Origin of the sequence: Croceibacterium selenioxidans, assembly GCF_018599195.1 — a bacterium.
GTDB classification, from domain to species: domain Bacteria; phylum Pseudomonadota; class Alphaproteobacteria; order Sphingomonadales; family Sphingomonadaceae; genus Croceibacterium_A; species Croceibacterium_A selenioxidans.
Genome location: NZ_JAHFVK010000002.1, coordinates 1,190,253 through 1,303,727, shown reverse-complemented (window position 1 = coordinate 1,303,727; position 113,475 = coordinate 1,190,253). Strand labels below are relative to the sequence as shown.

105 protein-coding genes (2 of these 105 running past the window's edge) are annotated in these 113,475 nt (G+C 64.7%); 46 read left to right on the top strand and 59 right to left on the bottom strand.

Annotated elements, in window-relative coordinates; all coding sequences use genetic code 11:
* Positions 1 to 67, bottom strand: the 5' portion of a protein-coding gene (locus tag KK137_RS15115; protein WP_214537353.1) for an alpha/beta hydrolase. Its footprint begins 656 nt before the window's first position; only the first 67 of its 723 coding nucleotides appear in the window; it begins with the start codon at positions 65 to 67; its stop codon lies beyond the left edge, outside the window.
* A 189-nt stretch (positions 68 to 256) separates the two neighbouring features.
* On the opposite strand from KK137_RS15115, the gene KK137_RS15110 reads away from it, so the two are divergent.
* On the top strand, positions 257 to 1,753 hold the full coding sequence (locus tag KK137_RS15110) for a YifB family Mg chelatase-like AAA ATPase (RefSeq protein WP_214537352.1): 1,497 nt from the start codon (positions 257 to 259) through the stop codon (positions 1,751 to 1,753).
* Between the two features lie 126 nt (positions 1,754 to 1,879).
* On the opposite strand, the gene KK137_RS15105 is transcribed toward KK137_RS15110, so the two are convergent.
* From KK137_RS15105 to galE, 3 genes are all read right to left on the bottom strand, one after another.
* Entirely contained in the window at positions 1,880 to 2,506 is a 627-nt protein-coding gene (locus KK137_RS15105; RefSeq protein WP_214537351.1) for an HAD family hydrolase, read from the bottom strand.
* Positions 2,507 to 2,578: 72 nt separating this feature from the next.
* Complete coding sequence (gene ykgO, locus KK137_RS15100; protein WP_033920696.1) at positions 2,579 to 2,704, bottom strand: type B 50S ribosomal protein L36; 126 nt, start codon at positions 2,702 to 2,704, stop codon at positions 2,579 to 2,581.
* A gap of 85 nt (positions 2,705 to 2,789) precedes the next feature.
* A complete protein-coding gene (galE, locus tag KK137_RS15095; RefSeq protein ID WP_214537350.1) occupies positions 2,790 to 3,797 on the bottom strand; it encodes a UDP-glucose 4-epimerase GalE in 1,008 nt (335 codons plus the stop codon).
* A gap of 63 nt (positions 3,798 to 3,860) precedes the next feature.
* Between galE and KK137_RS15090 the strand changes: the two genes are divergently transcribed.
* Positions 3,861 to 4,517 carry a DUF4136 domain-containing protein gene (locus KK137_RS15090; protein WP_214537349.1) on the top strand — a complete coding sequence of 219 codons (657 nt, stop codon included), beginning with the start codon at positions 3,861 to 3,863 and terminating at the stop codon, positions 4,515 to 4,517.
* Entirely contained in the window at positions 4,514 to 5,641 is a 1,128-nt protein-coding gene (locus KK137_RS15085; protein ID WP_214537348.1) for a M14 family metallopeptidase, read from the top strand. Before KK137_RS15090 ends, KK137_RS15085 begins: the two co-directional genes overlap by 4 nt.
* Before the next feature lie 163 nt (positions 5,642 to 5,804).
* Here the strand turns inward: KK137_RS15085 and KK137_RS15080 are convergent, their stop codons facing one another.
* Positions 5,805 to 7,238 (bottom strand): aldehyde dehydrogenase family protein, encoded by a 1,434-nt coding sequence (locus KK137_RS15080; protein ID WP_214537555.1) that lies wholly within the window; start codon positions 7,236 to 7,238, stop codon positions 5,805 to 5,807.
* 165 nt (positions 7,239 to 7,403) lie between these two features.
* Between KK137_RS15080 and KK137_RS15075 the strand changes: the two genes are divergently transcribed.
* The 3 genes from KK137_RS15075 to KK137_RS15065 are packed head-to-tail and all read left to right on the top strand — an operon-like array spanning position 7,404 to position 11,010.
* Positions 7,404 to 9,035: a GMC family oxidoreductase gene (locus KK137_RS15075; RefSeq protein ID WP_214537347.1), complete on the top strand. Its 1,632-nt coding sequence runs from the start codon at positions 7,404 to 7,406 to the stop codon at positions 9,033 to 9,035.
* The gene (locus tag KK137_RS15070; RefSeq protein ID WP_214537346.1) at positions 9,032 to 9,412 is read left to right on the top strand and encodes a nuclear transport factor 2 family protein; all 381 of its coding nucleotides are present in this window, start codon (positions 9,032 to 9,034) and stop codon (positions 9,410 to 9,412) included. Before KK137_RS15075 ends, KK137_RS15070 begins: the two co-directional genes overlap by 4 nt.
* Complete coding sequence (locus KK137_RS15065; RefSeq protein ID WP_214537345.1) at positions 9,409 to 11,010, top strand: GMC family oxidoreductase; 1,602 nt, start codon at positions 9,409 to 9,411, stop codon at positions 11,008 to 11,010. The genes KK137_RS15070 and KK137_RS15065 overlap by 4 nt, the downstream gene beginning before the upstream one ends.
* Positions 11,011 to 11,028: 18 nt before the next feature.
* Here the strand turns inward: KK137_RS15065 and KK137_RS15060 are convergent, their stop codons facing one another.
* The 3 genes from KK137_RS15060 to KK137_RS15050 all read right to left on the bottom strand — a co-directional run bounded on the left by KK137_RS15060 (position 11,029) and on the right by KK137_RS15050 (position 13,587).
* Positions 11,029 to 11,409 (bottom strand): DUF6958 family protein, encoded by a 381-nt coding sequence (locus tag KK137_RS15060; protein ID WP_250893870.1) that lies wholly within the window; start codon positions 11,407 to 11,409, stop codon positions 11,029 to 11,031.
* Between the two features lie 84 nt (positions 11,410 to 11,493).
* Entirely contained in the window at positions 11,494 to 12,801 is a 1,308-nt protein-coding gene (locus KK137_RS15055; protein ID WP_214537344.1) for a surface lipoprotein assembly modifier, read from the bottom strand.
* Positions 12,802 to 12,849: 48 nt separating this feature from the next.
* A complete protein-coding gene (locus KK137_RS15050) occupies positions 12,850 to 13,587 on the bottom strand; it encodes a HupA family protein (protein WP_214537343.1) in 738 nt (245 codons plus the stop codon).
* 485 nt (positions 13,588 to 14,072) lie between these two features.
* Here KK137_RS15050 and trxB point away from each other — a divergent pair, with 485 nt between their 5' ends.
* The gene (gene trxB, locus KK137_RS15045) at positions 14,073 to 15,050 is read left to right on the top strand and encodes a thioredoxin-disulfide reductase (RefSeq protein ID WP_214537342.1); all 978 of its coding nucleotides are present in this window, start codon (positions 14,073 to 14,075) and stop codon (positions 15,048 to 15,050) included.
* 4 nt (positions 15,051 to 15,054) lie between these two features.
* Here the strand turns inward: trxB and KK137_RS15040 are convergent, their stop codons facing one another.
* The 4 genes from KK137_RS15040 to KK137_RS15025 all read right to left on the bottom strand — a co-directional run bounded on the left by KK137_RS15040 (position 15,055) and on the right by KK137_RS15025 (position 18,542).
* Positions 15,055 to 16,044: an aldo/keto reductase gene (locus KK137_RS15040; RefSeq protein WP_214537341.1), complete on the bottom strand. Its 990-nt coding sequence runs from the start codon at positions 16,042 to 16,044 to the stop codon at positions 15,055 to 15,057.
* Between the two features lie 136 nt (positions 16,045 to 16,180).
* Positions 16,181 to 17,452, bottom strand: coding sequence for a PQQ-dependent sugar dehydrogenase (locus KK137_RS15035; protein ID WP_214537340.1), 1,272 nt, complete (start codon positions 17,450 to 17,452; stop codon positions 16,181 to 16,183).
* Between the two features lie 209 nt (positions 17,453 to 17,661).
* Entirely contained in the window at positions 17,662 to 17,814 is a 153-nt protein-coding gene (locus KK137_RS15030) for a hypothetical protein (protein WP_214537339.1), read from the bottom strand.
* A gap of 23 nt (positions 17,815 to 17,837) precedes the next feature.
* The gene (locus KK137_RS15025) at positions 17,838 to 18,542 is read right to left on the bottom strand and encodes a DUF3313 family protein (RefSeq protein ID WP_214537338.1); all 705 of its coding nucleotides are present in this window, start codon (positions 18,540 to 18,542) and stop codon (positions 17,838 to 17,840) included.
* 330 nt (positions 18,543 to 18,872) lie between these two features.
* Between KK137_RS15025 and KK137_RS15020 the strand changes: the two genes are divergently transcribed.
* Positions 18,873 to 19,103: a hypothetical protein gene (locus tag KK137_RS15020; RefSeq protein ID WP_214537337.1), complete on the top strand. Its 231-nt coding sequence runs from the start codon at positions 18,873 to 18,875 to the stop codon at positions 19,101 to 19,103.
* Positions 19,104 to 19,252: 149 nt separating this feature from the next.
* Here the strand turns inward: KK137_RS15020 and KK137_RS15015 are convergent, their stop codons facing one another.
* The 8 genes from KK137_RS15015 to KK137_RS14980 all read right to left on the bottom strand — a co-directional run bounded on the left by KK137_RS15015 (position 19,253) and on the right by KK137_RS14980 (position 29,223).
* Positions 19,253 to 20,644: a methyl-accepting chemotaxis protein gene (locus KK137_RS15015; RefSeq protein ID WP_250893869.1), complete on the bottom strand. Its 1,392-nt coding sequence runs from the start codon at positions 20,642 to 20,644 to the stop codon at positions 19,253 to 19,255.
* On the bottom strand, positions 20,634 to 22,142 hold the full coding sequence (locus KK137_RS15010) for a putative bifunctional diguanylate cyclase/phosphodiesterase (protein ID WP_250893868.1): 1,509 nt from the start codon (positions 22,140 to 22,142) through the stop codon (positions 20,634 to 20,636). Before KK137_RS15010 ends, KK137_RS15015 begins: the two co-directional genes overlap by 11 nt.
* A 102-nt stretch (positions 22,143 to 22,244) precedes the next feature.
* On the bottom strand, positions 22,245 to 23,144 hold the full coding sequence (locus KK137_RS15005) for a CheR family methyltransferase (protein ID WP_214537336.1): 900 nt from the start codon (positions 23,142 to 23,144) through the stop codon (positions 22,245 to 22,247).
* Complete coding sequence (gene cheB / locus KK137_RS15000) at positions 23,141 to 24,232, bottom strand: chemotaxis-specific protein-glutamate methyltransferase CheB (RefSeq protein ID WP_214537335.1); 1,092 nt, start codon at positions 24,230 to 24,232, stop codon at positions 23,141 to 23,143. Before cheB ends, KK137_RS15005 begins: the two co-directional genes overlap by 4 nt.
* A gap of 14 nt (positions 24,233 to 24,246) precedes the next feature.
* Positions 24,247 to 24,612 carry a response regulator gene (locus tag KK137_RS14995; RefSeq protein WP_214537334.1) on the bottom strand — a complete coding sequence of 122 codons (366 nt, stop codon included), beginning with the start codon at positions 24,610 to 24,612 and terminating at the stop codon, positions 24,247 to 24,249.
* Between the two features lie 54 nt (positions 24,613 to 24,666).
* Positions 24,667 to 25,098 carry a chemotaxis protein CheW gene (locus KK137_RS14990; RefSeq protein WP_250893996.1) on the bottom strand — a complete coding sequence of 144 codons (432 nt, stop codon included), beginning with the start codon at positions 25,096 to 25,098 and terminating at the stop codon, positions 24,667 to 24,669.
* Between the two features lie 5 nt (positions 25,099 to 25,103).
* Positions 25,104 to 27,434 carry a chemotaxis protein CheA gene (locus KK137_RS14985; RefSeq protein WP_214537332.1) on the bottom strand — a complete coding sequence of 777 codons (2,331 nt, stop codon included), beginning with the start codon at positions 27,432 to 27,434 and terminating at the stop codon, positions 25,104 to 25,106.
* 115 nt (positions 27,435 to 27,549) lie between these two features.
* On the bottom strand, positions 27,550 to 29,223 hold the full coding sequence (locus tag KK137_RS14980) for a thiamine pyrophosphate-requiring protein (protein WP_214537331.1): 1,674 nt from the start codon (positions 29,221 to 29,223) through the stop codon (positions 27,550 to 27,552).
* A 52-nt stretch (positions 29,224 to 29,275) separates the two neighbouring features.
* Between KK137_RS14980 and KK137_RS14975 the strand changes: the two genes are divergently transcribed.
* From KK137_RS14975 to KK137_RS14960, 4 genes are all read left to right on the top strand, one after another.
* The gene (locus tag KK137_RS14975; protein WP_214537330.1) at positions 29,276 to 30,166 is read left to right on the top strand and encodes an MBL fold metallo-hydrolase; all 891 of its coding nucleotides are present in this window, start codon (positions 29,276 to 29,278) and stop codon (positions 30,164 to 30,166) included.
* 90 nt (positions 30,167 to 30,256) lie between these two features.
* Entirely contained in the window at positions 30,257 to 33,358 is a 3,102-nt protein-coding gene (putA, locus tag KK137_RS14970) for a bifunctional proline dehydrogenase/L-glutamate gamma-semialdehyde dehydrogenase PutA (protein ID WP_214537329.1), read from the top strand.
* A gap of 48 nt (positions 33,359 to 33,406) precedes the next feature.
* Positions 33,407 to 33,961, top strand: coding sequence for a dCTP deaminase (gene dcd, locus KK137_RS14965; protein WP_214537328.1), 555 nt, complete (start codon positions 33,407 to 33,409; stop codon positions 33,959 to 33,961).
* Between the two features lie 39 nt (positions 33,962 to 34,000).
* Positions 34,001 to 34,600, top strand: a complete 600-nt coding sequence (locus KK137_RS14960; protein ID WP_214537327.1) for a nuclear transport factor 2 family protein — start codon at positions 34,001 to 34,003, stop codon at positions 34,598 to 34,600.
* A gap of 34 nt (positions 34,601 to 34,634) precedes the next feature.
* On the opposite strand, the gene KK137_RS14955 is transcribed toward KK137_RS14960, so the two are convergent.
* The 3 genes from KK137_RS14955 to KK137_RS14945 form a co-directional block, all read right to left on the bottom strand.
* Entirely contained in the window at positions 34,635 to 36,728 is a 2,094-nt protein-coding gene (locus KK137_RS14955) for a TonB-dependent receptor (protein ID WP_214537326.1), read from the bottom strand.
* A 105-nt stretch (positions 36,729 to 36,833) separates the two neighbouring features.
* Complete coding sequence (locus tag KK137_RS14950) at positions 36,834 to 38,165, bottom strand: glutamate--tRNA ligase (protein ID WP_214537325.1); 1,332 nt, start codon at positions 38,163 to 38,165, stop codon at positions 36,834 to 36,836.
* A gap of 45 nt (positions 38,166 to 38,210) precedes the next feature.
* Positions 38,211 to 39,323 carry an NADH:flavin oxidoreductase gene (locus tag KK137_RS14945; protein ID WP_214537324.1) on the bottom strand — a complete coding sequence of 371 codons (1,113 nt, stop codon included), beginning with the start codon at positions 39,321 to 39,323 and terminating at the stop codon, positions 38,211 to 38,213.
* A 205-nt stretch (positions 39,324 to 39,528) separates the two neighbouring features.
* On the opposite strand from KK137_RS14945, the gene KK137_RS14940 reads away from it, so the two are divergent.
* The gene (locus KK137_RS14940) at positions 39,529 to 40,407 is read left to right on the top strand and encodes an SDR family oxidoreductase (RefSeq protein ID WP_214537323.1); all 879 of its coding nucleotides are present in this window, start codon (positions 39,529 to 39,531) and stop codon (positions 40,405 to 40,407) included.
* Between the two features lie 15 nt (positions 40,408 to 40,422).
* Here KK137_RS14940 and KK137_RS14935 read toward each other — a convergent pair whose 3' ends face one another.
* From KK137_RS14935 to rpoB, 5 genes are all read right to left on the bottom strand, one after another.
* A complete protein-coding gene (locus KK137_RS14935) occupies positions 40,423 to 41,136 on the bottom strand; it encodes a class I SAM-dependent methyltransferase (RefSeq protein ID WP_214537322.1) in 714 nt (237 codons plus the stop codon).
* Positions 41,136 to 41,972 carry a hypothetical protein gene (locus KK137_RS14930; protein WP_214537321.1) on the bottom strand — a complete coding sequence of 279 codons (837 nt, stop codon included), beginning with the start codon at positions 41,970 to 41,972 and terminating at the stop codon, positions 41,136 to 41,138. Before KK137_RS14930 ends, KK137_RS14935 begins: the two co-directional genes overlap by 1 nt.
* Before the next feature lie 437 nt (positions 41,973 to 42,409).
* Positions 42,410 to 43,141 (bottom strand): class I SAM-dependent methyltransferase, encoded by a 732-nt coding sequence (locus KK137_RS14925; protein ID WP_214537320.1) that lies wholly within the window; start codon positions 43,139 to 43,141, stop codon positions 42,410 to 42,412.
* A gap of 104 nt (positions 43,142 to 43,245) precedes the next feature.
* Entirely contained in the window at positions 43,246 to 47,589 is a 4,344-nt protein-coding gene (gene rpoC, locus KK137_RS14920) for a DNA-directed RNA polymerase subunit beta' (RefSeq protein WP_214537319.1), read from the bottom strand.
* 71 nt (positions 47,590 to 47,660) lie between these two features.
* The gene (rpoB, locus tag KK137_RS14915; RefSeq protein ID WP_214537318.1) at positions 47,661 to 51,839 is read right to left on the bottom strand and encodes a DNA-directed RNA polymerase subunit beta; all 4,179 of its coding nucleotides are present in this window, start codon (positions 51,837 to 51,839) and stop codon (positions 47,661 to 47,663) included.
* 446 nt (positions 51,840 to 52,285) lie between these two features.
* Here rpoB and KK137_RS16785 point away from each other — a divergent pair, with 446 nt between their 5' ends.
* The 5 genes from KK137_RS16785 to rplL all read left to right on the top strand — a co-directional run bounded on the left by KK137_RS16785 (position 52,286) and on the right by rplL (position 54,441).
* The gene (locus KK137_RS16785) at positions 52,286 to 52,417 is read left to right on the top strand and encodes a hypothetical protein (RefSeq protein WP_275950711.1); all 132 of its coding nucleotides are present in this window, start codon (positions 52,286 to 52,288) and stop codon (positions 52,415 to 52,417) included.
* A gap of 34 nt (positions 52,418 to 52,451) precedes the next feature.
* A complete protein-coding gene (locus tag KK137_RS14910; protein WP_214537317.1) occupies positions 52,452 to 52,982 on the top strand; it encodes a DUF2975 domain-containing protein in 531 nt (176 codons plus the stop codon).
* Positions 52,982 to 53,188, top strand: a complete 207-nt coding sequence (locus KK137_RS14905; RefSeq protein WP_214537316.1) for a helix-turn-helix domain-containing protein — start codon at positions 52,982 to 52,984, stop codon at positions 53,186 to 53,188. The genes KK137_RS14910 and KK137_RS14905 overlap by 1 nt, the downstream gene beginning before the upstream one ends.
* A 294-nt stretch (positions 53,189 to 53,482) precedes the next feature.
* Positions 53,483 to 53,998 (top strand): 50S ribosomal protein L10, encoded by a 516-nt coding sequence (rplJ, locus tag KK137_RS14900; RefSeq protein ID WP_214537315.1) that lies wholly within the window; start codon positions 53,483 to 53,485, stop codon positions 53,996 to 53,998.
* A gap of 68 nt (positions 53,999 to 54,066) precedes the next feature.
* Positions 54,067 to 54,441, top strand: a complete 375-nt coding sequence (gene rplL / locus KK137_RS14895; RefSeq protein ID WP_214537314.1) for a 50S ribosomal protein L7/L12 — start codon at positions 54,067 to 54,069, stop codon at positions 54,439 to 54,441.
* Between the two features lie 68 nt (positions 54,442 to 54,509).
* On the opposite strand, the gene KK137_RS14890 is transcribed toward rplL, so the two are convergent.
* The 3 genes from KK137_RS14890 to KK137_RS14880 form a co-directional block, all read right to left on the bottom strand.
* The gene (locus KK137_RS14890; protein WP_214537313.1) at positions 54,510 to 55,826 is read right to left on the bottom strand and encodes a cation:proton antiporter; all 1,317 of its coding nucleotides are present in this window, start codon (positions 55,824 to 55,826) and stop codon (positions 54,510 to 54,512) included.
* A gap of 118 nt (positions 55,827 to 55,944) precedes the next feature.
* Positions 55,945 to 56,982, bottom strand: coding sequence for an alpha/beta fold hydrolase (locus tag KK137_RS14885; protein WP_214537312.1), 1,038 nt, complete (start codon positions 56,980 to 56,982; stop codon positions 55,945 to 55,947).
* 49 nt (positions 56,983 to 57,031) lie between these two features.
* Positions 57,032 to 57,502 carry a GNAT family N-acetyltransferase gene (locus KK137_RS14880; protein WP_250893867.1) on the bottom strand — a complete coding sequence of 157 codons (471 nt, stop codon included), beginning with the start codon at positions 57,500 to 57,502 and terminating at the stop codon, positions 57,032 to 57,034.
* Positions 57,503 to 57,562: 60 nt separating this feature from the next.
* Here KK137_RS14880 and KK137_RS14875 point away from each other — a divergent pair, with 60 nt between their 5' ends.
* The gene (locus KK137_RS14875) at positions 57,563 to 58,099 is read left to right on the top strand and encodes a TetR/AcrR family transcriptional regulator (protein WP_214537310.1); all 537 of its coding nucleotides are present in this window, start codon (positions 57,563 to 57,565) and stop codon (positions 58,097 to 58,099) included.
* Positions 58,100 to 58,125: 26 nt separating this feature from the next.
* Here KK137_RS14875 and KK137_RS14870 read toward each other — a convergent pair whose 3' ends face one another.
* Both KK137_RS14870 and KK137_RS14865 read right to left on the bottom strand, forming a co-directional pair.
* Positions 58,126 to 58,554, bottom strand: coding sequence for a DUF5990 family protein (locus KK137_RS14870; protein ID WP_214537309.1), 429 nt, complete (start codon positions 58,552 to 58,554; stop codon positions 58,126 to 58,128).
* A 4-nt stretch (positions 58,555 to 58,558) separates the two neighbouring features.
* Positions 58,559 to 59,113 (bottom strand): c-type cytochrome, encoded by a 555-nt coding sequence (locus KK137_RS14865; protein WP_250893866.1) that lies wholly within the window; start codon positions 59,111 to 59,113, stop codon positions 58,559 to 58,561.
* 159 nt (positions 59,114 to 59,272) lie between these two features.
* Here KK137_RS14865 and KK137_RS14860 point away from each other — a divergent pair, with 159 nt between their 5' ends.
* From KK137_RS14860 to bla, 7 genes are all read left to right on the top strand, one after another.
* Entirely contained in the window at positions 59,273 to 60,649 is a 1,377-nt protein-coding gene (locus tag KK137_RS14860; protein WP_214537308.1) for an MATE family efflux transporter, read from the top strand.
* Positions 60,650 to 60,770: 121 nt separating this feature from the next.
* Complete coding sequence (groES, locus tag KK137_RS14855; RefSeq protein ID WP_214537307.1) at positions 60,771 to 61,058, top strand: co-chaperone GroES; 288 nt, start codon at positions 60,771 to 60,773, stop codon at positions 61,056 to 61,058.
* Positions 61,059 to 61,115: 57 nt separating this feature from the next.
* Positions 61,116 to 62,747, top strand: a complete 1,632-nt coding sequence (gene groL / locus KK137_RS14850; protein ID WP_214537306.1) for a chaperonin GroEL — start codon at positions 61,116 to 61,118, stop codon at positions 62,745 to 62,747.
* A 256-nt stretch (positions 62,748 to 63,003) separates the two neighbouring features.
* A complete protein-coding gene (locus KK137_RS14845) occupies positions 63,004 to 63,411 on the top strand; it encodes a baeRF12 domain-containing protein (RefSeq protein ID WP_214537305.1) in 408 nt (135 codons plus the stop codon).
* Positions 63,412 to 63,420: 9 nt separating this feature from the next.
* Positions 63,421 to 64,062, top strand: coding sequence for a protein-L-isoaspartate(D-aspartate) O-methyltransferase (locus KK137_RS14840; RefSeq protein WP_214537304.1), 642 nt, complete (start codon positions 63,421 to 63,423; stop codon positions 64,060 to 64,062).
* Between the two features lie 69 nt (positions 64,063 to 64,131).
* The gene (locus KK137_RS14835) at positions 64,132 to 64,878 is read left to right on the top strand and encodes a class I SAM-dependent methyltransferase (protein WP_214537303.1); all 747 of its coding nucleotides are present in this window, start codon (positions 64,132 to 64,134) and stop codon (positions 64,876 to 64,878) included.
* Between the two features lie 174 nt (positions 64,879 to 65,052).
* Positions 65,053 to 66,015: a class A beta-lactamase gene (gene bla / locus KK137_RS14830; protein WP_214537302.1), complete on the top strand. Its 963-nt coding sequence runs from the start codon at positions 65,053 to 65,055 to the stop codon at positions 66,013 to 66,015.
* Positions 66,016 to 66,069: 54 nt separating this feature from the next.
* Here bla and KK137_RS14825 read toward each other — a convergent pair whose 3' ends face one another.
* Complete coding sequence (locus KK137_RS14825) at positions 66,070 to 66,342, bottom strand: hypothetical protein (protein ID WP_214537301.1); 273 nt, start codon at positions 66,340 to 66,342, stop codon at positions 66,070 to 66,072.
* A gap of 187 nt (positions 66,343 to 66,529) precedes the next feature.
* On the opposite strand from KK137_RS14825, the gene polA reads away from it, so the two are divergent.
* Complete coding sequence (gene polA, locus KK137_RS14820; protein WP_214537300.1) at positions 66,530 to 69,385, top strand: DNA polymerase I; 2,856 nt, start codon at positions 66,530 to 66,532, stop codon at positions 69,383 to 69,385.
* A 45-nt stretch (positions 69,386 to 69,430) separates the two neighbouring features.
* On the opposite strand, the gene KK137_RS14815 is transcribed toward polA, so the two are convergent.
* Entirely contained in the window at positions 69,431 to 71,749 is a 2,319-nt protein-coding gene (locus KK137_RS14815) for a CDC48 family AAA ATPase (protein ID WP_214537299.1), read from the bottom strand.
* 470 nt (positions 71,750 to 72,219) lie between these two features.
* Between KK137_RS14815 and KK137_RS14810 the strand changes: the two genes are divergently transcribed.
* The 4 genes from KK137_RS14810 (at position 72,220) to KK137_RS14795 (ending at position 75,600) form a co-directional block, all read left to right on the top strand.
* Positions 72,220 to 72,927 carry a CoA transferase subunit A gene (locus KK137_RS14810; RefSeq protein ID WP_214537298.1) on the top strand — a complete coding sequence of 236 codons (708 nt, stop codon included), beginning with the start codon at positions 72,220 to 72,222 and terminating at the stop codon, positions 72,925 to 72,927.
* Positions 72,927 to 73,562, top strand: coding sequence for a CoA transferase subunit B (locus tag KK137_RS14805; RefSeq protein WP_214537297.1), 636 nt, complete (start codon positions 72,927 to 72,929; stop codon positions 73,560 to 73,562). The genes KK137_RS14810 and KK137_RS14805 overlap by 1 nt, the downstream gene beginning before the upstream one ends.
* Before the next feature lie 7 nt (positions 73,563 to 73,569).
* Complete coding sequence (locus tag KK137_RS14800) at positions 73,570 to 74,256, top strand: glutathione S-transferase family protein (RefSeq protein WP_214537550.1); 687 nt, start codon at positions 73,570 to 73,572, stop codon at positions 74,254 to 74,256.
* A 78-nt stretch (positions 74,257 to 74,334) separates the two neighbouring features.
* The gene (locus KK137_RS14795) at positions 74,335 to 75,600 is read left to right on the top strand and encodes a spinster family MFS transporter (RefSeq protein WP_214537296.1); all 1,266 of its coding nucleotides are present in this window, start codon (positions 74,335 to 74,337) and stop codon (positions 75,598 to 75,600) included.
* Between the two features lie 58 nt (positions 75,601 to 75,658).
* Here KK137_RS14795 and metK read toward each other — a convergent pair whose 3' ends face one another.
* The 6 genes from metK to hisS form a co-directional block, all read right to left on the bottom strand.
* Positions 75,659 to 76,867, bottom strand: coding sequence for a methionine adenosyltransferase (metK, locus tag KK137_RS14790; protein WP_214537295.1), 1,209 nt, complete (start codon positions 76,865 to 76,867; stop codon positions 75,659 to 75,661).
* A 37-nt stretch (positions 76,868 to 76,904) separates the two neighbouring features.
* Positions 76,905 to 78,479: an apolipoprotein N-acyltransferase gene (gene lnt, locus KK137_RS14785; protein WP_214537294.1), complete on the bottom strand. Its 1,575-nt coding sequence runs from the start codon at positions 78,477 to 78,479 to the stop codon at positions 76,905 to 76,907.
* A gap of 41 nt (positions 78,480 to 78,520) precedes the next feature.
* On the bottom strand, positions 78,521 to 79,258 hold the full coding sequence (locus KK137_RS14780; protein ID WP_214537293.1) for a DUF4167 domain-containing protein: 738 nt from the start codon (positions 79,256 to 79,258) through the stop codon (positions 78,521 to 78,523).
* 226 nt (positions 79,259 to 79,484) lie between these two features.
* Positions 79,485 to 80,321, bottom strand: a complete 837-nt coding sequence (prmC, locus tag KK137_RS14775; protein WP_214537292.1) for a peptide chain release factor N(5)-glutamine methyltransferase — start codon at positions 80,319 to 80,321, stop codon at positions 79,485 to 79,487.
* Positions 80,318 to 81,385, bottom strand: coding sequence for a peptide chain release factor 1 (gene prfA / locus KK137_RS14770; RefSeq protein ID WP_214537291.1), 1,068 nt, complete (start codon positions 81,383 to 81,385; stop codon positions 80,318 to 80,320). The genes prmC and prfA overlap by 4 nt, the downstream gene beginning before the upstream one ends.
* Positions 81,382 to 82,638 (bottom strand): histidine--tRNA ligase, encoded by a 1,257-nt coding sequence (gene hisS / locus KK137_RS14765; protein ID WP_214537290.1) that lies wholly within the window; start codon positions 82,636 to 82,638, stop codon positions 81,382 to 81,384. The genes prfA and hisS overlap by 4 nt, the downstream gene beginning before the upstream one ends.
* 84 nt (positions 82,639 to 82,722) lie before the next feature.
* Between hisS and KK137_RS14760 the strand changes: the two genes are divergently transcribed.
* Complete coding sequence (locus tag KK137_RS14760) at positions 82,723 to 83,385, top strand: DUF1345 domain-containing protein (RefSeq protein WP_338028099.1); 663 nt, start codon at positions 82,723 to 82,725, stop codon at positions 83,383 to 83,385.
* A gap of 51 nt (positions 83,386 to 83,436) precedes the next feature.
* Here KK137_RS14760 and KK137_RS14755 read toward each other — a convergent pair whose 3' ends face one another.
* Entirely contained in the window at positions 83,437 to 84,546 is a 1,110-nt protein-coding gene (locus tag KK137_RS14755) for an LLM class flavin-dependent oxidoreductase (RefSeq protein WP_214537289.1), read from the bottom strand.
* A 169-nt stretch (positions 84,547 to 84,715) separates the two neighbouring features.
* On the opposite strand from KK137_RS14755, the gene ppa reads away from it, so the two are divergent.
* Positions 84,716 to 85,252: an inorganic diphosphatase gene (gene ppa, locus KK137_RS14750; protein WP_214537288.1), complete on the top strand. Its 537-nt coding sequence runs from the start codon at positions 84,716 to 84,718 to the stop codon at positions 85,250 to 85,252.
* Between the two features lie 9 nt (positions 85,253 to 85,261).
* Here the strand turns inward: ppa and KK137_RS14745 are convergent, their stop codons facing one another.
* Genes KK137_RS14745 through KK137_RS14735 form a run of 3 tightly spaced genes read right to left on the bottom strand, consistent with a single transcriptional unit; the run spans position 85,262 to position 86,140 of the window.
* Positions 85,262 to 85,504: a DUF1801 domain-containing protein gene (locus KK137_RS14745; protein WP_214537287.1), complete on the bottom strand. Its 243-nt coding sequence runs from the start codon at positions 85,502 to 85,504 to the stop codon at positions 85,262 to 85,264.
* A complete protein-coding gene (locus KK137_RS14740) occupies positions 85,498 to 85,713 on the bottom strand; it encodes a hypothetical protein (RefSeq protein WP_214537286.1) in 216 nt (71 codons plus the stop codon). The genes KK137_RS14745 and KK137_RS14740 overlap by 7 nt, the downstream gene beginning before the upstream one ends.
* 19 nt (positions 85,714 to 85,732) lie before the next feature.
* On the bottom strand, positions 85,733 to 86,140 hold the full coding sequence (locus KK137_RS14735) for a hypothetical protein (protein WP_338028097.1): 408 nt from the start codon (positions 86,138 to 86,140) through the stop codon (positions 85,733 to 85,735).
* A gap of 219 nt (positions 86,141 to 86,359) precedes the next feature.
* On the opposite strand from KK137_RS14735, the gene lptB reads away from it, so the two are divergent.
* The 5 genes from lptB (at position 86,360) to KK137_RS14710 (ending at position 91,315) form a co-directional block, all read left to right on the top strand.
* Positions 86,360 to 87,121, top strand: coding sequence for an LPS export ABC transporter ATP-binding protein (gene lptB, locus KK137_RS14730; protein ID WP_214537547.1), 762 nt, complete (start codon positions 86,360 to 86,362; stop codon positions 87,119 to 87,121).
* 23 nt (positions 87,122 to 87,144) lie between these two features.
* Positions 87,145 to 88,614 (top strand): RNA polymerase factor sigma-54, encoded by a 1,470-nt coding sequence (rpoN, locus tag KK137_RS14725; protein WP_214537285.1) that lies wholly within the window; start codon positions 87,145 to 87,147, stop codon positions 88,612 to 88,614.
* Between the two features lie 134 nt (positions 88,615 to 88,748).
* Positions 88,749 to 89,444, top strand: coding sequence for a response regulator transcription factor CtrA (gene ctrA / locus KK137_RS14720; RefSeq protein WP_055924986.1), 696 nt, complete (start codon positions 88,749 to 88,751; stop codon positions 89,442 to 89,444).
* A gap of 227 nt (positions 89,445 to 89,671) precedes the next feature.
* Positions 89,672 to 90,385, top strand: a complete 714-nt coding sequence (trmB, locus tag KK137_RS14715; protein WP_214537284.1) for a tRNA (guanine(46)-N(7))-methyltransferase TrmB — start codon at positions 89,672 to 89,674, stop codon at positions 90,383 to 90,385.
* Positions 90,386 to 90,550: 165 nt separating this feature from the next.
* The gene (locus KK137_RS14710) at positions 90,551 to 91,315 is read left to right on the top strand and encodes a sulfite exporter TauE/SafE family protein (protein ID WP_214537283.1); all 765 of its coding nucleotides are present in this window, start codon (positions 90,551 to 90,553) and stop codon (positions 91,313 to 91,315) included.
* 25 nt (positions 91,316 to 91,340) lie between these two features.
* Here the strand turns inward: KK137_RS14710 and KK137_RS14705 are convergent, their stop codons facing one another.
* The 3 genes from KK137_RS14705 to KK137_RS14695 form a co-directional block, all read right to left on the bottom strand.
* Complete coding sequence (locus KK137_RS14705) at positions 91,341 to 91,664, bottom strand: SdpI family protein (RefSeq protein WP_214537282.1); 324 nt, start codon at positions 91,662 to 91,664, stop codon at positions 91,341 to 91,343.
* A complete protein-coding gene (locus tag KK137_RS14700; RefSeq protein ID WP_214537281.1) occupies positions 91,661 to 93,922 on the bottom strand; it encodes an NADP-dependent malic enzyme in 2,262 nt (753 codons plus the stop codon). The genes KK137_RS14705 and KK137_RS14700 overlap by 4 nt, the downstream gene beginning before the upstream one ends.
* Positions 93,923 to 94,042: 120 nt before the next feature.
* The gene (locus tag KK137_RS14695) at positions 94,043 to 94,651 is read right to left on the bottom strand and encodes an HNH endonuclease (RefSeq protein WP_214537546.1); all 609 of its coding nucleotides are present in this window, start codon (positions 94,649 to 94,651) and stop codon (positions 94,043 to 94,045) included.
* 121 nt (positions 94,652 to 94,772) lie between these two features.
* Here KK137_RS14695 and gluQRS point away from each other — a divergent pair, with 121 nt between their 5' ends.
* The 5 genes from gluQRS to KK137_RS14670 are packed head-to-tail and all read left to right on the top strand — an operon-like array spanning position 94,773 to position 97,743.
* Positions 94,773 to 95,624 carry a tRNA glutamyl-Q(34) synthetase GluQRS gene (gene gluQRS, locus KK137_RS14690; RefSeq protein ID WP_214537280.1) on the top strand — a complete coding sequence of 284 codons (852 nt, stop codon included), beginning with the start codon at positions 94,773 to 94,775 and terminating at the stop codon, positions 95,622 to 95,624.
* Entirely contained in the window at positions 95,621 to 95,851 is a 231-nt protein-coding gene (locus KK137_RS14685; protein ID WP_214537279.1) for an HIG1 domain-containing protein, read from the top strand. The genes gluQRS and KK137_RS14685 overlap by 4 nt, the downstream gene beginning before the upstream one ends.
* A gap of 30 nt (positions 95,852 to 95,881) precedes the next feature.
* Positions 95,882 to 96,448 carry a cob(I)yrinic acid a,c-diamide adenosyltransferase gene (locus KK137_RS14680; protein WP_214537278.1) on the top strand — a complete coding sequence of 189 codons (567 nt, stop codon included), beginning with the start codon at positions 95,882 to 95,884 and terminating at the stop codon, positions 96,446 to 96,448.
* Positions 96,449 to 96,498: 50 nt separating this feature from the next.
* The gene (locus tag KK137_RS14675; RefSeq protein ID WP_214537277.1) at positions 96,499 to 97,368 is read left to right on the top strand and encodes a 3-hydroxyacyl-CoA dehydrogenase NAD-binding domain-containing protein; all 870 of its coding nucleotides are present in this window, start codon (positions 96,499 to 96,501) and stop codon (positions 97,366 to 97,368) included.
* Positions 97,369 to 97,419: 51 nt separating this feature from the next.
* Positions 97,420 to 97,743: a hypothetical protein gene (locus KK137_RS14670; protein ID WP_214537276.1), complete on the top strand. Its 324-nt coding sequence runs from the start codon at positions 97,420 to 97,422 to the stop codon at positions 97,741 to 97,743.
* 94 nt (positions 97,744 to 97,837) lie between these two features.
* On the opposite strand, the gene mutS is transcribed toward KK137_RS14670, so the two are convergent.
* From mutS to dksA, 5 genes are all read right to left on the bottom strand, one after another.
* Complete coding sequence (mutS, locus tag KK137_RS14665; protein ID WP_476695917.1) at positions 97,838 to 100,471, bottom strand: DNA mismatch repair protein MutS; 2,634 nt, start codon at positions 100,469 to 100,471, stop codon at positions 97,838 to 97,840.
* Positions 100,472 to 100,539: 68 nt separating this feature from the next.
* A complete protein-coding gene (locus tag KK137_RS14660; RefSeq protein WP_338028095.1) occupies positions 100,540 to 100,941 on the bottom strand; it encodes a DUF4112 domain-containing protein in 402 nt (133 codons plus the stop codon).
* Between the two features lie 18 nt (positions 100,942 to 100,959).
* On the bottom strand, positions 100,960 to 102,435 hold the full coding sequence (locus KK137_RS14655; protein WP_214537275.1) for an ABC transporter substrate-binding protein: 1,476 nt from the start codon (positions 102,433 to 102,435) through the stop codon (positions 100,960 to 100,962).
* 42 nt (positions 102,436 to 102,477) lie between these two features.
* Entirely contained in the window at positions 102,478 to 102,861 is a 384-nt protein-coding gene (locus tag KK137_RS14650) for a PilZ domain-containing protein (RefSeq protein WP_214537274.1), read from the bottom strand.
* Between the two features lie 162 nt (positions 102,862 to 103,023).
* On the bottom strand, positions 103,024 to 103,482 hold the full coding sequence (gene dksA, locus KK137_RS14645; RefSeq protein ID WP_214537273.1) for an RNA polymerase-binding protein DksA: 459 nt from the start codon (positions 103,480 to 103,482) through the stop codon (positions 103,024 to 103,026).
* 307 nt (positions 103,483 to 103,789) lie between these two features.
* Between dksA and KK137_RS14640 the strand changes: the two genes are divergently transcribed.
* Entirely contained in the window at positions 103,790 to 104,122 is a 333-nt protein-coding gene (locus KK137_RS14640) for an SEL1-like repeat protein (RefSeq protein ID WP_214537272.1), read from the top strand.
* Between the two features lie 72 nt (positions 104,123 to 104,194).
* On the opposite strand, the gene KK137_RS14635 is transcribed toward KK137_RS14640, so the two are convergent.
* Positions 104,195 to 104,749 (bottom strand): nuclear transport factor 2 family protein, encoded by a 555-nt coding sequence (locus KK137_RS14635; protein ID WP_214537271.1) that lies wholly within the window; start codon positions 104,747 to 104,749, stop codon positions 104,195 to 104,197.
* Between the two features lie 77 nt (positions 104,750 to 104,826).
* Between KK137_RS14635 and KK137_RS14630 the strand changes: the two genes are divergently transcribed.
* Positions 104,827 to 106,230 (top strand): carotenoid oxygenase family protein, encoded by a 1,404-nt coding sequence (locus KK137_RS14630; RefSeq protein WP_214537270.1) that lies wholly within the window; start codon positions 104,827 to 104,829, stop codon positions 106,228 to 106,230.
* 147 nt (positions 106,231 to 106,377) lie between these two features.
* On the opposite strand, the gene KK137_RS14625 is transcribed toward KK137_RS14630, so the two are convergent.
* From KK137_RS14625 to KK137_RS14610, 4 genes are all read right to left on the bottom strand, one after another.
* Positions 106,378 to 107,250: an alpha/beta hydrolase gene (locus KK137_RS14625; protein ID WP_214537269.1), complete on the bottom strand. Its 873-nt coding sequence runs from the start codon at positions 107,248 to 107,250 to the stop codon at positions 106,378 to 106,380.
* Positions 107,247 to 108,350 carry an NAD(P)-dependent alcohol dehydrogenase gene (locus KK137_RS14620; RefSeq protein ID WP_214537268.1) on the bottom strand — a complete coding sequence of 368 codons (1,104 nt, stop codon included), beginning with the start codon at positions 108,348 to 108,350 and terminating at the stop codon, positions 107,247 to 107,249. The genes KK137_RS14625 and KK137_RS14620 overlap by 4 nt, the downstream gene beginning before the upstream one ends.
* Positions 108,347 to 109,813, bottom strand: a complete 1,467-nt coding sequence (locus KK137_RS14615) for an aldehyde dehydrogenase family protein (RefSeq protein ID WP_214537267.1) — start codon at positions 109,811 to 109,813, stop codon at positions 108,347 to 108,349. The genes KK137_RS14620 and KK137_RS14615 overlap by 4 nt, the downstream gene beginning before the upstream one ends.
* 100 nt (positions 109,814 to 109,913) lie before the next feature.
* On the bottom strand, positions 109,914 to 111,944 hold the full coding sequence (locus tag KK137_RS14610; RefSeq protein WP_214537266.1) for a TonB-dependent receptor plug domain-containing protein: 2,031 nt from the start codon (positions 111,942 to 111,944) through the stop codon (positions 109,914 to 109,916).
* A gap of 201 nt (positions 111,945 to 112,145) precedes the next feature.
* Between KK137_RS14610 and KK137_RS14605 the strand changes: the two genes are divergently transcribed.
* On the top strand, positions 112,146 to 112,598 hold the full coding sequence (locus KK137_RS14605; protein WP_214537265.1) for a nuclear transport factor 2 family protein: 453 nt from the start codon (positions 112,146 to 112,148) through the stop codon (positions 112,596 to 112,598).
* Positions 112,599 to 113,097: 499 nt separating this feature from the next.
* On the opposite strand, the gene KK137_RS14600 is transcribed toward KK137_RS14605, so the two are convergent.
* On the bottom strand, positions 113,098 to 113,475 hold the 3' portion of the coding sequence (locus tag KK137_RS14600; RefSeq protein ID WP_214537264.1) for a hypothetical protein. It continues 99 nt past the right edge of the window; the window shows 378 of its 477 coding nt (coding positions 100-477); the start codon falls outside the window, past its right edge — the gene reads right to left on this strand; the stop codon is at positions 113,098 to 113,100.

The following is a 113,475-nucleotide window of genomic DNA, read 5'->3' as shown; positions in this document are numbered from 1 at the left end:
GCGCTGCGGCTGGCGCCGCGAGCGACAAGGCACAGGGCAGTGCCAGGAAGCATACAAGGCCACGCATCTCTCAAACCCGGGGCCCGTGGCCATCGAAGTGGCCGGGGCTCTCAAGGTGTCGGCCGCTTAATCGGGACTTCGCAGGAATCCCACAATGGGGCCCAACCCTCGTGGAGGGGGGGAATTAACATGAGTTTGTTCTGCGCTCGACACTGAGAACCCTGATCAGCTATCCCGCTGATTTGAAAGGAGTTCCGTGGTCGCAATTGTATCGACGGTGGCTTACCTCGGCCTGGATGCCCGGCCCGTGGAGGTCCAGTGCCAGGTCGCCCCGGGCATGCCGCGCTTCGCCATCGTCGGCCTGCCCGACAAGGCTGTCGGCGAAAGCCGCGAGCGGGTCCAGGCCGCGCTCGCCGCGATGGGCCTGTCGCTGCCGCCCAAGCGAATCACCATAAACCTCTCCCCGGCCGACCTGCCCAAGGAGGGGAGCCACTACGATCTGCCGATCGCCCTCGCCCTGCTGGCCGCGATGGGCGTCACCGATGCCGAGCAACTGGCCGACTGGATCGCCGTCGGCGAACTGGCGCTCGACGGCCGCATTGTTCCTTCGCCCGGCGTCCTTCTCGCAGCCCTTCACGCTAGCGAGCGCGAACGGGGCCTGATCTGTCCGGCGGCACAAGGGGCGGAGGCGCGGTGGGCCAGCGGCATCCCGGTGGTCGCAGCTCCGGGATTGGTCGGCCTGCTCAACCACCTCAAGGGCACACAACTTTTATCACAGCCCGAACCGGGTGAGGTGGAGGAGCCGGGCTTTGGCCCCGACCTCAGGCAAGTCAAAGGACAGGAGACCGCCAAGCGCGCGCTGGAGATCGCAGCGGCCGGTGGTCACAACCTGCTTATGAGCGGCCCACCCGGCGCGGGGAAAAGCCTTCTTGCCTCCTGTCTCCCCGGTATCCTGCCCCAACTCGCTCCGGCCGAGGCGCTGGAGGTGAGCATGGTCGCGTCAGTCGCCGGGATGCTCGAAGGCGGACGGATCAGCCGCAGGCGTCCCTTTAGAGCACCGCATCATTCCGCCTCGATGGCAGCGCTGACGGGTGGCGGATTGAGGGTGCGCCCCGGGGAGGTCAGCCTCGCCCATCTTGGCGTGCTGTTCCTCGACGAATTGCCCGAGTTCCAGCGCACGGTACTCGATTCGCTGCGCCAGCCGCTTGAGACCGGCAAAGTCGACGTCGCGCGCGCCAACGCCCACGTGAGCTATCCCGCGCGGGTGCAACTCGTCGCCGCGATGAACCCCTGCCGTTGCGGTCACCTCGGCGACCCGGCTCTCGCTTGCAGCCGCGCCCCCCGTTGCGCTGCGGACTATCAGTCGAAGGTCTCGGGCCCGCTGCTCGACCGGATCGACCTGCATGTTGAAGTTGAGGCCGTCAGCGCCGCCGACCTCGCCTTGCCTCCGCCTAGCGAAGGCTCGGCCGAGGCCGCGGCCAGAGTTGCCGAGGCGCGCAAGCGCCAGTCGACTCGCGGGGTGCGTTCCAATGCGGAGCTCGAAGGCGATGCCCTGGATCGTCATGCCGCGCCGGACGAAGCCGGCCGCAAGCTGCTGCTCCAGGCTGCCGACGCCATGCGCCTATCAGCCCGGGGGTACACAAGGATGCTCCGCGTGGCGCGAACGATTGCCGATCTTGCCGGAGTCGAGCAGGTCGGGAGGATCCACGTGGCAGAGGCGCTCAGCTATCGCAGGCAACCGCCGCGAGCATGAGTTTAACGGTTGCTTACACTGCTGTAGGTATCTAGGGGCGCACCAGCGCCTCGCGAAGGACTCCATCTCCCTGGGGCGCAGACTCGGCCCCCGCGCACCTCCCCCCTTTGCGCGGGGGTCATTTCCTCAGAGCAGCAGTCCCCGTTCGATCAGAGCCGTTTCCAGTGAAGCGGCATCGGTGAACAGGTGTGCCTGCCATCCACGCGCCCGGGCAGCTGCGACGTTCGCGGCGTTGTCATCGGTAAAGAAGAGCGCCTCGGGCGGAAAACCGAATCGGGCCTCGGCTATTTCGTAGATTTTCGGATCAGGCTTCACGCAGCACTCCTCGCCCGACACCACGACGTCGAGAAACGGATCGAAGACCGGCTGCATGGGACGGAAGCGCGTCCAGAACTCCGCGCCGAAATTGGTCAGCGCGTAGAGGGGAACGTTCCGCTCTGCCAGGCGGCGGACCAGTTCGTGCGTACCGGGAACCGCGTGGGGAAGCGTTTCCATGAACCGCTCGGCATAGGCCTCGATCAACGGAGCGTGCTGCGGGAATTCGGCGATGCGTTCGGGCAGCATCTCGCTGAGCGGGCGGCCGCCGTCACTTTGGAAATGCCACGATTCGGTGACGACGTTGGCGAGGAACCAGTCGAGCTCGGCCTGATCTTCGATCAACTTCTCGAACAGGTAACGCAAGTTCCAGTCGAACAGGACGCGGCCGATATCGAAGACCACAGCCTGTGCCTGGGCCTCGCGGGCTTCAGGCATGCAAAAGGCCCCCGATTCCTCGGAGGCCCTTCAAGTCATCGCGGCCGCGAACGAATCGCGGCGCGGCAGACATCAACCTTGGCGCGCCTTGAAGCGGCGGTTGGTCTTGTTGATCACGTAGACCCGGCCGCGGCGGCGGATCACGCGGTTGTCGCGGTGGCGGCCCTTGAGCGACTTGAGGCTGTTGACGATCTTCATGGCTATTTTCCAAAAAAGTGCGGCACCGGAGACAGCCCCGATGCCGGAATTCGTGGCCGCGCCCTATGCTCGGCGCCGCCTCAAGTCAAGCTGGACCGCGCAATTCGCTGAGCCGCCGTTCCCAGGCAAGCGCGTGCCTGACGATTTCATCGAGATCGGCATGGTGCGGCTGCCATGGCAGGGCCGCCTTGATCCGCGAAGGATCCGAAACCAGCGAATCCGGGTCGCCGGCCCGACGCGGCGACAACACGCGCTCGATCGAGCGGTTCGTCACCCGATCCACCGCGTCGAGCACCTCGAATACCGAGAAGCCCCGCCCATAGCCGCAGTTCAGGGTCATCGAGCGCGCCGGTTCGGCCATCAGGGCCTCGAGCGCCAGGACATGGGCCGCGGCCAGGTCGCTAACGTGGATGTAATCGCGCACGCCGGTACCGTCAGGGGTGTCATAGTCGGTACCGAAGACCTGGACGTTGTCGCGCTGGCCGCGGGCGGCCTCGACCGCGACCTTGATCAGGTGGGTCGCGCCCTTGGTCGATTGACCACTGCGTCCCTCAGGATCGGCCCCCGCGACATTGAAGTAACGCAGCGCACAGAAGTTCATCGGATGCGCCGCGACGGTGTCCGCGAGCATCCGCTCGGTCATCAGCTTGGACCAGCCGTAGGGATTGATTGGCTCTTTGGGCGAATCTTCGGACACCGGCGAAACCTTTGGAATTCCGTACGTCGCGGCGGTGCTGGAGAAGATGAAATGGGGGACGCCCGCTTTGACAGCGGCTTCCAGCAGCGCCCGGCTCTTCACTGTGTTGTTGTGGTAATACTTGAGCGGGTTCTCGACCGATTCTGGGACGATGATCGAGCCGGCGAAATGCATGATCGCCTTGATGCCCTGCTCGGCAAATATACGCGCCAGCAGCTCACCATCTTCGATATCGCCTTCGTAAAACGCCGCCTCTTCCGGGATGGCGAAACGGAATCCCGTGGTGAGATTGTCGATCACCGTCACGGGCCACCCGTTGTCGAGCAAGGCGAGGACGGCGTGGCTGCCGATATATCCGGCGCCGCCGGTGACGAGTACTGGAACAGGGCTGGTCATCGGTCACGGGGCTACGTAGCATCGCGTCAAGGCGCAATCGTTTTTGCTGGCGAGGACCCCACAATGGCTGCAACTGCTTGGCACTTCGCGCGTTTGGGCTTCATGAAGTCCAAAGCTACCGGCATTTTCGCCCCCGCCCTCGCAGTGGCCCTTGCCGCATCGCTGGGCGCTTGCACGACCTCCTTCGTCTCTCCGGTCGAAGTCACGCGCTTCACCGGAAGCGAGCCGCACCTGCTCGGCCAGGGAGAGATCGCGGTGCGCGCCGCTCCGGGCCAAGACCCCGCCTCATTGGAAAACCGTGTGTTCGAGGATGCGGTCGCGGCGGAGCTTACCCGGCTCGGCTATACGGTGGTTCAAGGTGACGCCCCGCAAGTCGCCGAAGTTCGTGTCGAACGATTCGTGATGCAGGCCTCCGGAGGCTCGCCCGTCAGCGTGGGCGTAGGCGCCGCGAGCGGAAGCGCGGTGAATGTCCGCCATGGCGGGGTTGGCGCAGCCGTCGGCATCGACCTCACCCCCCGACCTTCCGACCAGATCGTCACCCAGATGCGAGTCATGATCAAACCTGCAGAGGGCGGCACGGCCCTATGGGAGGGCGGCGCGCAGTTCAACGCAACGGCCAACAGCAACTATGGCAGCATCGATGCCGCTGCAGGGCGGCTTGCCGGAGCGCTGTTCGGTGGCTTCCCCGGACAGTCCGGAGAGACTATCCGGGTGCGATGAACATCCACATCGACGCTGCCTTCGACAGCGGCAACATCGAAGTCCTCGAGATCTCCGGCAGTGGTGCCCGCCTGCGCATTCGGCACGACAACGAATCCGAGTTCTACCAATGGTTCCACTTCCGCGTCGCCGGTGCGGCAGGCCAGGAACTCGAGCTGAAGATCGGCGACCTCAACGGTTCGGCCTATCCGCTCGGGTGGAGGGGATACCGGGCCTGCGTCTCGGAGGACCGGAGCTACTGGGCCCGGGCGGAGACGAGTTTCGACAAAAACGAGGATGGCGGCACGCTGACCATTCGCCACACGCCGGACAGCGACATCGCCTGGTTCGCCTACTTCGCGCCCTATTCGCTGGAGCGACACCACGACTTGATTGCCGAAGCCGCGGCGAGCGAGGGCGTGGCCTATCGCTGCCTCGGGCACAGCCTGGACGGACGGCCGATCGACTGCCTGGAGATGGGCGAGGGCTCGATTCCGGTGTGGCTCATCGCCCGTCAGCATCCGGGCGAGAGCATGGCCGAATGGTGGATGGAAGGCGCGCTCGAGGCGCTGTGCGATCCGGCCGATCCCGTGGCTCGCTTGCTGCGCCAGAAGTGCCGGTTGCATGTCGTGCCCAACTGCAATCCCGATGGCTCCATTCGCGGCCACCTGCGCACCAACGCTGCCGGGGTGAACCTCAACCGCGAGTGGCACGAGCCTAGCGCCGAGCGTTCGCCCGAAGTCCTGGCACTGCGAAATGCGATGGACGAGACGGGCGTGCGCTTCGTGATGGACGTCCATGGCGACGAAGCCATACCGGCGAACTTCCTTGCCGGTTTCGAGGGCATTCCCTCCTGGTCCGACGAGCTGGGCGCGCAGTACCAGCGCTACCGTTCGATCCTTGAGCGACGGAGCCCCGACTTCCAGACTGCCAAGGGCTACCCGATCGCAGGGGCCGGCAAGGCCAATCTGTCAATGAGCACCAACCAGCTCGCCGAGCGCTTTGGCGCCTGCGCAATGACCTTGGAGATGCCGTTCAAGGACAACGACGACTTACCCGACCCGGAACAGGGATGGAGCCCGGAACGCTCGAAACTGCTGGCGAGGGATTGCCTGGCCTCTTTGGTGGAGTGGCTGGAGGGGTAGATAGCGACCCCTCAGGTGGGGTGGCGGTCGCCACACCCACCTCAATATCCCTGCACCCGCTGGCGCAAGGGGGCCTAACCCGGAAAGGTAAGACCTCAGAAGAGCGAAGGCCGACCGGTCCCGTGGGTCGCAGGATCGCCTTGCGCGAGCTTGCCCGGCAACCTTAGTCCAGATTGACCGAGATCGCCTTCAGCTCGGTGTAGGCCTCTACGCCCGCCTTGCCATTCTCGCGTCCCCAGCCGCTAGCCTTGAAGCCGCCAAGCGGCAACGCCGGATCGACGCCGCCCGAACCGTTGATGCGGATCGTGCCGGCCTTGAGGCGGCGGGCGAGCTTGTGCGCCATGCCGATGTCTCGCGTCCAGATGCTGGCGGCGAGGCCGAATTCGGTTTCGTTGCCGAGCCGCGCCAGGCGGTCGGCATCGTCGGCCGAGGGGAACCGGGTGGCACAGAGAACCGGGCCGAAGATCTCCTCGCGGCGGACTTTCATGCTGGCTTCGGTATCGACCAGCACGGTCGGCTCGACGAACCAGCCGGGGCCGTCCTTGCGGCCGCCGCCGACCATCACGGTCGCGCCTTCCTTACGGCCGCTTTCGATGTAGCCAGTGACGCGGTCGAGTTGCACTTCGCTGACCAAGGGTCCGATAACGGTTTCGGGGTCGAGCGTGTGGCCGACACGCAGCATCTTGGCCATGCCGGCGATGCCTTCGAGCACCTGGTCTGCGACTTCTTCCTGCACGAACAGGCGGCTACCCGCTGCGCAGACCTGCCCGGCGTTGAAGAAGATGCCCATGGCCGCGGCCGGGATCGCCTTCTTGAGATCGGCGTCGGCGAAAATGAAGGTCGGCGACTTGCCGCCCAGCTCCAGGCTCACGCGCTTGAAGTTGGTCTTGCTGGCATCGATGATCGCGCGGCCCGTCATGGTCGAGCCAGTGAAGGCGACCTTGTCGACATCCATGTGCGACGCAAGTGCCGCGCCGGCCGTGCGGCCATAGCCGGTCACGAGATTGACCACCCCTTCGGGGAAGCCGGCTTCGAGCGCCAATTCTACCAGACGAATGGTCGAAAGCGGGGTCTGCTCGGCGGGCTTGAGCACCACGGTGCACCCTGCCGCGAGCGCCGGTCCGAGCTTGGCCGCGGCCATCGCCAGCGGGAAGTTCCACGGAACGATCTGGGCGCAAACGCCCACAGGCTCGCGCAGGACGTAGCTGAGCCATTCACCGGGGGCCGAAAGCTCCAGCGTCTCGCCTGCCAGCTTGGTGGCCCAGCCCGCCTGGTAGCGCAGCTGGCCCACCGCACCGCCAACGTCGGCGAAGCGGCTGAACTGGATCGGCCGGCCAACGTCGAGCGTCTCGGTCAGGGCCAGTTCGTCGCCGTTGGCCTCGATCAGGTCGGCCAACTTGTTGATCAGCCGGGCGCGCTCGTCGGGCTTGACCTTGCTCCACGGGCCTTCGAACGCCGCACGGGCAGCGGCCACCGCCGCATCGACATCGGCCTCGCCGGCGCTGGCAACGTCAGCCAGCTTTTCGCCGGTTGCGGGGTCTTCGGTGGAGAAGGTCTCACCGCTCGCCGCCTCGCGCCATTCGCCGCCGACCAGCATCTTGCCGACTTTGCCGTTCCAGCGCTCGCGGAACTGTTCGAGGCGGTTTTCGATCGGGGTCTGGGCGTTCACGGCACTCTCTCCATGGCTTGTTGTCGGCGCTGTGACAGCGCATAGAGATTGTAAGCAACACTTACCATAGTGCGATGTTGAGGAGAGGCGCCCTTGGAGGGCCAGTTCGACTATGTGATCGTCGGCGCGGGATCGGCCGGCTCGGTTCTGGCCGCAAGGCTGACCGAGGACCCGAACACGCGCGTTCTGCTGCTCGAGGCGGGCGGCGGGGCCGACAAGTTCCTGATCAAGATGCCGCTGGGCATGATGAAGGCCATGCTCAAGCCCGAGCTGACCTGGCGCATGATGACGGAGCCGGAGCCGACGCTGAACAACCGCCGCCTGTTCCTGCCGCGCGGGCGGTTGCTCGGCGGTTCGAGTTCGATCAACGGCATGGTCTACATGCGCGGCCATTCGGCGGACTACGACCGCTGGGCGCAGAAGGGCTGCCGAGGGTGGAGCCACTCCGAGGTGGTGCCGTATTTCCGGCGGATGGAGCGGAGCTGGCGCGGGACCGAGAACTACGGCGCTTCCGGCCCGCTGCCGGTGACCAAGAACAACACCGAATACCTGCTGCATGACGAACTGATGCAGGCCGTCGCCAATGCTGGTCTGCCCGTCACCGAGGACATCCACGCTGGTGCCGAGGAAGGCGCGAGCCTGGTCGAGCTGACCATCGACGAGAAGGGCCGCCGCGCTTCGACTTACGAAGCCTACCTCAAGCCGGCGATGGCTCGCCCGAACCTGGCGGTCGTGACCCATGCGCTGACCCGCAAGGTCGTGGTGGAGGATGGCCGGGCGACCGGCGTCGAATACGAAGTGGACGGAGAAGTTCGGGTGGCCAAGGCCGCGCGCGAGGTGATCCTCTCTGGCGGTTCGTATAACTCCCCGCAACTCCTGATGCTGTCGGGCATCGGCCCGGCCGAACACCTCGCCGAGATGGGCATCCCCTTGGTCCACAACCTCCCCGGCGTCGGCCGCAACCTCTCCGAGCATCCGCGCGTGCCTCTCGAGTTCGCGGCCAATGGCCCGATCACTTTCGTCAACCAGTTGCGCTTCGACCGAGCGGCGCGAGCGGTGGCGCAGTGGTACCTGTTCGGTACCGGTCCCTTCGCCCGACAGCTCAACAGCGCCAACCCTATGCTGCGCACCGACCCACGGCTCGCTCAGCCCGACATCCAGCTGTTCTCGAACCCGGTGAAGCTCTCCGCGCACTTGTGGTTCCCAGGCTTCGTCAAGAGCCCCGAGCACGCCTTTTCCGCCGACGTGATCCTCCTCCACCCGCAGGCACGCGGTTGGGTCAGTCTCAAGTCCGCCGATCCGCACGAACTCCCTGCGATCCGCCTCAACCTGTTCGACAACGAGGCCGACTTCGTCACCGCCCGAGCCGGTCTGCGCCTGGCTCGCAAGATCTACGGCACCGAGCCCATGGCCGGCCTGATCGAGCGCGAGTCCATCCCCGGTGCCGAGGTGCAGAGCGACGCCGCGATGGACGAGCACATTCGCGCCACCGCCGGAACCACCCAGCATCCGGTGGGCACTTGCGCCATGGGCACCGGCCCTAACGCCGTGGTCGATCCCGAACTGCGCGTCCACGGCCTCGCCGGCCTGCGCGTGATCGACGCCTCGATCATGCCCGACGTGCCAGGCGGCAATACCAACGGACCGACGATCATGGTCGCGGAAAAGGCCAGCGACCTGATCCGCGGCCGCTCACTCCCCGCTGTAGAGAAGGAAGCCGCATGACCGAGGACGATTTCCGCACTTACATCGCCGCCTTCAACGCGCGCGATTTCGCCGGGTTCAGCAAGTTCTACGCCGACGATGTCGAATTCAACCTGGGTGACCGCAAGCAGATCATCGGCGCGCAGGGCATAGTCGAGTTCTACACCGGCGTATTCGACCATATTGCCGAAGAACTCGAAATCATCGACCTGATCGTCGCCCCGGATGGCGCGGCGCTCCACAGCCGCACAAAATTCACCACCTTCAAGGACTGGCCCGACTTTGAAATCTGGCCGACCGTGAAGGGCGACGTCCGCATCGTCGAAAGCATCAACATGTATCGCACGAAGAATGGCAAGATCGTGCAGATCAAGTCGGGCCGTTACTCCAGCAAATGACCAAATCTACTGATTATATCATCGTCGGCGCAGGCTCGGCGGGGGCGGTCGTTGCCGCTCGCCTGAGCGAAGACCCTAGCGTCACTGTCACCCTGATCGAGGCCGGGCCGCGCCAGCGGCATCCGCTGCTCTCGATGCCGATCGCCTTCCCCATGGTCATGCTCGATAAGCGCTTCAGCTGGGCTTACGAAGGCGAGCCGGAGCCCTTCGCCAACGATCGCCGCATCCGCCAGCCGCGCGGCAAGGGGCTCGGCGGGTCGAGCCTGATCAACGGCATGCTCTACGCCCGCGGCCATGCGCGCGACTACGACGAATGGCGCCAGCTCGGGCTCGAAGGCTGGGGGTATGACGACGTACTGCCCTACTTCAAGAAGAGCGAGAACCACTGGGGTCCCGAAGATCATTACCACTCTCGTGGCGGCCCGCTCTCGATCACCAAGCACGTGCCCGATACGCGGCTGTTCCCGCGCTTCATGGAGGCGGTAAATACGCTCGGCTACAAGACCCAGGTCGACCACCACGGCGCCGACCAGGAAGGCTGGGGCAGCCCCGACATCTCGATCCACAAGGGCCGCCGCGGCAGCACTTCCGCCCGGTTCCTGATCCCGGCGATGAAACGGCCCAACTTACGCGTCATCACTGGCGCGCTGGTGACCAAGGTCGAGGTCAGCAATGGACGGGCAACGGCCGTCCACCTGGTCGCCGATGGCCAGACGCAGCGGATCGAGGCGGATCGCGAGATTGTGCTCTCGGGGGGCGCTTTCAACAGCCCCCAATTGCTGCTTCTGTCCGGCATCGGACCCGCCGACGAACTGCGCGAACTCGGCATCGACGTGGTCCATGACCTCCCCGGGGTCGGCCGCAACCTGCAAGACCACCCCTCGATCGCCATGGTGTGGAACGCCGATCGCGAAGTTACCCTGACCAACGAGCTGCGCTTCGACCGCCTGACAATGTCGGTGCTCGAATGGCTCGCCACGGGCAAGGGCCGCATCGCCAACATGCCGGTCACCGCCAACGGTTTCATCAAGACCCGGCCCGAGCTCGAGCGCCCTGACGCGCAGTGCCTGTTCCAGCCGACCTCGATCTTCGCTCGCCCCTGGTTCCCCGGCGTCAAGCAACCCGCGCCCGACGTGATCGCCATGGCCTGCGTCCTCCTGCGCCCCGAGGGCCGCGGTTGGGTCAAGCTAGCCAGCGCCGACCCGCGCCAAGGGCCGCGCATCCTCACCAACGTCCTCTCGACCGAGAACGACCGCGCCTTCTTCCGCCGGATCATCCCGCAGATCCGCGAGATCGTCGCCACCTCGCCGCTCGCCGACGTGGTCAAGGGAGAGATGCTGCCCGGCCCCAACGCCAACTCCACGGAAGAGGTCGACGCCTGGGTCCGCCAGTTCGTCAGCACCGCGATGCACCCGGTCGGCTCCTGCGCCATGGGCATCGGCGCCGAGGCGGTGTGCGACGCCCAGCTTCGGGTGCGCGGGATCGACGGCCTGCGCGTGGCCGACGCCTCGGTCATGCCGCGGATCGTCGGCGGCAACACCAACGCGGCGGCGATCATGATCGGGGAAAAGGCGGCGGCGCTGATCCGGGAGGGGTGAGCGGGTCGTCCGCCTGCGCTATTCGGCTACCCGGCGCAAGCGCACCGGCTTAGCCTTTGCGCGGGCGATGATTCCCTTGGCTTCCAGATCGAGCTGGACGGCTTTGAGCCACCACCCGGCCGTCTTGCCTCCAGGAAAGAGCGCCTCCGGCAATCCCGGCAGCAAAGCCGACTTTGCTTCTGCGACCAGCTGGCCCGGCGCTTCTTCAGGCAGGACTGCCAGTAGCGACTCCCGCATCGCCTCGTATTTCGCGCGATCGACGCGTTCGGTGCGTCCGGGTGTATTGATGTTCGAGATTTCGATCTTGTCGCCAGGACCCATGACCAGCACCTCCGGGGCGGCAGAAATGCGAACATATCGGACAGGAACGGCTAAGGCCAGATTGTCGGCCCTGGTCACTGGCGACGACGAAGACCTTCGCCATTCCTTTTCCGAGTCGGCTCGGCTTGCCCGGTGCGCCCATCCTCTTGACGCCCGCCTGGATCAAAACGCACGCGTGATGCCGACTTCGCCTCCCAACCGGCGGTAGTCATGAATTCCCACCGTTGAATCGTTGCGCTCGTAGCTGACCCGCACGATCGGAGCAAAACCGGAGATCGTAAGCTGCCGTAGCGTGGCGCCTGCCACGGCGCGATATTGCCAGTCTTTGCGGCGGTCACGAAACAGCGCCAGACGCTCGTCCGCCCGCAGGCCCGATACACCGATGATGCCGTAGAGCGAGGCCTGGCCCATTTCTCGCCAGAACAACAGCTGACCGCCCGCGGAAGTGGTTGCATAGCCGGGATCACGCGCGCCCTGCCTGTCGAACGTCAAGCCGAAGCTGGCCCCCATGCGCGCGGAAATGGCACGCTCGTAGGTAAGGCTCGCATTGTAAACCGGCCCGTCCTGCAGATCATTCCACTTGTAATCAGCCTCGCCGAGGGCGAGGCTCGCTTCGATCTGCGCGCGCGGTCCGAGCGGGCGCTGAACATGGAGCGAAACCGCGTCAGTGGTGGCGTAGGGAACCTTGCCGTACCAACGATAGGTCCGACCAAGCTCGGGGCGCAGCCGCCAATCGCCCAATCGCACCTCCAGACCGATCTGGCCGGTTCCCTGAAAGTCGTTGAAACTCGAATCACGATAGAGACTGGTCTGGCTCGAAAGTCGGCCAGTAAGATTGAGTTGGCGATCCAATGGAACTCGGCCGCTGATCTGGCCGCCGATCTTGAGCCCGACGCCCGAGGTGGCGCGCGCATCATCCGACAGGTCCATGTCAGCTACGATCGTTTCGAGCGTGTTCGCACTCGTCGCTCGATTGATATTGGTGGTCGGCGCCATGGCGATTTCGATCGAAGCCCCATAGGGCTTAAAAGAACGAAGGCTCGCGGCATATTGGTCCGCGATCCGCGCCACGTCTGGCGGTAGGCCCCCCGCCTGCGCCTGCCGCAACTGTCGGCGAGCCGCCGCTAGGTCGCCCATTTGCGACAGGACGGCCGCAAGCTCGAGACGCACCGCTTGGGCATCGGGATTATCGTCAAGGATCGCACGATAGAGCACCGCGGCATCGGCCAGCTTGTTCTGTCGTGTTAACAGCCGCCCGTGCCGAAAGCGCGCCTCGCTGCGGATCTCAACATCAGGATTTTGCGCTAGAGCGCGGTAGATGTTCTCGGCGTTGTCGAATTCATGGTCCTGCTCGAACTGCCACGCCAGCTCGAATAACTGCGCCGCGGTCAACTCGACCGTGCAGTCCTCACCCTCTGAACAGGGCGACGCCGATTGCACCGCTTCTGTCGCCAGCAATAAGACAACCATCTTTTTTGCCAACGATCAGCGATGCAACCGGCGCGACCTCATGTCGGCTTAGTTTTTCTTACCGGCAGCGACACCCACCGCTGCGTAGTCTGATCCGGTCACCTGGAAGGTGTAACCAAATTCATTTGCACTGGGCCCAAAGAACTTTCCACCCCACGATCCGGTGCCAGACCCGCTCAAACTCCCATTAAGCGGCGAGCCATTCATGACGAAACCCGCTGTATTTCCATTATAGGTCTGAGTGGGAAGGCCAGCGCCCCCGGCGGTGTTGACACCGGTGAATTTGAGGCTCGTCGAATACTTGCCAGTTGTGAAATTGGCATTGAGCGTCGACGTTCCGGTCAGCGCGTAAGAAGCGCCATTCTTGCCCTGGGCATTACCCCCTACAATACCGGAGTAGGTTGCCGAACCTGTTGTCGGCAAGCTGGTGGTCGGAACGCCGAAAACATAGGCCTGCAGAGTAGCATCCGAGCTCCCGGGCAATCGGGCGAAAGCAAAGCTCGTGTAGGTGAGCGGAACGGGGCCGCTACGGTTGTTGTAAACGGCGACTACGTCGTTTTTGTCGGCATTACTTGGCTTGAAATAACTATAGCCGGCAACGGCACCCGTTGTGGCGTTCTGCTTGGATAACTCCAGAGCTTTCTGGTTCGTCTCAGTTGTATAGAAGGTATAAGTTTCCTTGACGGGATCGTAGCTGATCGCCTTTGCCTTGATGCCAGTCGCCTTGAGCGAGCCGGCGCTGGCAAAATTGCCGCCCAGATGAGTGCTCGCCAACGCATTTTGCACCGCTCCTGGCAAGGAGACCGCGGCGGCTGGGGCAGGGGTTGGCGATGGAGTGGGTGACGGAGAGGGCGACGGTGACGGCGAGGGCGACGGTGCGGGAGGCGGCGTCGATTTCACGCCGCTTCCTCCGCCGCCGCAAGCAGCGAGTTGGAATGCCAGAACCGAAACAGATATCAGACTAAAAAGGCGCCGCATTGGTCCCCCTGAACTCAAGTTATTGATTGGAAATGCGATTTGAAGGCTCCCGAATTCGCAATCCATAAGTGATTTCACCTAATTCCGGGGTTTCCGATCCATTTTGGCAGCAACGAAACGCGGCTATCGATCCGGGGTCAGCTGGTCGCCGATGACTGGGTACCGCCGGTCGAACGATTTGCTCCCGGCAAGAGGGCATTCCAAACCACAGGTTCTCAACAACCTCGCCCGCGCTGCGTTGACTCGACCGGCCCACTGCCTACCTAGCAAGCAGCTTCTGACGGGATTTACGCATGACTACGCACACCACGAAAATGCTCATCATCGGCTCCGGCCCGGCCGGCCTCACCGCCGCGATCTATGGCGCGCGGGCGGGGATGCAGCCGATCGTGGTGCAGGGCCTCCAGCCCGGCGGGCAGCTGACCATCACCACCGACGTCGAGAACTATCCCGGCTTCCGCGACGTGATCCAGGGCCCGTGGCTGATGCAGGAGATGCAGGCCCAGGCCGAACACGTCGGCACTCGCATGCTGTGGGACACGATCGTCGATGTCGACATCGCCGGCGGCAGCCCGTTCCGCGCCATCGGCGATAGCGGCGACGAATACATCGGCGACGTCCTCGTCATCGCCACCGGCGCCCAGGCGCAGTGGCTCGGCGTTCCGGGAGAGGAAGCGCTGGGCGGCAAGGGCGTTTCTGCCTGCGCCACTTGCGACGGGTTCTTCTATCGCGGCAAGAAGGTCGTCGTTATCGGCGGTGGCAACACCGCGGTCGAGGAAGCGCTCTACCTCACCAACCATTCCGACGACGTGACCCTGATCCACCGCCGCGACGAGCTGCGTGCCGAGAAGATCCTGCAGGACCGCCTGTTCGCCCATCCGAAGATCAAGGTGCTGTGGAACAAACGGGTCGAGGAATTTCTCGGCGCTCCGCTGCAGGGCGGCCTGACGGGCGTGCGCCTGGCCGACACCCAGACCGGCGAGATCAGCGAGTTCGCCACCGAAGGCGCCTTCGTCGCCATCGGCCACTCCCCCGCGACGAGCCTGTTCAAGGGCAAGCTGGCGATGGACGATAGCGGCTACCTTCTGGTCGAACCCGGGACCCCGAAAACTTCGGTGCCGGGCGTGTTCGCGTGCGGTGACGTGATGGACCACACTTACCGTCAGGCGGTGACGGCCGCGGGCACGGGGTGCATGGCGGCGCTGGATGCCGAGCGCTTCCTGGCCTCGCGCGAGTTCGCCGCGGCGAAGGTCGAGACAGTCGAGGCCTAGCCCCTTACCGCCCGGTCATTGCCAGTGCGGCTTCCGGCAGTCGCGCTCCTTCGAGCTCGATCTGCGAAGACGCGGCGTCTATCTGCTTGAGATCGTCATCGGTTAGCGTCACCGTCACGGCCCCAAGGTTCTCCTCCAGCCGGTGCAGTTTCGTCGTACCGGGAATGGGGCAGATCCACGGCCGTTGCGCGAGTAGCCATGCCAGCGCGATTTGCGCGGGGGTGGCATCCTTTCGGTTCGCCACGTCTTTCACCATATCGACAAGGGCCATGTTGGCCTTGCGCGCCTCGGGCGAGAAGCGCGGGACGACGTTACGGAAATCGGTTGGGTCGAAAGTCGTGGTCGCGTCGATCTTGCCTGTCAGGAAACCCGCGCCAAGTGGGCTGAACGGCACGAACCCGATGCCGAGTTCTTCGAGGACCGGCAGCAAGTCCTGTTCGGGCTGACGCCAGAACAGCGAATATTCGCTCTGCACTGCGGCAACGGATTGCACCGTGTGGGCTCGGCGAATGGTTTCGATACCGGGCTCCGACAATCCGAAATGCTTGACCTTCCCCGCGGTGATCAGGTCCCCGACCGCGCCTGCAACTTCTTCGATGGGGACGTCCGGGTCTACGCGATGCTGGTAGAACAGGTCGATGTGATCGGTGCCCAGCCGCTTCAGCGAGGCGTCCGCCACCGCCTTGATATGCTCGGGACGGCTGTCGAGGCCGCCGGTGCGATCGGTCCCGGAAATTTCGAAACCGAATTTGGTGGCGATGATCACGTGATCGCGGAACGGTGCCAGCGCCTCGCCGACCAGCTCCTCGTTCGCGAAAGGACCGTAGACCTCGGCGGTGTCGAAGTGGGTGACGCCGCGTTCGACTGCAGCGCGGATTAGGGCGAGGCCGGTCTGCTTGTCGGTTGGCGGTCCATAACCCGAGCTAAGGCCCATGCACCCCAGGCCAATGGCAGAGACCTGAAGGCCCGAGTTTCCGAGTTGGCGAAGTTCCATGACGATTACCTTGTGCTGAAAGAAAGGCTCGCGCCCTCAACGCTCGAAAGCACCGACTGGCTTCCTTGTGAGCAGCCACCGCCTTCTGCATCCGTCACCGTCGACTAAGCTCTTCGCCGCCCCGCGTAAGAACCCCCTACCCCGCCGGCGTCATCTTGAGCAGCTTCCCCTTAGGTCCATCGGTCAGGATATAGAGCGCCCCATCCGGCGCTTGGCGGATCAGCCGAAGCCGCTCCTTCCGGTCCGCCAGCAGGCGTTCCTCGCCCACGACCTTGTCCCCATCCAGTACGAGCCGCGCGAGATGTGCTTGGCTAAGCGAGGTGACGAAGGCGTTGCCCTTCCACTGCGGGAACAGATCGCCCGAATAGAACATCAGGCTCGACGGCGAGATCACCGGGTCCCAGTAGTAGACCGGCTGTTCGAGCCCCGCCTTGACCGGGCCTTCGCCAACCGGCTTGCGGCTATATTCGAGACCATAGTTGATCACCGGCCACCCGTAGTTCTTCCCCGGCTCGATCTTGTTGAGCTCGTCGCCGCCGAACGGGCCTACGTCGACTTCCCAGAGCTCCTCGGTTCCGGGACGGAAGGCGAGGCCTAGCGGGTTGCGGAAGCCGAGAGCGTAGAGTTCGGGCCGCGCGCCGGGCTTACCGGCAAAGGGGCGGCCGGGAGCAGGGGCGCCATCGGTGGTGATGCGGACGATCTTGCCGATGCCGGAGTCGAGCTGCTGGATGTAGGGACGCAACGGATCGGAGGCGAGGTCTCCCAAGGTGACGAACAGTGCGCCTTCCTTGTCGAACAGCAGGCGGGCGCCGAAGTTGCCGTGCTCAGACTTGAGGTCGGGCTCCTGGCGGTAGATGACCTTGACGTCCTCGACCCGAGGCGTGGGGCCGTCGACCAGTCGGCCACGTGCAACCGCGAGTACGTTGCCCGCCGGGCGGTTCTCGACATAACTCCAGTAGATACGGTGGTTGCTGGCGAAGGCCGGGTCCAGCACCACGTCGTCGAGGCCCGAGATTTCCTGCACCGTCACCGGTGGCAGACCTTCTACCGGCGGCGACAGCGTCGAACCGGAGACGAGGCGCATGGTGCCCGCCTTCTCGGTCACCAGGAAGCGTCCATCGGGCAGCATGGCGAAGCCCCAGGGGGAGACGAAGCCCTCCGCCAAGACCTCGACATTGAGGGCAGTGCTCGACGGCGTGTAGGGCGCACGAGTCTGCTGGGCGAACGCAGGGGTCCAGTCGGGCGCATTAGGCTTGCGGCATTCGACTGACTGGCCAGCGACCGGACTGCAGACCGGAACGGGCGGAGGACCTGGCGGCGGGGCGGGCGGTGCTGGGGGCTGGGCCTGTTGCGCTTGAGCCGTACCGGCAAGCAAAAGCGCGCCAAAGGCGACGAATCCTATCTTCATGTTTCCTCCCACTTATTCTCGTTTGCGCGCATGCTGGCACAGGCAAGCGCCGGTTGCGAGTTCTGGCATGCTGCCGTGAATTTTCATCCACGCTTCGTCACGGGCGCGGAGCGCGTCAGGTGGGTTCGGTCGCACAGCGGATTGAGGATGACCTACTGCGCCGTGGTGCCGAGGCACTGCGGCTTGCCCCAGTTGGAGGCGCGGTGTTCCTACCTCGCGCGGCTCAATGGGCGGACCGTCTCGCCAGCATCGAACGCCGGGGAAGGGTTCCGCGCAATCGCCGCCTTCGGCACGGCCATTCCCGTGCCGAGCGCCAGGAGCACTCCGGCGGCCGCAACCGCGAGGCGCTTGGACACCTTCACGACCTCTCTCCCCTTCTCGTCCCTCAGCTTCCCGCTTGCAGAGTGCTGGGGTTGACCGGAGACAGTTCCTTGAGATCGGTTAGCCCCTCGGCGCTGCGTTCAGCCCACTTCTTGAACACCTCCTCGAACGCTGCGGCGTTAGTCACGCTGTTGCGGATGTAGGGCCCCATGTCGGAAGTGTCCTGCCTATCGACGGCTCGGCCGAGGACCTGGCCGCTGACCGAATCCTTCACCTCGAGCACCAGCGTCGCCTCGCCCGCATCGCGCGAGAAAGAGCGCGAGCGGGCCGACGTGCTGACGTCGGGCGCGGTGACATCGAGGTTGATGATCGCGGTGGAAAGGTGGAGCACATCAGGGCCCGGCGCCTGCACGACCTGGAATCCCGCCTTGGTGTAGGCCTCGGCGAAATACTTATCGAAACCCTTCTGCGCCTCGTCGAGGATGCGCCGGGCATCGGCATCGGACACGCGGTTCGAAAGGTCGAGGCGGTCGCGGTTCTGGTCCCGCTGCCAGTTCTTCTTGAACGACACCTCGGTCGGGTCGATCATGACCTTGGTGTAAGTCCTGAAGTCGGCGTTCGGTAGAAGATAGACCTTGTCCATCTTCTTGGCTTTCACCTCAAGCAGCCCGTCCCAGTTGCCGTCGACCGGCTGGGCGACCAGCGGCACGGCCGCCGCGAGCAGCAGCGGCGCGACGACGAATCGTCGGAAGAATTTCGGATTGGCCATGGATTTGTCTCCTTCGTCGAGGGAAACCGGCAGAATTCTACGGCGCTGCGCGGATGCCGAATTTTGGCCGTAGCGACCGTCGCAGGATCGGTTCCATCGCAATTTGAAGGAATTGATTACGACGCTGATCGTCTGAGGCCATCGGGATTTGTCCCCATATCCGGGAAGGGAGACACGGGTGTCAGCTTCCGTTCACGCTCAGGTATTACCCCTAGTCGCGCGGGAAATATCCCCGAGAAATGCTGCCGGATCGATTGCTGCCACGCCCTGGGTGTGGCCCAATCGCGGGCAGGGGCCGGGTCGGACGCCCGGTGGACGAAAGGTCACTAAATGTTCATGGACATCCCGGCGTCGGGAGAGGGCGGCTATGAGCCGCTTCCGCCCCGCTGCCACAGTTGCAAACAGTTTATCGCGCCGGGCTCTCCGACCGAAACCGTCGCGTTTCCGGTCGATCAGGAGCATCACCTGGAGGACCTCAACGGTCTCTATCACGCCGATTGCGCGCGCCCTTACCTGAGCATCTATCGCGCGCTCGACATGCTCTCGCGCCCGTTCTTCTGAGGTCGATCCTCCCTGTGAGCGAAGCTCATGGGGAGGTTGCAGCCCGCAGGGCTGACGGAGGGGCCAGTGGCACAACGCCTGCCCCCTCCACCATCCGCTTCGCGGACGGTCCCCCTCCCTATCGCTACGCGACAGGGAGGATTTAGCCGCTAAGCCGCGCGGACGTGGCTCAGGAATTCGTCGACCTGGTTCTTGAGCACCGACGCCTGCTGCTCCAGCTCGGTCGAGCTGGTCAGCACCTGGCTGGCCGCCGCGCCGGTCGCCAGCGAAGTTTCGCGCAGCTGGCCGATGTTGGTCGACACGTCCTCGGTATTGCGCGCCGCCAGATCGATGCTGCGGGCGAGATCCTGCCCGGCGACCGATTGTTGGTCCACCGCCGCGGCGATCGAAACCGAGGTGGCCTCGAGCTGGGCAATCTGCTTGGCGATCGAACGCAGTGCCTCGACGCTGGCCGAAGTGGTTTCCTGGATGGCGCGAATCTGGCCCGAGACTTCCTCGGTCGCCTTGCCGGTCTGGGTGGCGAGTTCCTTGACCTCCGCCGCGACCACCGCGAACCCGCGTCCCGCCTCGCCGCCACGCGCCGCCTCGATCGAAGCGTTGAGCGCCAGCAGGTTGGTGCGCTGGGCGATGGTCGAAATCATTTCGACGATGTCGCCGACCTGGCTTGCCGAAAGGGTCAGAGCCGAAATCGTGCTGTCGGCCTCTTCGGCCGCGGTCGACGCCTTGCGGGCCAGCTCGGCTGAAGTCGAGGCCTGCCGACTGATCTCACCGATCGACATCGCGAACTCGTCGCTCGCCGCCGCCGCGGCCGTAACGCCGGCGGACGCTTCGTTGAGGCTGGATGAGACGTCGCCGGTCTGCATCGACGATTGCTCGGCGGCTGACGCCATCGAACTCGCGGTTGCCTGAAGCTGCGTCGAGGCGGCAGCCACTCCGCCGACGATCTCACCCACAGTACGCTCGAACTTGTTGGCCAGCTCGCGCAGCGTCTCGGCCTGCTTCGCCCTATGCTCTTCGCGCTCCGCCTGCATTTCGGCGGTGCGGCGCTGCTCCTCGGCCTCGGCGTCCTCGCGCTCCTTGCGCATGCGGTCGAACTTGTTGGCGGCCTTCTTGATCACCACGAGGTAGCGCGCCATCGCGCCGACCTCGTCCTGGCGGTCAACGTGGGGGACGAAGACTTCGCGGTTACCCTGGGCCAGCTCGCGCATGGCAGAGCAGAGGGTCTCGACCGGATGGACCAGCTGGTCCTGCACGAAGCGGATCGAGACGATCGAGATCGCCACCGTGGCCAGCGCGACCATTCCCATGGCGATCAGCAGGCCGCCGTTCCCAGTCCCCTTGCCCATCAGTCCGGCCAGCGCCAGCGTACCGAGCAAGGTGGAGGCGCCCGCCGAAGCGCTGAACATCAGCTTGATGCGCACACCGATCGAAGACACCGAGTTGTCACCTTGAGGCGTGCCATAATACTCGACGGCCGCCTTCAGCCGCTCGCGCTCGCGTTCGAGTTCGTCGGCCCCTTCGGCCACGAGCTTATCCGACATGTCCATGTGCTTCCCCAATACCCAATGTGTTGTTGCGGTCCCGGATCTCGTCCAAATGGCCGCGGATTTCGCCCGCCGAGATCGCCTTGTAGTAGTACCAGCCCTGAATCTGGTCGCACCCGGCGGTGCGCACGAGATCGGCCTGGGCTTTGGTTTCGACGCCTTCGGCCGTGACTTCCATGTCCATCGCCCGGGCCACCGCGATGCTCGAGGCCATCATGGCCAGCGAGCCGCTGTCGAGGCCGGCATCGACGATCATGGTGCGGTCGAGCTTGAGCTTCTCGAAGCGGAAATTGCGCAGGAAGCCGATCGAGGCGTAGCCGGTGCCAAAGTCATCGAGGGCGATGCCGACACCAAACTTGCGGATCACGTCGAGATTGCGATTGGCCACCACCGGATCGCTGACGAGATAGGTTTCGGTCACCTCGAGCTCCAGGCGCGAGGGCGGAAAGCCCGTTTCTTCAAGAATGTGGCCGAGCTCGACGGGAAATTCAGGATTGCGCAGTTGCACTGGCGAGACGTTGATCGAAAGCTTGATCTCATCCCAGGCCATGGCCTCGCGGCAAGCGGTGCGGAGCACCCACAGGCCTATCTGGTAGATCAGACCACACTTCTCGGCGATCGGCACGAACACACCGGGGCTGACGGTCGAACCGTCCGCTCGCTCCCACCGGAGCAGAGCCTCGACCGCGACGATGTCACCGCTCTTGGCGTCGACCAGGGGCTGATAGGCAACCCGGAACTCCTGCAGGCGCAGCGCCTCTCGCAGTTCCGCTTCGACCTGTTGAGTCACGTCGCGGTTACGGTCGAAATCGTCGCTGAACCAGGTGCAGCGGTTCCGGCCCGCATCCTTGGAGACATACATCGCCATGTCCGACCGGCGCAGCAATTCGGACGAGGTCAACTCGTCCCTGCGGCTACTACGCGACAGGCCTACGCTGGCGCCGATCAGGAGCTTGCGTTCGTCGATGGTCACGGACTGGCCTAACCGCGCCAACAAGGTGTGGCAGATGCCTTCCAGGATGTTGCCGGCAATGGGACCGATCACAAGAATCGCGAACTCGTCACCGCCGAGGCGGTAAGCACGTCCATCCTTGCTGCAGACTTCGGCCAGGATCTTGGCGCATTCCTTGATCAGCTTGTCTCCGACAAAGTGGCCGTACTGGTCATTGACGGATTTGAAGCCGTCGAGGTCGAGCAACGCCAGGGCCTTCTCGGTCCCAGGGGCGGCGCGAGCGTAATCAAGATGCAGGGCCCGCCGGTTGGGCATGGCCGCAAGGGTATCGGTGAGTCCCAGGTCCTCGAGCTTGCCGACGCTGGACAGGCCGAAGCGGATCAGCAGGATAACCGCGGTGCCATAGGCGAGGCCGCCGGTGACCAGGATCGATTGAGAGGAACTCAAGTCCGCGCCTGCGCGGTTGAGCAGCATCGCGAGGACCGTCGCAGAGATCAGCGAGAGCACAGCGACCGGCGCGATGACGAGCACCGCTGGACGCATTTGCTTCAGGCCAATCGCATGCAACACGCCTGGAAACCCTTCCCCCCGATGATTCCAGTGATTGCGATAGAACGAACCTCTTAAGGTATCGTAACTTGGGATTTACCTTGTTCCCGTGAGGTCGACCCTGCCGAGGGGCTGGCCGATGCCCAGCGCGCCCCTTGCCCCCGAGGTCGGTGCGCCGACAGCCAGGCGGTGGAAACCCGAACCGCTGGTTTCAGGAACAAGAACTTCGGTCTGTCCAACGGTGGTCTCACCGGCCCCGAGCATCAGCAGACCATCGGGCGCGAGCGCCGTCGAAAGGCGTACGAAGGCCCGTTCCCTGGTGGCGCGGTCGAAGTAAAGCAGGACGTTGCGGCATAAGACGAGGTCGAAGCGGCCCGGCTCGGGCGGTGTGTCGAGCAGGTTGTGCGTCTCGAACCGAACCATCTTGCGGAGGTTCTCCTTGGCACGCCACCCGGTGCGCGATTCCTCGAAGAAACTGACCATCTGCGCGACGCCCAGTCCGCGCTGGATCTGGAACTGCGAGAAGTTGCCCTCCCGCGCCGCCTCGACGACCGAGCGCGCGACATCGGTACCGAGGATTTCGATGGTCCAGCCGCGCCACCGCGTCGGCAGTTCTGCGAACAGCATCGCGACCGAGTAGGCTTCTTGCCCTGTCGAGCACCCGACCGACCAGATGGAGAGCCGCTTCGTCGCCTCGCGCCGCTTGGCCAGCAAGGGCAGGACCGAATTGCTGAGCTGGTCAAACATGGCCCGGTCGCGGAAGAAATAAGTCTCGTTGTTGAGCAGCGCTTCGACGACCTTCTGCGCCAGCGCGCCCTGATTGGGCTTACCGAGGCGTTGTGCCAGGTCTTCCAGCGATTCCAACTCGTTCTGGCGCAGGACGCCGGACAAGGCCGTACCGACGCGCCAGAGCCGATCGCTGGTGAGCTTCTGGCCGGTGCGGGCTTCGAGCAATCCGGCGACAATGCCGAGGGCGTTCTGGCTATGATCAGTCATGCAACACCTGCGGCTTCGGAAATTCGATGGGCGATCTGGTCTGGCGGCAGCAAGGCGGAGGCGAGACCCGCGTTTGCCACCGCGCCCGGCATGCCCCAGACCGCGGAGCTGGCGGCGTCCTGGGCGAGAATGGTCCCCCCGGCGGCGACGATCCGCGACGCTCCATCGGCCCCATCGCGACCCATGCCCGACAGGACGACGCCCAGCGCGTGGCTGCCGTAAAGCCGGGCACAGCTGGCAAACATGGGATCGACCGAGGGTCGGCAACCGCTCTCGACCGCTTCGTGTTCGAGGCGGATCGCGAACGGCCCTTCCTTGCTAGCGACCACCGTAAGGTGGGCATCGCCCGGCGCGACGATGATCTGGCCCGGGCGAACGATCAGCCCGTCTTCGGCCACTCGGGCTTCACGGCCCGATGCCGCTCGAAGCTGGCGCACGAACGGCTCCATGAACGAGCCCGGCAGGTGCTGGGTGATGAAAATCGGCACACTCACTTGCGCCGACAGCGCGGAGAGCAATTGCCCGACGGCATGAATGCCGCCAGTCGAGGCGCCGATCGCCAGGGCATGCGGGGTGATCGTACCGCACGGGCGAAGAAGAGGCGGTGGAGCTGGAGGCTCCAACCTGAGGCGCGCGCGCTTGGCTACTCGGCCCAGCAGGCGGATCTTGCGTAGCAGGGTCGCACGGTATTCACCGCCGAACTCGCCCGGCCTCGGCTTGGCCAGGGTGTCCGCGGCGCCCAGCGACAAGGCGGAAAGGGTGTGCTCCGCGCCCCGCACCGCGAGCGAGGACACCACCAGGATGCGAGCCGGAGAGGCGACTTCCAGCAGGCGTGGTATGGCGTCGAGGCCGCCCATTCCGGGCATGTCGAGGTCGAGCAGGATGACGTCGGCGGGCGTCTGATGCAGCACTTCGAGAGCGTCTTCGGCACAGCCCAGCGAGGCTGCCAGCGCAAGGTCGGCTTCCGTTTCGATCAGCCGCGCGAAAACCGCGCGAACCGTCGGGGAGTCGTCGACGACGAGGACCCGGACGGGAGCCGCCGGCAGGCCGCCCCTGTCACGAACCGCGAGCTCAGGCGCGGTGCCCATATTTACCCTCGCCTTCAGGCTGCGCCGATGAGCTGCAGCTTCATCTGCAAGGTTTCATGGTCGAATGGCTTCATCACATATTCGTCCGCACCGGCTTCGATAGCTTCGCGAATATGGGCGACGTCGTTTTCAGTCGTGCAGAACACGACCTTCGGCTCGTTTCCACCGGCCAACCTGCGCAGCGCGGCGATGAACTCGATCCCGTTCATGACCGGCATGTTCCAATCCAGGAGGATAAGATCCGGCATGCTTTCCTCGCACTTGACGAGCGCATCGCGACCGTTCTCGGCCTCGGAAACCTCGAATTCGAAGCTTTCGACGATGTGTCGGGAGACCTTCCGGATTACTCGCGAATCATCGACGATAAGACAGTGTTTCATGTGCCGAGACCCCATTGTTTTTTCGCCGAATAGGCCATGTGTGTAAGGATAACCTTAAGCCGCCACTACAGCGCCGGGTCCGGCGATGAGGGCGGGAATGTCGAGAAGGAGCAAAGCCCCGGCTTCGGTTTCGACCCGGCCGAGCGCTCCGTTGCGCCAGCCTGGTCCCGGGTCCGCGCCAAGCGGGCCCGGTTCGTCCAGCGCCGCGACAATATCGTCCGCGCCGTCGACCAGCAGGGCGTAGAGATGCCCTTCGTGTTCCACGACCACCGCACGGCTTCCTTGCCAGCCTGCCTCGTACTGGCCGAGCCCAAGCGCCGCCGTGCAATCCACGACAGTCAGCGGGCGGCTACGCAAGGCCGACAGGCCGAGGATATGGTCCGCCGCACGCGGCACCGGCGTGACTTCCGCGAGTTCGATGACCGAATTCACTTTCCCCGCCGGCAGGGCCGCCTTGCGGCCAGCCAGAACGACGACGAGCAGCATATCCGTCACGCCGCGAGCTCCTCTCCAACACGCAGCAACGCCGCCATCAGGCCCGCGCGGTCATAGCGATAGATTGTGTCCGAGCCCCCGGCCGAGCCCGGCGCACTCCGCAAGCGAATGGCCTTGCGTGCCACGCCCAGTTCCTCGCGCGCGGTCCCGTCGTCGACGAACACGACATCCGCCGGACCAGTGCCTTCGACGACGCGATAGCCGGCAGCTTCGATGATCGGCCCGAGAAAACTGCGCATCCACGCATCCTCGCCATCGAGACGGCAAGTGAGGGCATGGGTGCCAATCTGCCGCGAAACATGACGGGCGAAAAGGGCGTGGCAATCCACCAGCTCGGCGGGTTCCCGGTCCACCAGCGTGACACCGGCAACCAGGGTCTGGCCCTGGACGTGTTTGAGCTCGCCCGTGAGTGTCGAGATGTCGAGGACTTCGCGAGCCGCGTAGGCGATCCGCTCTCCCCCATCGTTGAGCTTGAGTACGGTGAATCGTTCCGGAAGTTCGGGGGCCTCCGGTACGCCCGCGATCGAAAGGATGTCTTCGCCGAGTACGACTTGCGCGTCGGGCCCTGGGTGACGGATGTTGGACGAAGCGGTCCGCTCGACCTGCTCCACCACGCTCATGGCAATCGCCCGCCGTTCGCCGTCGAGGCCGCGGAAAAGGACTACGCGCAGGCCTTCGCTCTCGATGGCTTCCGACTCCTGGCTCGGCGCCACCGGGCGCTGTAATTCGCGCGGAATGCCCGCGCTGTAACCGATGGCCGCGACGTCGAGCACGAGAACCGGGGTGCCGTCGTCAAGCTGGGTACAGCCGACGAACAAGCCGCTCTCCATGATGGCGGGCGACAGCGGCTTGATGACCAACTCCTGGTGGTCGAAGATCTGGTCGACCGCCAGCGCGTAAAGGTCGCCCCATCCGAGGCGAAGAATAACGAACAGCTCTTCCTCGCCTGCCGGGCGCTCAAGTGCGAGCGCATCTCCCAGTGAGACACAGGCAAGTCGGCGATTGCGGAAGGTCATGTAGCGGCGCTCGCCAACTTGGGCGAACTCCAGCTGCCCCCCGGCCGTGCTGACGATTTCCTCGACGTAAGAGCGCGGGATGGCGAACTTCTGCCCGCCCGCCTCGATCGTCAGGCTGGGAAGGATGCTGAGCGTCAGCGGAACCCCGATCAGGAAGCGCGTGCCTTCGCCGGCGGTGGTTTCGATTTCGAGCGTACCGCCAAACTTCTCGAGGTTGGCCCGCACCACGTCCATGCCGACTCCGCGGCCGGAGATCGAGGTTACCGCGTCAGCGGTGGTCAGGCCCGGCTCGTAGATCAGCTCGATTCGTTCGGCGCGGCTCAGCGCAGCGACTTCTTGTTCGGTCCGCAGACCGGCAGCGACTGCTTTGGCGGCGAGCCTGTCACAGTCGATGCCGCGACCGTCGTCCTGGATGCCAATCCAGATCGTGTTGCCGGTCTGGCGGGCCGTGATGGTCAACATGCCCGCTTCGCGCTTGCCCGCGGCGCGGCGCTCGGCCGGCACTTCGATGCCGTGGTCGACAGCGTTGCGGATGATGTGCAGCAGCGGATCGCGGATCAGTTCGATCATCTCGCGATCCAGTTCCACCTCGCCGTTCTCCAGCTCGATGAAGACCTGCTTGCCAAGCTCCGCGGAAAGGTCGCGGACGAGCCGCGGGAAAGTCGAGAACAGGCCTTCGATGCGGCGCATGCGCGTGCGGGTGATCGCGTCGCGGACTTCGGCGATCAGGCTGGAGAGCCGCGCGAAGGTCGTTTCGAGACCGGTATCGGTCCCCATATGCTGCATTCGCCGCGCCAGGTCGTTGCGCGCGAGGACCATTTCGGAAACGCCGCTCATCACCTGATCGATCAGGTCAACCGGGAGGCGGATAGTGCGTTGCTCGGCAGCAGTTGTGGCCGTGGGCTGCTGACCGGAAACCGGGGCGAGATGCACCTCGGCGTCGGGCGCGCCCTTCAGCGCCGCAATCAGATTGTCGTCGGCCGCGTCGGAGATGGCTTCGCCGCGCTCGATCTCTTCGATCATCACGCCGATGCGGTCGATCACCGCAAGTACAGCGTCGACCAACTGGCGATCGGCATTTCGGCGGCCATTGCGCACGTCGGACAAAGCGTCTTCCGCCGCGTGGCTCAGCGCCTCGAGCTGCGGGAAATCGAAGAACCCGCAGTTGCCCTTCACAGTGTGAACGAAGCGGAAGATGGTATCGAGGCGCGCGCGATCGGCGGGATCGGCCTCCCAGGCGACAATCTCGCCCGACAACGCAGCCAGCATTTCACGCGTCTCGGCGACGAATTCCGCCAGCAGATCGTCCATAACCCCACCCCTTGCGGGTACCCCTTTTCCTTCGGAGGTACCCCACCCCGTCAGGTGTCAGAGATATGAACGCAATGTGGTTAAGAGGCTCTTACCGATACTCGGACGCCCGCCCCTAGCCGCGCGAGATTTCGGTCTCCTGCTCGGTAATAAACTCCACCAGCGCGGGCTGCCCGGCCTCGGTCGCAGCAATGGCGCGGCGCAGTGCGGGGACGATTTCCGACGCCTGCGTGACTCGCTCTCCATGGCAACCAAGCGAGCGGGCGAAGGCCGCGTAGTCGCCCGAGATATCGGTCGCGCGGTACTTGTCGGTCGCCACTGGCATGATCGGCAGTTCGATCGCCATCGCGTAGTTGTTCAGCAGGATCGAGAGAATCGGAATGCGGTCGCGCGCGGCGGTCTCCAGGTCGGTGCCGGTGAACCCGATCGCCGCGTCGCCCCAGACGTTGATGCACAGCTTGTCGGGATGGACCAGCTTTGCTCCCATCGCCAATCCGAGGCCGTAACCGAGCTGAGTGGACTTGCCCCAGCCTATATAGCTGTGCGGCGTGGTCGACTTCCAGAACGGCACCAGCTGGTCGCGCGGTGAACCGGCATCGTGGGTGATGATGGTGTTCGCGACATCGACCGTTTGCTGCAGGTCCCACAGCACGCGGTATGGCGATAGGGGCGAAGTGCCCTGCTCGCACTTCGCCCGCCACTTGGCGAACCAGGCTGCTTCGGCTTCCTTGATCTTCGCCGCCACCGCAGAGCCGTCGCGAGGGAGCGGCACCCGGCGCTTTACCGCCTCGATCAGCGCGGCCAACGTCAGCTTGGCGTCGCCCACCAGCGCCACCTCGCTTGGCACCGACTTGTCGATATCGAGCGGATCGAGTGTCGAGTGGATCACCCGCTTGCCTTCGGGAATTGTCAGTCCGAACGACGTCGCGGTAAAGCTGCAGCCGATGCCGAACAACAGGTCGCTCTCGTCGAGCCACTTCCTCACGCAACCGTTGATGCCATTGCCGCCCGAGCCGAGCGCGAGCGGGTGCGTTTCGTCGAACGCGCTCTTGCCCGGCAGGCTCGTCATCACCGGAATGGCCAGATGCTCAGCCAGTTCGCGAAGTTCGGCATAGGCTTCCGACCAGTGTACGCCCTGCCCGGCATAGATCGCCGGGTTGGCCGCACTCACCAGAAGGTCGGCCGCCGCTTCGATATCGGCCTGACCCGGCTGGGACAGCGCGACCTTGCCCGGCGCGTAGTCGAAGGCACCCTCGTAAGGCTTGTCGAGCACGTCGTAGGGCAGCTCGATCACCACCGGCTGTGGGCGGCCGTTACGCAGCATCGAGAAGGCCCGCCGCAGCACCGGCACGACCTGGTCACCGCTCGTCAGCGGCTCGACGTGCTTGGCGTACGTTGCCATCGATCGAGTCGAGTTGAAGTTGTAGGGTACGTACATCTGGCTCAGCGAATAGCCCTGCGGCATGACCAGCACCGGCACGCTGTCGGCGAAGGCCTGGGCAACACCGCCCATGGCGTTTTCCGCTCCGGGGCCCTGCTGCATCACGAAAACACCCATGCGCTCGCCCTTGGACATGCGGCTGACCGCGTCCGCCATATGCAGGCCGGTGCGCTCCTGCCGCACGATCACCGTGCGGATGTCGATCCGCGCCGCCGCTTCGAGGATCTGATTGCGTGGATAGCCGAAGACGATGTCGACACCTTCGCGCTTGAGCACCGCCGCGATCGCATCGGCGACCGTGCCGTTGGCGTGGACTTGCTGATCGGCGATGCCGTTGCCCTGTCTCATCTTATCTCCCAAAAGATCGCGAAACGGCTAGAACAGGCCGAGGGAGAGAGCAATGAAGCCGATCGAGCTTGGGCGCATGCGCGTCCACAAAGTGCACGAGATGGATAGCCCCGTACCGCTGTTGAGCCAGCTTCCCGGCACGACCGCCGACGACATGAAGCGCTTGCTGGGGTGGTACGATCAGCCCGACGAAATCACTACCGATCCCGAGACCAGCTTCATGACCTTTTCGGTCCATAGCTGGGTTATCGAGCTCGACGGGTTGCGCATCCTGGTCGACTCCTGCTGCGGCAATCACAAGGACCGCGCCCTGCCCGAAGTCCATCAGCTTAACACCGACTACCTCGGCAACCTGCGACGTGCCGGCTTCGCGCCCGAGGACATCGACATGGTCATGTGCACACACCTGCACTTCGATCACGTCGGCTGGAATACCCGGCTCGACAACGGCAAGTGGGTGCCGACCTTTCCGAAGGCCCGCTACGTTTTCGGCAAGCGCGACTTCGAATACTTCAAGAGCAACCCCGAAGGCGAGGAATTGCACAACGCGGCCTTCCTCGATTCGATCGTGCCGGTGATGGAAGCGGGCCAGGGCGACCTGGTCGACGAGGACACGATCACCCACCGCGAGATCGGTGACGGTGTGTGGCTCGAACCGGCATTCGGCCACTCGCCCGGCTGCTGCATCATCAACGCCCAGGCCGACGGCGCGCCGGGAGCATTCTGGGGCGACGTGATCCACCATCCGGTGCAACTGATCCGCCACGACCTGCCCTTCGCCTTCGACGCCGACGGCACCACGGCCTGCAAAGTGCGCAAGGCGACGATGGAGCGGCTCGCCGACACCGACACGCTGTGTTTCCCGGCCCACTTCCGGCGCACCTCCGCCGGCTATGTGAAGCGCGATGGCGATGCATTCCGATATGAGTGGGTTGCGGGCTAGTCCGCGCCACGCTGCTACTCCCGAGGCTTGACGAAGCTCGGGAATTGCCCTCGCTTGCTTACAACTGAAACCGGGTGCAGGGCGCAGGACATGGCAATCGATCGTTCCGCGCTCCGCTCCGCCTACCGCCAGGAAGAAGGCGCCTGCCTCGAAGAAAGGCTGCGCCAGGCTGCCCCCGCCTCTACCGTCCATCCGGAGGCCGCCAGGCTCGCGGCGCGGCTGATCGAAGGCGCCCGCGCCCGTAAGCCGGGCGGGCTCGATGCCTTTCTTGCGACTTACGGCCTCGGCACTGACGAAGGCATCGCGCTGATGTGCTTGGCCGAGGCGCTGTTGCGGGTCCCGGATGCCGGGACCGCTGACGCCCTGATCCATGACAAGCTTTCGGGCATCGACTGGGGCGAACGCCTCGGCGACTCGAACTCGACTTTCGTCAACGCCGCGACCTTCTCGTTGATGCTCACCGGAGAGGTCCTGCGCGGCAGCTCGCGGCAGGACGAAGGGTTCGCGAACGCCCTGCGCCGCGCGGTGGGCCGGCTGGGAGAGCCTGTAATCCGCCAGGCCACGTTGCAGGCCATGCGCATCCTCGGCGGCCAGTTCGTGTTCGGCCGCACCATCGACGAGGCGCTCAAGCGAGCCGCGAGTTCGCCCCGCCCCGGCGAGACGCACTCCTTTGACATGCTCGGTGAAGCGGCAATGACCCTGGCCGATGCGGAACGCTACCGGAAGAGCTACGCGGCCGCGATCGAGCGCCTCGCGCGCGAGGCATCGGGCAACATGCGTTCGAGCCCGGGCATTTCGGTCAAGCTCTCGGCGCTCTATCCAAAGTACGACTTCCTTCACGCCGATGCGGCCAAGGCGGCGCTGCTGCCGATCGTGCGGGACCTCGCCCTGGCGGCGAGCCGGGCGAACATCCATTTCACCATCGACGCTGAGGAAGCCGAGCGGCTGGAACTGTCGCTCGACTTGATCGAAGCCCTGGTCGCGGACGGCTCTCTGTTCGCCAACGGCTGGGAAGGCTTCGGTCTCGCGCTCCAGGCCTACCAGAAGCGCGCCGTGCCGCTGTGCGACTGGGTCGCGGCGCTGGCTCGGCGACACAACCGGCGGCTGATGGTACGGCTGGTGAAAGGCGCCTATTGGGATAGCGAGATCAAGCTGAGCCAAGTCGGTGGCCATGCCGACTACCCGGTGTTCACGCGCAAGCTCGCGACCGACGTCTCCTACCTCGCCTGCGCCGCCAAGCTGCTGGCCGCCGAGGACGTGATCTATCCGGCCTTCGCCACCCACAACGCGTACACGGTCGGCGCGATCAAGGTGTTAGCTGCGGGGCGGCAGCTTGAGTTCCAACGCCTCCACGGCATGGGCGAGCAGGTCTACGAGGAGTTGGCCGAAACCGAGGGCGACAGCCCCACCCGCGTGCGCGTCTACGCCCCGGTCGGTGGCCACAAGGACCTGCTGGCCTATCTCGTCCGTCGCCTGTTGGAGAACGGAGCCAACTCCTCATTCGTCAACCGGCTGGCCGATGCCGACGTGCCTATCGCCGAACTGGTCGCTGACCCGGTGAAAGAGCTCGCAGCGCTCAAGCAGCGGCGCAATCCGGGCATTCCGCTCCCCGTCTCGATCTATCCGAACCGCCGCAACAGCGCGGGCATCGACTTGGCCGATCCGCTGGTGCGCGAGCCTTTTCTGGCAGCACTACGGAAGCTGGAGACCCGCGATTGGGCAGCGGTACCCACAGCCTTGGCGAACACGTCGGCCGGTTCGCAAGGTGAGGTCCGCTCTCCACAGAAAGGCACCCTGATTGGCCAGTCACTCGAGGCCACACCCGGCGACGTGAACCTGATGCTCGCTCGAGCCGAGGCTGCTCAGGCCGCATGGGACAACCTCGGAGGCGAAGAGCGCGCCGCCCGCCTCATCCGCGCTTCAGAGCGCTTCGAAGCGCATTCTGCCGAGATCATCAGTCTCTGTCAGCGCGAAGCGGGCAAGAGCTTGACCGACAGCGTGCTGGAATTGCGCGAAGCGGTCGATTTCCTGCGCTACTACGCCTGCGAAGCCCGCATGCTGTTCAGCGCGCCACAACCGCTTCCGGGACCAACCGGAGAGCAGAACCTGCTCCGCTTGCACGGCCGCGGCGTATTCGCGACGATCAGTCCCTGGAACTTCCCGCTGGCGATCTTCATCGGCCAATGCGCCGGTGCGCTGGCGGCAGGCAACGCGGTGATTGCCAAGCCCGCCGAGCAGACCCCTCTCATCGCCGCCTTTGCGGTAAAGCTCTGCCACGAAGCTGGAATTCCAGACGATGTACTCCAACTCGCACCGGGTGACGGTCGCGTTGGCGCCGCCCTGACATCGGACCCGCGCATCGCGGGAGTCGCCTTCACCGGTTCGACCGAAACTGCGCGCATCATTAACCGCACCCTTGCCGCGCGCGATGCGCCGATCGCCACACTGATCGCCGAGACCGGCGGCCAGAATGCGCTGATAGTCGACAGCTCCGCGCTGCCCGAGCAAGTCACCCGTGACGTGATGAGTTCGGCTTTCCAGAGCGCCGGCCAGCGCTGCTCGGCACTGCGCGTCCTCTACATCCAGGACGACGTGGCCGACAGCATGATCGAGATGGTCCGCGGGGCGTTCGAGACGCTGGTGATCGGCGATCCGGCGGACCTCGCCACCGATGTAGGCCCGGTCATCGATGCCGAGGCGAAGGCGTCGCTTGACGAGCACGTGGGCGCGATGCGCGCCTCGGGCCGCAAGGTCTGGCAGCGCGAGCTTCCGCCTGAGTGCGCGGGCGGAACTTTCGTCGCCCCTGCGATCATCGAGGTATCCTCGATCGCTGACCTGCAGAAGGAGAACTTCGGCCCCATCCTCCACGTCGCGCGTTTCCAAGCAGGCGAGCTGGAGCAGGTCATCGAGGCCATCAACGCCACCGGTTATGGCCTCACGCTGGGTCTCCACAGCCGCATCGACGCCACGCGCCGTTTGGTCGAAAGCCGCGCGCGAGCGGGCAACTTCTACGTCAACCGCAACCAGATCGGCGCCGTCGTCGGCAGCCAGCCGTTCGGAGGTGAGGGGCTATCGGGCACCGGACCCAAGGCAGGTGGCCCGAACTACGTCGTCCGCTTCGCCACCGAGCGAGTCACGACCATTGACACCACCGCTGCGGGCGGCAACGCGAGCCTGCTTGCCGGGGGATAAATCCTCGGCGAGCTTGCCCCCGCCCGCCCACTCCGGAATCCCTGCCTCATGACGATTCTCAGCGACCGCTGGATCCGCGACGAAGCGCGCCGATCCGGCATGATCGAACCCTTTGTCGAACACCAGAAGCGCGATGGCTGCATCAGCTACGGCCTGTCGTCCTATGGTTACGACGCGCGCGTGGCCGACGAGTTCAAGATCTTCACCAACGTCGATTCAGCGGTGGTCGACCCGAAGGACTTCGCCGCGAACAGCTTCGTCGACCGCAAGACCGACGTCTGCGTGATCCCGCCTAACAGCTTCGTGCTCGCGCGCACGGTCGAGTACTTCCGCATCCCGCGCGACGTGTTGGTGATCTGCCTCGGCAAGTCGACTTATGCCCGCTGCGGAATCATCGTGAACGTCACGCCGCTGGAGCCAGAGTGGGAAGGCCATGTAACGCTGGAGTTCTCAAACACCACGCCGCTGCCCGCGAAAATCTACGCCAACGAAGGCGCCTGCCAGTTTCTGTTCCTCAAAGGGAACGAGCCTTGCCAGACCAGTTATGCCGACCGTTCGGGCAAGTACATGGGCCAGCGCGGAGTGACGCTGCCGAAACTGTAAGTTCCCTGTCCAGCCGAAGATGGGGATGAGAGGATTGCGATGACCGACCCGATCGCCGCGCTGACCGCGCGGATGGAAGCCCTGGAGAAGCGCGCGCAGGCGGCCGAGGACTACCGCGACCTCGTCAACCTCCAGGGAGCCTACGGCTACTTCGTCGACAAGGGCCTGTGGGACAAGGCGGCCGAACTGTTCGCTCGCGAGGGCACGCTCGAGATCGCCGGACGGGGCGTCTATGTCGGGCGCGAGCGGGTGCGCGAGTATCTCCATCGCTTGCCGCCCTATGGCTACGGCGTGATCTACAACCATATGCAGCTGCAGCCGGTATTGCACATCGACAGCGAGAAGGGGACGGCCAAGGGCCGTTGGCGCACGCTGATGATGGTCGGCGCCCTGGGCAAGGAAGGCCGCTGGGGGGAGGCGACTTACGAGAACCGCTACATCCGCGAGGATGGGAAGTGGCGCATCGCCAGCCTCCACGGAATCGTCAATTTCTACACCGAGTACGACGAAGGCTGGCACCGCGGGGGCGTGCCGCTGTTGCGGTCGGTCGATGGCGCCCAGCCGGACCGACCGCAGAGCTTCGAGTACGAAGCCTACCCCGAGCCGGTGATCGCTCCATTCCACTACGACGAAGTGTAAGTCCTCCCCGAGAGAAGCTCGGAGAGGATAGGGCTCAGAAGCTTGTCTTGACGCTCACCTTCACATTGCGACCCGCGAGCGGGACGAAGTCCTTGGTGAAGCTTGCGTGCCGGCGTCCTTCGACGTCGAACAGGTTGTTTGCCTGAAGCATGACTGTAACGTTCTTGCCTCCGCGCAACGGCTTCCATGCGACCGACATGTTGACCTGGGCAAATCCCTCGGTTGGCGTTTCCAGCGGCGCGACCCGGTCCTGCCCGTCGAACCATTGGACTTCGGCCCGCAGGTCCACCGGATCGGACTGCAGTTCCAAAGCGCCCAGTGCGCTGAGCGGGGGAATGCGCGGGACCGGCGTGCCGTCAGCCAGGATAGCCCGGACATAATCTCCCTGGACGTCGCCCACGGCCTTGAAGGGCCCCACGTCGAATAGCGGGACACTGGCCTCCGCTTCGACGCCGAAGTGCTTCGCGCCCTGCTGCATCTGGGCGTAGACCGGCAGCTCGTCGATCACGTCGCCGGTGGCCTGAAGGTAGACGAAGTCGTCGAACCACGACTGGTAGACGCTCAGCCCCAAGTCAGCCCCGCCGACCACGGCTCGGGCATAGGCTTCGAGGCCCCAGGCGGTCTCCATCTTGAGGTCGGGATCGCCGATCTCGAACTGCTGGGTGGCAATGTGCGGACCGTTGGCAAAGAGCTCTTCGGCCGAAGGCGCTCTAGCGGCGCGTGAGCCGTTGAGGCCGATGCGAACGTCCGGGGCAACGTTCCACGCCAAACCCAGGGCGCCGGAAAAGCCGTTGAAACTACGGTCGAGGCCCAAGGTTTCGGTCTTGATCCCAGTGTGCTCGAAACGTCCTCCGAACTCCACCTCGAACGGATCAAGGTCGACCTCCTGCAAGGTGAAAGCGGCAAAGCTCTCGGTCGTGTTGGGCGGCACAAAGGCTTCCTCACCGACGGCCGAGAAGTCGCGGAACATGTACTGCCCGCCAAAGGAGCCGCGCCATCCGTCCTGCTCGCGCTGGATCAATTCGACCCGACCTTCGACGCCCTTTACCGCAAAAGTGGTGCCGGTTTCGTCGCCCTCAAGTTCGACGTGGGTGTAGTCGGAATAGCCCCAGCGGGTTTTAAGCTGTTCGAAGAACCCGCCGCCAAGATCCACCGATCCCCGAAGGTCCGCTCGCCATTGCTCGAGATCGATCGAGACCGCACCCTCCTCGTCGGCGTGGGCGCCGGGACGGATCGGAACGCCGTACTGAGTATCGTAATAGCCGACCGAAACACCAAGGCTGGCGCCATCACCGATCCAGGCGAGACCCGATCCGAGCGAGAGCGTCTCCGTCGCGCTCGAAGGCAGGACGCCGCGCTGGTTGGCCTGCGCGATCAACGCGTCGGCATGGTCGGGATCGGCGGCAGCTTCTTCCAGCAATTCCTGGCGCAGAGAATCGGACAGCGCGTACCCGGCGATTTCCACGTCATCGGTCTTCCGCCACGATCCATCGACGTGGAACACCAGCTCGCTCGACAACGGAACGTCCGCCGAAGCTCCGCCCTCGCGCAAATCGTAGGCCGTGTCGGCGCCGACCAGGGCATCGACGTGGATGGATTCGTTCGGCACCTTCTGCGGGATGCGCTTGTCGATCACGTTGACCGCGCCGCCGATGGCCGAGCTGCCGTAGAGCAGCACCGCGGGTCCGCGAAGCACTTCGACTTTGTCGGCCGTCAGCGGATCGATGGTCACGGCGTGGTCGGCCGAAGTGTTCGAAGCGTCGATCGAACCAATGCCATCAAGCAGCACGCGCACGCGGTCTCCTTGGAAGCCACGCAGGACCGGGCGCGAGGCACCCGGTGAGAAGCTGGTGGCGGAGACGCCAGGGATTTCGGTTAGAACTTCGCCGATCTGTCCGCTGAGGTTCCGCTGCAGATCCACGCCGTCCATCACCGAAGTCCCGGCGAGCATGTCGAGCCGGTTGAGGCCGCCCGCGGTGACGACGATCACGTCTTCGTGGAAATCGTCCGCGCTGCTGGTGGCCGCAGGTGCGTCCGAAGAAGGGGCGGTAGTTGCGTCCTGGGCCAGGACGGGAGCTGAGAGCGCGAGCGAGGTCCCGGCGAAAAGCGCGAAGCGAAAGACATTCATGTGAGAGCGGCCCTGTTCAATGGTATGTGATACTATCACATAAACCGCTAATGATGGGGCTTCGTCCGAGCAAGCGCTTTTTCGATGAATTGCGCCGCTTGAGCGTCAGGCGGTGGCGGCGCGGGCGAGCCGGGCGCGAACCTCGCCCTCACCAATCAGCGGCAGCAAGGTGTGCATGTCGGGGCCGTGATCGCGCCCCGTCAGGGCCTGGCGGAGCGGCAGGAACAACGCCTTGCCCTTTCGCCCGGTAGCTTCCTTGAGCGCGCCGGTCAGGCTGCCCCAGGGATCGGCGCCCCAGGAAAGAAGCTGCGCGGCCTCGCCGACAAAGGCCCGGGTTTCAGCATCGAACTCGGGCGCATCTATCGGGCCCGTTATCACGCTCCACCAGTCCGAAGCATCTTCGACTCGTTCGAGGTTGGGGCGGATGGCTTCCCAGGCTTCAGCGCCCATGCCTTCGGGCAAGCGTGGGGCCACATGGTCGTAGGGAAACTGGTGAACGATGGCGGTGTTGAGCCGCGCCAGTTCGGCCTCGTCGAACCGGGCTGGGGCGCGGCCGAAGTGGGCGAGGTCGAAGCTATCCACCAGCGCCGCCCGGTCGGCGATCGGCTCCACCGGCTGCGAGGTGCCGATGCGGGAAAGCAGGGCGACGATCGCCTCCGGCTCGATGCCGGTCTCGCGGAAGGCGTCGCAGCCGAGCGAGCCCAGGCGCTTCGACAGCTTGCCCTCGCTGCCGACAAGCAACGCCTCGTGCGCAAAGCGGGGAGGCTGGGCTCCCAAGGCGGTGAACATCTGGATCTGCACCGCCGTGTTGGACACGTGGTCCTCCCCGCGCAGGACGTCGGTTACGCCCATCTCGATGTCGTCGACCGCGCTCGGCATCATGTACAGCCACGAGCCATCGGCTCGCCGCACGACCGGGTCCGACAGCTGCGCCGCCTCGAAGTGCTGGGCCCCTCGAATGCCGTCGAGCCATTCGATCGGCGCGTCGTGGTCGAGCTTGAAGCGCCAGTGTGGAGCCACGCCCTCGGCCTCCTTGGCGGCCCGTTCCGCGTCGGTCAGCTCGAGCGCGGCGCGGTCGTAGATCGGCGGGAGCCCTCGGCCCAGGGCCACCTTCCGTTTAAGATCCAGTTCCTGCGCCGTCTCGTATGCGGGATAGACCCGCCCCGCCGCCTTGAGCGTCTCGAACGCCGCTTCGTAGTGGGCCAGGCGGGCCGACTGCCGCTCCTCGCCATCGGGATCCAGCCCTAGCCAGGCAAGGTCCGCCCGGATCGCGTCGACGAAGCGCTCCTCGCTCCGGGCGGCATCGGTATCATCGATCCGCAACAGGAACCGTCCGCCTGCCTTCCGCGCCAGCGTCCAGTTATGCAGCGCCGTGCGCAAGTTGCCGACGTGGAGCCGGCCGGTCGGCGAAGGGGCGAAACGGGTGGTTGCAACCATGTTTCGCCCCATAAGCGATTTCCCAGCGGGGGGAAGCTTTCGCGCTTACGCCAGCACCGACAGCGTGCCCGGGTCGAAGTCCCGAATGTCGTCGTGGCGAGCCTCGCGCACCTTTTCCACCCAGTGCGGATCGGACAGCAGCGCGCGGCCGACGGCGATGAGGTCGAACTCGCCCCGCTCCATCCGCGTGACCAGGCCCTCAAGCCCGGAGGACTCGGCGTTGCCGCCCTGGAAGGTCGAGATGAAGTCGGAATTGAGGCCCACCGAACCCACGCTGATGGTGGGAACGCCGGTGATCTTCTTGGCCCAGCCGGCGAAGTTCAGGCCCTGTTCGCCGTCGATCTCGGGGAACTCGGGCTCCCAGAAGCGGCGCTGCGAGCAGTGGAGGATATCGACCCCGGCAGCCACCAGCGGGCCCAGCCATTGCTCCATGGCTTCCGGCGTTTCCGCCAGCCGGGCGCCATAATCCTGCTGCTTCCACTGGCTGACGCGCAGGAGGATCGGGTAGTCCGGCCCGACCGCCTCGCGCATGGCGGCCACGATCTCCGCAGCGAAGCGCGACCGCTCGGCAATCGTCGCGCCGCCGTAGCGGTCTTCCCGCAGATTGGTGCCCGACCAGAAGAACTGGTCGATCAAGTATCCGTGCGCCCCGTGAATCTCGAACGTGTCAAAACCGAGCGCCTTGGCATCGGCTGCGGCGCGAGCGAAGGCCGCCACGGTGTCGGCGATCGCCTCTTCGGTCATCGGCTCTCCAGCGGGCTTGCCCGGCGCGTCGAGACCCGAGGGTGTATCGAGCGGCCCGCGCTCGAACGTGGCGTCGGACGAAGGCACGCCGCCGGTGTGCCAGATCTGCGGGCCCATCTTGCCGCCGGCTTCATGCACGCCTTCGATCACGCCGCGCCAGCCGCCAAGCGGAGCTTCGCCGTGGAAGAACGGGATCGCCGCCATATTGCGCGAGGCAGGCCGCGCGATGACCGTACCTTCGGACAGGATAAGTCCCACGCCGCCTTCGGCGCGGCGGCGGTAGTAGTCGGCATTGGGCCGCGCCGGCACGCCCTCGGGCGCCATGTTGCGGGTCATCGGAGCCATGACGATGCGGTTGGGCAAGGTCAGCTTGGGCGAATTGAAAGGCTGAAAGAGGACGGAGGTGTCGGTCACGCAGGATGCTCCGGAAATGATCTGCCCTCATCTGGGGACAACGGCGCGTGCGTCAACCCGCCTTTCAGGGGGCAAAGAAAAGCAGAGCCCGGCAGTGGCCGAGATCGGTGGGGCGAACGCCCGCCGTCAGGCCGCGAACGGCGCACCGGAACGGAGCATGGGGCCAACTCATTGATCATTCGGAGGCAAGCGCAGGATCAGACTCATGACCGACGAAACCCAGACCGTTGAGAAAGCCCATGTCGAAGCCATTCCGGAGGAGCCGAACCTTCCCGGCCATGAAACGCAGCTCGATCCCAAGCCCGACTGGGAACCGCGCTATCCGGGCTCCGGTCGGCTAGAGGGTAAAGTCGCTATCGTAACCGGCGGGGACAGCGGCATCGGGCGGGCGACGGCGGTACTCTTCGCGCGCGAAGGGGCGAAAGTTGCCATCGCCTATCTTGAAGAGGACGATGATGCCCGGATCACTGCCGACGCAATCGAACAGGAAGGCAGCGAGGCCTTGCTCTTCGCGGGTGATCTCGGCGATCCCGAGACGGCCGGGCAGCTCGTCGCCAAGGTTATTGCCAAGTGGGGCCGCCTCGATGTGCTGGTCAACAATGCCGGCGAGCAGCATCCTGACGAGGACATCCGCGACATAACCCCGGAGCAACTGCAGCGCACGTTCCAGACGAATATCTACTCGATGTTCTACCTGACGCAGGCCGCGCGCTCGCACCTGAAGAAGGGCGCAACGATCGTGAATTGCACGAGCGTCACCATGTACCAGGGCAGCAAGGAACTGCTCGACTATTCCGCCACCAAGGGAGCCATCACCGCCTTCACCCGCTCACTCAGCGAGAATCTCATCGGCGACGGAATCCGGGTGAATGCCGTCGCTCCCGGCCCGATCTGGACGCCGCTCAACCCCTGCGGTGGCGCCAGCCCCGAGAAGCTCGAGCATTTCGGAGAGAGCACCCCCATGGGACGCCCGGGACAGCCAAACGAGGTGGCTCCGGCCTTCCTGTTCCTCGCTTGCGAGGACTCCTCCTACATGTCGGGCCAGGTACTTCACCCGAACGGCGGGACGATCGTCAACGGGTAGCCCGGCAACCTTGCCCTAGACCGTCTCCTTGACCAGGCGGTACAGGAAGTAGTCGGTTCCGTCGCGCCCGTGCTCGACGAGGTGCTGGGCGTCGATACGCAGGCCCAGCTTGCTAAAGGTGTGGAGGACCACCTCCCTCTCATGCTGGTTGGTTCGGGCCTTTCTCAGCGGCCTGGGTGTGAACCAGTCTCTCACCGAACGCCTAAGGTCGATCAGGTACCTGCGCAGGAACCGGCGCAGCCCCTTCGGCCCGTTGAGCAACAAGTCGCGGGGCGGGACCCAGTGGCGGACGCCCACGATCAGGTAGCGCTTCGACACCCGCCGCAGCTCCCGCAGCGAGTCCTCCAGACCGCGCGCGTCCACCCAGTTGAGGAAACGAACGCTAAGGGCGCAATCGAACTGGCCGTCGTACTCCGGGATAGTGCGAATGTCGGCGAGATCGAGAGAGCAATCGAGGCCGTCCAACTCGTTCAGCTTGCCCTGCGCGGCCCGCAACATGTCGGGCGAAATGTCGCGCCCGGCCACCTTGAAGCCGCGCTCCTGGTAGAGTTCGAGGAAGCGCCCGGTTCCGACCGGCACATCCAGGACCGAGGCGCCTGGGGGCAGAACCCGCAGCAAGTCGCGGACCGTCTCGTCCTCCGTCAGCCATTTCGTCGTGGGTGCGCGCCGGGCGTCATAGCCTGCTGCGGCCTCGCCGGTATACGCTGTGCTCAAAGCTTGAAAATCCATCAGCCGGCCTCCTGCCAAGCAACTCTGTTCCTCAAGAATTCCGCGACCTTTTCCGCTGAATCGGTGAGCGGGGCTTCGCCGTTCAATTCGAGCACGGGTACGCCACGGCGGCGCAGCAGTTCAGCGGCAAGATCGAAAGCCTCGGCCGCGTCGACGGATGCGGCATGAAGCTCGCTGTCCCCCAGGCCCAGATGAGCGTGGATCCTGCGCCCCCGGGTACGGAGACGCTCCACGATGACCTCCGGCGGCGCCGCGACGAGAACGACCGCGCCGGGCTTCGGCACCGAAGAGAAGTAAGCTTCCCTGGAAGCGCGCGCGCAAACCCATCCTTTTTGGACAAGGCCGTCCTGCTGCAGGATGTGCACCTCGGAGGGCAGGCGGGTCCAGAGATGCAGGTCGCGCAGTTCCTCCAGCATGATCGGCAGCCGGGCGAACCGGGCGAAGGCGTCACCAAAGCCGGTCCGCGCCATCTCGCTGCAACATTCGAGGAAGGCCTCCTGGGCATGCAGGGTCTGTCGAAACGAGTCCTCCGACGATTTCACCGCCAGCCGCCGGGCGTAGACTTCACCCACGCGCGGCAGTTGGAACGCGGACAGGTAGGACAGGCGCTGGAGCGGGCTTACCCGGTGCAGGCTCGCCAGCGCGGCCAGGAACCTCCCTTCCTGCGCCGTGCGATAGCTGCCGCGCCTTCCCAACCGGGCTCGCGCGGCATGATAGATCGCCGACTTTCCCACCCCGGGCGGGCCGATGAATTCGACCTGCCGTTCGGCGCCGGGAAACGCCGGAACGGCCTGGGCGGTTTCGTGAATGTGGCTGGGGCACAGGGCCGCAACCACGCGGTCGTGACGGGCCGCGACGGGGCTCGAGGCCGTGGATTGTGTCACAGGTGATGGACGGGGCCCTGTGCTGGCCATCTATGAAAGCTTGATCTTGCGCATCGTATTTCCCCTTGCGGAGGGAACACGACACCGAGCGTGGACGCCTGGGCATCGCGCGCTTTAGCCGTTGGTAACGCGGAGCAAGCTGCTTCCCGCTCAAAAGCCGCGGATCCCTGAACGAGCCTTTGTGTCAAGGACGGGATCGATTCCTTACTTTCTCAAGTTATTAAGTTGAGAATGTAAGTCAAGCGTTAGGCGGCGGTCACGGCGAGGACATGTTTGACTAATTAGTAGCGGCGAAAGAACCGGCCGATCCCCCAAACGAGTGAGGCGATAAGCCAAAGGATCATGGCGTCTGGCCCCTGCGCGAGGCCCCCGCCCGAAGTCTTAACGGGCTAGATTGCGGTCACCAGGCGATAGCCAAGATCGCATTCCTCCTGTGCCCGCAGCTCGCCGTACCGGCGCTCCCACTCTCCGCTTTCGAGATCGCGCCTCAGGCGCAACAGTCCCGCCTGCAAGCCGCCGATCTTCCAGAACGAAGAGATGCCCGAACGGACCGCTTCGTCGAGATAGGCGGCGGGCCGGGCCCAATACGCGTAAAGGAAACCGTCCGTGCAATCGCGCGGGATCGGCAGCGGTTCGATCCGGACCGGGCCCAGCCACTGCTCATAGTCAGACATGCGCGGCATCTGGGTCTCGTCCAGGGTGACGAGTTCGGGGAAATAGTCGTTGAGCCAGGCGCCGCGGTGGGCGGGATCGAAGGTCACCACCACGATCGGGCCGCGAGTGACGCGGCGCATCTCTGCCATGCCCTGCTTCTTGTCGCCCCAGTGATGGACCGTGAGCACAGCCATGCAGGCATCGAAACTCTGGTCCGCGAACGGCAGCGCTTCGGCCTTGCCCTGCATGGCCGGCGCCGCCGAAGCAGGGCGCTGGCGGATCATCTCCAGGGAAGGCTCGATCGCCGTAACCCGACGGTCCCGCGGTTCGTAGGAGCCGGTCCCGGCCCCGACGTTGAGCACGGTCTGCGCCGGTCCGAGCGCCTCCAGGATGCGCGAGGCGATCCTCGGATCAGGCTTGCGCAACTGCGAGTAGTCGATCCCGATCCGGTCGTAGATGGCGTTCATTGTCGTCCCGTCCTTCCCGGGTCGAGAATGCGCGGATCGTCGGCCAAAGAAAAGGCCCCGCCGGATCGCTCCGGCGGGGCCTTTTCTTAAGCGCGAGTCAGGGCTCACTCCTCTTCGGGAGCGGCCTCTACCTCGATCTCTTCGCTGGCCTCGGGCGCTTCAAGCGTCTCTTCGGCCTGCTGCAGGTATTCACCGGCATCCGCATCGGTGCCGTGGGTTTCGCCCTCGACCTCGGCCAACGGATCGCCGCCCAGCGCCGCTTCCGGACCCTGCTCGAGCTCGGCTGCGTGCTCCTCTTCGGCCGTGTTGGCCATGATGAGGTGCTCCTGCGCCTTCTTCCACGAGGCGCGGATCGCGGCGTCGCGGCTGTTGGCGGTGACACGCAAACGGTTCATGCCCGCGCCGGTACCGGCGGGGATGAGACGGCCGACGATCACGTTTTCCTTCAGACCGATGAGGGTGTCCTTCTTGCCCTCCACCGCGGCCTGGGTGAGGACGCGAGTGGTCTCCTGGAACGAAGCCGCCGAGATGAACGAGCGCGTCTGCAGGCTGGCCTTGGTGATGCCCAGCAGCACCGGGGTGCCGACCGCGGGCTGCTTGCCCTTGGCCAGTCCGGCGTTGATCTGGTGCATCTCCTCGGCGTCGAGCTGTTCGCCCGGCAGCAGCGTGGTGTCGCCGCCGTCGGTGATCTCGACCTTTTGCAGCATCTGGCGAACGATCACCTCGATGTGCTTGTCGTTGATCTTCACGCCCTGCAGTCGATAGACTTCCTGGATTTCCGCGACGAGGTACTCGGCCAGAGCCTCGACCCCCATCACTTCCAGGATGTCGTGCGGATTCGGGCTGCCCGAAATCAGCGTGTCGCCCTTCTTGACGAAGTCGCCTTCCTGGACGTCGATGATCTTGGTCTTCGGCACCAGGTACTCGACCGGATCGCCCTCTTCCGGAACGATCGCGATCTTGCGCTTGGCCTTGTAGTCCCGAACGAACTCGATCCGGCCGCTGATCTTGGCGATGGTCGCAACGTCCTTCGGCATGCGCGCCTCGAACAGTTCGGCCACACGGGGCAGACCGCCGGTGATGTCGCGGGTCTTGGCAGCTTCGCGCGAAGCACGAGCGAGAATGTCACCCGCTTCGACCTGCTGGCCATCGTCGACCGACAGCGCCGTGCCCGGAGCGAGCATGTAACGCGCCGCCTCGGTCTCGCCACCGCCTTCGCCGAGCAGGGTCAGACGCGGACGGAGGTCTTCCTTCTTCGACCGGCCGGTGGCGCGGTACTCGGTGACCACGCGCTGGGCGATGCCGGTGGCTTCGTCCAGGCGCTCTTCCATCGTCTTGCCTTCGGCCAGGTCCTGGTAACGGACGATGCCCGACTGCTCGGTGATGATCGGCAGGGTAAACGGATCCCACTCGGCGAGCCGCTGCCCTTCCTTCACCTTCGCGCCGTCTTCGAACATCAGCACGGTACCGTAAGGCACGCGGTGGATCGCGCGCTCACGGCCCTCGCTGTCGATGACGACCATCTCGCCGCTGCGAGCCAGCGACAGACGGCGGCCGCGCTTGTCGACGATCGTCGGCATGTCACGGTACACGACCGTGCCTTCCGAGATCGACTCCAGGTGGCTGGTTTCGTTGACCTGCGCCGCACCACCGATGTGGAAGGTACGCATGGTAAGCTGGGTCCCCGGCTCACCGATCGACTGCGCGGCGATAACGCCGACAGCTTCACCGATGTTGACCGGAGTACCACGAGCCAGGTCACGACCGTAGCACTTGCCGCAGACGCCCTGTTCCGCTTCGCAGACCAGCGGCGAACGGATCTTGGCCGACTGCACTTCGGCTTCCTCGATCGCCTTGACCATCGGTTCGTCGAGCAGGGTGCCCGACTTCACGATGACTTCGCCGGTCTTCGCGTTGACCAGGTCCTCGGCCGTAGTGCGGCCAAGGATACGCTCGCCAAGCGAAGCGATGACCGAACCACCCTGAACGATGGCGCGCATTTCCAACGCGTTCTCGGTCTTGCAGTCCTCTTCGACGATCACGCAGTCCTGCGACACGTCGACCAGGCGGCGCGTCAGGTAACCCGAGTTCGCGGTCTTCAACGCCGTATCCGCGAGACCCTTACGGGCACCGTGGGTGGAGTTGAAGTATTCGAGAACGGTCAGGCCTTCCTTGAAGTTCGAGATGATCGGCGTTTCGATGATCTCGCCCGACGGCTTGGCCATGAGGCCGCGCATACCGGCAAGCTGCTTCATCTGGGCCGGCGAACCACGGGCGCCGGAGTGGCTCATCATGTAGATCGAGTTGATCGGCTTCTGACGGCCGGTCTCGTCCAACGGCGCCGCGCGGATCTCGTCCATCATGGCGTTCGCCACCTGGTCGCCGCAACGGCTCCAGGCGTCGATCACCTTGTTGTACTTTTCCTGCTGGGTGATGAAGCCGTCCTGGTACTGCTGTTCGTAGTCGGCAACCAGCGCCTTGGTCTGGTCGACCAGCTCGGTCTTGCTGTCCGGAATGATCATGTCGTCCTTGCCGAACGAGATGCCGGCCTTGAACGCGTGACGGAAGCCCAGCGCCATGATGGCGTCGGCGAACAGCACCGTGTCCTTCTGGCCGGTGTGACGATAGACCTCGTCGATAACGTCGCCGATGTCCTTCTTGGTCAACAGGCGGTTAACGACGTCGAAGGGCACCTTGTGGCTCTTCGGCAGGCATTCGCCCATCAGCATGCGGCCCGGCGTGGTCTCGTAGCGGACCATGCGCTCGACACCGTCCTCGCCCGTCTGCGGGACGCGGCTGGTGATCTTCGAGTGCAGGGTGACCGCACCGACGTGCAGCGCCTGATGCACTTCGGCGATGTCGGCCAGGATCTTGCCCTCGCCTGGCTCGCCTTCGCGGTCCATCGACAGGTAGTAGAGACCGAGCACCATGTCCTGCGAAGGAACGATGATCGGCTTGCCGTTGGCGGGGCTGAGGATGTTGTTGGTCGACATCATCAGCACGCGCGCTTCCAGCTGCGCCTCGAGGCTCAGCGGAACGTGGACGGCCATCTGGTCGCCGTCGAAGTCGGCGTTGAAGGCCGAGCAGACCAGCGGGTGCAGCTGGATCGCCTTGCCTTCGATCAGCACCGGTTCGAACGCCTGGATGCCGAGACGGTGGAGCGTCGGGGCGCGGTTCAGGAGGACCGGGTGCTCGCGAATGACTTCGTCGAGGATGTCCCAGACTTCCTTGCGTTCCTTCTCAACCCACTTCTTCGCCTGCTTGAGAGTCATCGAAAGACCCTTGGCGTCGAGGCGGGCGTAGATGAACGGCTTGAACAGCTCGAGCGCCATCTTCTTCGGCAAACCGCACTGGTGCAGCTTGAGCTCCGGACCGGTCACGATGACCGAACGGCCCGAATAGTCGACGCGCTTGCCGAGCAGGTTCTGACGGAAGCGGCCCTGCTTGCCCTTGAGCATGTCGGACAGCGACTTCAGCGGACGCTTGTTGGCGCCGGTGATGACGCGGCCGCGGCGGCCGTTGTCGAACAGGGCGTCAACGGCTTCCTGCAGCATGCGCTTTTCGTTGCGGACGATGATGTCCGGCGCGCGCAGCTCCATCAGGCGCTTCAGGCGATTGTTGCGGTTGATCACGCGACGGTAGAGGTCGTTGAGATCCGACGTCGCGAAACGGCCGCCGTCCAGCGGGACGAGCGGGCGAAGCTCCGGCGGAATGACCGGCACGACGTCGAGGATCATCCATTCCGGGCGATTGCCCGAATCGATGAAGCTTTCGACGACCTTGAGGCGCTTGATGATCTTCTTCGGCTTGAGCGTGGACTTGGTCTCGGCCAGCTCCTTGAGCAGATCTTCCTTTTCCTGCGCCAGGTCGAGGTCGATCAGCATCTGCTTGACCGCTTCCGCGCCGATGCCGGCGGTGAAGGCGTCCTCGCCATACTCATCCTGCGCGTCGAGCAGCTCGTCCTCGGTGAGGAGCTGATACTTCTCGAGCGGGGTCAGGCCGGGCTCGGTGACGATGTAGCTCTCGAAATAGAGGACGCGCTCGAGCTGCTTGAGCTGCATGTCGAGCAGCAGGCCGATGCGCGAGGGCAGCGACTTAAGGAACCAGATGTGCGCAACCGGAGCGGCGAGCTCGATGTGGCCCATGCGCTCACGGCGGACCTTGGTCACGGTGACTTCGACGCCGCACTTTTCGCAGACGACGCCCTTGTACTTCATGCGCTTGTACTTGCCGCACAGGCACTCATAGTCCTTTACCGGACCGAAGATGCGGGCGCAGAACAGGCCGTCACGTTCCGGCTTGAACGTGCGGTAATTGATGGTTTCCGGCTTCTTGATCTCGCCGAACGACCACGACCGGATGCGCTCCGGAGAGGCGATGCCGATCTGGATCTGGTCGAACGTTTCCGGCTTGGCGAGCTGGTTGGTGAATTTGGTCAGTTCGTTCATGTTTCAATTCCCTTGCGGGTGAATTCCTGGGGCGGTTGGGAGGGCGGCCCGGTCGGCCGCCCCGATCCCGATTATTCCGCCGCCTCCGGCCACTGGTCTTCGTCGTCGGCGTCGGTCAGCGACGACAGTTCGACGTTGAGGCCGAGCGAACGCATTTCCTTCACGAGCACGTTGAAGCTCTCCGGGATGCCGGCCTCGAAGGTGTCGTCACCCTTGACGATCGCTTCGTAGACCTTGGTACGGCCGACCACGTCGTCCGACTTCACGGTGAGCATTTCCTGCAGCGTGTAGGCGGCGCCGTAGGCCTGGAGAGCCCAGACCTCCATTTCACCGAAGCGCTGACCACCGAACTGCGCCTTGCCGCCCAGCGGCTGCTGGGTGACGAGCGAGTACGGACCGATCGAACGGGCGTGGATCTTGTCGTCGACCAAGTGGTGGAGCTTGAGCATGTAGATGATGCCCACGGTCACCTTGCGGTCGAACGCCTCGCCGGAGCGACCATCGTAGAGCGTCGACTGCCCGGAGGTGTGCAGCCCGGCCTTCGCCAGCATCGCCGAAACGTCCGCCTCACGCGCGCCGTCGAACACCGGAGTGCCCATCGGAACGCCCGTCTTCAGGTTGCCCGACAGTTCCACGATCTCGGCCGTCGTGCGGGAGTCGATGTCGGCGTGGTACTGTTCTCCGTAGATGTCCTTCAGCTTCTCGACCACGGCAGCCGGCGGAGCCGATGCCTCGGGGTTCGGGTTGGCTTCGCGCCATTCCTCCAGCGCCGCCGCAACCTGGTGGCCCAGAGCGCGTGCGGCAAAGCCGAGGTGGGTCTCGAAGATCTGCCCGACGTTCATGCGCGAAGGCACGCCCAGCGGGTTGAGCACCAGGTCGACCGGGGTGCCGTCTTCCATGAACGGCATGTCCTCCACCGGCAGAATGCGGCTGATGACACCCTTGTTGCCGTGACGGCCGGCCATCTTGTCGCCCGGCTGCAGCTTGCGCTTCACCGCGACGAAGACCTTGACCATCTTGAGCACGCCCGGCGCCAGTTCGTCGCCCCGCTCGAGCTTCTCCTTGCGGTCTTCGAACTTGTCCTTGATGCGCTTCACGGCCTCGTCATACTGGCCCTTCACCGCTTCGAGCTGCGACTGGACGGCATCGTCCGCGACGGCGAACTTGAACCAGTCGTGGCGGTCAACCGAGTCCAGCGTTTCGCTGTCGATCTTCACACCCTTCTTGAGACCCTTCGGCGCGGCCGCTGAGACCTGGCCTTCGAGCATTTCGCGCAGGCGGTTGTAGGTCGCGCGGTTGAGAATGTTGCGCTCGTCCTCGCTGTCCTTCTTGAGGCGTTCGATTTCCTCGTTCTGGATGGCGCGGGTACGGTCGTCGATCTCGATGCCGTGACGGTTGAAAACGCGCACTTCGACGACCGTGCCGGCAACGCCCGGCGGCAGCTTGAGCGAAGTGTCGCGAACGTCCGAAGCCTTTTCGCCGAAGATCGCGCGGAGGAGCTTTTCTTCCGGCGTCATCGGGCTTTCGCCCTTCGGCGTGATCTTGCCGACCAGGATATCGCCCGGGTGCACTTCGGCGCCGATGTAGACGATGCCCGCCTCGTCGAGGTTGCGCAGCGCTTCCTCGCCGACGTTCGGGATGTCGCGGGTGATGTCTTCCGGCCCGAGCTTGGTGTCGCGAGCCATGACTTCGAACTCCTCGATATGGATCGAGGTGAACACGTCATCCTTCACGATCCGCTCGGAGATCAGGATCGAGTCTTCGTAGTTGTAGCCATTCCACGGCATGAACGCGACCAGGCTGTTCCGGCCGAGCGCCAGCTCGCCGAGGTCGGTTGAAGGACCGTCGGCGATGATGTCGCCCTGTTCGACCACGTCACCCACCTTCACCAGCGGACGCTGGTTGATGCAGGTGTTCTGGTTCGAGCGCTGGAACTTCTGCAGGTTGTAGATGTCGACACCCGGGTTGCCGGCATCGACGTCGCCGCTGGCCCGGATGACGATACGGGTCGCGTCGACCTGGTCGATCACGCCCGCGCGGGTGGCGGCGATGGCCGCACCCGAGTCACGCGCAACGGTCTCTTCCATGCCGGTGCCGACGAACGGCGCCTCGGCCTTGAGCAGAGGCACGGCCTGGCGCTGCATGTTCGAGCCCATCAGCGCGCGGTTGGCGTCGTCGTTCTCGAGGAACGGAATCAGCGAGGCCGCGACCGAGACGAGCTGCTTCGGCGAAACGTCCATCAGGGTGACGGTTTCGCTCGGAGCCATCACGAACTCGCCGTTCTGGCGGGCCGAGACCAAGTCTTCGACGAAGTGCTTGCTGTCGTCGAGATCGGCCGAAGCCTGCGCGACGGTGTGCTTCTGCTCTTCCATCGCGGAGAGGTAAGTAACCTCGCCGGTGACGGTCCCGTCGATCACGGTCCGGTACGGGGTTTCGATGAAGCCGTACTTGTTGACGCGCGCGAAGGTCGAAAGCGAGTTGATCAGACCGATGTTCGGGCCTTCCGGCGTTTCGATCGGGCAGATACGGCCATAGTGCGTCGGGTGAACGTCGCGGACTTCGAAGCCCGCGCGCTCACGGGTGAGACCACCCGGTCCGAGCGCCGAGACGCGGCGCTTGTGGGTGACTTCCGACAGCGGGTTGGTCTGGTCCATGAACTGCGAGAGCTGGCTCGAACCGAAGAACTCGCGCACCGCGGCGACCGCGGGCTTGGCGTTGATCAGGTCGTTCGGCATGACGGTCGAGACGTCGACCGAGCTCATGCGCTCCTTCACGGCGCGCTCCATACGGAGCAGGCCGACGCGGTACTGGTTCTCGAGCAGCTCGCCCACCGAACGGACGCGGCGGTTGCCGAGGTTGTCGATGTCGTCGACCTCGCCCTTGCCGTCCTTGAGGTTCACCAGTTCCTTGACCACGGCGAGGATGTCTTCCTTGCGCAGGGTGGTCACGGTGTCTTCGGCGTCGAGGCCGAGACGCATGTTGAGCTTCACGCGGCCGACGGCCGAGAGGTCATAGCGCTCCGGATCGAAGAACAGGCCTTCGAACAGGGCTTCGGCGGTTTCCTTCGTCGGCGGCTCGCCCGGGCGCATGACCTTGTAGATCGCCTCGAGGCCTTCCTCGCGGTTTTCCGCCTTGTCGGCCTGCAGGGTGTTGCGCATCCAGGCGCCGGTGGTGACGTGGTCGATGTCGAGCAGCTCGAGCTGGTCGATGCCGGCCTTGTCGATCTTCTCGAGGTTCTCAGGAGAGACTTCCTCGCCCGCCTCGATGTAGATGCGGCCGGTGCTCTCGTCGATCAGGTCCCGGGCCGAATAGCGGCCGAAGACTTCCTCGGTCGGGATCAGCAGGGTTTCGAGGCCATCCTTGGCCGCCTTGTTGGCCGCGCGCGGGCTGACCTTCTGGTTGGCGGGGAACACTTCCTCGCCAGTCTTGGCGTCGACCAGGGCGAAGCCCGGCTTGGCATTGCGCCACTGCTCGGCGGCGAAGGGAATTTCCCAGCCGTTGGCGCCGCGCTTCCAGGTGATCGCTTCGTAGAAGTAGTCGAGGATGTCCTCGCTGTTGAGACCGAGGGCGAACAGCAGCGCGGTGACCGGCAGCTTGCGCTTGCGGTCGATACGCACGTTGACGATGTCCTTGGCATCGAACTCGAAGTCGAGCCACGAACCCCGGTACGGAATCACGCGGGCCGCGAAGAGGAACTTGCCCGAAGAGTGCGTTTTGCCGCGGTCATGGTCGAACAGCACACCCGGCGAACGGTGCATCTGCGACACGATCACGCGCTCGGTGCCGTTAATGATGAAGGTGCCGTTCTCGGTCATGAGCGGCATGTCGCCCATGTAGACGTCCTGCTCCTTGATATCGAGGACGGAGCGGGTCTCGGTCTCGGTATCGACCTCGAACACGATCAGGCGCAGCGTGACCTTCATCGGGGCGGCATAAGTGATGCCGCGCTGACGGCACTCGGTGGTGTCGTACTTCGGGTCTTCGAGTTCGTAATGGACGAAGTCGAGCTCGGCGGTGCCGGCGAAGTCGCGGATCGGGAACACCGAACGCAAGGTCTTCTCGAGGCCGGAGACGTAGCCGGTGCTCTTGTCCGAGCGCAGGAACTGCTCGTAGCTTTCGCGCTGAACCTCGATCAGGTTCGGCATCTGCACCACTTCGTGGATGTCGCCGAAGATCTTGCGGATGCGCTTCTTCTTGCTCTGGACGGTCGCAACGGACGCGGCGCCGGTGGCCTCTGACTTCTTCGCCATGGAGGGAGTTGCCTCTTCGCTATGCTTCGCCGGAATGGGTCCGGCGTGAATTTCTTGCCCTGTGCGGGGCGGCTCCACCGAAACGCCGAAAGAGCCGCAGGCACACCGCTCCCCTTCCGGGACCGGAGCTGCAGCATTGGCGACGAATCGAGCGGATTACCCGACGCTTCCTTCCGTGGAGAACCCCCGCACATGGGCCCGCCTTGCTCGAAGCTGTCGAATGGATGGCGGATATAGGAGCGACCCCCGCGCAAGTCAAACCCACGGGACCCCTGAATCGCACGATTCGCCAATGACTTTCCGTTCAGCGTCCCCGCGCGGGTATCCTGCGAAACGGGATTTTCCGTATTTCAATCAGAACCATATCGTTTTTCGATATTATCGATTGACGATAAGCGCGAATCGGCTTATTGAATATCGATATCGACCATATTGGAGATCGAGAAATGACCAGAGTGATCGAACAAACCGCCGCCCTGCTCGTTGCAGTGCTCCTCGTCACCATTTCGTTTGCAGAAGTCGCGTCGGTACCCGTCGAGCGGACCGGCATTGTCATCGCCGCGCCGATCCTCGCCTGATCGGCCGGCCGGACCTGCAACAGGGGAAGACGCAATGAACACACTCACCAAGGATCCGCTGCTGACGACGGGGAAGGTCCTGACCATCCTGGTACGGATCGGCCTGGTCATCGGCATGATCGGGCTCGGCATTGCCGGCACCGTCGTCGCGATCGGAGCGACCGGGCTGACCGAGCACATTATCGTCAAGACCACCGGTGTCGGCGAAGTGAAGTGGGCCGCCGTGCTCGCCATCTTCACCATGCTCATCTCGCTCGGGCTGATGTACGACTTCGCGACCCGGTTGGCGCAGATCATCGACACCGTCGGCAAGGGCGATCCCTTCACGCTTGAGAACGCTGCGCGCCTGACCCGCATGGGGTGGCTGGCGCTCATCGTGCAGATCCTCGCGATCCCCCTCACCGTGGTTTCGTCCTGGCTCGAGACCCGCGTCGACGAAGGCGTGTTCCAGCTGCAGTCCGACCTCTCATTCACCGGCCTGGTGGTAGCCGTGCTGATGTTCATCCTCGCCCGGGTGTTCCGCAAGGGCGCCGAGATGCGCGAAGACCTGGAGGGGACCGTCTGATGCCGATCACCGTAAAGCTGGACGACCTGCTCTATCAGCGCCGCATGACCCTGACCGAGCTTGCCGAACGGATCGACCTGACGCTCGCCAACGTCTCGATCCTCAAGACCGGCAAGGCCAAGGCGATCCGCTTCTCGACGCTCGAGGCGATCTGCCGAGAGCTGGATTGCCAACCGGGCGACGTATTGGGATATGAAGGGGACTGACGGATTTCTTGACTCCGCGCCCGAATTGTCTAGAGGCCCGCCCCTGACTGGCGGGCCTTTGTCCGTCGGTCATCCGTCCGAGACAGTTGGTGCACCGGGTCTGCCGGCGCTTAATTTCCAGCCTAGACGGGGAAAAGAGATTTCCGGGCAGCGCTATTGGCGCGTGCCCCTATCGCGTTTCGGCGCAACTCCTTCCCCTTCAACGGACCAATGCCCGTGTCGATGCTCGGCATGGGTCAATGTGAGCCGGTCGCGCGCACCAATACGTGTGCGGCCATTGTGAAGGAGTAAGGCATGGATCGTTCGCAGAAAGCCGATTCGGTCGCAGCCCTCAACGCGGTCTTCAACGAGGTCAGCGTGGTGGTCGTCACCCGCAACCTCGGCTTGTCGGTGGCTCAGTCCACCGCCCTGCGCGGAAAGATGCGCGATGCGGGTGCGTCGTACAAGGTTGCGAAGAACCGCCTCGCCAAGCTCGCCCTGAAGGACACCCAGTACGAAGGCCTCGAGGAACACCTCACCGGCCCGACTGCCCTGGCATGGTCGACCGATCCGGTCGCCGCTGCCAAGGCCGCGGTGGAATTCGCCAAGACGAACGACAAGCTCGAAATCGTCGGCGGCGCCATGGGCAGCACGAAGCTCGACGCGGAAGGGGTCAAGGCGCTCGCCTCGATGCCTTCGCTCGACGAGCTCCGGGCGAAGATCGTCGGCCTGGTCAACGCGCCCGCCACCAAGGTGGCGCAGCTGGCCAATGCCCCGGCGGCAAAGCTTGCTCGCGTGTTCGGCGCATATGCCGCCAAGGACGCAGCGTAAGCGGTTTTTCAGTTCTCGAATTCCCGTCCCGCATGGGGCGGTCCATCATTTGAACGGAGTATTTTAACATGGCCGATATCGCCAAGCTCGTTGAAGACCTGTCGCAGCTGACCGTCATGGAAGCTGCCGAACTCGCCAAGGCCCTGGAAGAAGCATGGGGCGTTTCCGCCGCTGCTGCTGTGGCCGTTGCCCCGGCTGGTGCTGGCGCTGCCGCCGAAGCCGTCGAGGAGAAGACCGAGTTCGACGTCATCCTGACCGGTGACGGTGGCAAGAAGATCCAGGTGATCAAGGAAGTCCGCGCCATCACCGGCCTGGGCCTGACCGAAGCCAAGACCCTCGTTGAATCGGCTCCGAAGCCGCTCAAGGAAGGCATCAACAAGGCTGAAGCCGAAGAGATCAAGAAGAAGATCGAGGAAGCCGGCGGCACCGTCGAGCTCAAGTAAGCCTCGGTCCTTTCGGATCAAACACGAGAGGGCGGTGCCGCGAGGCGCCGCCCTTTTCGTTTGGGCTCTTAGCGAACTCGCGTCGGGGCCAGTTCGGGCTTGGCCGACCCCGCTTCCTCATCGTCTTCGTTGAGGTGGCCGAGTTCACCGCTGGCGCGCGCCTTCTTGCCGTAGACGATCTCGAACAGCGGCGAGGCCATCAACGTCGTCACGATCGCCATCATCACCAACATCGAGAACAGCGCCGGGCCGATAATGCCCTTCTGCAAGCCGATGTTGATGATGATGAGCTCCATCAGGCCGCGCGCGTTCATCAGGGCGCCCAGCGCCATGGCCGTCGGATTGTCCTGACCGGTGGCTCGCGCCGCAGCCCAGCACGCCAGGGCCTTGGCGGCGATCGATCCGAGGAGGATCACTCCGGCAATCGCCGCCAGGGTCCAGCTGTTGACCATGGTGAGCTGCGTGTTGAGTCCAGAGAAGACGAAGAACATCGGCACCAGCAGCGCTATGGTGAACGGCTCCATCTGCCGCTTGATCTCGCGCGTCAGCAATCCGCGCGGCATGGCGATGCCGAGCAGGAAGCCGCCGAACACCGAATGCAGACCTGCCGCGTCCATCGCCCAGGCGCTCAAGCCGAACAACATGACGACCACCGCCAGGAGCGGCGGGGTGATCTTGCCTTCACGTTCGGCCCAGCGAGCGAGCGGGGCTAATACCCTGGGTCCGAGCAGGATCATGAACGCCGCGAACAGGCCGCCGCCAAGCACGGCCTTGAAGGCCACTTCCGCGCCACCGCCAAAGCTCGCGAGCACGATCGCCAGAACGGTCCAGGCTCCCGCGTCGTCGATCGCGCCGGACGAGAGAGCGAGCGAACCGAGCGGGGTCTTGGTCAGGCCGCGCTCCTGGATGATCCGGGCCAGCACCGGAAAGGCGGTGATCGAGATGCATGCGCCCATGAACAGCGTGGCCTGCACTCGGGTGACGCTCTCCCCAAACAGATGAAGGTCGAGCAACCAGGGCGTTAGCGCGACAGCGATAAGGAAGGGCGCCAGCATTCCGGAGAGCGATACCGCGACAGCGCTCTTGGCGTTGTCGCGGAAGTGATCGGTGCGAAATCCTAGGCCGACGAGAAACATGTAGAGCCCCACGCCCAGCTGGGCGCAGACATAGAGGACTGGTTTGCTGTCCGGCGGAAAAATCGTCGCCTGGATCTCCGGGGCTAGCAGGCCCAGCAATGAAGGGCCCAGAATGACGCCGGCGATCATCTCGCCGATCACCTGCGGCTGGTCGAAGAATCGCTTCATGACCCAGCCCATCGCGCGACACGCGGCGACGATGACGAAGATCTGCAGAAAGAACGCGACGCTTAACTCGCCGAGACCCACAGCACCCTCCCAGATATTCTATTTGTGGTAGCGTTATCATGGCGGCCCGCGGGAGGACAACTGCGATCGCATGAATGTCCGCAATGACCGCGCTCCGGTCGCCGTGGTGGATCGCGACCTAAGGTTTGGCGGCGCGCACCTCGCCCACCACGGCGTCGACCGCGTCGATTACGACCTGGGGCTTGGTCCGCTGGATGTAGTGGTTCGCCCCGGGCACGCGGGCGTTGATCCCCCGGGTGGACAAGGCGGCTAGCTGTTCATGCTGGCGGCCCCATTCCTCAGCCCAAGCAGCCATGCGCGCCGCCTCGTCCGCCGTGGCCCCAGGCGGAGTTGGCAACGGGGCTGTCGCGGTCAGTACTATCAACGGCATGTCGCCATAATTGCGCGCGGGATTGACGGCGATTTTTGCGTCATCCGCGAACGTGGTGAGAAAGGATGCCATCGTCTCATACTGGATGGGGTTGCTGACCTTTGCTCCGAACGCCTGGGCGAGCTCGGGAGGAAAGAACTCCGGGTAGTGCATACAACGGTCGGGATCGGGGCCGCCCAGTTTTACCCTGCCCTCGCGGATCGCCGCCGCGCACTTGCGGAACAGGACCGGCGCGCCGGTTTCGGGGTCCGGCGAAGGAAGCCCGACGCGCTCGCCCGCCGCCATCTGATCCGGAAAGCTCGAATCGACCAGCACCATGCCGACGACCTGGTCCGGATGCCTGTCCGCGTAGAGCAGGCTTTCGTAGCCGCCGAGCGAGTGGCCGACCATGACATAGGGGCCGGGTATCTTGCCGGTGGCAAGCGCCGTCTCAAGGGCGGCGGTCGTGGTCGCGACGGTGTGCTTTCCGTCCGCCCCGTCACTGAGGCCCCAACCCGGACGGTCCCAGGCGCAGACCCTGGTCACCTTCGCCATTTCGGGCTGCACGGTGCCCCAGGCCATACCCGCGAAATCGCCCATTCCGGCGGTCAGAATGACAGTTGGCGAGCCTTCGCCCATGCAAGTGATGCCGAGCGTCCGTCCGTCGGGTAGCTTCACGGAATCGGCGGGACTGGCATAGGGCACCAGGGATGCCTTGAGTTCGTCGAGCGAGGGCCCCATCTGCGCCTGCACCGAAGCGGCCGTCACCGCGGTCAGCGCCAATAGGCTGGTCTTGAACAGCTTCATCCGATCGTCTCCCCTTGCTCGATCTCACACCCGATGACGGCGGCTTTGGCTACCGCAGGGTGAGACCCAAGAACTCCGTGCCCGGCAGGGGGTTGAACGATACGGGATCGGCCGGGATGAACCCCAGCTCCGCATAAAGCTTCCTCGCCTGCTTGAACTCCTCAAGCACGTCCAACCTCATTTCCTGGTATCCGGCCTCCTTCGCCTCGGCGATCAGGCACTCCACCATTTGTCTGCCGAGTCCCGCCTGCCTTGCGCTAGGCCGGACATAGAGCCGCTTCATCTCGCAGAGGGTGCCGCTGATCCTTCGCAGGCTGACGCATCCAGCGATGCCTCCATCCCTTTCCGCCAGAAGCAGCCTGCCTTCGGGCGGCGCATATTTGCCCGGGATATCGGCAAACTCGGCTTCGTAGCCTTGATAGTCGAGACTGACGCTCGGACTGCTGACGAATTCACGCCAGATTTCGAGAACGGCATGCGTATCCTCGGGAAAGCGAGCGTGCCTCACGACGCTGTTCATGGCGTCCCTCCCGCAATTGCCGGCTAGACTAACACTGTTAGTTTGGCACATTGATCCCTGATGACAAGCGGGAATCTGGATCGAGACGCCATCGTGCGCGCGGCCTTGGCCATCCTGGCCGAACACGGCTTGCAAGCGGTCAGCCTGCGCAACGTTGCCGCGGCCGTCGGCGCCCGGGCCCCTTCGCTCTACTGGCATGTCGCCAACAAGACGGCGCTGTTCGGCCTGATGTCGGAAGCGATTTTCCGCGAATGCCTCGATCAGGTAGAAGCCTCGGATGACTGGCGGGAATGGCTGCACAGCCTTGGGACCACCGTGTGGCACACGCAGCGGCGGACTCGCGATGTGCACCAGCTCATGATGCAATCGTCGATGGACCCTGAGGTCCTGCGCGGCTTCACCTCGCGAATGGTCGCCGAGTTGACCGCTCGTGGCCTCGATCCGGCCATCGCTTTCGAGGCGCAGAAGTCGGTCCTGGCGCTAGCTACTGGCTGGACGATGATGCCGAAGGACCCTGCCTTCGAGGTCAACCCGCAGGAGCAGAGCTTCCTGCATTGTCTGGACGTGGTGATCCGCGGGTGGGATCGCTCCGACTGACGGGCTGGGGCGAAAGCGATCCCTGCCTAAACCACCCGCCAGACCACCGGCCTGATCGTCGCACACGCGGGTGAGCCATCCTTGGCCGTGCCGTTGATCTGCCCGACCAGCACCCCACCCTTCGCCGCCTTGTCGAGCAGCGCCGGCTCAATATCATGAATGTCGATCTTCATCCGCCGGGTCCACGGCGACGCGCAGTCGCCAGCGGCCGTTCCGATGCGGATGTAGACGAAACGGCGTTCGGGCCCTTCTCGACGGACTTGCTTGCCGAAGAACTTGGCGCCGCCTTCGATGCGCTCGACGCGCAGCGGGAAGTCGAAAGCGAGCGCCTCACCCGCTTTCGAGGTCTTGGGATCGAGCGGGGCGTCGTCTTCCTGAAGGCTGTGCAGGACGCCGGGGACCGGCTGCTCGATCACGATGCGCGCGCGGATCTCGAATTGATCCGCGCGCGCCATCGGGTCAGAGACCCTTGATGTAGTCGATGATCGCCTGGCGCTTGGTCGCGTCCTTGACGCCGCCGAAGGCCATCTTGGTGCCGGGGACGACACCGCGCGGATCGGTCAGGTACTTGTCGAGCGTGGCCTGGTTCCAGACGAGGCCCGAATCCTTCATCGGCTGACTGAACTCGAATCCCGGCACGGCGCCGGCCTTCTCACCCCAGATACCGGCCAGCGACGGACCGATGCCGTTCTTGCCCGGCTCGACCGAGTGGCAAGCCTTGCACTGAGCGAAGGCCGCCGGCTCGACCGCAGTGGCAGCAGCCGCCGTCGTGGCAGTGGCCTTGGCAGTCGGGGTCGGCGTCGGGCTCGGTGATTCGCTGGGAGTGGCCTCGGGAGTGGGCGTTGCGGCGGGAGTCGCCGTGTCGGTGGCCTCCGGCGTCGCGAGGGGAGTTGCATCGGTGACGGAAGCGGTCGGCTCTTCAGCCTGGTCATTCCCGCCGCCACAAGCGGCGAGGGCCAGCGCGAGCGCGAAGGCAGAAGTGAAACGGGCAGCAGTCGTGGGGGCGAACATCATCAATGCATCCCTTTAGGAGAACTCGCATGCCCTCTATCGCGTGATTTTCCGGATAGGAAGAGCTTGTGGCCCCGGGGCCGCACAAGGGTGCGAAACGTCGCAATAGGGATACATCCTGGGTTTCGCCGCCCCGCCGTCGCGCCTATCCGGGCCGGCTTCATGTTCGAGACCTCTCCTTCCACCTGGCGCGGCGAGCTGGCTGCGACCTTGCGTCTTGCGGGGCCGCTGGCGGCTGCCAACCTGCTGCAGATGCTGGTCTATGCGATCGACGTGATCTTTGTCGCCCGACTGGGCGAACAGGCGTTGGCCGCGGCTAGCCTATCGATCTCTCTGTTCGGTCTGATGATGTGGTGCTTTTCGGGCATGACCGGGATGGTCGCCGCCCTGATCGCCGCCGAGCTGGGCCGTCGCCGGCATGCGGTGCGCGAGGTGCGGCGGAGCGCGCGGATGGCGCTGTGGCTGGGCGTTGCCTGCGGCCTGCTGGGCATGACGGTCTGCTGGTTCGGACACGAGGTGATGCTCCTGGCGGGGCAAGAGCCGCACATTGCCGAACGGGCCGGACACTTCCTGCGCGTAATCATGTGGGCCATGATCCCGATGATCCTGGCCAATGTGCTGCGCTCGGTGGTCTCGGCACTGGGGCGGCCGCTGTTCGCCACCGCGATCACCGGACTGGCGATCGGCGTGGCAGCGCTGGGCAACTACGCCTTCGTCTTCGGCAATCTCGGCGCGCCCGCGCTCGGGCTCGAAGGATCGGCGCTCGCCAGTGTGCTGACCGCGATCTTCATGTTCTGCGCCTACGTCGCCGCGATCTGGTCCAACCGCCGGATGAGTCGCTATCGCTTGTTCGGCAACTGGTGGCGTTCGGAATGGAGCCGGTTCCGTGAACTGGTACGGACCGGCACTCCTGTGGCGCTGACCATCCTTGCCGAGGCAGGGCTCTTCAGCGGGGCCGCGTTTCTGATGGGCCTGATCAGCTCGGCCCAGCTCGCAGCGCATACCATTGCGCTGCAGATCGGCGCGCTTGCCTTCCAGATCCCCTTCGGCATCGGCCAGGCCGCGACGATCCGGGTCGGCTATCACTTCGGACGGCGCGACCCGGCCGCGGTCGGCCGCGCGGGTTGGGTGGCGATCATCGCGGGGGGCAGCTTCATGCTGCTGACCGCGTCGCTGATGTTGTTCACGCCCAAGCTGTTGCTCGGCATCTACGTCGATACCGAAGCGCCCGAGAACGCCGTGCTGATGAGCTACGCCTTGAGGTTCATGGTCGTGGCCGCGGCCTGGCAGATCGTCGACGGGCTGCAGGCCGTTGCCGGCGGCTCCCTGCGCGGATTGCAGGATACGCGCGTGCCGATGCTCTACGCACTGTTCGGCTATTGGGTGCCGGGCCTCGGCACCGCGGTAGCCCTCGGCTTCTTCACCCCCTTCGAAGGACTCGGGATCTGGATCGGCCTCGCGGTGGGCCTCACTGTGGTTGCCTCGCTCATGCTCTGGCGTTGGAGCCACCGCGCCCGCCTCGGCCTGCTACCGGTCTAACGAGATTCTTTGCGCGGGGGTGTTGACGCCTCCCGGCCGCCCAACCATATGCGCCCCGCTGGCACTCTCCGCATGAGAGTGCCAATCGTGTTTAACAACCCAATTGGAAGAGGTCATACACATGGCATTCCGTCCGCTGCACGACCGCGTTCTGGTCCGCCGCATTGAGGCCGAAGAAAAGACGGCCGGTGGCATCATCATCCCCGACAGCGCCAAGGAAAAGCCGAGCGAAGGCGAAGTCGTCGCCGTCGGTTCGGGCGCTCGCTCCGAAGACGGCAAGGTCACCCCGCTCGACGTCAAGCCGGGCGACCGCGTGCTGTTCGGCAAGTGGTCGGGAACCGAGGTCAAGCTCAACGGCGAAGACCTGCTGATCATGAAGGAAAGCGACATCATGGGGATCGTCGGCTGATCCAGCCGCTCCCTTCAGCTTTCCCACACAACCCATTCGCATAGAGGAAACAGGAACATGGCTGCCAAGGACGTGAAATTTTCGCGCGACGCGCGCGAACGCATCCTCAAGGGCGTCGATACGCTCGCCAACGCCGTCAAGGTGACCCTCGGCCCCAAGGGCCGCAACGTCGTGATCGACAAGAGCTTCGGTGCCCCGCGCATCACCAAGGACGGCGTCACCGTCGCCAAGGAGATCGAGCTCAAGGACAAGTTCGAGAACATGGGCGCGCAGATGCTGCGCGAAGTGGCCTCGAAGACCAACGACCTCGCCGGTGACGGCACCACCACCGCCACCGTGCTCGCCCAGGCGATCGTACGCGAAGGCATGAAGTCGGTTGCCGCGGGCATCAACCCGATGGACCTCAAGCGTGGCATCGATCTCGCCGTCGCCAGGGTCGTCGAAGACCTCAAGGCCCGCTCGAAGCCGGTTGCTGGCTCGAACGAGATTGCCCAGGTCGGCATCATTTCGGCCAACGGCGACCGCGAAGTCGGCGAAAAGATCGCCGAAGCGATGGAAAAGGTCGGCAAGGAAGGCGTGATCACCGTCGAGGAAGCCAAGGGGCTCGAGTTCGAACTCGACGTCGTCGAAGGCATGCAGTTCGACCGTGGCTACCTGAGCCCCTACTTCGTGACCAACGCCGAGAAGATGGTCGTTGAGCTCGATAACCCGTACATCCTGATCCACGAGAAGAAGCTTTCGAACCTGCAGTCGATGCTGCCGGTCCTCGAATCCGTGGTGCAGAGCGGCCGTCCGCTGCTCATCATCGCCGAGGACATCGAGGGTGAAGCGCTCGCCACCCTGGTGGTCAACAAGCTGCGCGGCGGCCTCAAGGTCGCGGCGGTCAAGGCTCCGGGCTTCGGCGATCGCCGCAAGGCCATGCTGCAGGACATCGCGATCCTGACGCAGGGCGAGATGATCAGCGAAGACCTCGGCATCAAGCTCGAGAACGTGACCCCGAGCATGCTCGGCCAGGCCAAGAAGGTCACCATCGACAAGGACAACACCACCATCGTCGACGGCGCCGGTTCGGCTGACGACATCAAGGCCCGGGTCGAACAGATCCGCGCCCAGATCGAATCGACCACCAGCGATTACGACCGTGAGAAGCTGCAAGAACGTCTGGCGAAGCTCGCCGGCGGCGTTGCGGTGATCAAGGTCGGCGGCGCCTCGGAAGTCGAGGTGAAGGAGCGCAAGGATCGCGTCGATGACGCGCTGCATGCGACCCGCGCCGCTGTCGAAGAAGGCATCGTCCCGGGCGGCGGTACCGCTCTGCTTTACGCCACCAAGAAGCTCGAAGGCCTCACCGGTGGCAACGAAGACCAGACCCGCGGTATCGACATCGTCCGTCGTGCGCTGCAGGCTCCGGTTCGCCAGATCGCCGAAAACGCCGGCCATGACGGTGCGGTTGTCGCCGGCAAGCTGATCGACGGCAACGACGAGCAGCTCGGCTTCAACGCCCAGACCGACGTCTACGAGAACCTGGTCCAGGCCGGCGTCATCGACCCGACCAAGGTCGTGCGCACCGCGCTGCAGGATGCGGCTTCTGTCGCCGGCCTGCTGATCACCACCGAAGCGGCGATCAGCGAGATTCCGGAAGACAAGCCGGCCATGCCGGCCATGCCGGACATGGGTGGCATGGGCTTCTAAGCCCAGGCTTCCAGCCGATCATTGAAAGGGCCGGAGGAGCGATCCTCCGGCCCTTTTCTTTTGTTCGGATAGTCCCCCTCCCGCCTGCGGGAGGGGTTAGGGGTGGGTCTGTGCCGGCATCTGCCGACGCTTGAACGGACAGCCCCCCATCAGCCCCTCCCGCAAACGGGAGGGGAGTCTTGGCCCATCTTCTTTTGTCCGGACCCTGCGCGCCGCTCGCCCGTTAGGCTTGATGAACAGACAGGAGAGCGGACCCATGAAGATTCCCCACCAGGCCCTCGTCGCGCTGGCCAATGGCGAACAGTTCGTACTGATGCGAAACGTCGGACAAGCCTTCGATCCCAAGCTCGAGCGCGAACAGGAACTGGACCTGGAACTCACCAACTTCAGCGCCGGAATCCGCCATCAGGATCGCAGGGGAGCGCCGAATAACAGTACCAATCTCGACGAACTCGCCCATGGCGCCGCCATCGCGGAGTGGCTCAACGCACGGGCCCTCAACGGCCAGCTCGAAGACCTTGTCATTGCCGCCGATCCTCGCACGCTCGGCCAGATACGGCAGCGCTGCCATAAGGAAGTGCAGAGCCGGATATTGGGTGAAGTCGCCAAGGATCTCATCAACTCGCCGATAAAGGAGGTCGAGCGGGTCCTCGCCGCCGCTTGAACACCAGGTGTGAGCTCATTTGCCCAGCAACGCGCTGCGATGGTCGAACGCCAGCTCAAGGCGCGCGGCATCCGCAACGATCGGGTTCTGTCCGCCATGGGAGAGGTCCCCCGAGAGCAGTTCGTGCCAGAGCGGCTGCTGGAGTTCGCCTATTCCGACGGTCCCCTGCCCATTGGCGAAGATCAGACGATCTCGCAGCCCTACGTCGTCGCTCTCATGATCGAGGCGGCGGGCGTGGCGCCCGGCGACCGGGTGCTCGAGGTAGGGGCGGGCTCCGGCTATGCGGCGGCGGTCATGGCACGAATCGCAAGCCGCGTGTTCGCGATCGAGCGGCATGACACCTTGGCGGAAAGCGCCCGGCAGCGGCTTCTGGAAGGCGAATACCGCAACGTCACGGTGATTATCGGCGACGGTAGCGGCGGCCTTCCCGACAGGGCTCCGTTTGACGCGATCCTCGTCTCGGCCGGGGGCGACAAGGTGCCCGAACCGCTCAAGTGGCAACTCGCGATCGGCGGACGCCTGGTGGTCCCGGTAGGCGGCACCGGCCTGCAGTCGTTGCTGTGCATCAGGCGGACCGACGAGGAAGAGTGGATCGAGCATGATCTTGGTAACGTGCGCTTCGTGCCCTTGATCGGAGCGCATGGGAGATAGACGCGCTGACATCCTTGCGAGACCCCACCCCGATGATAGGATGGGTCAAAAGCAACGAGAGGACGCCTCATGCGCTCGACTTTGGCTCTAATCGCGCTGGCCCTCGCCGCCAGCGCCCCCGCCGCCTCGGCGAAGGAACCTTCCGATTACGCCGCCGCCCTCAACGATGCGCAGCGGCCGGCGGCGGACAAGGAACGCGATGCCGCCCGTCATCCGGCCGAGCTACTGGCCTTTGCCGAGATCGATCCCGGCGAAAAGGTCGGCGATTACATCATGGGCGGGGGCTACTGGACGCGGCTGCTGGCCACGGCGGTTGGCCCGCAGGGCAAAGTCTACGCCTTCCAGCCGGACGAATTCATCGCCTTCCGCCCGGCTTATGCTGACGAGCAGAATGCCGCCGTCGCCGGTCATGCCAATGTCGCCGCCTTGCGCGGGCCGGTATCGGCGCCGCCCTTCCCGGAAAAGCTCGACACTATCATTACCGTGCAGAACCTGCACGACCTCTACCTCGGCGCCTTCCCTCCCGACACAGCCACCAAAGCGATTGCCGCGCTATTCGACGCGCTCAAGCCCGGCGGCACGCTGGTAGTGGTAGATCACAGCGCAGCCGACGGCAGCGGCACGACGGCTGCGAATTCAATTCATCGTATCGATAAAGCTGCCGCGGTAGCGGCCCTGACTCATGCCGGCTTTGTCGTGGAAGCCCAGAGCGACCTCTACAAACGGCCCGAAGACCCCCGAACCGCCAACGTCTTCGATCCGTCGATCCGCGGAAAAACCGATCAATTCGCGCTAAGGCTGCGCAAGCCGAACTGAGCAAGTTCCGCCAAAATCAACTGTTTGCCGCCATCAGGACTCCGTTCGTCTCGAATCAGATTGCCGAGAGCGCCCTCGTGGTTAAGATTCTGACAATATAAGAGGGTCTAAAACAGGGGCATGACGTTGCGCTTCCTTGGACGGATTGCGGCCGGGCTATCGCTGGCTTTTGCCATGCCCGTGCTTGCACAGGGTCAACCGCTCGAATCACGCTTCGATCGGGCATTCGGTACAGAACTCAGGTCCCCTCGGGACTTCTCCGCCACTTACGATAATGCGCTCGCCCAACAGATCGCGCTGATCGCCGACGGGTCGCAAGGTCGCATCGGCGTGGCTGCCGTCGACCTGACAACCGGACAGGAGATTGCGGTCCTGGGTGACGAGCGCTTTCCGATGGCGAGCACCAGCAAGATCGCCATTGCCGCGACGTTCCTCGAAGGCGTCGACCGGGGCCGTTGGTCGCTCGACAGCCAGTTCCCGATGATGGTGCCGGTAGCCTCCAAGCCCTTCTCCACTCGGGTCGCGCCGGTTCGTGCCGGCGAATCCTACAGCGCGCGCTCGTTGATCGACATGATGATCACGCGCAGCAACAATCAGGCGACGGATGCTCTCCTCGCGGCCGTGGGCGGACCTGCCAAGGTCAACGACTGGGCGCGTCGTGCGGGAATTCAGAACTTCAATCTCACCCGCGACATCGCCACGCTGGTGCGCGACGACGGCGAGTTCAATCCCGCTTCGCACATCGACATTCGCGACAGCTCTACCCCGCGCGACATGGTCAGGCTGCTCAGTGGAATTTACCAGGGCCAGTGGCTCAGCGCCTCGAGCCGCGGTGTTATCATTGACGCGATGGAGCGGTGCCGCACCGGCACCCGGCGTATTCCCGCGCTCATGCCCGCCGATGTACGCGTGGCCCATAAGACCGGATCGCTGAACAATACCTCGAGCGACATCGGCATCATCACGATGCCCGATGGCCGCGCCATAGCGCTCGCCATTTATGTCACCGGCCAGGGCACACGCCTCAACCGAGAAGGCCGGATCGCCAATATCGCCCGCGCGATCTACGACGGGTACGGCACCCAGTCGACGCGCCAGTGGACCAATGCCACTTACGCCAACAGCGCCGGCAAATAAGAAAAGGGCGCGGCCTTGCGGCCACGCCCTTTCGAATAGCTGACTTCAAGCCGATCAGTCGGCCTTGGCAGCCTCGGTGGATTCGCCCTGAACGTCGGCTTCGGCCGTAGCGGCAGCGTCGGTCGCGGCAGCGCCCACGTCGGCAGCGGCTTCGGTCGCGGCGGTCGCGGCGTCGCCAACGGCTTCACCGGCTGCTTCGACGTTGGCTTCAGTGTCGGCCATGGCCGAGTCAGCAGCGTCGGTGGCAGCGTCTTCAGTGTTTTCCGAGCAGGCTGCGAGCGAGAGGGCTGCACCGGCAATCGCGGCGGCGAGAACGATCTTGCGCATGTTTTTATATCCTTAAACAGCGAAACCAGAACGCACACCCCTTGCGGAGCAGGCGCGGAAATCCACCGAAAGCGAATTTCGGACTGGAGAAATAATGGCAACTTTGTGGCAAGGCAACCCTGAGGCCGGTTCTGAGTTCCCGCCCTCCCCCGTTGCCCGGAGCGAGCGCAGGCCCTAACACTTAGCCATGGCCGACAAACAGCATCTCTACCTGGTCGACGGTTCGGCCTATATCTTCCGCGCCTATCACCGCCTGCCGCCGCTGACGAACCCGCACGGTGTGCCGGTCGGTGCGGTCTATGGCTACACCACCATGTTGTGGAAGCTGGCCGACGATCTCGACAAGGCCGACGGCCCGACGCACCTGGCGGTGATCCTCGACAAGGGTTCGACCAGCTTCAGGAACGAGCTGTACGATCAGTACAAGGCCAACCGCCCGCCCCCACCAGAGGATCTGGTCCCGCAATTCCCGCTCATCCGCGACGCCACGAGGGCCTTCAGCCTGCCGTGTATCGAGGAAGACAATCTCGAAGCCGACGACCTCATCGCCTCCTACGCGAAGGAAGCGACGCGGCGCGGCTGGGACGTGACCATCGTCAGCTCCGATAAGGATCTGATGCAGCTGGTCGGCCAATGCGCCGAGCCGCACGACGGCCACGAGGGTGGCTGCATCGACATGCTCGACACGATGAAGAACCAGCGCATCGACATCCCCGAGGTAGTCGAGAAGTTCGGCGTCCCGCCGGAGCTGGTGGGCGACGTGCTGGCCCTTATGGGCGACAGCGTGGACAACGTGCCCGGGATTTACGGGATCGGCCCCAAGACGGCGAGCAAGCTTATCCAGGATTACGGATCGCTGCAGGGCGCCCTCGACGCCGCGCCCGACATGAAGCCTGGCAAGCTGAAGGAACGCCTGATCGAAGGCCGACCGATGGCGGAGCTGAGCCGCGTGCTCGTGCAGCTCAAGGACGATTGCCCGCTGCCGATTCCCCTTGAGGATTTCGTCCTCAAGAAGACGCCCGAAGAGCCGTTGGCACAGTTTCTCGAAACCCATGGCTTCACCAGCCTGTTGAAGCGTCTCGGTGACGGGCGTGGCAGCCCGGACCGGCCCACCCAGCTCAATCCGGCCAAACCCGAGACCGCTGGCGCCCCTGCATCGCCAAATGGCAACCGGCAGCCGCTGCCCGAATGGCCCCCGGTCGACCGCACGACGTACGAATGCGTACAGTCGATGGAGCGGCTCGAACATTGGATCGGCCGCGCGTTCCACGCCCGCATGGTCGCTATCGACACCGAGACCAGCAATCTCGACGCGATGCGGGCGGAACTGACCGGCGTCAGCCTCGCCCTCGGCCCGAACGACGCCTGCTACATCCCGTTAGCTCACGGCGGCACGGACATGTTCGCCGAGAAGCCGGTACAGATCGACAAGGCCGCCGCGCTATCGGCTCTGAGGCCGCTGCTCGAAAGCGAGGCCGTGCTCAAGGTCGGCCAGAACGTGAAGTACGACCTCAACGTCTTCGCCCGGAACGGCATTCTGATGGCCCCCGTCGAAGACACCATGGTGATCAGCTTTGACCTCGATGCGGGCCGATCTGAAGACGGCATCGGCGGCGGCCACGGCATGGATGAGCTGTCGCAGCGTCACCTCGGCCACACCACGCTGACCTTCAAGGACATCTGCGGCACCGGCAAGAAGGCGATCCCGTTCGGCGAAGTCCCTCTCGACAAGGCGACGCAATACGCGGCCGAGGACGCCGACGTGACCTGGCGGCTGTACAAGACGCTCAAGCCTCGCCTGGCGCTCGAAAGCGGGACGCGGATCTACCAGCGGGTCGACCGGCCACTAATCCCGGTAGTCGCGCAAATGGAGCGCAACGGGATCAAGGTCGACCGTCAGGCGCTGGCCGGACTGTCGGAAGAGTTCGCCAGGGAGATCGCTCGGATCGAAGCCGAGATCTACGAGTGTTGCGGACAGCAGTTCACTATCGGCAGCCCTGCGCAACTGGGCGACGTGCTGTTCAACAAGATGGGCTACAAAGGCGGCCGCAAGGGCAAGAGCGGACAGTACTCGACTGACCAGGCGATCCTGGAACAGCTCGCCAACCAAGGCGCCCCGGTGGCCCGGCTGGTACTGGACTGGCGCCAGCACTCGAAGCTCCGCAGTACCTATACCGAGGCGCTGCAGGCCGCGATCAATCCCGCAACGGGGCGCGTGCATACCTGCTACAGCCTGGTCGGTGCGCAAACGGGGCGGTTGTCCTCGACCGACCCGAACCTGCAGAACATCCCCATCCGCACCGCCATCGGTCGCCGTATCCGCGAGGCTTTCGTCGCCGAGCCCGGCAATGTCCTGCTGGCGGCGGACTACTCGCAGATCGAGCTCCGCCTCGCCGCGCACATGGCCGACGTGCCGCCGCTCAAGGAAGCCTTCGCGGCGGGCGAAGACATCCACGCACGCACCGCGCAGGAAATGTACGGTACGGTCGACCGCGACACCCGCGCCCGCGCCAAGACGATCAACTTCGCCATCCTCTATGGCATCAGCCGCTGGGGCCTGGCCGGTCGCCTCGGGGTGGAGGCGGACGAGGCCCAGGCGGTGATCGACCGCTATTTCCAGCGGTTCCCTGGCATCCAGCGCTACATCGTCCACACGCTCGAGAATGTGCGCGAGCGGGGCTATTCGGAGACGCTGTTCGGCCGCAAGACCTGGTTCCCGCGGATCAACGCCAAGATCCCGCACGAACGCCAGGGCGCCGAACGCGCCGCAATCAACGCGCCGATCCAGGGGACCAGCGCCGACATCATCAAGCGCGCGATGGCCCGGATGCCGGCGGCGCTCGCCGACGCCGGGCTAGGCCAGGTGAAGATGCTGCTGCAGGTGCACGACGAACTGGTTTTCGAATTGCCCGAGGGCGATGTCGCCGCGGCCTCGCCGGTGATCGAGCGGGTGATGGCCGAAGCCGCGCTGCCCGCAGTGAAGCTCGACGTGCCGCTCGGGATCGAAATCGGCACAGGTCCGAGCTGGGACGCCGCGCACTGAGCCCTCAAATAACCTCCCCGAGACAAGCTCGGGGAGGATTTGGCCTTAAGTCCCGGGCGTGTGCTTCCGCTCGCGCGTCGATTCCACCATGCCTTCGTGGATGAAGCCGATCGGGCGCACTTCCATCGCGCGCTTTTTCAGCTCGCCGCGCATTCGCAGGTATTCCATCTCCATCTGCTCGGTCACGGTCGCGCGGCTGTCCGCCAGGGCCTCGGTGAAGTCCTGACCGGTCACCTCGGTCGCGTTCTCGCCGCGCTTGCGGATGGCGATGAGACCGGCCCTGCGGACTACGTCCTCAAGGTCGGCGCCGGTGAAGCGCTCTGTTTCGGCCGCGATGCTGGCAAGATTCACGTCGTCCGCCAAGGGCATGTCCCGCGTGTGGATGCCAAGGATGTGCAAGCGCCCGGCCTGATCCGGCGCGCCGACATAGACCAGCTCGTCGAACCGGCCCGGCCGCAGAAGGGCAGGATCGACCAGTCCCGGACGGTTGGTCGCGCCGATCACCACGATCGAGTTCAGCTCTTCCATGCCGTCCATTTCGGCGAGGATCGTGTTGACCACGCGCGCCGTCACTTGCGGCTCGTTGGCCTCGCTGCCGCGTGCGGGGACAAGGCTGTCGATCTCGTCGATAAAGATCACGCACGGCGCCACCTGGCGCGCACGGGCGAACATGCGGCTGATCTGCTGCTCGCTCTCGCCGTACCACTTTGACAGCAGGTCGGAGCTCTTCATCGAGATGAAGTTGGCCTCGGCCTCCTTGGCGACGGCCTTGGCCAGCAGTGTCTTGCCCGTTCCCGGGGGACCATAGAGCAGGAACCCCTTGGCCGGACGGATGCCGAGGCGCTCGAAGGCGGCGGGGTTGCGCAACGGCAGCTCCACCCCTTCGCGCAGCTTTTCCTGCGCATCGTCGAGGCCGCCGATGTCGGCCCAGCCGATGGTCGGCGCCTGGACCATGACTTCGCGCATGGCGCTTGGCTGCACGCGCTTGAGTGCCGCGCGGAAGTCGTCCTTTTCGACCTGCAGGTCTTCCAGCACCTCGGGCGGGATCGTGCGGGCGTCGAGATCGAGTTTGGGCATGATCCGCCGCACCGCCTCGATCGCCGCTTCACGGGCGAGGGCGGCTAGGTCGGCGCCCACGAAGCCGTGGGTGCTCCGCGCCAGTTCCTTGAGATCCACCCCCTCGCCCAGCGGCATGCCGCGGGTGTGAATCGCCAGGATCTCGCGCCGGCCCTGCTCGTCGGGCACGCCGATGATGATCTCGCGGTCGAAGCGGCCGGGACGGCGCAAGGCTTCGTCGATCGCGTCGGGCCGGTTGGTGGCGGCGATGACCACCAGGTTGGAGCGCGCCTGCAGCCCGTCCATCAAGGTTAGGAGCTGGGCCACCAGCCGCTTCTCGGCCTCACCGGTCACGTTCTGCCGCTTGGGCGCGATCGAATCGATCTCGTCGATGAAGACGATGGCCGGAGCCGAGCGTTGCGCCTGCTCGAACACTTCGCGCAGTCGCTTCTCGCTCTCCCCATAAGCCGAGCCCATGATCTCCGGCCCGTTGATGATGAAAAATTCGGCGTCGCTTTCGTTGGCCACGGCCTGGGCCAGGCGCGTCTTGCCGGTGCCGGGCGGGCCGTGCAGCAACACCCCCTTGGGCGGATCGACGCCGAGCCTGGTGAACAGCTCCGGATAGCGCAGCGGCAGCTCGACCATCTCGCGCAGGGCGTCGATGGTTTCCTGCATGCCGCCGACATCGTCGTAGTTGATGATACCGCGGCTGTCGCTCGGCTCTTCGAACTCGGCGCGCAGTTCCACCTCGGTACTCTCGTCGATGTGGACGATGCCCTTGGGCACGGTGCTGACGACCTGGAGTCGGATCTGGGTCAGCGCATAGGCCGGGGCGTTGTACATGCGCCGGACGGCCGCGGGCACATCCTGCACGGGCTGCTGGCCGTGCGTTGCGACGAGGTCGCCCGCTACCAGCGGACGACGGAAGAATACGCGCTTCAGAGCCTCGGTCGGCCCCTGCAGACGCATCTCGCGCTGGGCGGGTGCGAACACCACCCGGGTCGCGGGCCGCGATTCGGCGGAGCGGATCTTGATGTGCTCGCCGGATGAAGTCTGGGCGTTGGCGCGCTGGAGACCGTCGAGGCGCACGACATCGAGCGTGTCGTCCTCGGCGTAGGCGGGAAGCGCGATGGCGGCCGTTACTCGCTTGCCTTCCAGCTCTACCACGTCTCCTTCGGTTATGCCGAGGGTCTTGAAGGCACTGCGCGGCATGCGGGCGACGCCCGTGCCGCTTTCTTCCTGACGCGCGGCGGCGACTTGCAGCCGGACCTCTCCTTGTTCCACTTTCGCATCAGCCGCGTCTGCCATCGCCCTCTCGCTTTCAATCTCGTTCGACGGAGAGCTAGGTGCGCCGCCCCCCGATTGCAAACCGGTGAGCCGAAAGAAGGTGCCGAACGAGGCCCAGAAAGTCGCGCGGAAGGCGGACAAAAAAAGACCCGGACGTTGCCGGCCGGGCCTTGGAAGTTTGGGAGAGGATGCCTGAAAGGCCTGCTCCATATGCGGCGAGGCCGTTCATCTCGCAAGTGCGAAAAGCGCAAGTCATGTTGCACTTTGCGCAACAACGTACTATCATTTTGAAATATATGACTTTCTAACTTACACATGTGTTCGCCGGCGATGCCGCAAACTTCTCAATGCATGCGAACCCCCTGGATGTTGCGTCGCAGCATGATTTTTGGGATGGAGGGTTTGCAGGTCGCGCCGAGGGTGACAGCCGCACACGCCTTGCCTAACGATGCGTCTGGTCACCACAACCGATGCCCCAGCGGGAGCCGTCCATGAAGAAGCTCTACCCCAATGCCAGCGCCGCCCTCGACGGGCTACTGCGCGACGGCATGCTCATAGCCGCGGGGGGCTTTGGCCTGTGCGGCTTGCCCGAACGTCTGCTCGACGCGATCCAGGCGAGTGGGGTCAAGAACCTGACTTTCGCCAGCAACAACGCCGGGATCGACAACGAAGGCATCGGCAAACTCTTGCGCACACGGCAGGTGAGCAAGATGATCAGCTCCTACGTCGGCGAGAACAAGGAGTTCGAGCGGCAATACCTGGCTGGCGAGATCGAGGTCGAGTTCTGCCCCCAGGGCACCCTGGCCGAACGCATGCGCGCAGGAGGCGCGGGTATTCCTGGGTTCTATACCCGGACGGGCGTCGGCACCCTGGTGGCCGACGGCAAGGAGGTGAAAGAGTTCGACGGAGAAGACTACATCCTCGAACGCGGCATCTTCGCCGACCTTGCGATCGTCAAGGCATGGAAGGCCGACGAGACCGGCAACCTCGTGTTCCGCAAGACCGCGAGGAACTTCAACCAGCCGGCCGCGACATGCGGCAAGGTCTGCGTGGTCGAGGTGGAGGAGATCGTTCCCACCGGCAGCCTAGACCCCGACGGCATCCACTTGCCCGGGGTCTACGTCCAGCGGATGATCGTGGGCAGTCCCTACGACAAGAAGATCGAGTTTGTGACCACGCGCGAGAGGGAGGCCGCATAATGACCTGGACGCGCGACGAGATGGCGGCCCGCGCGGCGCTGGAATTGCAGGACGGGTTCTACGTTAACCTCGGCATCGGCATCCCGACGCTGGTGGCGAACCACATTCCCAAGGGGATGGAGGTGACGCTGCAGTCGGAGAACGGCATGCTGGGAATCGGGCCGTTTCCCTATCCCGACGAAGTCGATGCCGACCTGATCAACGCTGGCAAGCAGACCATCAGCGAACTGCCGCAGACCGCCTACTTCGACAGCTCCGCGAGCTTTGCCATGATCCGTGGTGGGCATATCGACCTCACTGTGCTCGGCGCGATGGAAGTGTCCGAGCACGGCGACATCGCCAACTGGATGATTCCGGGCAAGCTGGTGAAGGGCATGGGTGGGGCGATGGACCTCGTCGCCGGGGTCAAGCGGATCATCGTCGTCATGGAGCATACCGCCAAGGATGGCAGTCCCAAGTTCATCCCCGAATGCACCCTGCCGCTCACCGGCAAGTGCGTGGTCGACATGATCGTGACCGACCTCGCGGTGTTCCACCGCTCCGATCACGCGAGCCCATTTCGCTTGATCGAGCTCGCCCCGGGTGTCAGCGCGGAAGAGGTGGCGCTCAAGACCACGGCAAGTTATCTTGTCTGACGCAGCCATGCGATACACGCTGATCACCGCCAACCGGAACTATTCCAGCTGGTCGCTGCGGCCCTGGCTATTGATGACGGCGCTGGGCATTCCATTCGACGACCGGCTTGAGCCCTTCGCCAAGCCCGATAACTACGAAGACTTCCGCCTGTTTTCTCCCACAGGGCAAGTACCCGTGTTGATCGATGGAGATCGGCGGGTCTGGGATTCGCTCGGGATAACGCTCTACCTGGCAGACAGGCATGGCGGAATTTGGCCCGAGGACCGCGACGCTCGGGCCTATGCCCAATCGATCGTGGCCGAGATGCACGGGGGTTTCAGCGCCCTGCGTAACGATTGCACGATGAATGTCGGCGTGCGGGTGGAGCCCAAGCCGATGTCCCCGGCCCTGCAGCGCAATGTCGCGCGGGTGCAGGAGATCTTCGAAGAGGGCCTCTTGCGGCTCGGCGGTCCCTGGCTGGCCGGCCCTTCGTTCACCGCCGCCGACGCCTTCTACGCCCCAGTCGCCTTTCGCATCCGGACTTACGGTCTCAAGGTGGGGCGCGGCGCCGAGTGGGTCGAACGGATCATCGCCCATCCCGCGATGAAGGAATGGGAGACCCAAGCTCTCGCCGAAGAATGGCGCGAGGAAAGTCACGAGGCCGAATTGCGCGAAGCCGGCACGATTACGCAGGATTTCCGCAACGCGCGCTAATCGGCGCTCGCAAATCCCCGCAACCCTTGGCAAGTTCCTTCCAATCCGCCGAATGAGCGGACCTGGGAGGAAATGGGAATGCCCTTTAATACGCGCCGCGATTCGCCCTGGCTGGCGCTGATCCTGCTGATGGCGATCAACACCGTCGGCTTCATCGATCGCATCGTGGTCAACGTTCTGGTCGAGCCGATCAAGGGCGAGTTCCAGCTGAGCGACACGCAAGTCTCGCTGATGGGTACGGCCTTTACACTGCTCAACGTTGGCGTCGCCCTAATCATTGCCCGCTATGCCGAAAGAGCACGGCGACTGTCGCTGATCGCTGCGGGCACGCTATTCTGGTCTGTCGCGACTGCGGCCTGCGGCTGGGCAGTGAGCTGGACCCAGCTGCTGCTGGCCCGCATGGGAGTGGGCCTTGGCGAGGCCATCGGACTGCCAAGTAATCAATCGGTCCTTTCCGACTATTTCCCACCCTCGAAGCGGGGCCTGGCGATTTCGATCCTAATGCTTGCCCCACCGATCGGCGCCTTCGTCGGCTTCGTCGGTGGAGGTTGGATCGCGCAGGAGTTCGACTGGCGTTCCACCTTCCTGATCGCTGCGATCCCCGGCCTGGTATTGGCGCTGCTGGCTTGGCTGTTCGTAGCTGAGCCGCCACGCGGCCGCTATGACAAGGTCGTGACCGACGAAGTGCCGCCGATGAAGGCGGTGCTGCACCGGTTGTTTGTCCTGCCCAGCGCGCGCAATCTGGTGATCGGTTCCTCTCTTGCGGCCATGCTCGGTTTCGGGCTGAACTACTTCTTCACCTCGCTGATGATGCGCCAGTTCGGTGTCGGCCTGGCCGAAGCCGGGCTCTATTCGGGTATTATCGCCAGCTTACCCGCCGCGATCTCGGTGGTCGGCAGCGGCTGGCTGGGTGACAAGCTGGGCGCGAAGAATCCGGCGGCCTATGCCCTCATTCCTGCGGTATGCCTGATCGTAGGTGGCCCACTCTACGTTTTCGCCATTACCCGCGAGAGCCTCGGCCTCTTGCTCGGCCTCATCAGCATCGCGACGTTCCTCAACTTTGGCTACCTGGGGATCACCTACGCCGCGCTGCAGAACCTGATGCACCCGAGGATGCGCGTCTCGACCTTTGCCGTGCTCAACGTCGTCTATGGCGTCGCCAGCGCGCTTGGGCCGTTTCTGCTGGGATGGCTGAGCGACCACATGGCGGCGTCTTTCGGCCCAGCACAAGGACTCTCCGTCGCCATGGCGATTACGGGTGCGCTCTACGTCTGGGCGGGGCTGCACTACCTACTGGCCAGCCGTCATCTGGCGCGGGACGTCGCCGCGGTGGCCGAGAAGTAGCGCCCCCAACGGCCCACCCCTGACCCCTCCCGCGAGCGGGAGGGGCATTGGGCCTGCGTCAGGCCAGCGCGGCCTTGAGGTCGTCCACCAGGTCAGTCTTTTCCCAAGGGAAGAAGTCGCCCTCAGGCGTGCGGCCGAAGTGGCCGTAAGCGGCGGTCTTGCGATAGATCGGCTTGTTGAGACCCAGATGCGTACGGATGCCGCGAGGGGTCAGGCCACCGAGCTTGTCGATCGACTGGATCGCAGCTTCGATCTTGTCGTCTGCCACCGTGCCCGTGCCGTGGGTGTCGACATAGAGTGAAAGCGGCTTGGACACGCCAATGGCGTAGGCCAGCTGGATCGTGCAGCGCTTGGCCAGGCCGGCGGCGACGATGTTCTTGGCGAGGTACCGGGTGATGTAGGCGGCCGAGCGGTCGACCTTGGTCGGATCCTTGCCCGAGAACGCACCACCGCCGTGTGGTGCGGCGCCGCCGTAGGTGTCGACGATGATCTTGCGACCGGTGAGGCCCGCGTCGCCGTCCGGCCCGCCGATCTCGAACGAGCCCGTCGGGTTGATGTGATATTCGGTCCCATTCGACAGCAGGTTCGCCGGAAGCACGTCCGCGATCACCTTCTTCACGTAGGCGTGGAGCTCGGCTTCCTTGTCGCCCTCGTCATAGCCCTTGGCGTGCTGGGTGGAGACGACGATGGCAGTGGCAGCGACGGGCTTGCCGTTCTCGAACTTGAGCGTGACCTGGCTCTTGGCGTCCGGCTCCAGGAACGGAGCGGCGCCAGAGTGACGGTCGGCCGCCATATGCTCCAGGATCTTGTGGCTGTAGTCGAGCGTCGCCGGCATGAGATCGGGAGTCTCGTCGCAGGCGAAACCGAACATGATGCCCTGGTCTCCGGCGCCTTCGTCCTTGTTGCCGCTGGCATCGACGCCTTGCGCAATGTGCGCCGACTGGCCGTGCAGGTTGTTCTCGAAACGAAGCTCGTTCCAATGGAAGCCGGCCTGCTCGTACCCGATATCCTTGACGGTGTTGCGAACCGTCTTTTCGATCTCCTCGAGTGCACCGGGCGCCCACTCGCCGTTCTCGAACACGCCCTTGCAGCGGATTTCGCCCGCCAGCACCACCAGTTGCGTCGTGGTGAGGGTTTCGCAAGCAACGCGCGCTTCCGGATCCTTCGAAAGGAACAGGTCGACGATTGCATCTGAAATCTGATCCGAGACCTTGTCCGGATGGCCTTCGGACACGCTTTCGGACGTGAACAGGTAACTCTGACGCATTTAGGCTGGGTTCCCTCGAGTACGTTGCTGAACGGGTCTAACGACGCCCCCTCCGGGACGCAATATAGGCGAGGCCAAGGAATACCATGGCCCACACAACCGCAAGCGCATTGCCGAGCTGTGAGAACGGCGTTGGGCTGGCGGCCAGTGGTATCGTGCCATCGATGCGGCCAGCCTTGTGCATCGGCAGGTGGTGTCTAACTACGCCGTGCGGATCGATCACAGCGCTGATCCCGGTCGTGGTGGAACGAAGCACGGGAAGCCCCTCCTCGATCGCTCTCAGGCGGGCCTGGGCGAGGTGCTGTGGCGGGCCGAAGCTTCCAAACCAACCGTCGTTCGATGGGTTAAAGATGTAATCCGGGCGGTTGCCGCGTTCGACCACCTCCCCGGAAAAGACGATCTCATAGCAAACCTGCACCCCGGCCTTGCCAAGAGCGCCGAGATCGAGCGTGCGGGGGCCAGGGCCCGGAATGAAATCGATCGATCCCGGCACCAACCGGCTGAGCCCGATGGGTTCCAACACTTGGCGCATCGGCAGATATTCACCGTAAGGCACCAGATGCGCCTTGTCGTAGCTGCCGAGGATGGCGCCTCCTTCGTCAAGCGCGCTGACCGAGTTGTAGGCCCCCACCGCCCGTCCGCCCGCGATCTCCAGTTCGACGGCACCGGTCAGCAGCACGCTGCCCGGCCCGATCAGGCGCCCGATCCTCGCGCGGGCCAACTCCGGATCGCCGAAAGCGGTCATCCGGTCATAATAGCGCTGCGGGTAGCCGGGCTCGATATAGTCCGCGAGGCCGGATTCGGGCCACAGCACGAGCCGCAGTTGTCCCGGCTGCCGAGGATGGGTGAATTCGGCGAGACGCAGGTAGTTCGCTTCGTAGTACAGTGGATCGCTGATGCGGTATTGGCGCAGGTCCGGCTGGACCAGGGTAAAGTTCAGTTTGCCCTCGCGCTCTGCCGGAGCGGGCAAGTACATTCCGACGACCAGCAGGATTGCGACCAGCAGCGCCACGCGATTGCGCCGCTCTCTCACCAGCACCGCGAGCGCAATGGAGAGGAATACGGCCACACCGGAGAGGGCGTAAGTGCCCATCCAAGGAGCGATAGCGGCGAGCCCTGGGCGGTCGAACGGACCAAGCAGGACCATCGCGAACGGATTCCAGGCATAGCCGCTGAATACCGACGCGCGCATCAATTCCGATAGCGTCCAGCATCCAGCGAAAGCCCAGGCCAGGGTCCAGTTCAGTCCCCCGCGTGAGATCGCTCGAGCGCCCATGGCGGCAAGCGCCGGGTAGATCGCGAGGTAGAGTGAAAGGATCGGCACCGCCGCCCAACCGAGCACCGCAGGCATTTCCGCCTGATGGGTGAACGCTGCGGCGATCCAGTTGTTGCCAAAGGTGAAGTGTCCGAGCCCGAAAAACCAGCCGAGCGCCGCGGCTCGTCGGGTGTCAGGCGCTTCCGCGACGAGGGCCGCGAATAGCGCCATCGTCGCGAGGGCTAGCGGCCAAAGCCCCAGAGGCTGGAATCCCGTGGCCGCAAGGGCGCCAAGGCCCAGCGCGCTCAGGCGTGGACGGTCAGCCAGGTATCGCCATGAGCTCAGCACAAGCGCCATGGCATGCGTTTGGCGGGCCATGGCGCTTGGTGCAAGCCGTGTCAGCTTACAGCTTCGAGAGCCTCGTCGCCGCTATCTTCGACAGGGCGGGTCTTGCGAGTGCGCGTTCGCGGGCGGGGACGCGGTGCGGCCTCCTCTTCACGGACGATCGACGGCGGCAGCAAGCCGGGGTCGAAACTCGACACTTCGTCGTTCGCAGTGGGTTCGGCTCCACGCTCACCGGCCTCGGCGTCATTGGCCGCGCGTCCACGACCGCGAGTACGCGGACGCGGGGCGCGGGCCTCGCGAGTGAACGGATTGTCGTCCGCCGTAGCAGCCTCTTCACCTTCGCTGGCGCGCACGCCTTCGCCAAGACGAGGAGCCTCGTCCCGCGGACGGCGATCATCGTCGTTGCGGTCGCGTTCACGTCCGCGCTGGGGCTGCTGTTGCGGCTCGCGGCCGCCCTGGTCCTGCTCGTAGGCTTCGTAGTCCTCGGCTTCGTACCCGTCGCGATCGTCGCGATCCTGCTCGCGCCGCGGACGCTGTTCGTCCTTCTGCGAACGGCTGTCCGCCACGACGCGGAAATAGTGGTCCGCGAATTGCAGGTAATATTCAGTTTGCACGCGGTCGCCGTTCAGCGAGGCATCGTGCGCCAGCTTGCGATACTTTTCGAGCATCTGCGGAGCGTTGCCACGGGCCCGGCTGTCGATCCGGTTTCCGGGATTGCCGCCGCCGCCACCTTGGCCACCGCGATTGTTGCCGCGGCCGCGACGACGATTATTGTTGCGATTCTGGTTCAAAGGAAATCTGCTTCCTCGATTAATGACCGGCCTCCCGGTCGCACATCCCCCATCCACGACGCTTCCTGGGCAAGGAAATACGCTTCGTGGTTCCCCATCTGCTCTTTCGGCGGGCGGTAGCCCCCGTGTACTTGGCAAATGATGGAGTTCTGGCCCGGTGCCGGCTTTCGCCTCCCACCGCTGGCCTGAACCGAGAGTTAGTGAGTCGATTGCTGTTTGCCAAGCCCTAATCGCCAAGCTTTTTCAACACCAGCGCTCGAGGCCGGCCGCCGAGATCGAGGTGCAATTCGCGCGAGAAGCCGGCTAGTTCGGCGATTCCAGCCACTTGGTCGGCTTGGGCCGCGCCAATCTCAAGGACCGCCGCCCCCTCTTTAGTCAGCAAGTTCGGCAACTGCGGAACCAGGACGCGGTAGTCGTCGAGGCCTTCGCGGCCCGCAAACAGCGCGCCCTCTGGCTCCCAATCGCGTACAGCCGGGGCGATCGGAGCGTCTGCCTCCACATAAGGCGGGTTGGCCAGGATAAGGTCGTATTCGCCCAGGCCGTCGGCCCAGCCCGGTTGATTCCAGTCGGCGCGCCGGACCTCGGCTCGGCCGGAAAGTCCCAGCCGGGCGGCATTGGCCGACGCGATTTCCAGCGGCTCGTCGGCGCGATCGATGCCCACCCCGGTCGCTCCGGGCACTTCGGCCAGTACAGTGAGCAGCAAGGCGCCCGAGCCGACCCCGCAGTCCAGCACGCGACGGGGCGTCGGCACCGCCGAGAGAGCCGCGGCCACCGTCGTCTCGCTGTCCATACGAGGGATGAGGACACCGGGAGCGACGAGGAACTCTCGTCCGTAGAACTCCTTTCGCCCAAGGATATACGCCACCGGCTCGTGCCGTTCCCTGCGTGCGACAAGCGCGGTGAATCCCTCAGGCGCCTCGGCCTGCATGTGGCGCAGCAAGAGGTCGGAACGCGAAGCGCCGAAGGCATGCGCCATCAGCAGCTCGGCATCGAGGCGGCCGGTATCGGACACCGGCCCCAGACGGATGGCAGCCTGGCGGATCGCTTCGGCGACCGTGGTCATTCGCCGAGCGCGGCGAGCCGCTTGGCCTGGTCTTCCGCGATCAGGGCATCGACCAGTTCTCCCAGACCCGGCCCTTCGAGCACTTCGTCGAGCTTGTGCAGCGTCAGCCCGATGCGATGGTCGGTCACGCGGCCTTGCGGGAAGTTGTAGGTGCGGATGCGCTCGGAGCGGTCGCCCGATCCGACCATGGCCTTGCGCGCCTCGGCCTCGACCCCATGGGCTTCTTCGCGCATCTTCTCGTAGAGACGGGCGCGCAGCACTTGCATCGCCTTTGCCCGGTTCTTGTGCTGGCTGCGCTCGTCCTGCTGGATCACGACGATGCCACTGGGCAAGTGAGTGATACGGACCGCGCTGTCGGTGGTGTTGACGTGCTGCCCGCCCGCACCGCTCGACCGATAGATGTCGATCTTGAGATCCTTGTCCTCGATGTGCACGTCGACTTCGGTCGGCTCGGGCAGGATGGCGACGGTCGCCGCCGAGGTATGGATCCGCCCACCGCTCTCGGTCGCGGGCACGCGCTGCACGCGGTGCACGCCGCTTTCGAACTTGAGCTTGGCGAACACGCCCGTGCCCGCGACGTTGGCGACGATTTCCTTGAATCCGCCGACATCGCTGGCGTTCATCGAGATCGGCTCGACCTTCCACCCCTGTTCACCGGCGAAGCGCTCGTACATGCGATAGAGGTCGCCCGCGAACAGCGCCGCCTCATCCCCGCCTGTGCCGGCGCGGATTTCAAGCATCGCCGGACGCGCGTCGGCCGCGTCGCGCGGCAGCAGCGCGATAGACAGCGCCCGCTCGGCCTCGGGCAGCTTCTGGCGAAGGTCGGCGAGCTCCTCGTCCGCCAGCGCGCGCATCTCCGGATCTTCGGTGAGCGCGGCGAGCTGGGCGATTTCCGAGCGCATGTCGCGCACTTCCTGCGCCGCCTTGGCGACAGGTTCGAGCTCCGCGTAGTCGCGGCTGGCAGCCACGAAAGCCTCGCCTTCCAGCTGACCCGAGGCGAGCCGCGCTTCGAGTTCGGCAAAGCGGTTGGCAATCTGCGCCAGGCGCTCTTCGGGGATGGTCATTGGCCTTGGGCCAGGATCAGCGGCAGGACCACCGCGTCGACCTTCTCCACCCAGTCGTCCGGTCCCTTCAGGCTTCGCACGACCTGGTCCTCGTTGTGAGTCAGGCCGAGGATCACCCGCGCATCCGCCTTCACCGCCTTGTCGAACCGCTTCCGCGGCGAACCGCTGGCAATCATGTCGGCTGAAAAGCCCGCGCGGCGAAGTTGGGCGAGCGACTGTTGTGCCACACGCAGGGCGCGATCGTCTTCAACCGCCAGGATCACGTCGAGCGTGTCGATCGCAACCCTGCCCGCGTCGGTCACCAGCATCGCCAGGCGCTCGATCCCGGCAGCCCAGCCCACCGCTGGAGTCGGCGCGCCGCCGAGGCTCTCCATCAACCCGTCATAGCGCCCTCCGCCCAGGACTGTGCCTTGAGCGCCCAGCCGATCGGTCACGAACTCGAACGCCGTATGGCGATAGTAGTCGAGCCCGCGCACCAGCGCCGCATTGCGCGTCCAGGCAACGCCAGCGGCATCGAGGCCATCGGTTACTTGAAGGAAGAACCTCTCGGCCTCGCCACTGAGGAAGTCGTCGATGCGCGGAGCATTGTGGACCAGCGCCTTGTCGCGCGGATCCTTGCTGTCGAGGATACGCAGCGGGTTCTTCTCCAGCCGCTCCTGCGAATCCTCGGACAGGGCATCGCGGGACTCGCGGAAGTGCTCGACCAGCGCCGCGCGCCAGGCCTCCCGGCTCTCCGCATCGCCGAGCGTATTGAGCTGCAGCGTTACGCCGTCGGCAATGCCGAGCTCCTTGAGGAGCTGGTCGGCCATCGCCAGCAGCTCGACATCGGCTTGCGGCTCGGCGGCGCCGATGATCTCGGCGTCGAGCTGGTGGAACTGGCGGTAGCGGCCCTTCTGCGGCCGTTCGTAGCGGAACAGCGGACCGTGAGTGGCGACCTTGAGCGGGGCGTATTGCTGCCAGCCGTCGGTGAGGTAGGCGCGGGCGATCCCGGCGGTGAACTCCGGCCGCAGGGTCAGCGACTCGTCGCCTCGGTCGAGGAAGGAGTACATTTCCTTCGAGACCACGTCGGTCGTTTCGCCTAGCGAGCGGCTGAACACTTCGGTCTTCTCGAAGACCGGCATTTCGACGCGGCGGAAGCGGTAGAGCTTGCGCACCCGCTCGAAGGTTTCGACCACGTGCGCGAAGGCCTCTGCCTCGGCGCCGAAGATGTCTTGTGTGCCCCTGATGGGCTTGGGCGTTTCGATCCTGCTCATGCGCCCCGGCGCTTAGCTGCAAAGCATCGGTTCGCAAAGACGCGTTGCTGGCGCCAAGGCACGCAAAGGCGCTATGGTGGTCCCGTGAACCCGGCGCACTCCCGTCCCTCGATCGGCAATCGCATTGCCCCGCCACGGTTCCTGCTGTTCCTCGGCGTGCTCGTCCTGACTTACGCGGGCTATGTCATGGGCCTCGGGCAACGCGGCTGGCTCGACGGGGTGGCCGTGGCATTCGACGTCGCCGCCCTGGTATTCTTGATCTCGCTGGCTGGGCTGGTGCGCTATTCCTCGCCCGAGATCCTGCGCAGCCATGCGGCGGCCAACGATGCCAACCGGGTGCTGATCCTGCTTCTGAGCACCTTGCTAACCGCCGTCGCCATGGCTGCCATCATCGGCGAGCTGCGCGGCGCGCGGACCGGTGATCCCGCCGCCGTGGTCACGCTGGTTGGTACGCTGATCCTGGTCTGGCTCTTTGCCAACAGCGTCTACGCGCTCCACTACGCCCATGCCTATTATGCGATCGGAGCCGATGGCGGGGACGCGGGCGGGCTGGAGTTTCCCGGTACCAAGACGCCCGACTATCACGACTTCGCCTATTTCGCCTTCACCCTGGGCATGACGTTCCAGACCTCGGACGTGCAGATCACGGCAAACGGCATTCGCCGGATCGTGCTGCTGCACACCTTCGGCGCGTTCCTGTTCAACATTGGGCTGATCGCCTTCGCCATCAACGTCCTGGGGGGCTAGTCCCCCTCCCGCCAGCGGAAGGGGATCGGTGCGCACTCCCGGAAACGGAGCTTACTCGGCGGCCTCCAGGAAGCGATCGTCGATCGACGCATCGGCCTCCCAGCTCTTGACCTCGGGCAGCACCTTCTCGGCGAACAAGTGCATGCTCTTGAGCGCCTCTTCCTGCGGCATGCCGCCGAAATAAAGGTGCGGGAAGAAGCCCTGCGGCTTGAAAACCTCCTTCAGTTCCCACATCCGCTCAAGGATCATCTGCGGCGTGCCGGTCACCGCGCCATGGCCGAAGTTCTGGCAGTATTCCTCTACCGCTTCGGGCGGCATGGTCATGTTCTCGTAGTTCTCGTAACCCTTGATGTCCGCGAAGGTCCCGGGCTTGTCGAGACTGTAGTTCTTGACCGCCGCCCTCATCGTGTTCGCGAGGTACTTGTGGCCTTGCTCAGCGGCGAAGTCGGCATCTTCGTCGATGTAGAAGTTGCCGCTGACCATCGGCGCGGGCGGACGGGTGCCCGCTCCATGCACTTGCTGCCAGACCTCGACGTACTTGTCGGGCCCCACTTCCTTGCCTCGCTGGGGCAGCATCAGGACCATGTTGCCGAACCCGTGGCGGGCCGCCGCGAACATCGAGGTGCCCGAGAGGGAACCGCAGAACTTGCGCCCCTCGAAGCTCTTGAATGGCCGTGGCCGCAGCTCGACGCGAGGCTGGCTGATGGTTTCGGTCTCACCTTCGAGAATGCCGGTTTCGATCGCCGGTATGACCATGTCGAGGACGTCGTTGTAGAGCGCGCGGGACTTGTTCTGGTCGACTCGCAGGCCGCGGAATTCGTCCGGCGAAAGGCCGCCCCCGAAACCGAGGATCGCCCGGCCGCCGGAGATGATATCTAGGTTGATGATCGCTTCGGCCAGCCGCACCGGGTCCCGCCACGGCGCGATAATGACCTGCGTCCCCAGCTTCACCCGTTTGGTGCGCCCGGCGATATAGGTGAGCAGCTGCAGCGGATCGTTCGACATCGAATAGTCGGTGAAGTGGTGTTCGGTGATCCAGACCGAATCGAATCCCAGCTCTTCGGCGAGGACGAGGTTCTCGACCTCCTCGCGAATGAACTGCGTGTCCGAATAGCTGTCGCCGCGCTGGTGCGCGAATCCTGAGGCAAGGCCTACGTGCATCGGTTTCCTCTCATCCGGGACTTGCGGCTTGTCGTGCACCGCTTGAACCGGTTGATGCCGCAGTTTTCACGCTTCGGCAATTCGCTCTCGCCAAGCTGCATCCCATGCTCTAGTCGCGCCGCAAAAATATGGGAGGGGTGCCAGCCTATCCTTATGGAAGCGAGCATCCATGCGTATCGAACACATTCCTACCGGGGACAATCCGCCCGAGAGCCTCAATGTCATCATCGAGGTCCCGACAGGCGGCGAACCGGTAAAGTACGAATTTGACAAGAAAAGTGGCGCGCTGTTCGTCGACCGCATCCTGCATACGCCGATGCGTTATCCGGCGAACTACGGCTTCGTGCCGCATACGCTGTCGCCTGATGGCGACCCGCTGGACGCGCTGGTTATCTCGCGCTCGCCATTCATCCCGGGCTGCGTCGTGCGCGCCCGTCCGATCGGCGTGCTCGTGCTCGAGGACGAACATGGCGGCGACGAAAAGCTGATCTGCGTGCCGGTGGATTCGACCTTCCCGTACTACTCGGACGTGGGTGAACGGGAAGACCTGCCTTCGATCGTGCTTCAGCAGATCGAGCACTTCTTCAAGCACTACAAGGACCTGGAGTCCGAAAAGTGGGTGCGTGTCGGGGAATGGGGCGATGCCGCCGCGGCGCGCCAGATCACCGTCGAAGCGATCGAACGCTACAACAAGGCAGCTGCCTGACTTTTGCGACTAGGCGGGGCGGCGAGGCCGCTGCCTCGCCGAAACCGACTTGATGACCAGCCGGCCATCGGCGGAAGGATCCAGCGGCGGCTCGACCAGTTCGAGCGCCGCGGAGATCAGTGACTCGACTTCGGGATTCTCGAACTCCCGTATGTCCTGGAAGCGAATGTGGCGGATGATCGTACCGCCGCCCCGCAGCAGACCCGCCGGATCGGGCAGCAGCGCTCCCTTGAAGAAGAACAGGCTTACCATCGCGGGTAAAGCACCACCGAGATGATGACGCTGGCCGACGAAAGGTCCCGCGCGAAGCCCACGCCGAGTGCGTTGTAGTTATCGTAGACGAGGGCATGGGCCTGGGGGATCCGCGCCCGCATTCGCGCAATGAGGGATCGGCCCAGTCGGGCCACATCGGGCGAATAGCGCCCGATCATCCGTTCGGGCCCCTCGGCCTCGGCCTCCATGTCCGGCGACCAGAAGGCGCTACATCAGTGAGTAGGCGACCTTGAACAGTCCAGTGAGAAGGAACGGCAGTCCAAGAGCACAGAGCCACAGCACCAGGCGGTCTCGCTTGAACCTGTCGGCAAGCTCGGGATTGGAGGCTTCGCTATCGCTGATACCGTCCCAGCGCTGCTCGAACATGCGGCAGGCGGGAATGATTGCGGCGACCAGTACGATAAGTGCGAAATACGGCAGGATCGAACTGTGGCCGCTCTTGAGAGCGCCCATCGTTACCCAGATTTGCAGACCGGTGTATGCCAGCAGAGCGTAAGCGACGTGGTCGCTCATCTTGCGTCGCCAATCGAGCTTCTTTCCTGCGGGCTTCTGTCCGGCCGTCTTTGGCGCAGTGACTTTTTGCGTTGCCGCAGATTCCTGAAGCGCTTTATTCACGCGCCATTCCTCCTCTGCATTCCCGACTCGGACTATCTCACCACCATGACAGTGTTTCAAGAGTAGTAACCTTGTCACTCCGCCTTAGGTTCCGAACGGGTCATGCAGGAATCCTGCCAACGGGGTTCAAACCGCCGCAAGCCGTGCTAAAGGACTGAACCTGAAGCTATGACCCCGCTCGACGAAACCACCCTCGACACCCAGGCGCTCGCCTCCGCGATGGCAGAAGCGCCTGTGAATGCCGCACCGCCCATCCCGCAAGGCGGGCTCGAGGTGGTCTCGATCGCGAAGAGCTACGACAAGCGGGCCGTGCTGTCGGACATCTCGCTAACCGTCGGCAAGGGTGAGGTGCTCGGCCTGCTCGGACCGAACGGCGCGGGCAAGACGACCTGCTTCTATTCGATCATGGGCCTCGTCCGCCCCGACAGCGGCCGCATCCTGATGGACGGCGTCGACGTGACGAACCTGCCAATGTACCGCCGGGCTATCCTTGGCCTCGGCTACCTGCCGCAGGAGACCTCGATCTTCCGCGGTATGACTGTGGAGCAGAACATCAATTGCGTGCTCGAGATGGTCGAACCGGACAGGGATGTCCGCGCGGCCGAGCTCGACCGGCTTCTCGACGAATTCCACATCACCCGCCTGCGCTCCAGCCCCGCCATGGCCCTGTCCGGCGGCGAGCGACGGCGGTGCGAAATTGCCCGCGCGCTGGCGGCCAAGCCCTCGATCATGCTGCTGGACGAACCGTTCGCGGGCATCGACCCGCTGTCGATCGGCGACATTCGAGAGCTCGTGAGGGACCTCAAGCGGCGTGGCATCGGGGTGCTGATCACCGACCACAACGTGCGCGAGACGCTCGACATCGTCGATCGTGCCTGCATCATCTACGGCGGACAGGTGCTGTTCGCCGGAAGTCCCGAGGATCTGGTGGCGGACCCGAATGTGCGCCGGCTCTACCTCGGCGAGAGCTTCACCCTCTAGGCTTGGTGTAGGGGGAGGCTTCGATGGCACTGGGGCCTCGGCTCGACCTGCGGCAATCCCAGTCGCTCACGATGACGCCGCAGCTCCAGCAGGCGATCAAGCTGCTGGCTCTGTCCAACCTCGAAATCGAAGCCTTCATCGGCGACGCGCTCGACAACAACCCGTTGCTCGAAGCAGGCGAGATCTCGCTTGAGCGCCAAGCCGAACCCGACACTCGGGAAGAGGCCCCGGAAGATCCTTCGGCGGACCAGCTCATCCTGCGTGGCCAGGGGGAGGCCGATGCGCCGCTCGATATCGACGTGACGGCACTCGACCGCGATCGCGACACCGGCGACTGGTCGGCCACGGCGACGCTCGGCGGCGGCGAAGAGGGACCGGGCATCGACGAACGCGGCGATGACGAGCCGACATTGGCCGAGCATCTTGAAGCGCAGATCGGGGCCGTCAGCTCGGACCATGCGCTCCTGTTCGTCGCCCGGCATCTGATAGGGCTGATCGACGAGGCCGGTTATCTTTCGACGCCCCTGCTCGAAGTCGCCGACAGCCTCGGCGTGCCGCTGGCGCGGGTCGAAGAGGCGCTGGCGGTCGTGCAGACGCTCGATCCGACGGGCGTCGGCGCGAGGAGCCTGTCCGAATGCCTCGCGCTCCAGGCAAAGGAGGCCGATCGCTACGACCCCTGCATGGCGCGGCTGATCGACAATCTGGAACTTGTCGCCAGGGGTGAGTTCGCCCGGCTCAAGCGCATGTGCGACGTCGACGACGAGGATTTTGCCGACATGCTCATCGAGCTGCGCGGTTACGATCCCAAGCCGGGCATGCGCCATGGCGGCGGCGAGCGAGCGCCTGTCGTGCCCGACATCCTTATCTCCGGTGACGGCGACAAGGGCTGGGAGATCGCCTTGAACCAGGCGACGCTTCCCCGCCTCATCGTCAACCGACCCTACTATGTCGAGCTGCGCAGCGGCTGCGTCGACCGCGGCGCGCGCCGTTGGCTGAGCGAACGGCTGTCGGAGGCGAACTCGCTGATCAAGGCGCTCGACCAGCGGCAGAAGACCATACTCAAGGTGGCCGCTGAGATCGTGAAGCAGCAGGAAGGATTCTTCCGCCGCGGGGTATCGCATCTGCGCCCTCTGACCATGCGTATGGTGGCCGAAGCGATCGAGATGCACGAAAGCACAGTCAGCCGCGTTACCTCGAACAAGTACCTCAACTGCGGGCGGGGCACTTTCGAGCTCAAGTACTTCTTCACCAGCGGCGTCGCGTCGTCCGATGGCGAGGGTGCCGTTTCCGCGGAGGCAGTGAAAGCCCAGATCCGCGCGTTGTGCGAAGCCGAGAGCGCCGACGATATCTTATCCGACGACAAACTGGTCGAGCTACTCAAGGAGAAGGGCTTCGACCTCGCCCGGCGCACCGTGGCCAAGTATCGCGAGGCGATCGGGATCGGTTCTTCGGTCCAGCGCCGGCGGCAGAAGAAGCTCGCCCGCGTCGCATAGCGGAAATCCCGTATCGCCCGATTCTCGGGAAAACGTTAAAGGAAAAATTAACCTTTTTCGTTGAGAGATGTCGTGGTTAATTCCGGGCAACACCTGTTAGCGGTCCGTTACCAGGTGGTTCTAGGGGGGCAGCAATGCGCGTTCTGTTGATCGAAGACGAACCGACCACCGCGAAGGCGATTGAGCTTATGCTCACGACCGAGGGGTTCAACGTCTATTCGACCGATCTTGGCGAAGAGGGTTTGGACCTCGGCAAGCTGTATGATTACGACATCATCCTGCTCGACCTGAACCTGCCGGACATGCACGGCTATGACGTGCTCAAGAAACTGCGCGTCGCCAAGGTGCAGACGCCGGTACTGATCCTTTCCGGCATTTCGGAAATGGATTCCAAGATTCGCAGCTTCGGCTTCGGCGCCGACGACTATGTCACCAAGCCGTTCCATCGGGACGAGCTGATCGCTCGCATTCACGCCGTCGTGCGTCGTTCGAAGGGACACTCGCAGTCGGTCATCCGCACCGGCAAGCTGGCGGTCAACCTCGACGCCAAGACCGTGGAAGTCGATGGCGCGCGCGTCCATCTGACTGGCAAGGAATACGCCATGCTGGAGCTGCTTTCGCTCCGCAAGGGCACCACGCTGACCAAGGAAATGTTCCTCAACCACCTTTACGGCGGAATGGACGAACCCGAACTGAAGATCATCGACGTGTTTATCTGCAAGCTGCGCAAGAAGCTCTCGAGCGCGTGCGGCGGCGAAAACTATATCGAAACCGTATGGGGACGTGGCTACGTGCTGCGTGACCCGGGCGAAGAGGTCGAAGCGGCCTGACTACGTTCTCCTAGTTAACTATCGTACTCCTAGAGACTATGGGCCCGCTTCCGATGGAGGCGGGCCTCTTTCTTGGTTGATCCCCCCTCCCGCTTGCGGGAGGGGTTAGGGGTGGGTGTGAGGGCCAGGCCCCTCGGACGCGGACGGGCCCGCCCCCAGCCCCTCCCGCAAGCGGGAGGGGAGTTGGCGCTGGACAACGCCACCCCCTGCCGCCTAGCGGGCGCGCCATGACCGCACACAAGTCGGGTGATCCGACCACTCTCAACCGGCTCTACGGCCGCTCCAAGGGCAAGACCCTGCGCGCCGGTCAACAGGACCTGGTCGATACGCTACTGCCGCAGATCGCCGTGCCGGCCGAGGGTCCCGTTACGGCCGAACGCCTGTTCGGTGAGGACTGTCCGCTCCATTTCGAGATTGGCTTTGGCGGCGGCGAGCATATGGCGGCGCGGGCCGACCTGCTTCCCAGCCACGGGTTCATCGGTTGCGAGCCCTTCGTGAACGGCGTTGCCCAGGCGCTGGTCCATGTGAGCGGCGACCACGGCTCGCACCCGCCGATCGCCAACATCCGGCTTCACCACGGCGACGCCCTCGAAGTGCTGTCGCGCGTGCCGGACGGCGCACTCTCGTTCATCTACCTGCTTCATCCGGATCCCTGGCCCAAGGCGCGCCACGCCAAGCGGCGCATGATGAACGATGGCCCGGTCGACATGTTTGCCGCCAAGCTCAAGCCGGGCGGCGAGTTCCGATTCGGCACCGATCATCCCGTCTATCTGCGGCACGCGTTGATGATCATGCGCCGCCACACCCTTCAGTTCGAATGGCTCGTGGACGGACCCGAGAGCTGGCAAAATCGCCCCGGTGGGTGGAGCGAGACCCGGTACGAGGCGAAGGCGAGGCGGGATGGCCACGAAGTCTGGTACTTCCGATTCCGGCGGAGTTAGCCTCTTTTGGAGGGACTTAGGCGCTTTTGGCTAAGTTGCCCCCTTTGCCGCAGTTAGGCCGCATTTCCCCTAAATAGCCACGCTTCTGCGCCTGAATGATTCTCTATCTTTTTGGTTGAGAATGGGTTCGATAGCCGCAGAACACGCAACGAAGGGGACTGCCGCATGCCGTTTGGCGATTTCGACCTTGCTGCCTTGCTGCCATTTATCGCGGTAGGTTTTGCCGCACAGCTGGTCGATGGTGCGCTTGGAATGGCCTTCGGGGTCATCTCGAACACGCTGCTTGTGGGCGTGCTGGGTGTTCCGCCCGCGCACGCTTCGCAGCGCGTGCATATCGTGGAGGTATTCACCACCGGCGTTTCGGGCTTGAGCCATCTGCTCCACCGGAACATCGACGGGAAGCTCTTCGTGCATCTGGTCGTGCCTGGCATGGTGGGCGGTTTCGCGGGTGCTTACGTACTTTCCAGCCTCGATGCTGCCGTGGTGAAACCGTTTGTCCTGCTCTACCTGACCTCGATCGGCCTCTACCTGCTGTGGCGCGGGTTCATGTACCCGCCCAAGCTCAAGGAAGCCAAGCTCGTGGCGCCGCTGGGCCTCATCGGCGGCTTCCTCGACGCCGCTGGCGGCGGGGGCTGGGGACCCGTGGTCACTTCGAACCTGCTCATCCAGGGGGCCGAGCCGCGCAAGGTCGTGGGCACGGTCAGCGCCGCAGAATTCTTCCTCACGGTGACGATCTCCGCCTCGTTCATCTGGCACCTCGGTATCGAGAAGCTCGCCGGAGCGACGTTGGGCCTGTTGATCGGCGGCCTGCTGGCAGCCCCGCTCGGCGCCTGGGCGGCCAAGCACTTCCCGGCCAAGCAGATGTTGATCCTGGTTGGTATCGTGCTGACGCTGACCAGCGCTTACGGAGTGTGGAGCGCCTGGGGCTGACCGGCCTCCAGGCGACCAGGAGCGACTAGCCGAAAGCCAAGGTCGCCCCGGCCATCACCACGGCCACGACGACAATCACCGCGACGCAAGCGACCTGCTTGTGCATCACGGACAGGCCTGACCTGACGATCAACGCGTTGACCGCGGCACCGATCACGCCTGCCACCACACCGACGATGCCCGACAGCTGGTTGATCCGATACCACTCGGCCTCGGAGGCCTGGCTCGCAGCGGTCCGCGCGCCGTAGTAGGCGTTCGGACCGACCCACCCGAACACCATCGGCAGGCTGATCGCCGCGAACATCAGCGGGACCAGGACCAGGGCCCAGTAGGCCCCGGCCGTCCTCATCCGACGACGCCGGCCGCTGCGAGGACCGCCAGCGTAAGCACGTCGGGCGCGTTAGCCGTCATCGGAGCGATCTGGACCGGCTTTTCCAAGCCAATCAGCATGGGGCCGATCGTGGCATTGCCCGCCAGCTCGCGCAGCAGCTTGGCCGAAAGGTTGGCCGATTGCAGGCCTGGCATGACCAGCACGTTGGCGGGGCCCGAAAGACGGCTGAACGGATAGAGCGACATGACCCGCGGATTGAGCGCGGCATCGGGCGCCATTTCACCCTCGTACTCGAAGCCCGGGTCCTGGGCGTCGAGAAGGTGCACCGCGTCGCGGATGTTCTCGAGCCATTTGCCCGACGGATTTCCGAATGTCGAATAGGACAGGAACGCCACCCGGGGCTCATGCCCGAGCCGGCGGGCCACGGCCGCCGTTTCCTTGGCGATGTGCGCGAGTTCCTCGGCGCTAGGGCGCTCGTTGATCGTCGTGTCGGCGAGGAACACGGTGTAGTTCTTGCCGATCATCATGTGGACGCCGAACGGCACCTGGCCGGGCTTCGGATCGATCACCTGGCTGACCTCGCGCATGGTCTGCGCGAAAGGCCGCGTGAGGCCGGAGATCAGCGCGTCGCCGTGGCCCAGAGCCACCAGCAGCGAGGCGAAGGTGTTACGGTCCTGATTGACCATCCGCCGCACGTCACGTTCGGTGAAGCCCCGACGCTGCAGGCGCTTGTAGAGGAAGTCCGCCATCTGCGGCACGAGATGCGAGTCCGCCGAATTCTGGATTTCGAACTGCCGCGGGTCCGATACGCCGAGTTCGGCAAGCTTGGCCGTGACCGCCTGCGTGCGACCGACGAGCACGGGCGTGCCATAGCCGAATTCCTGGAACTGGATAGCGGCGCGCAGCACCACTTCCTCTTCGGCTTCGGCGAAGACCACCCGCTTGGGGTTGTTCTTCACCTCTGCATAGACGCTCGCCATGACCGAGGTCGTGGGATTGAGGCGGCTCTTGAGCTGAAGGCGATAGGCCTCGAAATCCTCGATGTCCTTCTGCGCCACGCCGCTTTCCATCGCGGCGCGGGCGACGGCCATTGGGACCACCTCCATAAGGCGCGGATCGAACGGGGCCGGAATGATGTAGTCGCGCCCGAACTGGTGGCTCTTGCCGTAGGCGGCCGCGACTTCTTCCGGCACGGACTCGCGGGCCAGCTCGGCGATCGCGCGGGCCGCGGCAATTTTCATCTCTTCGTTAATCGCGGTCGCCTGCACATCAAGCGCTCCGCGGAAGATGAACGGGAAGCCGAGCACGTTGTTGACCTGGTTGGGATAATCCGACCGGCCTGTGGCGATGATCGCGTCCGGGCGTACGGCCTTGGCGTCGTCCGGGGTGATTTCCGGATCGGGGTTCGCCATCGCGAAGATGATCGGCTGGTCGGCCATCTTAGCCACCCATTCGGGCTTCAGCGCCCCCGCGGCGGAGAGGCCGAGGAAGATGTCCGCGCCGACGAGCGCCTCTTCCAGCGTGCGTGCGTCGGTGTCGATCGCGTGCGCGCTCTTCCACTGGTCGACATTGTCGCGCCCACGGTAGATCACGCCCGAACGGTCGCACATGGTGACGTTCTCATGCGGCACGCCCAGCGCCTTGATCAGCGCGGTACAGGCGATGGCCGAGGCACCCGCCCCGTTCACGACCATGCGCACGTCCTTGAGGTCACGCCCAGTGATGAAGCAGGCGTTGAGCAAGCCGGCCGCGGAAATGATCGCGGTGCCGTGCTGGTCATCGTGCATGACCGGGATGTTCATCCGTTCGCGCAGGGCCTGTTCGATCACGAAGCACTCGGGCGCGGCGATGTCCTCGAGATTGATGCCGCCGAAAGTCGGTTCCATCAGCGCGACAGCGTTGATGAAGGCTTCCGGGTCCTCGGTGGCGAGTTCGATGTCGATCGAGTCGACGTCGGCGAACCGCTTGAACAGCACCGCCTTGCCTTCCATCACCGGCTTCGAGGCAAGGGCCCCGAGATTACCCATGCCGAGGATGGCCGTGCCGTTGGAAATCACCGCGACGAGGTTCGAGCGGGCGGTGTAGCGGGCGGCATTCGCCGGATCGTCGGCAATGGCCTGGACCGGAACCGCCACACCGGGAGAATAGGCAAGGCTGAGGTCGCGTTGCGTCGCCATCGGCTTGCTGGCGATGATCTCGATCTTACCGGGCCGAATGGTCTCGTGATAAAATAGGGCCTCGCGCGCGGTAAAGCGGTCGGTTTGCTCGTCAGCCAAGGGCGATCCTCTGGTGCTTGAAGTTACGCGTGGGAGCGCCCTAACGCGCAGAGGGCGCATGGCATAGCGTAAATCTTGGAGTCGAATTCGGATCGGCTGGGAAGGACGTTACCCCTGGGCCTATTCCTCCAGCTCGATGTCCCAGTAGAGCCAGTCGCGCCACGTCTCGTGCAGGTAGTTGGGCGGGAAGCTCTTGCCTTGCTGGATCAGCTGCCAGCTCGTGGGCCGGATCGGCTCTAACAGGGGGTGCATGTGCGCCTGACGAGGCGTGCGGCCACCCTTCTTCATGTTGCACGGCGCGCAGGCCGTGATGATGTTCTCCCACGTCGTCTTGCCGCCCAGCCGGCGCGGGACGACGTGATCGAACGTCAGGTGTTGCGGACTGCCGCAGTACTGGCAGGCGAACCGATCGCGCAGGAATACGTTGAAGCGCGTGAACGCCGGAAACTCGCTCGGCTTCACATATTGCCGCAGAGCGATCACCGAGGGGATCTGCATGTCGAGCGAGGGCGAGTGCACCATCCGCTCGTAAGTCGCGACGACATCGACCCGTTCGAGAAAGATCGCCTTGATCGCGGTCTGCCAGGGCCACAAGCTCAAGGGATAATAGGAAAGCGGGGTGTAATCGGCGTTGAGGACCAGCGCGGGGCAGCTTTGCAAACTGCGCGTAGGATCCTCTTCCGCGCCGCGGAACCGGGTTGCCCTATCGATCAGTTCGGCCTTGAGCACAGCGTAATGCTCCCCTGACGCGTTGCAGGGGAGCATTTGCAGCAATTTGCGTCAACCCCGTTACGGTCGTCGAATCCCCAGCGTTTTGCCGCAACTGCGCGATATTGTTAGGGAGTGCGGCATGACGGTCACGCGTTTCGCCCCCAGCCCGAACGGCTCGCTGCACCTCGGGCACGCCTATTCGGCGATCGTGGCCCACGATCTGGCCAAATCGCGCGGGGGGCGGTTCCTGGTGCGGATCGAGGATATCGACGGCACCCGATCCCGCCCCTCCTTGGCCGAAGAATTTCGCGCCGACCTCGCCTGGCTAGGTCTCGAGTGGGAAGAAGTCCCCGCCCAGTCCTCCCGCCTTGCCAGCTACGAAGCGGCCGCGACCCGATTGCGTGAGATGGGTCTGCTCTATCCCTGCCGCTGCACGCGTGCCGAAATTGCCGCCGCTGCCCTGACAAAAGGGCCGGACGGTCCGGTCTATCCGGGAACCTGCCGCGGCGCCGATGACGATTTCGCGGGTCCCGTGGCCTGGCGACTCGACGTGCGCAAGGCGCTCGCCCAGAGCGGTCCTCTCACCTGGATCGACGAACTTGCGGGAGAGCAGATCGCCCGCCCTGATCTCGCAGGCGATGTCGTGCTGGTGCGGAAGGAGGCCGATACGCCCGCGAGCTATCACCTCGCCGTGACCCTCGACGATGCGGCCGATGGCGTCTCGCTGGTGACTCGCGGAATGGATCTTTTCGCCGCGAGCCATGTGCACCGTCTGCTGCAGGCCCTGCTCGGCCTGCCGGTGCCGGTGTGGCACCACCATGCGCTGCTGCTCGACGCCGATGGCACCAAGCTCGCCAAGCGGCGCAACTCGCCCTCGCTCGCCAACCGTCGCCGGGCCGGGGAAGATGGCCTGGCGCTGGCCACGACCCTGCGCGAGGGCCGCTTGCCCGCTGGCATTACCTTGTCGGAAGGCCTAGATGGGACGCCATGAACACAGTCCTCATCGTCTTCCTCATCCTCGCCATGATCTGGGTCGTGATCTCGCTCGTGCGCGGGATCGTGGCCTTCCTGCAAAGCACCAAGCTCGACCTCGAAAACGACGGTGACCGCGTCAAGGAGATGCAGCTGCGGCAGAACAAGATGATGTTCGCCCGCATCAAGTACCAGGCGCTGGCGATCGTCGTCGTGGTGATCCTGCTGATGGTGAACAGCAAGTAACCGGCTTGGGCCGAGGGGATCGATCGACGCATGGTCCGGCTCACCAAGATCTATACCCGCACAGGCGATGACGGCACCACCGGCCTGGTGGATGGTTCGCGCCTGCCCAAGCACTCCGCACGGCTCGAAGCCGTAGGTGCCGTGGACGAGGCGAACTCGGTGCTCGGCTGGGCGGTTCTGGCCCTCACGGTGGGGGAGGCCGAAGCGGCGGTCCGCATCCAGAACGACCTGTTTGATCTCGGCGCCGACCTAGCGACGCCGGGCGAGGACTTCGCTCCTTCGGACATGGTGCTGAGGATCGTGCCCGCGCAGGTCGACTGGCTCGAACAATTGATCGACGCCGCCAATGAGAGCCTCGAACCTCTGCGGAGCTTCATTCTCCCCGGCGGCAGCGAGGCCTCCGCCCGTCTCCACCTCGCCCGCGCGCAAGTTCGCCGGGCAGAGCGGGCGATGACGGCGCTGGCTGCGGTCGAACCGGTCAATCCCGCGGCGCTCGCCTACATCAATCGCCTGTCCGACTACCTGTTCGTGGTCGCGCGCCTGGCGAACTCGGGCGGAGCGGGTGACGTGCTCTGGACGCCCGGAGCGAACCGCTAGCGCGCCCGGCATCGCGCCGCTACTCTGCTGCAACTGCGAAGGAGTGGCGCATGCAAACAGTCGGCATCATCGGATCGGGCCAGATGGGCGCGGGCATCGCACAAGTCGCGGCCGCCAGCGGGTACACGGTGGTCCTCGTTGACCGCGAGATCGCCATCGCGGAGAAAGCGCGCGACGCGATCGGCAAGCGGCTCGCGCGACTTGTCGAGAAGCAGCAGCTTACGCCCGAGGCCGCCGATGCCGCGCTGGCCCGAATCCAGCCGTCTGCCGACTACGCGCCCCTGGGCGGCGTGGGTCTGATCATCGAGGCGGCAACCGAGCGCGAGGCCATCAAGCAGGCGATCTTCGAGCAGGCCGGCCAGGTCCTGGCGCCCCAGGCGATCCTGGCCAGCAACACCAGCTCGATCCCCATCACCCGCATGGCGGCCACCACGACCGACCCGGCGCGCTTCATCGGGCTGCATTTCTTCAACCCAGTGCCACTGATGGAACTGGTGGAGATGATCCCCGGCCTCGCCACCTCACCCGACACGATCACCCGAACCCGGACATTCGCCGAAAGCCTCGGCAAGCAGGTGATCCTGAGCGGGGACGAGCCCGGCTTTATCGTCAACCGCATTCTCTTGCCGATGATCAACGAGGCGGCGTTCGTGCTGGGCAGCGGAACGGCGGGGATCGCCGATATCGACAAGGGCTGCCGGCTGGGCCTCAACCACCCGATGGGGCCGCTGCAACTGGCCGACTTCATTGGGCTCGACACCTGCCTGGAGATCATGCGCGTCATCTTCGCGGGAACAGGCGATTCCAAATACCGCCCTGCCCCGCTGCTGACCAAGTATGTCGAAGCCGGCTGGTTGGGACGCAAGACTGGCAAGGGCTTCTACGACTATTCGGGCGAGGAGCCGGTCCCGACGCGCTAGCGGGAACGCTCCGGTGCGGAGAAGGGTTGGAGGGCCGAAGGAGTTCCGTTCATGACCGACCGCCGAGACGCCGCCCATAAGTCCTCCGCCGAAGAGGCGCCCGAATTGCATAATGCCGAACAGGACGATGAAGAGTCGCAGGCACAGACCGTCGCCAGGGAAGCGCTTGGCGCCGATGACGAGGAAAGCCCGCTCGACAGCGAAAAGTCCGACGATCCCGGCGAAGTGATGGACGATTCCACACAGGACCTGATCGACCGGATGCGCGACATGGAGCAGTCGGGCCGGATCGACATGGGCGCCTATCTCGGCGAGCCCAACATGGACGACGAGGATGACGCTCTTGGCGAAGGGCACGATCCGGATGAGGACTGAGGGGTTGCGCTGAAAGCCCCCTCGACATCCCGTAGGTGGTCGGTCGCTGCTTGAGTCGGGCCCCGTGACCGAGCGGCTTTTGCGGAGGCCGGCGCTATTCCCCCGCGTCCCGCTTGAGCTCGTACAGCAGGTCCAGCGCCTCTCGGGGCGTGAGGGCGTCGACATCCAGGCCCTGCAGCCGATCGCGCAAGCTGTCGCGGCTCTCTTCCTCCAGGTGCGCCGCTGCCGCGAACAGCGGTAGCTCGCCCAACCCCGCGGCCAGTCCGCCGGTTTCCGCCCGGCCTTTCTCCAGCTTGTCGAGTACGGCCCGCGCCCTCGCCACCACGGACTTGGGCACACCCGCCAGCTTGGCCACGGCCAGGCCGTAGCTCCGATCCGCCGCGCCCTCGGCTACCTCGTGCAGCAGCACCAGATCGCCCTTCCACTCCTTTGCCCGAACGTGATGCAGCGACAGGGCCGGGCAAGTCTCGGCCAACCGGGCAAGCTCGTGATAGTGCGTCGCGAACAGGCAACGGCAGCGGTTGTTCTCATGGATGGCCTCGGCCACCGCCCAGGCCAGCGCGAGACCATCGTATGTCGAGGTGCCGCGTCCCACTTCGTCCAGGATCACGAAACTGCGCTCGGTCGCCTGGGCCAGGATCGCTGCCGTCTCGACCATCTCGACCATGAACGTGGAGCGCCCGCGCGCGAGGTTGTCGGCCGCCCCCACACGGCTGAACAGGCGATCGACCAGTCCGACCTTCGCCCGCGCCGCCGGAACGAAACCGCCCGCCTGTGCCAAGAGCACGACCAGCGCATTCTGGCGCAGGAAGGTCGACTTGCCGCCCATATTCGGCCCACCGACAAGCCATAGCCTGTCGTCCGGCGACAGGCTGCAGTCGTTGGCCACGAACCGCTCGCCCACTTGCGCGAGCGCCGCTTCGACCACCGGATGGCGGCCGCCTTCGATCTCCAGGCAGACCTGCTCGACGATCTCCGGCCGGGTCCAGCCACCTTCCGCGGCGCGTTCGGCCTGACCCGCGGCGACATCGAGCCGGGCTAGCGCGGCTGCCGTCGCGGCGATCCGCTCGCGATCCGCCACGACCTCCTGCACGAGCTCTTCGAAATGCGCTTCTTCGGCAGCCAGTGCATGGCCGCCGGCTTCTGCGATCCGGCTTGCCTCCTCGTGCAGGTGCAGCGAGTTGAAGCGCACCGCGCCCGCCATCGTCTGGCGGTGCGTAAAGCCGCTGTCGGGCGCCATCATCCGGTCAGCGTGCCTGGCCGGCACCTCGATGAAATAACCGAGTACGCCGTTGTGGCGAATCTTGAGCGCGGCCACGCCGGTTTCGTCGCGATAGCGCGCCTCGAGCGCCGCAATCGCGCGGCGGGCGTTGCCCGACACCAGGCGCAGCTCGTCGAGCGCGGCATCGTAACCTTCGGCGATGAAGCCGCCCGACGAGCGTTCGGTTGGTGGGGTAGTGACGAGCGCGCGTGAAAGATGATCGGTCAGCGCGCCATGGCCGCCCAGCCGGGGTACCAGTGCTTCGAGCAAGGCGGGTTTGTCAGGCTTGCCCTGCAAATGGTCGTGGACCCGGCGCGCTTCGCTCAGGCCGTCACGAATCTGGCCAAGATCGCGAGGCGACCCGCGACCCGCGACGATCCGCCCGAGCGCACGGCCAAGGTCCGGCAAGGCACGCAGCACGTCGCGCAGATCGGCCCGTAACAGCGGATCGGCGTGGAGCCATTGCACGAGGTTGAGACGAGCCTCGATCGCCGCCTTTTGCGCGAGCGGCGCAGCGAGGTCCTCTGCGAGCTGGCGCGCGCCGGCGCCGGTCACGCAGCGATCGACCGCCGCCAGCAGACTTCCGGAACGCCCGCCGCCTTGCGCTGCGGTTATTTCGAGGCTGCCGCGCGTGGCTTCGTCCATCGCCAGCACTTCGCCCGTGGCACGGCCTTCGGGCGGCAGGAGCAGCGGCAGGCTGCCGCGTCCGACGTGGTCGAGATAGGCGATCAGCCCGCATGCCGCCGCCAGCATCGGTCGCGTGAAGCTGCCGAAGCCATCGAGGGTGGCGACACCGTGGATACCCTTAAGCCTCGCCTCGCCGCCGTCGCTCGAGAACTCGTGCGCGGAACGGGGGATGGCGCTTGTCGGCAACAGACCCATGCCCGGCCCTTCGCGCAAGCGGGACGGGAGATCTTCGGGCATGACCACTTCGCTTGCCGACAGTCGAGCGAGCACGGCTCCGAGATCGCCGGGGGCGCATTCCTCCAGTTCCATGCGCCCGGTCGAGATGTCGCACGCGGCCACGCCCGCCATGCCGCGCATTTCGCACACCGCCGCAAGCACGTTGGCCCGGCGCGGTTCGAGAAGCGCCTCCTCGGTCAAGGTTCCTGCAGTGACGAAACGAACGATGTCGCGGGCCACCAAGGCCTTGGAGCCCCCCCGCTTCTTCGCCTCCTCGGGCGTTTCGACTTGCTCCGCGATGGCCACCCGGCAGCCCGCCTTGATCAATCGCGCGAGATAGCCCTCGGCCGCATGGACCGGCACGCCGCACATCGGGATGGGCGCACCGTCATGCTCGCCCCGGCTGGTGAGCGCGATGTCGAGGACGGCACTCGCGGCCTTCGCATCGTCGAAGAACAGTTCGAAGAAGTCGCCCATGCGATAGAACAGCAGGCAATCGCCGGCCTCGCGCTTGAGCGCGAGGTACTGGGCCATCATCGGGGTCGGTGCGGAAGCCTGAACCATGGGACTTCCGGCGCTTAGCGGCTTGTTCCGCCAAGGTCATGACCCTGGCATGATAAGCTGCGGAAAGCCTATTGATCGATCAGCAGGCCCTGCTTCTCGAGGTGTTTTTTCACGATCTTGAGGTTGCGGGTGTTCGAGCGGAAGAACACGTCGAACACGTCTCCGGCAAACGGAATCGCCCCGATGGCGGTGTCGACCGCGACGTTGCCCGCCATCCGCCAGAGCTTCCACCTGGGCAGGCCGAGGTTGCGGGCCTCCCAGATGATGTAGCTGCCAAGGGCGGCGCCCAAGAGGTCACCGAAGATCGGCACGAGTCCGGCCAGGGCATCGAGACCGACTCGGAACTTGAGCCCGGGAATCACCAGACTGCGCTCGAGAACATGCTCGACCAGTTCGATCCGGCGATAGACCGATGCGGTATCCATGCCGAGCGGCAGGTCCATCCGGCCTGGACGTTGAATTTGCTCCAAGGGAATCTCCTCCAGAGCTTATCTGGGTATCTGCGCCAGCGCCGGCAAGGGGTGGAAAGCCCACTGGTTCGCGACGAACCCGTCGACATTGCTCCGCACGAGCGAGAAGCGGAGCGGCGAACCGAACGGAATATAGACGTTGGCCTGGGTCAGCTTCGCTTCGGCTTCCGCCAGGAGATTGTCACGTTCGGCCCGGTCGGGCTGCTTCACCGCCTCCCGCACGAGGGCATCGGCTTCGGCGTCGCACAGGCCGTGGCGAAGCGAGCAATTGAATTGGTTGAGGAACCAGCGCGGCTCCGCATAACGGGCCACGCGGTCGATCAGGTCGAGGTCGGCCGCGCGGCCGGGAGGCGCCCTGTCCAGGATTATGCCCACCGTCCCGAGCTGCCGCACCAGCTCCAGGAAAAGTGCGTCGAGGCCCGGGTCCCTCATCAGCGAAATGGTCAGCCGCGCCTCTTCCCCCCCGTTCGCCCGGCGCCAGGCGGCCACGCGAGCGGCGGCGATCGCGCGGTTCTCGTCGATCGTCCGCTCGCCCCAGCGCTCTGGGACAAGCCTGACATCGTTGGGCAGGCCAGGGGCCGAAATTCGCGTGGTCGGGACCCAGCCGCCAATATTGAACTGGGCGACCAGCGCGGGCCTGTCGATGGCCATGGCGAAAGCCTCGCGGCCCTCGTTGGTCGTCAGCAGACCCCGTTCGCGCTGCACCAGTAAGCCGAACAGCCCGATGGCAGGTTCCAGCCGCACGGTGCCGCGCGAAAGCGGGCCCGTGTCGACGAGTGGAAGACTGCCTATCTGACCGCCAAGCACGACATCGACGTCGCCGTTGTCGAATCGTTCGATCGCCGCCTTGGGATCGGCGGGTCGCAATTCGATCTGGCGGACGAAGGACTGCCAGTTCCGCTCTTCGGGAATGCCACGCTCGGCCGGCGGCTTCATGGTCAAAGTCGCCAGATCGCCCTCCCGCACGAGCCGCATTTCGCCAGCCCCATCGCCTTTCGCGCCATGGCTAAGCGCGAGTTCGGGCTGGGCGAGGATTTGCAGCAGGGTGGGGACCGGGCTCGACAGGCGGATTTCGACGACCCGTCCGGCCATGGCCCTGACCTCGGAGACCGGCGCAAGGTCGAGGCCAAGCGAGGTGCCGTTGAGCGCGCGAATCGAACTGCGCAGGGCGGCGCGCACGCTTTCTGCGGTCAGGTCGGCTCCGTCGGGCCAGTCGCCTTCCCTCAGGCGGAAGATGAAGCTGCGACCATCGTCGGTTACGATCCAGCGATCGGCCAGGGCGGGAACCACGTCCCCCTGCGCGTTGAAAGCTACGAGGCCCGCGTCGGTCGCGGCGCGGAGGTGTTGGGCACCAGGGGAAAGCCGCAGGCCATCTGCGAACAGGCTCTCTGGCGTATCGATGAAATCGACCTGCAGCGCCCCTTCGTTACCCCGCCCACACCCCGCCAGCATCAGAACCGCGGGGAGAATGAGGGAGAGCCAGCGCCAAGCCATCTGGCTCTATGCTAGAGTCTATCCCGCCGGGATGGAAGCCGATCAGATCTTTCGCAGTCTTGCCGGGTTCGGTTCGTTGAACGGCATGGCCGAATGGGTGCGGGTAAAGCGGGGCGCGTCATACTCGGCCGCTTCGCTTGCCGGAGCCGGAGCGCGAACCACCAGGGGATCGACCTCATCGACGAAGGCGATGCCGAAGCGGTTGTCCTGCTTCCAGGCGACCGAGCCTTCGACCCAGCCGACGTTGCGCAATTCCACCGACACCAGCGAGCCGCGCATCACTTTCACGTCGCCTTCGGCCATCATGCCGCCGGCCGAAAGATTGCGGACCTTGACCCGATGCAAGAGGTCCTGTCCGTCGACCCGCAATTGGGCGAGCAGGAACAGGCTGTCACGGTTGACCTGGCGAGTGTCGATGTTGCTCATCGTTAGGGGCGTTTCCGAAGTTCCGATTCACGCGAGGCTGCCAACAGAACGGCCGGCTTTCCCGCGCTTAACAAGTCGGAGTTCTATCGCAATTCGTAGCTAATGAAGCGTAAATGCAAGACCGTAATCACAGGCCTGTCCCAAACCGGGTCAGTATCGAAATCAGTCGTCGCGAGAGACCTTCTCGCGACGTTCGTGAGCCTGCTGCGCTTCGACGGTCATGGTCGCGATCGGACGGGCGATCAGGCGGTTGATACCGATCGGCTCCCCAGTGACTTCGCACCAGCCGTATTCGCCTTCATCGATGCGGCGCAGGGCCGAATCGATCTTGGCAATGAGCTTGCGCTGCCTGTCGCGTGTCCGCAACTCGATGCCCCAATCGGTTTCACTGGAGGCGCGGTCGTTGAGGTCAGGTTCCCGAATCGGTCCGTCCTGAAGCAGCTGCAGAGTGCTTTCCGCAGCGCTGAGAATCGACTTCTTCCATTCCAGTAACAGCACCCTGAAATAATTCAGTTGCTGCTCCGACATGTATTCTTCGTCATCGGAGGGCGCATAGTCCCTGTCCAGAGCACGCTTGGCCTTGGCGAGAATGTCGATGTCGTCATTCGGAATCGACCCCATTCACGAACTCCGCAAGCAAGCCGTCTGAAATTCGGCCTCATCCAAATCCTTGCGCCCCCCGCGGATGCGGGCTTAGCAGGACTGGCGCGGCCTATAGTGGCAGCGCGAATCCCGCACAAGCCGCAATACGGGGTCTACACCCGGCCAAGTTAAGCGAGCCCTAAGGGCGGTAAATCCCGCTCCGTTCCCTCGGCGCGGGGGTACGTTAATAAACTTCCCGGCGCGTTAACCATTTCTTGACCACACTTGCTCGAAAGTCCTGTGGCAGTCCGGTTTCTCGACCGGACCCATAGGGGGGTTAGCGATCATGGAACTGACCAGGATCGAGGATTTCGCGAAGATCCGACCGGCCGACGAAACGCGGGCGGACCTTCACATTGCCCGTTGCCTGGCTGCGGCTGCAGCGGGTGACACCGATGCCTGCTTCGACCTTGGGGTCGCATTCTCCACCGGAGCGGAAGGCGTGGCCTGCGATTTGATCGAGGCGCACAAGTGGTTCAACCTCGCGGCAGTCGCCGGGCACGAAGAAGCCGCCTGGAGCCGGGCGGACATCTCCGACGAAATGACCGCCCGCGAAATTGCCGAGGCTCAACGCCGCGCTCGCGAATGGCTCTCCGACGGGGATCGCCGGGCAGCCTGACGCTGGATCTGCCCTTCCGGGTCGCGATGGGTTTGACCGGCTGAGTCGGACCCCATTCAAGAAGGGCGGGGACTACCAGGCATCGCCGGTCTGCTCGTCGAACGGCCGAGTATCGGCGGGCGGCGACTTATAGGGCGGGCGCTGCGGTAAGGTCCGTTCCCCTTTCCACGGAATCTGATCGACCGCCGTCCAGGCGTTGACGTGCAGGCGATAGAACTTCCATCGCCCGTTGCGCTTCACCAGCCGATCGTCGCGGGTACCGATGCCGAACACGAAATTGGTGTTGTAGTCGGCGTTCCACTGGATGATCTGGAAGAAGCAGCGCACCCGTGCCCCTTCGGGCCTGGGGTCCATGATGAAGTGGTTCATCAGGTGCTGGCGGCCATACCACCAATGCTGGCGGTCGTACCAAAGCTTGCGCAGGTTCTCGCGAATGGCCGCGTGGCCCTTCACCGTGCCTTGCCACAGATGGTCGAATTCGGCGTCTTCGGCGAAAGTGTTGATCGCCTGCTCTTCGTCGGCGAGGTCGATGCCCCAGGCGTAGCGCGCGAACAGTTCCTCGATCTCCGCACGGTCTTCGGCGGGCATGATCTCAGGCACGCCCTGGGGCCACGGATTCTCGGACATCTAGCTCTCCCTCAATGCGCTCTTGCCAAAGACCGGCAGGCGCTGTTCAAATCCCTGAATAACAAAGGACGAGAGAGATGCCCGAGATTTTTCATCCCTATGCGAGCTTCGGCCACCAATCAAAGATGCCGATGCGCTTCGAAGCCGACGTCTACGAATGCGAAGTCGAGGGAGAGATTCCGGCGGAGCTGGAAGGTGCCTATTTTCGCACCGGGGGTGACCGGCAGTACCCGAGCCTGGAGGACGACATCATCCTCAACGGCGATGGCATGGCCTCGATGTTCCGTTTCGAGAACGGCCACGTCAGCTTCCGCAGCCGCTACGTGCAGACTGAGCGCCTCAAGCGCGAGCGTGAGGCACGGCGGCGGCTCTATGGGCACTACCGCAACAAGTTCACCGATGACGAAGCGGTCTCCAACCTGCCGGAGCGTGACAACACCGGCAACACCTACGCGTTCAACCATCACGGCGAGCTGTACATGCTGCGCGAGGATTCGCGGCCCTATCGGCTCGATCCGCGCACGCTCGACACCATCGAGGTCGGGCGCTTCGGCAACCTCGGCAGCACGGCGCTGACGGCGCATCCCAAGATCGATCCGAAAACCGGCGAGTGGTGGAGCTATGGCGTCTTTGCCCGCGGCGAGCCGACGACCGACGCCTCGCTCCACGTGTTCGACAAGAGCGGGGCGCTGATCCGCGAGGAGTGGTTCCACACTCCCTATCCCGGCCTCAGCCACGACTGGGGCGTGACGCGCGAGCACCTGGTGTTCCCGATCATGCCGCTGATCGCCGACAACAAGCGCCTGCAGGCGGGCGGGCAGTACTACCAGTACGACCCCGATTTGCCCTCGGCCTGGGGCATCATGCCGCGCAATGGCTCGGCTTCCGAGATGCGCTGGTTCCAGATCCCCGGGATTGTCATGGGCCACGTGATGAACGCCTATACCGAGGGCTCGAAGGTCATCGTCGATACCCCCGTCAGCCCGGGCAACTGCTTCTGCTTTTTCAAGGACAAGCACGGCAACGTGCCGACCATGCCGGAAACGGTGACGCAGATCACCCGCATCACTTTCGACCTCTCCAAGCCCGATGCCGAGGCGGTGACGCTCGAGCCGATCCAGGGCGCCTATGGCGACATGCCGCGGATCGACGACCGCTATGCCATGGAGCCCTACCGCACCGGCTACTTCGCCTTCCGCGACTTCCCCCGCATGGGCCTGGCGCAGATCGACTGGGAGACCGGCGAGCTCAAGTTCCACGACCTCGACAAGGCCGCGGCACAGGAACCGCTGTTCGTGCCCCGCAGTCCGGACTCGCCCGAAGGCGATGGCTTCGTCCTCGCGGTAGTCGACCGTTTCGTTGAAAGGCGCACCGACCTGCTGATCCTCGACGGCAACGACATCTCCCGCCCGCCACTCGCCACGATCAAACTGCCATTCGCCATGCCGATGGCGTTTCATGGAAGCTGGATGGCGGCGTAGATTTCAAATCCTCCCCGAGCTTGCTCGGGGAGGGGGACCGTCCGCGGAGCGGATGGTGGAGGGGCTTGAGTTCTTCCGCATACCCCTCCCGTCAGCCGGGGGGGCTGCCACCTCCCCGAGGCAAGCTCGGGGAGGATTGAAGTAAGTCTACCACGTAACCCGCTTCACGAACCCAGCGACCATCCGTCCGATCGACTTGAGCTCGCTGCCGATGCTCTGCGCCGGGCTCAGATGGTTGTGGCCAGCGAGGTAGTGCATCTCAGGGTAGGCTGCATGCGCCACGCCCCAGGCCCCGACGAACTGGGCTGCCTGGCGCTGGAAGTCCTCGGGATCGAACTCCGACACCGTCACCATCAGTGGGATTTCGGTGTTGATCAGGCCCGCCATGCACGACGCCGGCCCCCAGGCTTTCGGGTCGCCACCATAGTAGGCGATGTGGAACTGGTTGGGCGTCGCGCTCACCGTGTCGTAGATACCCGACATCAGGATCGCTCCGGCGATGCCGCCGCCCGGCTCGACATGATGCGCCCTGTGCGCCACGTAGCTGGCGACGTGCGAGGCCCCGGCCGACTGGCCCGAAAGCACGATCTTGTCCGGATCCCCACCATACTGGGCCACGTTCGCCTTGAGCCACCTGACTACCGCACCGAGGTCTTCGGGGCCCGAAGGAAACTGGCTTGCCGGGGCGAGGCGATAGTTGATCGTCACGCCGATGAAGCCCTGCTGCGCGGCGAAAGTGCCGATGTTGTCGTAGAACGGCGTTTCGCTGGAGCGCTTGTCGCCCATCACGAAACCGCCGCCATGGACATAGACCAGCACCGGCGCGCCGCTCACGCCCGGCTTGTGGAACAGGTCGAGGCGGTGACGCTCGTGCTCGCCGTATTCGAGGTCGCGCTCAACTTGCACTTCCGGGTCCGCGCCCGTCGCCATCGCGGCGAAGATCTGCGTGGTGCCGCCAAGCATCTCCGGGGTCAGTTCCGCCCCAAGGCTCTGGAGGCGTTCTCGCAAGTCGGGCGTCATGCCACTTCTCCTTCGATCAGCAAGACCGGCTTGATTACCCTGCCAGCATGCGCGTCTTCGAAAGCGCGGGCAATCTCGGTGAACGGGTAAAAAGTCAGCAGCCGGTCGAAGGGGAAACGCCCCAGCTGCCAGAACTCGATCAGCATCGGGATGAAGCTGCGCGGCTCGGCATCGCCGCCGAGCACGCCCCGGAGCGACCGCCCGCCGCTCAGCATCGGGAACATCGCCGGGGCCCACTCCCCGCGCGGCGCGGTCACGAAGGCGGCGGTGCCGCGCATCGCCAGGCAGTCCATTGCCGCATCGAACACGTCGGGCACAGTCGTAGTGTTGAGGCTGGCGTCGATCCCGCGCCCGGTGATGGCGCGGATCTTGGCGACGAGGTCGGGTTCGTCGCCGCGGAAGCAATCGGTGGCCCCGAGTTCGCGGGCGAGTTCGAGCCGCTCGTCGGAGAGGTCGACCGCGATGATCCGCGTCGCTCCGACCAGCCGTGCGGCCATGATGGCCGAGAGGCCGACACCGCCGGTGCCGAATACCGCGATCGACTGTCCGGGAATGACCTCAAGCGATTCCAGAACGGCACCGGCGCCGGTGATGATCCCGCAGCCGAGCGGGCCGAGCTTTTCGAGCGGCAATGCCTTCGGCACTTTCACCGCAGTGCCCTGCGGCACGATCGCGTGGCTGGCGAAGCTCGACTGGCCGAAGAAGTGGGAGTGGATCGGGCCCGAGCCGCACGAGAGCGAGGTCGAGCGATCCATGCGGCCGCCGCCGAAGATGCGCGGCATCGCCGTGTCGCAATAGCTAGGATAGCCGGCGAGGCACGACGGGCATTCGCCGCAGGAACTGCCGGAGAGCACGACGTGGTCGCCGACCTCAAAGCCGCTAATGCCCTCGCCCAACGCCTCGACCACGCCCGCGCCCTCGTGGCCGAGCACGATCGGCAGCGGCGAAAGGCGGCCGGAGTGGGCGTGGAGGTCTGTGTGGCAGATGCCGGTGGCGACCAGCCGCACGCGCATCTCGCCCGCGCGCGGTTCGCCGAGTTCGAGGGCCTCGAGTGCCGGAGCGGCGCTGCCTTCCCGGCTGACCGCTGCGGTGATCCTCACGCGCCCGGTTTCCCGAGATGATGGTCGTCCTGGATGTCGGCCACCGCACCATGTTGTGTCATCAGCGCCTTGCGGCGGACGAAACGGAGGATCGACTCCAGGCCGGTGCGCGACCCGCCAAGGCCCGAGAAGCCGAAGCTGTGCGTGCCGATCGAGCGCATCTTGCCGAAAGTCAGGAAGGTATCCTGCAGGAACACCGCCCCGGCATTGATGCGCCGCCCGATCGCCAGCGCCTCCTCCTCGCTCCCGGCGAGGACCGAAGCGGTGAGGCCGAACTGGGTGTCGTTGGCGAGGCGCACCGCCTCGTCGATGTCGGAATAGGCCATGACCGGGACGCAGGGTCCGAAAGTCTCGTCCTGCATGATCGTCATGTCGTGAGTCACACCGGTCAGCACCGTCGGGCGCATGTAGAGGCCCCCGTCGATCGCTTCGACTTCGCCGCCGGTAAGGACCTTGGCGCCCTTGGCCGTCGCATCTTCCAGGTGCCGCTTCACGATCTCCGCCTGGGGCGCGAACGTGAACGGACCGATGTGCCCGGCGCGCGGGTTATCGGCGTTGAGGCGGACGGCCCTGGCCTTCTCCACCAGCTTCTCGACGAACGCGTCATGTACGCTCTCGTGCACATAGACCCGCTCGGTCGAATAGCAGACCTGGCCGGTGGCATAGACCGCGCCGCGCAGAACCGAAGTCGCCGCGCGCTCGAGGTCGGCGGTTTCGGTGACGATTGCCGGGTCCTTGCCGCCGAGTTCGAGGAAGCACGGGATCAGCCGCTCGGCACAGGCGACCGCAACCTTGCGCCCGGTCGGCACGCTGCCGGTGAAGCAGACGAGATCCGCCTGGTCGATCACCGCCTGGCCGATCTCGCCCGGACCGGTCACATAGTCGAAAACCGCAGCGAGTTCGGGCACGGCGCGGACCGTTTCGAACACGGTCTCGATCACGCGCGGAGTTACTTCACTCGGCTTGAGCAGGACTGCCGAACCGGCAAACAGAGCAGGGACCGCATCGAGCAGGGCCAGCATCAGTGGGGCGTTCCACGGGCTGATCACACCGACTAGCGAATAGGGCACGAGCTGGCTGCGGATCTCCACGTCGGGCATCACCGCCGAACGGGTGTGGACCTCGTAGTTGCCGAGCGCCTTGGGCGCATCCTCGATCCAGCCGCCGATATTGGCGAGGGTGATGAAGCCCTGGATGTAGGACGTGTGGCAGCCGCCGGTATCGATCGCATCCTGCTCTCCGATATCGCGCGCGCGGGCCTTCACCTCGCCGAGCCAGCGGGCCATCACGCCCATGCGCGCCTGGAGCGGCTGGGCGGCCCAGGCCTTCTGGTTCTCGCGAAGCCGGGCGGCCTTCTCCGCCACTTGCGACGGGCTCGATACCGCCAGCCGGAAGTCCGCCTCGCCCGTACGGGGATTGCGGACTGCGAGCATGGCTTCCTGTGCGGGAGCCGCTGACGCCATTACCTCTCCTGTTTTTGTTTGTACTTTCTCACTGGGTAACGCCCCTCGCCAACCAGCGAAAGAGGCAATCCCCCTCCCGCGTGCGGGAGGGGAGACTTGATCAGAACCCGTAGCGGAAACCGCCCCACACGGTCAGCGGGACGCCGAGGTCCATCGATCCGCCCTGGTTGCGGGTGACAATGGTCTCGTCGAACAGGTTCTCGACCCGGCCGACGAAGCTCAGCTTGTCGACCAGCGGGATCTGGGCGAACAAGTCGACCGTCGTTGCGGCAGGCAGCGCATCGTTTTCCTGGTCGTCCTCGTACTGCAGGCCCACGTGGCGAAGCGTCGCGGCGAAGGTCATGCCTTCGGCCGGGCGCCAGCTCATCGTGCCGCTCGCCGCCCACTCAGGCGTCTGTGCCGGACGGAAACCGTCGAGCGCCGCCTGGATGCCCGAGCCCTGCATCTTCGCGTCGGTGTAGGCCAGAGTGCCATCGAAGCTGATCTGGCCGAACGCGAGCTGGGTCGCGAACTCGATGCCCTGGGCCTTGATCGCATCGATGTTCTGGCGTTGGCGCGTGTTCGGCGCGTTCACGGGGTCGGGCGTTACATTGGTGATCGCGTTCTTGACCTCGTTGTCGAAGGCGGTGAGCGAGACGTTGAGGTTCTCGGTCGCCTGCCAGTCGATGCCGGCCTCGAAGCCTTGCAGCTTTTCGTTGCCCAGTTCGGCATTGGCCTGGGTCGTAACAGGAAACACAACGAACGGCCGGTAGAGCTCGTTCAGGGTCGGCAGGCGCAGGCCGGTGTAGGCCGCTCCGCGCAGGCGCAACCCTTCTGTCGCCTCGAAGACAGCACCGGCGCGCCAGGACACCGTCCAGTCGGAGCGGTCGTCGAACGTGTTGTCTATCGTGGTCGCGCCCGCAGCGTTGACCGATCGGAAGTAGCCATCCTCGATCTGATAGTGGTCGGCGCGGACACCGCCGGTCAGCGTCACCGGGCCGAGCTCCCAGTCGTCTTCCAGGAAAAGGCCGAGGTCGGTGTTCACCCCGCCCGCGAAACGGTGTGCGGTCAGGGCCCCCGTCGCGGCGTTGTAGGAGTCTTCGGCCAGGTCACCTTCGGAGCGGCGATAATCGGCACCAAAGCGCAAAGTATGATCCTCGCCGACGGGCGGACGGATCTCCAGCTTGCCGCCGAGGCCAGTCGATGGCGTGTCCTTCTGGTCGAGAGAGAGGTTGAAGGTGCTCGATGAGATCACTTTGTTGGTGAAGTTACGCCACTGGGCATAGGCCACCGCATCGACTTGCCACGGTCCACGGCTGACGACTCGGGCGCTGATGTCCTGCCCTTCGCTCGAGGTATCGGCTCCAGCGAAGCGCAGCACGCGCTGGTCCTCGAACGCGAGGCCGCGCAGCTGGATTTCGAGGTTCTCGGCGATCGGTTGCACCACGCGTGCGCTGGCCGACCAGGAGTCGAACTTGGCCCGTACCGTCGCCGGAACGCGCTGCTCTTCGGGCGTGGTGTAGAAGCCCTTACCCCGATCCCAACGGCCGCTGACGACCGCGAAGCCATCGCCCAGCTCGGGCGCGACGGTGCCGGAAAGCTCGGTTTCCGCGCGGCTGTTGATCGAGGCCTGCCCGCTGACCAAGCCTAGCGTCGCGGCATCGGCGCTCTCAAGTTCGATGGCGCCCGCAAGCGCGCCCGAACCGAACGGTCCCGAGCCCCCGCCGCGGGTCACGCGGATGCTTTTCAAGCGCTCAGGCGCCACGGCCGAGAGCGGGATGTAACCGAAGAACGGATCCGCGATGGGTACCGCATCGAGCAGCACCAGCGCGCGGCTGGTGGCGTTGCCGCCCAGAGCCCGCAGGGTGACGCCTTGGGCACTCGGGTTCGAAGAACGGCTGTCGGAACGGCGGAACTGCTGGAATCCGGCCACCGAGCCCAGCACGTCCTCGATCCGGCCCGAGCTGCCCGAGACGATCTTCTCGCGTTCGATCTCGATCACGTCATAGGCGGGAGTGGCGGGGGTTTGCTCAAGCCCCTGGCCGGTAACGACGATGACCGGCCCCTTGTCTTGCTCTTGGGCGAGGGCCGGAACGGCTGGCAGCAGGAACGGTAGCACGGAGGCCATGGTGGCCAGGTTACGCAGGCGCATGAACGATCTTCCCCAACTTCCCAAATTGCGTTTGTCCGGCCCTCTAGCGAGTCATGCTTGCCGCGTCACCCCTCCTTTGGCAAAGACTGTACAAAGCAGAGAGATACGAGGGGAGATGTGGGGATGCGCCTCGCAATACTTGCAATTGGAACCATCGCGGCGGCGCTTTCAGTGCCGGTCGCCGCTCAGGAGACGTTGACTATGTCTGTTCCGCCAGTCGTTTCGCAGGACCACGAAGCGCTGCTCGCCAGCCCCGACCCGCAACTCGCGGCGAACAAGCGGCTGGTCTACGACATGTATCGCATCGTGCTGCAGGCGGGCCTGGCGGACCGGGCGCATGAGTTTATTGCCGAGGATTACATCCAGCATAATCCCAACGCGGCGCAAGGGTTGAAGGGCCTGGTGGACTATGTCCGCGCCAGCCGGCCCGAGCGGCCCATCAAGGACACGCTCGATCTACCGCTGGTTCATCTGATGGCTGAAGGCAATTACGTCACCACCACCTTCGTCCGCCCCGAGAAGGACGCCAAGGGCGAGACCTATTATTCCAGCTGGTTCGACCTCTATCGCATCGAGAACGGCAAGATCGTCGAACACTGGGATCCGATGCTCAAGAGCGATCCGAAGATCGATCCGAATGACAAGCGGATCTAGGCCGGATGCTTCGTTGACGAAGACGCCCTTCCGGCAGGGAGGGTGGATATCGGTGACATTCTCTTGACACAACGAACCATATCGGTTATGTGCTCCGCCGTCAGAATGCCACTGACACCAGCGACGGGTGCGGGAGCGGTTAGCGCTTCGCTTCTCTCTCCCGCGCAAGGCCGGCGCCCTTCCGACATCGTCAGAGGGTGTCCGCAGGATACGGGGATGACAACCGCTGGCGGGACCTGCGAGCCCTAACCGCCAGCGCCCCCTATCCGACAGGGCCGAGTAGCGAGGTTTGCCGCAGCCCTCGCCGCCGTTCGCACTCCATGCTCGCGCAAGGCAATCCTGTGACGCCCAGGACGCGCCGGCCTTCGCCCGTCCGCGACTTTGGTCTTCCCGGCGTTAGGCCCGCACTCGCCCGCGGGTGGTTGGCTGTGCCTGCTCCCCTCCCGCAAGCGGGAGGGGGATACCATCCAGATCCTCCCCGAGCTCGCTCGGGGGAGGATCAATTAAGCCGTCCTCGCCGCTTCTGAAAATGGACGTAGGCAATCTGCGCAAGAAGCAGGATCGCCAGTACTCCCGTCGCGCCACGCGCCTCCGGCACGCTGAGCAAGAGCGAAGTGCCGATCGCCAGCTCGTAGAAATTGGCCAGCGCGAGGACGGCCAATTGCGTGACGAACAGCGGCAAGGCCCAGCGCGACTGCAGCAGCAGCGCCACCGCCCCCGCCAGTCCCGCAAAGGGACCAATATCCGCCAGCAAGACGAACCACAGCGGCTGCGCCTCGAAATAAGCGGTGGTCACGGCATCGACCACCGGCATCCGCGACGTCTGGGCCGCGACGGCAATCGCCACGCCCCAACCGTTCCACAACACCAACGCGAG

Bases quoted from the DNA above. Each gene is read 5' to 3' on its own strand.
- KK137_RS14805 (WP_214537297.1), top strand. From the start codon at position 72,927: ATGACCTGGACGCGCGACGAGATGGCGGCCCGCGCGGCGCTGGAATTG.
- KK137_RS14740 (WP_214537286.1), bottom strand. From the start codon at position 85,713: ATGGAGGCCGAGGCCGAGGGGCCCGAACGGATGATCGGGCGCTATTCG.
- KK137_RS14910 (WP_214537317.1), top strand. From the start codon at position 52,452: ATGAACACACTCACCAAGGATCCGCTGCTGACGACGGGGAAGGTCCTG.
- KK137_RS14640 (WP_214537272.1), top strand. From the start codon at position 103,790: ATGGAACTGACCAGGATCGAGGATTTCGCGAAGATCCGACCGGCCGAC.
- KK137_RS15080 (WP_214537555.1), bottom strand. From the start codon at position 7,238: ATGCTGGTCGGCGGCGAATGGCGCGAGGCGGCGAGCGGTGAGACCTTC.
- rpoC (WP_214537319.1), bottom strand. From the start codon at position 47,589: ATGAACGAACTGACCAAATTCACCAACCAGCTCGCCAAGCCGGAAACG.
- KK137_RS14860 (WP_214537308.1), top strand. From the start codon at position 59,273: ATGTTCGAGACCTCTCCTTCCACCTGGCGCGGCGAGCTGGCTGCGACC.
- KK137_RS14800 (WP_214537550.1), top strand. From the start codon at position 73,570: ATGCGATACACGCTGATCACCGCCAACCGGAACTATTCCAGCTGGTCG.
- KK137_RS14635 (WP_214537271.1), bottom strand. From the start codon at position 104,749: ATGTCCGAGAATCCGTGGCCCCAGGGCGTGCCTGAGATCATGCCCGCC.
- dcd (WP_214537328.1), top strand. From the start codon at position 33,407: ATGACGATTCTCAGCGACCGCTGGATCCGCGACGAAGCGCGCCGATCC.
- KK137_RS15020 (WP_214537337.1), top strand. From the start codon at position 18,873: ATGTTCATGGACATCCCGGCGTCGGGAGAGGGCGGCTATGAGCCGCTT.
- KK137_RS15015 (WP_250893869.1), bottom strand. From the start codon at position 20,644: ATGTCGGATAAGCTCGTGGCCGAAGGGGCCGACGAACTCGAACGCGAG.
- KK137_RS14880 (WP_250893867.1), bottom strand. From the start codon at position 57,502: ATGAACAGCGTCGTGAGGCACGCTCGCTTTCCCGAGGATACGCATGCC.
- lptB (WP_214537547.1), top strand. From the start codon at position 86,360: ATGGCAGAAGCGCCTGTGAATGCCGCACCGCCCATCCCGCAAGGCGGG.
- groES (WP_214537307.1), top strand. From the start codon at position 60,771: ATGGCATTCCGTCCGCTGCACGACCGCGTTCTGGTCCGCCGCATTGAG.
- KK137_RS15055 (WP_214537344.1), bottom strand. From the start codon at position 12,801: ATGGTTGTCTTATTGCTGGCGACAGAAGCGGTGCAATCGGCGTCGCCC.
- galE (WP_214537350.1), bottom strand. From the start codon at position 3,797: ATGACCAGCCCTGTTCCAGTACTCGTCACCGGCGGCGCCGGATATATC.
- KK137_RS14885 (WP_214537312.1), bottom strand. From the start codon at position 56,982: ATGAAGCTGTTCAAGACCAGCCTATTGGCGCTGACCGCGGTGACGGCC.
- KK137_RS14745 (WP_214537287.1), bottom strand. From the start codon at position 85,504: ATGGTAAGCCTGTTCTTCTTCAAGGGAGCGCTGCTGCCCGATCCGGCG.
- ctrA (WP_055924986.1), top strand. From the start codon at position 88,749: ATGCGCGTTCTGTTGATCGAAGACGAACCGACCACCGCGAAGGCGATT.
- KK137_RS14990 (WP_250893996.1), bottom strand. From the start codon at position 25,098: ATGCTGCTCGTCGTCGTTCTGGCTGGCCGCAAGGCGGCCCTGCCGGCG.
- KK137_RS14960 (WP_214537327.1), top strand. From the start codon at position 34,001: ATGACCGACCCGATCGCCGCGCTGACCGCGCGGATGGAAGCCCTGGAG.
- ppa (WP_214537288.1), top strand. From the start codon at position 84,716: ATGCGTATCGAACACATTCCTACCGGGGACAATCCGCCCGAGAGCCTC.
- KK137_RS14875 (WP_214537310.1), top strand. From the start codon at position 57,563: ATGACAAGCGGGAATCTGGATCGAGACGCCATCGTGCGCGCGGCCTTG.
- KK137_RS15105 (WP_214537351.1), bottom strand. From the start codon at position 2,506: ATGCCTGAAGCCCGCGAGGCCCAGGCACAGGCTGTGGTCTTCGATATC.
- KK137_RS14795 (WP_214537296.1), top strand. From the start codon at position 74,335: ATGCCCTTTAATACGCGCCGCGATTCGCCCTGGCTGGCGCTGATCCTG.
- mutS (WP_476695917.1), bottom strand. From the start codon at position 100,471: ATGGTTCAGGCTTCCGCACCGACCCCGATGATGGCCCAGTACCTCGCG.
- KK137_RS14810 (WP_214537298.1), top strand. From the start codon at position 72,220: ATGAAGAAGCTCTACCCCAATGCCAGCGCCGCCCTCGACGGGCTACTG.
- putA (WP_214537329.1), top strand. From the start codon at position 30,257: ATGGCAATCGATCGTTCCGCGCTCCGCTCCGCCTACCGCCAGGAAGAA.
- KK137_RS14985 (WP_214537332.1), bottom strand. From the start codon at position 27,434: ATGGACGATCTGCTGGCGGAATTCGTCGCCGAGACGCGTGAAATGCTG.
- trmB (WP_214537284.1), top strand. From the start codon at position 89,672: ATGACCGCACACAAGTCGGGTGATCCGACCACTCTCAACCGGCTCTAC.
- KK137_RS14955 (WP_214537326.1), bottom strand. From the start codon at position 36,728: ATGAATGTCTTTCGCTTCGCGCTTTTCGCCGGGACCTCGCTCGCGCTC.
- KK137_RS14950 (WP_214537325.1), bottom strand. From the start codon at position 38,165: ATGGTTGCAACCACCCGTTTCGCCCCTTCGCCGACCGGCCGGCTCCAC.
- bla (WP_214537302.1), top strand. From the start codon at position 65,053: ATGCCCGTGCTTGCACAGGGTCAACCGCTCGAATCACGCTTCGATCGG.
- KK137_RS14995 (WP_214537334.1), bottom strand. From the start codon at position 24,612: ATGAAACACTGTCTTATCGTCGATGATTCGCGAGTAATCCGGAAGGTC.
- KK137_RS14865 (WP_250893866.1), bottom strand. From the start codon at position 59,113: ATGATGTTCGCCCCCACGACTGCTGCCCGTTTCACTTCTGCCTTCGCG.
- KK137_RS14685 (WP_214537279.1), top strand. From the start codon at position 95,621: ATGAACACAGTCCTCATCGTCTTCCTCATCCTCGCCATGATCTGGGTC.
- KK137_RS15025 (WP_214537338.1), bottom strand. From the start codon at position 18,542: ATGGCCAATCCGAAATTCTTCCGACGATTCGTCGTCGCGCCGCTGCTG.
- dksA (WP_214537273.1), bottom strand. From the start codon at position 103,482: ATGGGGTCGATTCCGAATGACGACATCGACATTCTCGCCAAGGCCAAG.
- KK137_RS15085 (WP_214537348.1), top strand. From the start codon at position 4,514: ATGAACATCCACATCGACGCTGCCTTCGACAGCGGCAACATCGAAGTC.
- rplL (WP_214537314.1), top strand. From the start codon at position 54,067: ATGGCCGATATCGCCAAGCTCGTTGAAGACCTGTCGCAGCTGACCGTC.
- KK137_RS14815 (WP_214537299.1), bottom strand. From the start codon at position 71,749: ATGGCAGACGCGGCTGATGCGAAAGTGGAACAAGGAGAGGTCCGGCTG.
- KK137_RS14625 (WP_214537269.1), bottom strand. From the start codon at position 107,250: ATGACGCCCGACTTGCGAGAACGCCTCCAGAGCCTTGGGGCGGAACTG.
- KK137_RS14670 (WP_214537276.1), top strand. From the start codon at position 97,420: ATGACCGACCGCCGAGACGCCGCCCATAAGTCCTCCGCCGAAGAGGCG.
- KK137_RS14925 (WP_214537320.1), bottom strand. From the start codon at position 43,141: ATGAACGCCATCTACGACCGGATCGGGATCGACTACTCGCAGTTGCGC.
- trxB (WP_214537342.1), top strand. From the start codon at position 14,073: ATGACTACGCACACCACGAAAATGCTCATCATCGGCTCCGGCCCGGCC.
- KK137_RS14630 (WP_214537270.1), top strand. From the start codon at position 104,827: ATGCCCGAGATTTTTCATCCCTATGCGAGCTTCGGCCACCAATCAAAG.
- KK137_RS14870 (WP_214537309.1), bottom strand. From the start codon at position 58,554: ATGGCGCGCGCGGATCAATTCGAGATCCGCGCGCGCATCGTGATCGAG.
- groL (WP_214537306.1), top strand. From the start codon at position 61,116: ATGGCTGCCAAGGACGTGAAATTTTCGCGCGACGCGCGCGAACGCATC.
- KK137_RS14835 (WP_214537303.1), top strand. From the start codon at position 64,132: ATGCGCTCGACTTTGGCTCTAATCGCGCTGGCCCTCGCCGCCAGCGCC.
- KK137_RS15070 (WP_214537346.1), top strand. From the start codon at position 9,032: ATGACCGAGGACGATTTCCGCACTTACATCGCCGCCTTCAACGCGCGC.
- KK137_RS16785 (WP_275950711.1), top strand. From the start codon at position 52,286: ATGACCAGAGTGATCGAACAAACCGCCGCCCTGCTCGTTGCAGTGCTC.
- KK137_RS14755 (WP_214537289.1), bottom strand. From the start codon at position 84,546: ATGCACGTAGGCCTTGCCTCAGGATTCGCGCACCAGCGCGGCGACAGC.
- KK137_RS14680 (WP_214537278.1), top strand. From the start codon at position 95,882: ATGGTCCGGCTCACCAAGATCTATACCCGCACAGGCGATGACGGCACC.
- KK137_RS15040 (WP_214537341.1), bottom strand. From the start codon at position 16,044: ATGGAACTTCGCCAACTCGGAAACTCGGGCCTTCAGGTCTCTGCCATT.
- hisS (WP_214537290.1), bottom strand. From the start codon at position 82,638: ATGAGCAGGATCGAAACGCCCAAGCCCATCAGGGGCACACAAGACATC.
- KK137_RS15090 (WP_214537349.1), top strand. From the start codon at position 3,861: ATGGCTGCAACTGCTTGGCACTTCGCGCGTTTGGGCTTCATGAAGTCC.
- polA (WP_214537300.1), top strand. From the start codon at position 66,530: ATGGCCGACAAACAGCATCTCTACCTGGTCGACGGTTCGGCCTATATC.
- KK137_RS14610 (WP_214537266.1), bottom strand. From the start codon at position 111,944: ATGCGCCTGCGTAACCTGGCCACCATGGCCTCCGTGCTACCGTTCCTG.
- KK137_RS14705 (WP_214537282.1), bottom strand. From the start codon at position 91,664: ATGAGGACGGCCGGGGCCTACTGGGCCCTGGTCCTGGTCCCGCTGATG.
- KK137_RS14975 (WP_214537330.1), top strand. From the start codon at position 29,276: ATGAAGCCGATCGAGCTTGGGCGCATGCGCGTCCACAAAGTGCACGAG.
- KK137_RS14935 (WP_214537322.1), bottom strand. From the start codon at position 41,136: ATGGATTTTCAAGCTTTGAGCACAGCGTATACCGGCGAGGCCGCAGCA.
- KK137_RS14650 (WP_214537274.1), bottom strand. From the start codon at position 102,861: ATGAGCAACATCGACACTCGCCAGGTCAACCGTGACAGCCTGTTCCTG.
- ykgO (WP_033920696.1), bottom strand. From the start codon at position 2,704: ATGAAGATCGTCAACAGCCTCAAGTCGCTCAAGGGCCGCCACCGCGAC.
- KK137_RS14980 (WP_214537331.1), bottom strand. From the start codon at position 29,223: ATGAGACAGGGCAACGGCATCGCCGATCAGCAAGTCCACGCCAACGGC.
- KK137_RS14940 (WP_214537323.1), top strand. From the start codon at position 39,529: ATGACCGACGAAACCCAGACCGTTGAGAAAGCCCATGTCGAAGCCATT.
- KK137_RS14655 (WP_214537275.1), bottom strand. From the start codon at position 102,435: ATGGCTTGGCGCTGGCTCTCCCTCATTCTCCCCGCGGTTCTGATGCTG.
- KK137_RS14675 (WP_214537277.1), top strand. From the start codon at position 96,499: ATGCAAACAGTCGGCATCATCGGATCGGGCCAGATGGGCGCGGGCATC.
- KK137_RS14905 (WP_214537316.1), top strand. From the start codon at position 52,982: ATGCCGATCACCGTAAAGCTGGACGACCTGCTCTATCAGCGCCGCATG.
- metK (WP_214537295.1), bottom strand. From the start codon at position 76,867: ATGCGTCAGAGTTACCTGTTCACGTCCGAAAGCGTGTCCGAAGGCCAT.
- KK137_RS15005 (WP_214537336.1), bottom strand. From the start codon at position 23,144: ATGACTGATCATAGCCAGAACGCCCTCGGCATTGTCGCCGGATTGCTC.
- KK137_RS14605 (WP_214537265.1), top strand. From the start codon at position 112,146: ATGTCTGTTCCGCCAGTCGTTTCGCAGGACCACGAAGCGCTGCTCGCC.
- lnt (WP_214537294.1), bottom strand. From the start codon at position 78,479: ATGGCGCTTGTGCTGAGCTCATGGCGATACCTGGCTGACCGTCCACGC.
- prmC (WP_214537292.1), bottom strand. From the start codon at position 80,321: ATGACCACGGTCGCCGAAGCGATCCGCCAGGCTGCCATCCGTCTGGGG.
- gluQRS (WP_214537280.1), top strand. From the start codon at position 94,773: ATGACGGTCACGCGTTTCGCCCCCAGCCCGAACGGCTCGCTGCACCTC.
- KK137_RS14825 (WP_214537301.1), bottom strand. From the start codon at position 66,342: ATGCGCAAGATCGTTCTCGCCGCCGCGATTGCCGGTGCAGCCCTCTCG.
- KK137_RS15065 (WP_214537345.1), top strand. From the start codon at position 9,409: ATGACCAAATCTACTGATTATATCATCGTCGGCGCAGGCTCGGCGGGG.
- KK137_RS14845 (WP_214537305.1), top strand. From the start codon at position 63,004: ATGAAGATTCCCCACCAGGCCCTCGTCGCGCTGGCCAATGGCGAACAG.
- KK137_RS15010 (WP_250893868.1), bottom strand. From the start codon at position 22,142: ATGCGTCCAGCGGTGCTCGTCATCGCGCCGGTCGCTGTGCTCTCGCTG.
- rpoB (WP_214537318.1), bottom strand. From the start codon at position 51,839: ATGGCGAAGAAGTCAGAGGCCACCGGCGCCGCGTCCGTTGCGACCGTC.
- KK137_RS15035 (WP_214537340.1), bottom strand. From the start codon at position 17,452: ATGAAGATAGGATTCGTCGCCTTTGGCGCGCTTTTGCTTGCCGGTACG.
- cheB (WP_214537335.1), bottom strand. From the start codon at position 24,232: ATGGGCACCGCGCCTGAGCTCGCGGTTCGTGACAGGGGCGGCCTGCCG.
- KK137_RS14710 (WP_214537283.1), top strand. From the start codon at position 90,551: ATGCCGTTTGGCGATTTCGACCTTGCTGCCTTGCTGCCATTTATCGCG.
- rplJ (WP_214537315.1), top strand. From the start codon at position 53,483: ATGGATCGTTCGCAGAAAGCCGATTCGGTCGCAGCCCTCAACGCGGTC.
- prfA (WP_214537291.1), bottom strand. From the start codon at position 81,385: ATGACCATCCCCGAAGAGCGCCTGGCGCAGATTGCCAACCGCTTTGCC.
- rpoN (WP_214537285.1), top strand. From the start codon at position 87,145: ATGGCACTGGGGCCTCGGCTCGACCTGCGGCAATCCCAGTCGCTCACG.
- KK137_RS14615 (WP_214537267.1), bottom strand. From the start codon at position 109,813: ATGGCGTCAGCGGCTCCCGCACAGGAAGCCATGCTCGCAGTCCGCAAT.